The sequence below is a fragment of the Tistrella mobilis genome (genome assembly GCF_039634785.1).
GTDB lineage: Bacteria > Pseudomonadota > Alphaproteobacteria > Tistrellales > Tistrellaceae > Tistrella > Tistrella mobilis.
Map to the genome: position 1 here is coordinate 1 of NZ_JBBIAB010000011.1, position 113625 is coordinate 113625.

The following is a 113625-nucleotide window of genomic DNA, read 5'->3' on the forward strand; positions in this document are numbered from 1 at the left end:
TGGGGGGGGCGCCCCCCCCCCCGCCCGCCCACCCGGGCGGGCCGGCCGGGCGGGGGTTTTTGTCCGGCCCCCGCCCCCCCCCGGGGGGGGGGGGGGGGGGGCCGCCCCCCCCCCCCCCCCCCCCCCACGGCCCCGAAACCGCCCGGCCCCGTTCCGACCCGTCCGGTCGGACCGGCCGGGCAGGTGCCGGAACGGGTGGATCGGGATGCGACGGAAGATCCGTCCGACACGCAGCTCATCCAGGTCGGTGCCATCCCCCGCACCGCGTCCAGAAGACCAAGGCCCACGCCCGTGACCGACTCCGTCTACACCTCCACCGCCGTTGCCGCAGATGCCGCGTCCCCCGCGGCCGATCCGTCGGTGCGGGATTTCATCGCCCTTCTCAAGCCGCGCGTCATGTCGCTGGTGGTGTTCACGGGCGCCGTCGGCATCTATCTGGCGCCCGGCCATCTGCATCCGGTGCTCGCCTTCGTGGCGCTGCTGTGCATCGCGGTCGGTGCCGGGGCGTCGGGGGCGATCAACATGTGGTACGACCGCGACATCGACGCGGTCATGGCCCGCACCGTCGACCGGCCGATTCCGGCCGGGCGCATGGAGCCTGAAACCGCGCTCGCCTTCGGCGTGGCGCTGGCGGTGGCCTCGGTGGTGGTGATGGGCCTTGCGGTCAATCCGGTGGCGGCGGCGCTGCTGGCGCTGACCATCGGCTTCTACGTCTTCATCTACACCATGTGGCTGAAGCGCAGCACGCCCCAGAACATCGTCATCGGCGGTGCCGCCGGCGCCTTCCCGCCCATGGTCGGCTGGGCGGCGGTCAGCGGCGACGTGTCGCTGGGCGGTCTGGTGCTGTTCGCGCTGATCTTCATGTGGACCCCGCCGCATTTCTGGGCGCTGGCGCTCTACCGCGCCGGCGACTATGCGCGCGCGGGCGTGCCGATGCTGCCGGTCGTGGCCGGCCGGCGCGAAACCAAGAAGCAGATCCTGATCTACACCGTGGCGCTGATCCCGCTGTCGGTGGTGCCCTGGGCGATGGGCCTGGCCAGCATCTGGTACGGCCTGGCGGCCGGCGGGCTCAGCCTGATCTTCCTCGGCCATGCGATCCGCGTGGCCAAGAGCGAAGGCGATCGGGCCCCCAAGGCGATGTTCGGTTTTTCGATCCTCTACCTGTTCGCGCTGTTCGCCCTGATGGTGGTGGACAAGGCGGCGGGGCTGGGGGGCTGGTCATGACGCCTGCCGATACCCGCAACGGTCCCGTCGATCACCATGACGCGGCGGAATACGATCCGCAGCGCGCCGAGGTGGAAGAGCGGATCGACCCCGCCTCGGCCGAGGCGAAGGATCGGATGCGGCGCATGCGGCAGCGCAACTGGGCGCTCTTTGCCCTGCTCTGGGCGATGGTGGCGCTGTTCTTCGCCATCACCATCGCGAAGATGAGCTGACGAAGGGGTATCGGGTCGTGAGCGAGGCGGACGGACGGGAGGATATGGCGACCGAGCGGGCGCGGCGGCAGCGGCGCGGCAAGCTCGGCACCCTGATCGGCGTCGGCGTGCTGCTGGGCGGCATGACCGTGCTGACCTCGTATTCGACCACGATCTACAACCTGTTCTGCCAGGTCACCGGCTATGGCGGCACCACCCAGGTCGCGGATGCGACCGAGGTGCCGGTGCTCGACCGCGAGATGAAGGTCCGCTTCAACGCCGATACCGCCCGCGGCATGCCCTGGGGCTTCTTCCCCGAGCAGCGCGAAATGGTGGTGAAGGTGGGCGAGCGCCATCTCGCCTTCTACAAGGCGGTCAACAACAGCGACCGTCCGGTGCTGGGCCAGGCCGCCTACAACGTGACGCCCCAGAAGATGGGGCTCTATTTCGACAAGATCGACTGCTTCTGCTTCACCGAGCAGCTGCTCATGCCGGGGCAGTCGATCGACATGCCGGTCAGCTTCTACATCGATCCGAAGATGGCGGAAGACGAGAATGTCGACGAGGTTCGTACCGTGACGCTCTCCTACACCTTCTTCGATCTGGGGGAAGAGGGGCTGCAGAGCTATCTGGAGCGGACCGGCCGGAAGCTTGAGGATTTTGCGACCGTAACGCCCGGCACCATACTGGCGGACGGCGCCCGAACCGGAGGCCAGACCCGCCCTGCGGGTGGTTGAGGCCCCTGGTCGGAGACCGACAAAAGGGAAGGAAACGCCCGGACCATCCCTGCGGTCCGGTGCAGGGAAGCTGCCGGGGGCGGGGGTGCGCCCCGTCCCCGGGCCGACGGCCGACGCCGGACGAGGGCGACTGCCAGGGGTCATGCGGCATCGGCCTTGAGGAGGAGTGTAGAATGAGCGAAGCACACGCCGCGCACACCAAAGTGCACGATTATCATCTCGTCGACCCGAGCCCGTGGCCCTTCCTGGGGGCCATGGCCGGCCTGCTGATGGCGGTCGGCGGGGTCATGTTCATGCACGACAACCCGGTGGGCTGGCTGGTCCTGCTGGTGGGCTTCCTCTGCGTGCTGGGCGTGATGGCCGGCTGGTGGCGGGACGTCATCAAGGAATCGGTGCAGCACAAGGCCCATACCGGCGTGGTCCAGATCGGCCTGCGCATGGGCATGGTGCTGTTCATCGCCTCGGAGGTGATGTTCTTCGTCGCCTTCTTCTGGGCCTATTTCAACGCCTCGCTGTTCCCGACCGCAGCGGTCGGCGGGGTCTGGCCGCCCGAGGGCATCGAGACCTTCGATCCCTGGCACCTGCCGCTGATGAACACCACCATCCTGCTGCTGTCGGGCACCACGGTGACTTGGGCCCATCATGCGCTGCGCGAGGGCGACAACCGCACCACCGTGCAGATGCTGGCGATCACGGTCGGCCTCGGCGTGTTCTTCTCCTGCGTCCAGGCCTATGAATACAGCCACGCCACCTTCGCCTTCACCGATGGCGTCTATGCCTCCACCTTCTACATGGCGACCGGTTTCCACGGCTTCCATGTGCTGGTCGGCACCATCTTCCTGGCCGTCTGCCTGCGCCGGGCGATCGCCCGCCAGTTCAGCCCCCAGAAGCATATCGGCTTCGAGGCGGCGGCCTGGTACTGGCACTTCGTCGACGTGGTCTGGCTGTTCCTGTTCGTCGCGATCTACGTCTGGGGCCGCTGATGACCGATCAGCAGGGCGGAGGCGGGGACTGGCCGGCGGTTAACCCGCTGGTCGCCGGCCTCCGCTGCCGCTGTCCACGCTGCGGCGAGGGGCGCCTGTTCCGGGGGCTTCTCGCCGTTCGTGATTCCTGCGACCGCTGCGGCCTGGACCTGCGGGACGTGGCGAGCGAGGACGGCCCGGCCGCTTTCGTGATCCTGATCGCCGGCTTCATCCTGATGGCGCTGGTGCTCTGGGTGGAACTCACCTGGGCGCCGCCGATCTGGTTGCATCTCGTGATCTGGCTGCCGCTGGCGGTGGTCCTGTCGATCGGCCTGCTCCGGCCGATGAAGGCATGGATGGTCGCCCAGCAATACCGCCACCGCATCCTCGGCCTCGGCCGGGATGCGGACGGCACCACCGGAGACTGACACCCCATCATGCCCGCTGCCGATCCGTCGCCGTCCGGTTCCCCGCGTGCCGGCCGCGCCGGCCGCCCCGCCGACAGAAAGCCTGAACGGGCCGGACTTCTGCTCGTCCTCGTGGTGCTGGCCGTGGCGGCCATGCTCGGCCTCGGCACCTGGCAGGTGCAGCGCCTGGCCTGGAAGACCGACCTGATCGAGCAGCGTGCGGCAAGCCTCGCCGCCGATCCGGTCGCGCTCCCGGTCTTCGGCCCGGCCGCCACGCCCGAAGAGCTGGCCGAATGGTCTTTCCGCCGGGTGCGGATGACCGGCCATTTCCGCCACGACAAGGAACTCTATCAGGCGGCCAAATCGCTCAACGGCAATTCCGGCTACCATATCCTGACGCCGTTCGAGCGCACCGACCTGCCCGAGGGCACGGCGCAGACCGTTCTGGTCAGCCGCGGCTGGGTGCCGCTCGACCACAAGGATCCGGCCACCCGTGCCGCCGGCCAGATCCCGGGCGAGGTGACCGTCACCGGCGTCGCCCGTGTGCCCCGAACCACCGCCTGGGTGGTGCCCGACAACCGGCCGTCCGAGAATTTCTGGTTCACCATCGACACCAAGGTGATGGGGGATTTCGTTGGCGAGACGCTGGCACCGGTCTATGTCGAGGCCGATGCGACCCCGATCCCGGGCGACCTGCCCAAGGGGGGCCAGACCCGGTCGGAGCTGCCCAACGACCATCTTCAGTACGCGATCACCTGGTATGCGCTGGCGATCTCGCTGATCGTGATCTATGTCGTCTACAGGCGGCGACGTTGATCCGCCCGCCTGCGGCCGATCGCCTGCCGCCTGCCGCCGCCTGATCGCTCTCTGACCCGAACCGTTACGGCCGTCCGATGAAACCCTCTATCCGTCGCTTCCGTGCCGTCGCCGGCATCGCCATCGTCGCCACCTTCGTGCTGATCGTTCTGGGTGCCGTCATCCGCGCGACCAATTCCGGGCTGTCCTGCCCCGACTGGCCGCATTGCTACGGCTTCTGGGTGCCGACGCCGGCCAAGCTCGCGACCGTGCCCGGGATCGACTACACCTTCACCCAGGTGATGTATGAATGGGTGCACCGCTTCATCGCCGGCATCATCGTCGGGCCGCTGACCCTGATCCTGGCGATCTGGGCGCTGGTCATGCGGCGTGAAAACCTGCGGCCGGCCCTGTTCGGCATCGCCGCCCTGGCGCTGCTGCTGGTGCAGGGCCTGCTCGGCGGATTGACGGTGCTGGACCGGAACTCTCCGTGGAGCGTCGCGGTTCACCTCTCCAACGCCCAGCTGGTGCTGGCGATGCTGATCGGCATGTATGTCTCGGCCGGCCGTCCGGCACAGAGCGCGCTGGTCTGGACCGAGCCTGTCGCCCGCGGTGCCCGGCTCGCCGTTTTCGCGGTGGCCCTGCTTGCGCTCTCGACCATCGCCGCCGGGGCGATGATGGCCAAGAACGGTGCCTCGCTCGCCTGCTCGACCTGGCCGCTCTGCGATGGCGCGGTGGTGCCGCCGCTCGACGATCCGCTGATCGCACTGCACTTCACCCACCGGGTGCTGGCCGGCGTCACGGCGCTCGCCATCCTGGGCCTGTTCCTCTGGGCGCGCCGCACCCGGCGCCGGGCGCCGGGCTTTGCCCGCGACATGCACCGCACCATGGGCCTGGTCGCGCTTCAGGTCGGTGTCGGCGCGGCGGTCATCTTCCTGCAGGTGCCGGTCTGGACGGCCGCCACCCATCAGGGCATGGGCGTGCTGGTGCTGGCCTCGCTGGTCGTGACCCTGCTGCATCTGGCCTTCGGCCCCGGCACCGCGGTGCCTCGCGGCCGGCCGGAGCCTGCCGCCGGCCAGGCCGTGCCTGCACGCGGCGCCTGACCACCCCTGATCCGTTCACAAGGACGTCTCCGCCGATGCCGGCCATGACCGAACTCGAGGCGCGCTTCCGCCGCCTGTCGCATATCGAGGGCGCCGAGGGCGTGCTCAGCTGGGATTGGGCGGTGAACATGCCCAAGGGCGGTGCCACGGTGCGCGCGGCCCAGATGGCGACCCTGGCCGAGATCGGCCACGACATCCTGACCGCCCCGGATCTGCCGGCGCTGTTCGACGATGCCGCGGCCGAGCTGGCGGCGGCTGCCCCCGCCGATCAGGCGGCCGCCGATCGCCTGGGCTGGCAGCAGGCCAATCTGGCCGAGATGCGCCGCCGCCATGCCCATGCCACCGCCCTGCCGGCCGATCTGGTCCGGCGGCGGGCGGAAGCGGCCTCGACCTCCGAGATGATCTGGCGCGAGGCCCGGGCGGCCGATGATTTCGCCCGCTTTGCGCCGGCGCTCGCCCAGGTGCTGAAGCTGGAGCGCGAGGCCGCCGCCGCCAAGGGCGCCGCACTCGGCCTGCCGCCCTACGAGGCGCTGCTCGACGCCTATGATCCCGGCCGCCGCACGGCCGATATCGACCGGATCTTCGCGCGGCTGGAGGCGGAACTGCCGGTGATCCGCGACGCCGCACTCGCAGCCCAGGCCGCGCGTCCCCAGCCGGTCCGGCCGCAGGGGCCGTTCCCGGTGGCGGCGCAGCGCGCGCTCGGCATCCGGCTGATGACCATGGCGGGCTTTCCCTTCGATCATGGCCGGCTGGATGTCAGCCACCACCCGTTTTCGGGCGGCGTGCCCGATGATCTGCGCATCACCACCCGCTATGACGAGGCCGATTTCGCCGAAAGCGCCATGGCGGTTCTGCACGAAACCGGCCATGCGCTCTACGAGCACGGCCTGCCCCGCGACTGGCGCGACCAGCCGGTGGGGCTTGCCCGCGGCATGACCATTCATGAAAGCCAGTCGCTGCTGACCGAGATGCAGGCCAGCCGCAGCCGGCCCTTCATGACCGCCTTTGCCGCCGCGGCGCGCGAGGCCTTCGGTGCTGCGGCCGATGATCCGGCCTATGACGCCGACAATCTTCATGCGCTGATGGTGCGGGTGCGGCCGGGCTTCATCCGGGTCAATGCCGACGAGGTGACCTATCCCGGCCATGTCATGCTGCGCTACGGGCTGGAGCGGGCGATGATCGCCGGAGACCTCGCCGTCGACGACCTGCCCGGCGCCTGGCGCGAGGGCATGGCCCGGCTGGTCGGCGTGGTGCCCGATACCGATCGCGACGGCTGCCTGCAGGACATCCACTGGCCGAGCGGCGCCTTCGGCTATTTCCCGACCTATTCGCTGGGCGCGATGGCGGCGGCACAGCTGTTCCAGGCCGCCCGCCGGGCGCTGCCGGCGCTCGACGACGATCTGGCGCGCGGCGATTTCTCGGGCCTGCTCGGCTGGCTGCGCACCCATGTCCACGGCCAGGGCTGCCGCTGGTCGGCCGACGAGCTGATCGAGCGGGCGACCGGCGCGCCGCTCTCTGCCGATGCCTTCCTCGGTCATCTGCGCCGCCGCTATCTGGGCGACGGCCCGGCCTGACCACGGTCCCGGCGCCGGGGCGGACAGGTCCACATGGCTGACCGGCGGCGCTGGTCGATTGATCGGGCGCGCCGGTCCCGGTAGTCTCGGCGCGTCCAGGCTTTTCCGGCCGGTCGCGCCCCCTCTTCTGCCCCCCCTCTTCTGCCTCCCACGACGAAGGTTGACCTCCGTGCAGTACATCAGCACCCGCGGCCGCGCGCCGCGGCTCGATTTCGGTCAGGTTCTCCTCGACGGTCTCGCCCGCGACGGCGGCCTCTATCTGCCCGAGAGCTGGCCCCGGGTCGAGCCGGCCACCATGCGGGCCTGGCGGGGGCTGGACTATGCGGGCCTTGCGAAGCAGGTGATGCGGCTTTTCGTCGGCACGACCATTGCGCCGGCCGATCTGGACCGGATGATCGACGACACCTATGCCGGCTTCGGCCACAGGGCGGTGGCGCCGCTGAAGCAGCTGGGCGCCAATGAATGGGTGATGGAGCTGTTCCACGGCCCGACCCTCGCCTTCAAGGATTTCGCCCTGCAGCTGCTGGGCCGGCTGTTCGATCATGCGCTGGACCGGTCCGACCGGCGCGGCGTGATCCTGGGCGCCACCTCGGGCGATACCGGCTCGGCGGCGATCGAGGCCTGCCGCGACCGCGCGCGGCTGGACGTGTTCATCCTGCATCCCCTGGGCCGCACCTCCGAGGTGCAGCGCCGGCAGATGACCACCGTGCTTTCGCCCAATGTCCACAACATCGCCATCCGCGGCACCTTCGACGATGCCCAGGACATGGTGAAGGCGGCTTTCGGTGACGAGGCCTTCCGCGACCAGGTCGGGCTGACCGCGATCAACTCGATCAACTGGGCCCGCATCGCCGCGCAGGTGGTCTATTACTTCCATGCGGCTCTGGCCCTTGGGGCGCCCGATCGCGAGGTCGCCTTCGCCGTGCCGACGGGCAATTTCGGCGATGTCTATGCCGGCTATATCGCGGCCTCGATGGGCCTGCCGGTGGCGAAGCTGATCGTGGCCACCAACGAGAACGACATCCTGGCGCGGTTCTTCCGCAATGGCGACTATTCCTCGGCCGGCGTGCGGCCGACCTGGAGCCCGTCGATGGACATCCAGGTCGCCAGCAATTTCGAGCGGCTGCTCTTCGATCTGAAGGGCCGCGACGGCGAGGCCACCGCGGCTGCGATCCGCACCTTCCGCGAAACCGGCAGCCTGCCGGTCAGCGATGCCGAAATCGCCAAGGCCCGGCTGCTCTTCGATGCCGGTGCGGCCGACGACGCCCGCACCATCGACACTATCGCCCGTGTCTTCGCCGAGACCGGCGAGATCCTGGATCCGCACACCGCCGTGGGCGTGGCGGTGGCCCGCGACCGCCGCGAGGGCGTGCCGGCCGGCACGCCGGTGGTGGTGCTGGCGACCGCCCATCCGGCCAAGTTCCCGGATGCGGTGGAAAAGGCGATCGGCCGTCGTCCGGCCCTGCCTGCGCGCATGGCAGACCTGATGGAGCGGCCGGAGCGATATGACACGCTGGAGGCTGACGTTTCGGTCCTGACCTCCCATATCCTGTCGCACCGCCGCAACGTCTGACCGCTCCGGTCGGGCACGATCCGCCGGTTACATCTCCGACAGAAGGGCAGAAGACGCCATCATGAGTCTCGACGGTTCCAGCATCCGCATCACCACCCTGCCCAACGGCATGCGTGTGGCCACCGACAGCATGGCCCATGTCGAGACCGTGACCGTGGGGGTCTGGGTGCATGCGGGCACACGCCACGAGCCGGCGGAGATCAACGGCGTCTCGCATCTGCTCGAGCATATGGCCTTCAAGGGCACCGAGCGGCGCACCGCCCAGGGCCTGGCCGAAGAGGTCGAGGCGGTGGGCGGCTATATGAACGCCTATACCTCGCGCGAGCAGACGGTCTATTACCTGAAGCTGATGGCCGATGATCTGGAGCTGGGCGTCGACGTACTCGCCGACATCCTGCAGCATTCGGTCTTCGACCCGGACGAGCTGGAGCGCGAGCGCTCGGTGGTGGTGCAGGAGATCCTGTCGGCCGACGACATGCCGGAAGACGTGGTCTTCGACCATTTCCAGATCGCAGCCTACCCCGATCAGGGGCTGGGCCGGCCGATCCTGGGCCCGGTCGACATCGTGCGCGGCATGCCGCGCCAGGCCATCGCCGGCTATATGCGCCGCCAGTATGCCGCCGGCCGCATGGTGCTGGCGGCGGCGGGCAAGGTGGATCACGACCGGCTGGTCGATCTGGCGACCCGCTTCTTCGACGCCCTGCCCGCGACCGAGCCGCGCGACATCGACCCCGCCGCCTATGTCGGCGGCGATCTGCGCCGGCGCAAGGATCATCTGGGCCAGGTGCATCTGACGCTGGGCTTCCCCGGCATCGGCTATGCCCACGAGGACTATCACGCCTCGCAGCTGCTGGCCACGCTGCTGGGCGGCGGCATGTCCTCGCGCCTGTTCCAGGAGGTGCGCGAGAAGCGCGGCCTCTGCTACAACGTCTATTCCTTCGCAAGCCCGTTCGAGGATCACGGCCTGTTCGGCATCTATGTCGCGGCCGCCGAGGACGAGATCGCCGAGGCGATGCCGGTGATCGTGGACGAGACCCTGGGCGTTGCCGACCGGGTGGGCGAGGAAGAGCTTCGCCGCTCGTTCGCGCAGCTGAAGGCCGGGCTGCTGATGGGGCTGGAAAGCACCACCGCGCGCGCCGAACGCCTTGCCCAGTCGCTGATCATCCACGGCCGGGCGCAGTCGGTGGCCGAAACGGTGGCCGAGCTGCAGATGGTGACGCCCGATCAGGTGTCGCGGCTGGCGGCCCGGCTGCTGGGCGGCGGGGCGCCGACCCTGGCGGCGCTGGGGCCGATCGCCCGGGTGCAATCCTACGACGATCTCCGCCGTCGCTTCGGCTGACGGCAGGGCCCAGGATCCGACCGCAGGCAGGAGACGGCATGACGGCAGGACGAAGCATGCAGGCGGGCGCCACCGGGGCGGGAGAGCCGCAGATCCCAGGCAATCCCGACGAGCCGGTCGCCCTGGTGGTCGATGCCGAGGGGCTGGTCTGCCCCTGGCCGGTGCTGAAGGCCCGCAAGGCGCTGAACACCCTGGCCGCCGGTGCGGTGATCGAGGTGATCGCCACCGATCCCGCCTCCTATATCGACATTCCGGCCTTCTGCGACACTGGCGGCCATGTCCTGCTCGACCAGCGCCGCGACGGTCCCCGTTTCGTCTACCGCGTCCGCAAGGGCGCGGGCGACTGACCGGCCGGCGGACGGGGAGGCATCCGGAATGTGGCCTTTTGCCTCGATGGATGGCGGCGACCGGCCGCGGATCATCACGCCGCGGGTGGTGATGCGGCCGGCGCGCCTGGTCGACTATCGCGAATGGGCAGAGGTGCGCGAGGCTTCGCGGGAGTTTCTGGAGCGCTGGGAGCCGTCCTGGGGCAATGATCCCTTGAGCCGCGGGGCCTATCGCCGCCGGGTCGGCCACTATCGCATGATCGCCCGCCGGGGCATGGGGCTCGCCTTCCACATCTTCGTCCGTGACGCGGGCGACGGCCGCAGCGAAGGGCGCGAGGCGTTGAGTCTGGCCGGCGGGCTCACCCTCAACAACATCCGCTATGGCGTGGTCCAGTCGTGCAATGTCGGCTACTGGATCGGCGCGCATGTCGCGCGCAAGGGCTATATGACCGAGGCCCTGGCCGGGGCTGCCGATTTCGTCTTCGACACGCTGGGGCTGCACCGGCTGGAAGCGGCCTGCCTGCCTGAAAACCATCGCAGTATCGGCCTGCTGGAAAAGCTCGGTTTCGAATCCGAAGGCTATGCGCGGGAATATCTGCTGATCGACGGCCGCTGGACCGATCATCGCCTGTTCGGCCTGATCGCGACCGACTGGCGCCGCCGCCGGCCGCTGCCACCGGCGGTGATCGACGCCGGCTGAACCCGCCGCCCCCCTTCTGCTACTCTGAAGCGAACCGCGCTTCGCAGAAGGGGAGGGCATGATGACGATCGAGACGCAGGAAACGGCCGGTCCACGACCGGTGGTGGTCTATCCGAACGGCAGCCTGCCCGCCCCCGACACGGCGGCGCTGGAGGCGGCGCGGGCGGGGATGGAGAAGATCGATGAGTTGGTCGTGCCGCCCCGCGACGGGCGGGCCTTCCGGGTGCCCCGGGGCCATTTCTTCCGCATCCTCTCGATCGAGGGGCCGCAGGTCGGCGATCTCAATCTCTGGAATGCCCACGACCTGTCGGAGCGCTTCTTCAGCGGCAAGACAAGGGCGCTGCACGCCACCCATGTCACCACCGGCCATCGGCTGTGGAGCACGCTGCCGGCCCTGCGGCCGATGGCGACCATCAGCCACGACACCCTCGGCTGGTATGGCTGGGATGCCGATGGCGGCGGGGTGCACGACGTGATCGGCACGCGCTGCGACCCCTATACCAACCGGCTGCTGACCGGCACCGATTATCACCACTGCTGCCATTCCAATCTCTGCCGCGCGCTCGCCGCGGCTGCCGGCCTCAGCCCGCGGGCGGCGCAGCCCCATGTCCACGACGTGCTCAACGTCTTCATGTGCACCGGCTTCACCCGCGACACGCACCAGTATTTCATGAAGGCGAGCCCGGTCCGCCCCGGCGACTTTCTGGAACTCTTCGCCGAGATCGATCTGCTGGCGGCGCTCTCCGCCTGTCCCGGCGGCGATTGCAGCGCCAGCCATTCAAGCGATGCGGCGCGCTGCTACCCGCTGAAGGTGGAGATCTTCCGGCCCGATCCCGCCCCGCTCGCCGCCTGGCCCTGGCCGGCGCCGAACGGCTATGACGGGCTCTGAGCCGCCCCCCGCGCGGCCCCGGGAGTTGCCCCGAAAAAAAATGCCGGCCAGGGAGTGCCTGGCCGGCAAAGTCGCGTGTGTGAGGACGAGTCGTGCGAAACGGGAATGAAACGTTTGCACGCCGTTGATAATATGAGATTGAGAATGATTCGCAATAGTGAATCGACAGAGACCCCGAAGTTTTTTCCGACCCGTTCCTCGCCTTTCGAAAAATCAATGGGTTGCGCCCGGGCGGGCGCAGCCCTGCGGCGGGGCGGGCCGCGGCGCAACATGCCCCCGCATCGCAACCCCGGGTGATTGCGGTCAGGCGTGGCCGCCTTCGCCGGAAAGATGGCCGAGGTCCACGCCCAGGCGGCCGATCGCCTCGCGCCACTTGCCCTCGACATCGCCCTCGAACAGCAGTTCGGCATCGGCGTCGACCACCAGCCAGCTGTTGCTCTGGATCTCGGTCTCCAGCTGACCGGGGCCCCAGCCGGCATAGCCGAGGGCGACGAGCGTGCGATCGGGGCCGTGGCCCTCGGTCATCGCCTTCAGCACGTCGAGCGTGGCGGTCAGCGCCACGCCGTCATCGATGCGCAGACTGGTGGCGAGCACGTAATCGGTCGAATGCAGCACGAAGCCGCGGCCGGTTTCGACCGGCCCGCCGAAATGGACCTTCACCGTCGCCGCTTCGGGGCTGCAATCCAGGCCGAGCTGCGACAGAAGTTCGGGGAAGTCGACCGTGTCGAGCACCCGGTTGACCACCAGCCCCATGGCGCCGTCGTCGGAATGGGCGCAAAGATAGATCACCGTCTTGGTGAACCACGGATCCTCCAGCCGGGGCATCGCGATCAGCACCTTGCCGGTCAGGCCCTCGGGGCCCGACATCTCGAAAGGCGTGGTGGTTGCTGCCGCCATGGGGCGGTCTGCCCGCATCCCTGCCATTGCCCGACTACCTTCTCGCCCGTGTTGTCGCGGTCGCCCGCTGTGGGGAAGCGCACGAAGGATCATCACAATCACGTGGTCGCCGCCACATGACGCCCTGTCGCATGTCCTTCCGGCGCCATGCCGCCTATAGTTACGTCTGGATTAGGTAGGCTGGCGCCGGAGCATGCGCAAGGGCACATCTGTTCGCCCCGCGAGCGGCCGGCCGCTGCCGCCCCAGCCCGGGAACCCATGGGACCGCCGCATGCATATCCGCCGCACAGACCGCCAGACCCTCCGGCAGAAGGCCATAACCGCCTTCGGTTCGGGCATCATGCTGGCCTTCGCCTGTCTGACGATGATGGCGCCCGCTCTGGCGGCAGAGGTGCCGCGCGGCTGGATCGGCCCCTGGGCGGAGGGGCAGCGCTCGGCGGTGCGGCTGGTGGCGGCGCCGCAGACCCCGAATGAGGCGGCGCGGGGGGAGCTGTCGCTCGGCCTCGATTTCCGGATGGAGCCGGGGTGGAAGCTCTACTGGCGCTCGCCCGGCGATGCGGGCCTGCCGCCCGCGATCGATGGGGCCAGCCCCTCCATCGCCGACGGGCAGATCGCCGCCACGCAGATCCACTGGCCGCTGCCCGGGCGTTTCACCGCCTTCGAGACCATCCACACCTATGCCTATGCCGACCATGTCCTGCTGCCGGTGACGGCGCAGCTGGCCCCGGAGGCGGCCTCCCCGCCCGGCAGCGTGACCGGCCCCGTCCGGCTCAAGCCCGTCCGTCTCAAGGTCGACTATCAGGTCTGCGAGGCGCTGTGCATTCCGGTGACCGCCGATCTGGCGCTCGACGTGCCGGCGGGGCCGGCCGATCCGCTCGACCGCACCGCGGCCGAGGCCGAAGCCGCGATCAACACTGCCCGGGCAGCGGTGCCGGCGGTCGTCTCAGACCCCGCCGCCGCCCCCTTTGCGGCGGTCTCGGCCGGCTGGATTGCGGCCGAGGGCGACGGTCCCGCCCGGCTGGTGGTGGAGGCGAAGAGCGATGCGCCCTTCGGCCCCGCGGCCGATGTCTTCATCGAGGGGCCGGACGGCTTCGCCTTCTCGCCGCCCGATGCCCGGCGGCTCGACGACGGACGGCGGATCCGCTTCGTCGCCGATGTGGCCCCCCCCACCGCCGATGCCCGGCTTCTGGGAGAGGCGGTGCGGCTCACGCTGGTCGATGATGCGCCGGGTGCGGGGCTGCGTGCGGTAGAGACCACCGCCCAGGTGGTGCCGGCGCCGGCAACCCTGCTCGGCCCCGAAGGCGGGCTGGTTGCCGCCCTGCTGATCGGCCTGCTCGGCGGGCTGATCCTGAACGTCATGCCCTGCGTGCTGCCGGTGCTGTCGATCAAGCTGATGGGGCTGGTTGCGACCCGCGGCCTCGGCCGCGGCGATGTCAGGGCCAGCCTGCTGGCGACGGCCGCCGGCATTCTGTTGTCCTTCCTGGCGCTGGCGCTGGCGGCGGCCGGGCTGAAACTGGCCGGGGTCGCGGTCGGCTGGGGTATCCAGTTCCAGCAGCCGGCCTTCATCGGCGTGATGATCGTGATCATGGCGCTGTTCGCGGCCTCGCAGCTTGGGGTGTTCACCATCCGGGCCCCCGTGCTGTCGGGCGGGCTCGCCCGCGATGCGGTGCCCGAGGCGGGCGGGCGGCCGAAGCTCGGCCGCGCGCTGATGAGCGGCGTGGTGGCGACCCTGCTCGCCACCCCCTGTTCGGCGCCCTTCGTCGGCACGGCGCTGGGCTTCGCGCTCGCCGGCGGCACGGCCGACATCCTGGCGGTCTTCGCCGCCATGGGGCTGGGTATGGCGCTGCCCTATCTGGCGATCGCGGCGGTGCCCTCGGCGATCCGTCTGCTGCCCCGGCCGGGGCGCTGGATGGTCTGGGTCAAGGTCGCGATGGGCCTGGCGCTGGCGGGGACCGCGCTCTGGCTCACTCTGGTGCTCAGCCGCCTGGTCCAGCCGGGTGCGGCCGCGGCGGTGGCGGTGCTGGCGGCGCTCGCCGCCCTGCTGCCGCTGGTCATCACCAAGGCCCGGCTGCTGCGCTGGGCCGGTGTCGGCGGTCTGGCGGTGGCGGCGGTCGCAACCGCGGTTCTGGCCTCGCCGCCGTCCGGCCGCGGCCTGCAGGCGATTGCGGCCGAGGGGCCCTGGACGCCGTTCGAGGCCGGGGCGATCGCCGCCGAGGTGGCGAAGGGCCGGGTGGTGTTCGTCGACGTCACCGCCAGCTGGTGCGTCACCTGCATCGTGAACGAGGAACGGGTGCTGGCGGTGGATCCGGTGGCGGGCCGCCTGGCCACGCCCGATGTGGTGGCGATGAAGGCCGACTGGACCCGGCCCGATCCGGCGATCGCCGACTATCTGGCGGGCTTCGGCCGCTATGGCATTCCGTTCAACGTGGTCTACGGGCCGGCGGCGCCGCAGGGGCTGGTGCTGCCCGAACTGCTGACCGCCGATGCCGTGACCCGGGCGCTGGATCAGGCGCGCGGCAACGGCGCCGGCTGAGGGCGCGCCTTCCGCGCGAAAACCCGCGCCCGCGGACTTGCGCCCGTCACCGGAACCGGCCTTAAATGGCGGCGATCCGGAGGGCCGGCCACACCGACAGGGCTGCCCCCGCAGACGAGACGCGAGTTCCGAGCCAGGAGAGCGAGATCATGACCATTTCCATCGGCGACAAGATTCCGGCAGCCACCCTGGTCGAGATGACCGCGGACGGCCCGAACAAGGTGTCCACCGACGAGCTGTTCGCCGGCCGCACCGTGGCGGTCTTCGCCGTGCCCGGCGCCTTCACCCCCACCTGCTCGGCCCGTCATCTGCCGGGCTTCGTTGAGCAGGCCGATCAGATCGCCGCCAAGGGCGTCGACGAGATCGTCTGCATCTCGGTCAACGACGCCTTCGTGATGGGCGCCTGGGGCAAGGCCCAGGGCGTCGACGGCAAGGTCCGCCTGCTGGCCGACGGCAATGGCGACCTGACCAAGGCGCTGGGCCTGACGCTCGACGGCACGGGCTTCGGCATGGGCCTGCGCTCGCAGCGTTATTCGATGCTGGTCAAGGACGGCGTCGTCACCCAGCTGAACGTCGAAAAGCCCGGCGCTTTCGAGGTGAGCGACGCCGGCACCCTGCTCGGCCAGCTCTGATTTCGTCGCGGAGCCTCAGGGCTCCCGCCGCCGCATCGGCCGCACGGCCGGCACCCCCCCAGGGATGCCGGCCGTGCGGCCATGCCGGGATATCCCCAACGCCCGCCCAGCCATCGCGGAGCCGACATGACCCAGACCACCACCGACCACCGCGACCTGGCCGCGCGTTTCCCCAACCTGCATGTGCTCGACCATCCGCTGATCCTGCACAAGCTCAGCCATATGCGGAACCAGGCGACCTCGACCAAGACCTTCCGCCAGCTGCTGCGCGAAATCGCCCTGCTGATGGGCTACGAGATCACCCGCAGCCTGCCGATCACCCATGAAGAGCTGGAGACGCCGCTCGAACGCGTGGCGGTGCCGGTGATCGAGGGCAAGAAGGTCGCGGTGGTGCCGATCCTGCGTGCCGGCCTCGGCATGGCCGACGGCCTGACCGAGCTGATGCCCTCGGCCCGCATCGGCCATGTCGGCCTCTATCGCGACGAAGAGACCAAAGAGCCGGTCGAGTATCTGGTGAAGCTGCCCAAGGCCGATGGCCGGACCTTCATCCTGGTCGACCCGATGCTTGCCACCGGCAATTCGGCGGTGCATGCGGTCGACGTGCTGAACCGCTATGGGGTCGCCGACGACCAGATCCGCTTCATGGCCCTGATCGCGGCCCCCGAAGGCCTGGAGGTCTTCACCCGCGCCCATCCGCAGGTGAAGGTCTATGTCGCCGCCGTCGACCGCTGCCTCGACGAAAACGCCTATATCCGCCCGGGCCTGGGCGATGCCGGCGACCGGCTGTTCGGGACGCGGTGATCTCGCCGCCTCTCGCGACCTGACATAAGGGACCCTGCAGTGACGAAGACCTACCGCAGTGAGGCCCTGGCCGCGATCCACGAGACGGCGTCGGATCTGCACGATGTGGGCCTGCTCGACAAACAGACCATCCGCCAGTTCGACGCCCTTGCCCTGGCACCGGTGGCGCCTGAGCGTTCGGATGCCATCCCGACGTGACCACCGGCCTTATCAGCCAGTGGGAGCGGGGCGAGAAACGACCGGCGGGTGCGTCGCTCAAACTTCTGTCATTGGTTGAACGTCACGGCCTGGGCGTGCTGGCTTGATGTGAGGTTCCGGCGTCCCTCTCAGCCCCGCTTCGGAATCCCGGCGCGGGCCAGCGCGTCGGCGCGTTCGTTTTCGGGGTGGCCGGCATGGCCGCGGACCCATTCCCATTCCACCGTATGGCCGCGGACCAGCCCGTCCAGTTCCTGCCAGAGATCGGCGTTCTTGACCGGATCCTTGGATGCGGTCTTCCAGCCGTTGCGCTTCCAGCCATGGATCCATTTGGTGATGCCGTCGCGCACATAGGTGCTGTCGGTGCAGATCCGGATCGTGGTCGGGCGTTTCAGCGCGCGCAGCGCCTCGATCGCCGCGGTCAGCTCCATGCGGTTGTTGGTGGTGAGCGGCTCGCCGCCGCTCATCTCGCGTTCCAGCTCTCCCCAGCGCAGCAGCACGCCCCAGCCGCCGGGGCCGGGATTGCCCGAACAGGCGCCGTCGGTGAAGGCTTCGACGATCTTCTTCGGTGCGTCAGTCGAGGCCATAGGCGCCCGGTCCCGTAACGCTGCGATGGAAGCGCAGCCTGTGGAGGTATTCGAGCGGATCCTTGGGCTTCACCAGCGCCCCTTCCACCCGGTTCAGCCAGTCATAGGCGCGGGTGAGCAGGAAGCGCAGCGCCGCCCCTTCGCAGAGCAGCGGCAGGGCCGCCAGCTCGGCGTCGGAGAACGGCCGGACCTTGCGATAGGCGCCCAGCATCAGCCGGGCCTTGGTCACGTTGAACTGCCCGTCCGGCTCGAAGCACCAGGCATTGATGCAGATCGCGATTTCGTAGGCGAAGGCGTCGGAGCAGGCGAAGTAGAAATCGATCAGCCCCGACACCCGGTCCGGCCGCTCGTAGAACACATTGTCGGGGAAGAGATCGGCATGGATCGTGCCCGCGGGCAGATCGGCCGGCCAGGCCGTGGCCAGCCGGTCCAGCGTGTCGGCGATCTCGGCGGCAAGGCCCGGCACGATCTCGTCGGCGCGGCCGCCGATGCGGGCGGCGAGCCCCTGCCAGCCGGGCAGGGCCAGCGCATTGGGGCGCCGGCCGGTGAAATCCGCGGTCGCGAGATGCAGTTCGGCCAGCGCCGTGCCCAGCGCCCGGCAATGGGCGGGCAGGATCCGGCCGGGGCCGCGGCCGGGCAGGAAGGTGAAGATCGCCGCCGGCTTGCCGGCCAGTTCCACCAGCGCCCGGCCCGACCGGTCGTGCACCGGTTCCGGGCAGCGGATGCCGCGCCGGGTGAGGTGCTCCATGAGGTTCAGGAAATAGGGCAGGTCCGCGGGGTCGACCCGCTTCTCATAGACCGTCAGCACATAGCGCCGGCCGCCGGCGTCGAGAAACCAGTTGGAGTTCTCCACCCCCTGCTGGATGCCCTGCAACCGCTCGAAGGGGCCGATATCATAGCCGCTGAGCAGTGCGCGCATGTCGTCGTCGTCGACCGCCGTATAGACCGCCATTCCGGTCGATGCCTCCTGTTGCGCCCGGGCGGATCCCGTGGCGCGTCTCCTCTGGTTGCGGGGGGTGGTCCGGGGAACCGCTCAGTGATTGAGTTCGGGCGGCAGCTTGAACACCACCCGTTCCTCGGCCGTGGTCACCCGTTCGATCGAGACCGGGCCGCGGGCGCGGAAGGCCGCGATGACCTCGTCCACCAGCACTTCGGGGGCAGAGGCGCCGGCGGTGATGCCGATCCGGGTCACCCCTTCCAGCCGCGACCAGTCGATCTCGGCCGCGGTCTGGATCAGCCGGGCATTGGCGCAGCCCGCCACCGCCGCCGTCTCGACCAGCCGGCGGGAGTTCGAGGAATTCGGCGCCCCGATCACCAGCACCGCCTGAACCTCGGCCGCGATGCGGGCGACGGCCTCCTGGCGGTTGGTGGTGGCATAGCAGATATCCTCGCGCCGGGGGCCGGCAATCTCGGGAAAGCGGCGGCGCAGCACCTCGATGATGCCCGAGGTATCGGCCACCGACAGGGTGGTCTGGGTCGCGAAGGCAAGCTCCAGCCCGGGCCGCGGCGGCTGATAGGCCTCGGCATCGGCGATGCTCTCGATCAGGTCGACGGCGCCCTCGGGCAGCTGGCCCATGGTGCCGATCACCTCGGGGTGGCCGGCATGGCCGATCAGCAGCACATGGCGCCCCTCGCCGTGATGGCGCTCTGCCTCTCGATGAACCTTGGAGACCAGCGGACAGGTGGCGTCGATCGCGTGCAGCTCCCGCCGTGCGGCCTCGGCCGGCACCGATTTGGGCACGCCATGGGCTGAAAAGATCACCGGCACCCCGTCCGGCACCTCGTCCAGCTCCTCCACGAACACCGCGCCCTTGGCCGCCAGATCCTGCACCACGGTCTTGTTGTGGACGATCTCGTGGCGGACATAGACCGGCGCGCCGAAGCGTTCGATCGCCCTCTCGACGATCTGGATCGCCCGGTCGACCCCGGCGCAGAAACCGCGGGGTTCGGCCAGCACGATGGTGACCGCGGCAGGGGATGCCGCTTCTGGGGAGGTCGGGGCCGCCTTGGTCATCGCGTCGGCTCTCCGGGCTGAAGGATCCGGCAGGCGGATCCGGGGAGGGTGGCTCGCATAGGGTGCGGTATGGCACGGGCAGCGCCCGAGTTCAACACCGGGCGCACGCATCCCGTTGCCTTGAAAGAACGATCCCGGCCCTTGCCCGCGGCGATTCCCCGCCACTACACTCATGGATGCCTGTTCCGGAAATAAAGCAATCAAGGCGCGCATTGCGCCGACGGGGCGGCACCGAGGCACGAGTTGATGACCGATCGGCCGATCCGGCCGGCAAGAGACGGGAAGGGTCAGGACATGACGATGGAAAACGACGCCACGCCGCCGGCCGCGGCACCGGTGGTGGCACAGGCGGAGCCCTTCGAGGTGGCGGTGAAGGCGGGGCGGACCTATTGGTGGTGCTCCTGCGGGCTGAGCACGAAACAGCCTTTCTGCGACGGCACCCACAAAGGCACCGGGCTCAGCCCCCAGGCCTGGAAGGCCGAAGAGGACGGCACGGTCTGGTTCTGCGGCTGCAAGCAGACCGGCGCGGGCCCCATGTGTGACGGCAGTCACGAAAGATTGTGACCCGGGGGACGCGGCCCCAGGAGGTGACACGGACACGCGCGGGCGGCGGCATTGCGTGCCCGCGCGCCATCGCTATAAAGTGGCGCTTGTCTCAGCCGGCCGCCCGGTCCCCCGGGCGATCCGGCGATAAACGATCACGGAGCGCTTCGTCGTGGCACAGTCCCATTCCGCGTCCGGTCCCGAAACGGCAATGAACAGGACGGCGACGCGGGCGGCCCTGCGCCGCCGGGCGGCCCTGGCCCTGGCCGCGTCGGGTGTGGCGCTCGTCGTCTCCGGCTGCGGCGCTTTCTCGCGCGCCGAGCCGCCGGTCTGCCCCCGCGTGGTGGTGCTGCGCGACACCGCCCAGGCGGTGCAGATCGAACCGGGTGCGAAGGACGTGACCGGCGTGCGTTTCCTGGGCCGGATCGCCGATGCCCAGTGGACCTGCGATGCCGATACCGACGACGGCAAGCGCTATCTGGATGTGGCGCTGACCGTGGTGATCGATGCCGAACGCGGCCCGGCCGCCCCCGATGCCACCGCAACCGCCTTCGACTATTACGTGGCGGTGGCCGATCGGCAGCAGACCATTCTGAACAAGCAGGTCTTCCGGTCGGATCTGCCCTTCCCGGCCAGCCGGCTGAAGGCCGGGTCGAAGGAAGAGCTCAGCATCCGCGTGCCGCTGCCCGGCACCAGCACCGGTGCCGACTATGCCCTGCTGATCGGCTTCCAGCTCGATCGCGAGCAGCTGGAGTTCCAGCGCGGCCACAGCCGGTAAGAGCACAGCAGGACCCGGGGGGGACGCGCTGCCCGGGCCGGAACCGTCCCGGTCCGGATCGTGATCCGTCGACGCGAGAGGGCTGCGGGCCGGATTGTGCCCTGCGGCCCTCTCGTGTATCCTGGCCGCGCTCGGAGGCTACGTGACAGACGAACCCTGTGGGAGAGCGCGCTGCGCGACACCCGGCCGGTCGACGGCCGGGAGACAGTCGAGGCAGTGCCGCCGAAGGAGCAACCGGCCCCGGTAAACTCTCAGGCACCAGGGACCGCAGGGGAATGTCACTCTGGAAAGCAGGCGGCGCGGAAGATCGCGGCGTCTCACCGAAGGGGTAAGTGCGACGGCGGCCACCGCATCCGCGGGGGCATGGCGGCGCACAATCTTTCAGGTCCGAAGACAGAGCGGGGCCATCTCCGGGGACGGAACGTCGGATCGACCGGCGGCGCCGGACCTGGGAGATGCGCGGCCGCAATCCTGTTTTCTCGGAGCGACCCGATGTCCGGTCCGGACCAGCCGACCCAGGGCGGTACCCCCGCCGATCTTCTCAAGACCCCGCTTTACGATCTGCATCTGGCGCAGGGCGGCAAGATGGTGCCCTTTGCGGGCTATCTGATGCCGGTCCAGTATCCCATGGGCATCAAGGGCGAGCATCTGCACACCCGCACCCATGTGGGGCTGTTCGACGTCTCGCATATGGGCCAGGCACGGATCACCGGGCCGGATGCTGCGGCGGCGCTCGAAGCCCTGGTGCCGGGCGACATCACCGGCCTCGGCCTAGGCCGGATGCGCTATACCCAGCTCACCACCGATGACGGCGGCATCCGCGACGACCTGATGGCGACGCGGTTCGACGGCCATGTCTTCCTGGTGGTGAACGCCGCCTGCAAGGCCGATGATTTCGCCCATATCGCGGCGCATCTGCCGGCCGGCCACAGCCTCGACATCCTGGATGATCGCGCCCTGCTGGCCCTGCAGGGGCCCGAGGCGGCAGCCGTGCTGGCGGCGCTGGCGCCCGCGGCGGCCGAGATGGCCTTCATGTCGATGCAGCCGCTCGACATCGCCGGCATTCCCTGCCTGGTCAGCCGGTCCGGCTATACCGGCGAGGACGGCTACGAGATTTCGGTCCCGGCCGATCAGGCGGAAAGCCTGGCCGGCAAGCTGCTGGCCGATCAGCGGGTGGCGCCGATCGGTCTCGGCGCCCGCGACAGCCTGCGCCTCGAAGCCGGGCTCTGCCTCTACGGCCACGATATCGACCTCTCGACCAATCCGGTCGAAGCGGGGCTCGGCTGGTCGATCGCGAAGCGCCGCCGCACCGCCGATGCCGGCTATCCCGGGGCGGCGGTGATCGCCGCCGCCTTTGCCGAGGGCCCGGCGCGCAAGCGCGTCGGCCTTGTTCCCGAGGGCAAGGTGATCGCGCGCGAAGGCACCGACGTGATCGACCCTGCAACCGGCGAGACCGTCGGCCGTGTCACCAGCGGCGGCTTCGGCCCCAGCGTCGACGGGCCGGTGGCCATGGCCTGGGTCCGCGCCGATCTGGCCGCCCCCGGCACCGCCCTTGCCCTCGACGTCCGCGGGAAATCCCGCCCGGCGACGGTCGCCCCCATGCCTTTCGCGCCGCATCGCTACCGGCGCTGACCTGCAACACTCCCGCCCCATCAGGGAACAGCGAGCTTCCTCATGAGCACTCTGCGTTTCACCAAAGACCATGAATGGATCGACCTCGACGGCGAGGTTGCAACCGTCGGCATCACCGATTACGCCCAGGGACAGCTGGGCGATGTGGTGTTCGTCGAACTGCCCGAGGTCGGGCGGTCTCTGGCCGCCGGCGACGATGCCGCGGTGGTCGAATCGGTCAAGGCCGCGAGCGACGTTTATGCGCCGATCGACGGCGAGGTGGTCGAAGCCAATCAGGCGGTGGTCGACGACCCGAGCCTGGTCAACAGCGACCCTGCGGGCGAGGGCTGGTTCTTCAAGGTCCGCGTCACCGATGCCGGTCAGCTCGACGAGCTGATGGACGAGGACGCCTATGCGTCCTACATCGCGGAGCTGGAGTGATCTTATCATGCGTTATCTGCCCCTGACGGGTGAGGACCGCGCGGAGATGCTCCGCGTGATCGGGGCCCCGTCGATCGATGCCCTGTATTCCGACGTGCCGGCCGACCTGCTTCACGGCCCCGAAGCCTTCCAGGCCGTGGCGCCGGGCAAGAGCGAGCTTCAGGTCGAGCGCGAGATGGCCGCCTATGCCCGCGCCAGCCGGGCCGCCGGTGACGGACCGTTCTTCGTGGGCGGCGGGCTCTACCGCCACCATGTGCCGGCCGCCGTCGACCATCTGATCCAGCGGTCCGAATTCCTGACCGCCTACACCCCCTATCAGCCGGAAATCGCCCAGGGCACCTTGCAGACCCTGTTCGAGTTCCAGACCCAGGTGGCCCTGCTGACCGGCATGGACGTGGCCAATGCCTCGCTCTATGACGGCTCTACCGCCGCGGCCGAAGCGGGCATGATGGCGGTGCGGATCACCCGCCGGAACAAGGTGGTGGTGGCCGGATCCGTCCATCCCCATTACCGCGCCGTGGTGCAGAACCAGCTGGGCTTCGCCGGTATCGAGGTCGACCTCGCCCCGGCCGATCCGACGGCGGAAGACGATGTCGCGGCCCGGGTCGATGCCGGCACCGCGGCGGTGATCGTGCAGAACCCCGGCTTCTTCGGCCAGGTCCGCGACCTGACGGCGCTGGCCCAGGCGGTGCATGCCAAGGGCGCGCTGCTGATCGTGGCGGTGACCGAGGCGGTGTCGCTGGGGGCGGTCGAAAGCCCCGGCGCCATGGGCGCCGATATCGTGGTCGGCGAGGGCCAGAGCTTCGGCAATGCGCTCACCTTCGGCGGGCCGACCGTGGGGCTCTTCGCCACCCGGTCGAAATTCCTCCGCCAGATGCCGGGCCGGCTCTGCGGCGAGACCGTGGATGCCGATGGCCGCCGCGGTTTCGTGCTGACGCTGTCGACCCGCGAGCAGCACATCCGCCGCGACAAGGCGACCAGCAACATCTGCACCTCGGCCGGTCTCTGCGCCTCGGCCTTCACCATTCATCTGGCGATGCTGGGTGAGCAGGGGCTGACCCATCTGGCGGCGCTGAACCATGCGCTGGCGGGTCGTGCCGCCGATCGTCTGGCGGCGGTGCCGGGTCTCAGTCTGGTCAACGACACCTTCTTCAACGAGTTCACCCTCGATCTGGGGCGGCCGGCGGCACCGGTGGTGGAGCGGCTGGCGGCGCGCGGCATTCTGGCCGGCATCGCGCCGGCGGTGCTCGACGGCGTCGAGGCCGATGCGGCGGCGCTGCAGAACCTGCTGGTGGTGGCGGTGACCGAACTCGTCACCGACGAGGATGTCGAGGCGCTGGCCTCGGCGCTGACCGAGGAGCTTTCGGCATGACCGCGATGGACCGTTCCCAGGGCCGGGTCTCGCGCGACGAGACGCCGGAGATCTCGATGATCCCCGAAACCGCGACCGGCAATCGCGGCCTGCAGCTTGAAGAGCCGCTGATCTTCGAACAGGGCACCCCCGGCCGGATCGGCGTCGATCTGGCGCCGGTGCCCGAGACGAAGAGCCGGCTGGGCGGTGTGGTGCGCAAGGGCCCGGTCGGCCTGCCCGACCTGGCCGAGCCGCAGGTGGTGCGCCATTTCGTGCGCCTGTCGCAGAAGAACTACTCGATCGATTCGGGGCTCTTCCCGCTCGGCTCGTGCACCATGAAGTACAATCCGCGCCTGAACGAAAAGGTGGCGCGGATGCCCGGCTTCGCCGATCTGCACCCGCTGCAGCCGGTCTCCACCATCCAGGGCGCGCTCGGCATGATGCACGAGCTGGGCACCTGGCTGACCGAGCTGACCGGCATGACCGAGGTGACGCTGGCCCCTGCCGCCGGCGCCCATGGCGAGCTGGCCGGGCTGATGGCGATCCGTGCCGCCCATGTCGCCCGCGGCGATGCCCGCAGGCGCGTGATCGTGCCCGACAGCGCCCATGGCACCAACCCCGCCTCGGCCGTGCTCTGCGGCTATACCGTGCAGAGCATTCCGGGCACCGATGACGGCCGGGTCGATGTGGCGGCGCTGAAGGCGGCGCTCGGCCCCGATGTCGCGGCGGTGATGCTGACCAACCCCAACACCTGCGGCCTGTTCGAACGGGACGTGAAGGTGATCGCCGATGCGGTGCACGAGGTGGGCGCCTATTTCTACGGCGACGGCGCCAATTTCAACGCCATCGTCGGGCGGGTGAAGCCGGCCGAACTCGGCTTCGACTGCATGCACATCAACCTGCACAAGACCTTCTCCACCCCGCATGGCGGCGGCGGCCCGGGCTCGGGCCCGGTGGTCTTCGCCGAAAGCCTGGCCCATGTGGCGCCGGGTCCGCGGATCCGCCGGCAGGACGATGGCAGCTACACGGTCGAAGCCGTGCCGGGCGGCCCGGCGGTCGGCCGGCTCAAGGCCTTCTTCGGCCAGGCGGGCATGTTCACCCGGGCGCTCGCCTATATGAAGAGCCTGGGCCGCGACGGCCTGCATGCGGCTTCGGGCGATGCGGTGCTGGCGGCCAACTATCTGATGGCCCGGCTCTCGGAAGAGATGACCCCGGCCTTCCCCGGCCCCGCCATGCATGAATGCCTGTTCGACGACGGCTTCCTCGAAGGCACCGGGGTCAGCACGCTCGACTTCGCCAAGGCGATGATCGACGAGGGCTTCCACCCGATGACCATGTACTTCCCGCTGGTGGTGCATGGCGCGATGCTGATCGAGCCGACCGAGACCGAATCGAAGCAGGCGCTGGACCAGCTGGTCGACGCGCTGCTCTCGCTCGCCCGCCGCGCCAAGGCGGGGGAGGCGGAAGCCTTCCATGCCGCCCCGCGCTATGCGCCGCGCCGGCGTCTCGACGAGACGCTCGCCGCCCGCAAGCCGGTGCTGCGCTGGACCCCGCCGGCAGAGGCCCGTGCCGCGGCCGAGTGACCACGGCGAGGCCCGTTACGGACAAGTCTACCGCCCCGGTAGCATCGCTACCGGGGCGGTTCGCGTTTCGGTCGGCAAATCCCGCGATGCGGCATATGGGCGTCAATCCGGGTTGACCTGGGCACAGGAAGCGCGGGCCAAAATCGATACATCCGGGTAGGATGCGGGGAATCCGGCCCCCTTTGGTGGGGATGGTCCTGCATAGCGGAAAATCACTTTCCATGAGCCTCGCCACCCGGGCCCGCGGGCCGATCTTCCGTCTCACCCTTGCCCTGGCGCTGCTGCTGCCGGTGTGCATGGGCATTGCCGGCTTCCTGAACCTCACCGCGCTGAAGCGTGTCGATGCCGAGGCGACCGTCAGCGAGGTGACCGCGATCGGCGGCAAATGGGCCGACCGGTTGCAGGTCGCCGTGCGCTACGGCAAGCCGATCGAGAAATTCTCGGGCCTCGACGACCTGCTCGACGATGTCCGCCAGGACATTCCGCTGGCCGGTCAGGCTGCGGTGGTCGATGTGAAGGGCCATGTGCTGGGCAGCCGCGGCGAAGAGGCGGCGGTGCCGGTGGTGGGCGCGGATCAGGGCGGCCAGGTGGTGGAACGCGTCAATGCCGGCCGCCGCTGGGTGCTGTTCCCGATCCGCGATGCCGGTGGCGCGGTGGTCGCCCACCTGGGCGTGGCGCTGCCCGAAGAGGCCCATACCGCCGAAATCGGCCGCACCGTTCAGGCGATGGTGGCCGCGGCGGCCGCCGCCACCATTCTGGGCGTTCTGGTCACGCTGGGGCTGGGCGTCGTCTCGGCCCGCGGCCGGGCGGCAGATGCGGTGCGGCTGAAGCGGATGCGGGTGGCCGGTATTGCGGTGGTGGTTCTGGCCCAGGCGGGGTTTGCCGCCTATGCGATCGGCGAGTTTCGCAGCGCCGTCGAAACGGCGGCCGCGCGCCAGGGCGAACGCCTGGCCGCCTCGGTCGCCAATGATCTCGACCAGCTGATCAACAAGGGCATCGCGCTCCGCTTCATGGGCCGGATCGAGGACAATTTCGCCCGGTTGATCGATCAGGTGCCGCTGATCGGCGGTGCCGCCCTGGTCGGCCCCGACGGCACGCGCATCGCCGCCGCCGGCGTGACCGGTCCGGATGCCGGGCCGGTGGTGATCCGGGATCTGACCACGGTCGCCGGCAGCGGCGGCCGCCCCGCCGGGCGGATCGAGATCACCCTGTCGGGGGCCGCCATCGCCGACAGCGTCCAGTCCCGCGTGCTCGACGCCGTCACCCTGGCGCTGGTTTCGGCCATGATCGTGGGCGAGGGGCTGATCTTCGTCTTTGCCGCGGTCCGCGGCCGCGTGGGGGCGGGCGGCATCGCCGATTCGCGCTTTGCCCGGCCGATGGCCTTCCTGTTCCTGCTCGCCTGGTCGCTGCCGCTGTCCTTCGTGCCGCTGGCCATGCGCCTGCTGGCTGCGGGCGATGGCGCTGCGACCAGCGACATCATGATGGCCGCCCCGGTATCGGCCGAGATGATGTGTGCCCTGGTCACCGCGCTCATCGCGGGGCCGATGGCCGATCGCCGCGGCTGGCAGGTGCCGGTGCTGACCGGCTTCGGCCTCTGCGTGCTGGCCAACATGGTCTCGCTGGTGGTGATGGCGACCCAGACCCACCCCGCGGCCTTCATCGCCGCGCGCGCCCTGGGCGGGCTCGGCTATGGCTTCGCCTGGATGGGCATCCAGAGCCATCTCTACGCCACCACGCTGCCCGAGCGCCGGGCCAGTGCCACGGCCGGGCTGATCGCCGGCATCTTCGTGGGCCAGATGTGCGGCACCGCCATCGGGGCGATGCTGGCCGAGCAGCTGGGCTATGCCAATGTCTTCCTGGTCGCGGCCCTGTTCATGGTCATGCCGCTGGTGGTGGCGCTGGTCGCCGTCAGCGCCGGCCGCGAGCTTGTGGTCGAAACCGACGACAAGCCGGCCGCAGCCGCCCCCGCGCCCGCGCCGGCAGAGGCCGGCGGCGGCTGGCGCGGCCTGCTCACCGATCGCACCTTCATGCTGGTGCTGGTCTGCAGCGTGATCCCGTTCTCGATCGCCCAGGTCGGCCTGCTCAATTTCGCGGTGCCGGTCTATCTGGCCGAACAGGGCATCAACCAGTCCGATATCGGCCGCGTGCTGATGGTCAACGGTCTGGCGGTCATCCTGCTCGGCCCGCTGTTCGGTCGGTTGACCGACAAGGTGACCGACAAGCGGCCCTTCATCGTGGCCGGTGCGCTGGCGGCCGCCGCCGCCCTGGTCGTCGCCAGCATTGGCGGCAATCTGATGGCGCTGGTCGCCGCCGTCTTCCTGATCGGCGTCTCGGGCAGCATCGCCGGTGGCGCGCAGAGCGCCCATGGCCTGCAGGGGGCCGGTGTCGCCCGCGCCGGCATCGGCCGGGCGGTCAGCATGAAGCGCTCGGCCGACAAGTTCGGCCAGATGCTGGGCCCGCTGATCGTGGGTGGCCTGTTCGCGGTGGTCGGCACCACGGCGGGGCTGGCGGCCACGGCCGGGCTGATGCTGGCGGCCGGCCTGCTCTTCCTGCTGCTCGACCGTCGCCCCGCCCCGCCTGCGGCGGGGGAGGCGGAGGCCAGCTCATGACCGTCGAGCGCTTGCAGGTGCCGCGCCCGGTCAAGGTCGGGGTGGAGATCGAACTGCCGATCGCCTCGGCCGCGGACGCCACCAGCCTGGCGGTCCCCGACGTGTTCGACCGCCTGGTCGCCGATGGCGAGGCCGAGGGCCGGGCGCCGCAGCCGCTCTGCCTGGGCGGCCGGGTGGTCGGCCTGCGCGATGCCGCGGGCATGATTTCGGTGGACAACGGGTTCAACAATCTCGAAGCCTCGCTCGGGCCGGTCACCGGTCTGGAGCAGCTCGACGACGAGGCGCGCGAGGCGCTGGACCGGGTGGGGGCCGCCGTGGCGGCCTCGGGCGGCATGCTGGTCAATCTGGCCGAGCATCCCTTCCAGCCGGTATCCAGGGCCTTCTATCACGCGACCCGGGCGCCCAAGCCGGTCTATGACTACTGGAACGAGGTGCGGGGCTGGGATCATTCGGCCGGCATCGATGCCAAGGCCCATAACAGCCCCTCGACCGATGTGCCCGTGGATCGTGGCGCCGATGCGGTCAATCTGGTGCTGGGCTTCTCGGCGGCCTTCATCGCCCTCTTTGCCAACAGCCCCTACGAGAACGGCCGCGCGACCGGCTTTAAGGAAAACCGGCTGACCCTCTGGTCGCGGATGTGCGGCGGGGCCCATGCCGCCCGCGACCGCAGCTGTTTCGTGCCGCCGGCCGAGCCCTTTGCCGGGCTTGCCGCCTATATGCGCTGGGCGCTGGGGGTGGATGCGCCGCTGCCGGCCCTGCCGCACGGGCCCGCGGATCTGGCCCCCACCTCCAAGATCGGCGGCCTGGTAGAGGTCGAGGGCCAGCCGACCCTGCGGGAGTTCCTCGGCCACGGCCGCAGCTGGAGCGGCCGGCTGCGCGGCGACGACATGGTGGTGCAGATCCGCCCCTCCGCCACCCATTTCGCGGCGCTGCAATCGTCGAACTTCCTGGATGCCCGGCTGCGCTTCGCCTTCGCCCCCGGCCGCATGCCCGAACCGGCGACGCTGGCCGCGGTGGTCGACAGCGATGCGGCCCTGGCCCGGCTGATGGCCGAGACCACCTCGGCGGTCTATCTGGAAGGTCGCGCCCCCGGTGCCAATCTGCCCGATCAGGAGCTGATCGATCTGGGCGGCGATGCCGTGGCGGCCAGTGTGGTGAGTGCGGCCGGCGCCCTGCAGAAGGGGCTGCTGGCGGTGATGGACCGGGGCCTGGCGGTCATTGCCCGCCATGGCTGGGCGCGGCTGATGCTGCTGCGCGAACGCGCGATGCGCGACGGGCTGGCGGCCGAGGTCGACGGGCTGACGGCGGCCCGTCTGGCGGCGGAGCTGGTCGATCTGGCTGGGGCCGGGCTCGATGCGCGCGAGGCGCGCTTCCTTGCCTATCCGGCCTTCGTACTCAAGACGGGGCAGAGCGGCGCCGATCGGGCGATCGCGATGGTCGAAGCCGGCCATGGCGACATGGCCGCACGGCTGGCGCGGCTGGTCTTCGCCCGGCGGCATGTCGCGCTCGGCGGGGCGGCGCCCAAGGCGTCCGCCGCCGCCGGGCTCGGTCAGCGGTCGATCTTGCGGTAGATCTCGTCGGCGGCCAGCAGGATGTCGACCGGCGGGTTGAAGCCGATGATCTCCATGGTCTCCAGATTGAGCGCGATCTTGGCCGGCGCCACCCAGCGCTGATCCAGCGCCCAGGGCTCGGCACCGTTGAAGATCCGGCCGATCACCTCGGCATGGAACAGCCCGACATACGAGAAATCGCCCTGGGCGATGCTCATCAGCACGCCCCGGCGCACGTCGCCCGATCCGGCCATCGAAAAGGTCGGCACGCCGGCATCCAGCGCCGCATCGACGATGGCGGCAAGGCTGCTGCTGGTCACGCCGCGATGGACGGTGATGTAAAGCGCGTCGACCTTGGGTGCCAGTTCCTTGTAGCAGCGCACCGCCTCGGCCTTCGCGACCTCTTCCGGCACGCCGTTGAAGGGCGCGAAACAGGTGACGAGGTCGAAGCCGCGGGCGGCCGAGACCGCCTCGACTTCCTCGATCGCGGCGAAGGTGCGGCCTTCCAGCGTGTTCTCGTAGACCACGCCCAGGCGTTTCGCCCGGACGATGTCGTCGAACAGCTCCACCTGGCGGCCATAGCGGCCGGGCTCGACCTTGGCATGCAGGTTGGGGCGGCCGGAATCATCCGGCGACGGAATGATCTTCGAGGCGACGGGGTCCGAGGTGGAGGCGACGACGATCGGCGTGGTGACGGCGTCATTGGCCAGATCCTGGCCCGCCCAGGTGCCCATGGCGATCATCAGGTCGATATCCTGCCGGCCGGTCAGCCGCTCGATGATCTCGGGCCGGACCTGCTTGCGGCGCTCGGGGTCGAAATCGCCGGCGGTGTAATGGGCGTCGCCGACGAATTCGACATGGCCGCCATTGGCATTGGCGACCAGGAACCGCCAGAGGGTGGCGGAATCCGGCACCTGATCCATCGGCGGCAGATCGATCTGCGGCACCCAGCCCAGCTGCATCAGCCCGCGGACGATGGCGGCCAGGATGATCTTGTAGTCGCCGTACTGGCCGCCTTCGTAATAGCCGATGCGGAAGCGCTTTTCGGGGGTTTCGGGCCCCGGCACCGCCGGGATCGCCTCTGCCGCGGCGCGGATCTCGGGCGAGGGCGGGGCGGCATGGGCCGAGGCGGGCACCAGGCCGATCAGCAGTCCGGCGAGCGCCAGGCCGATCAGCAGCGACAGCAGGACACGTCCGAACAGGGTCGCGGGCTTCCAGAGGGTCATCCGATGCTCCGTAGTGCCTCGGGGGCTGCGGTGGTGGCGTCGGCCCCGGGGCCGGCGTAGTGCAGGGCGAAGACGGTGATATCGTCCGACTGGTCGGCACCGGCAACGAAATCGTCGATGTCGTCGAACAGCCGGTCGACGAAGCGCTTCGGATCGGCCGCCATGCCGCCGGCCGACACCCGGAGCAGCCGGTCGTCGCCGTAGAGCGCCTTGTCGGGGTTGTGGGCCTCGGTCACACCGTCGGTATAGACCAGCAGCTCGTCGCCGGCGCAGAGGTCCAGCGACATCGCCCGGTAGGGCATGTCTTCCATCACGCCCAGCGCCGGGCCGCAGACCGTGCTCAGGGCCTCGGGCGCCGCGGCGCCGCGGCGCAGCAGCAGCGGCGGGTTGTGGCCGGCATTGCAGTATTCCAGCTGCCCGGCCGCCAGATCGATCCGGCCGCAGAACAGGGTGACGAACATGGTGTTCGGGTTGTCGCGCGCCAGCATGTCGTTCACCTCGGCCAGCATCTCGGCCGGGGTCAGGCCCTTTTCGGCCGAGGTCTTGAGCAGGGTGCGGGTGATCGCCATGAACAGCGCCGCCGGCACGCCCTTGCCCGAGACGTCGCCGACCACGAAGTAGAAATGGCGGCCTTCGGCGAAATAGAAGTCGAACAGGTCGCCGCCGACCTCCTTGGCCGGCACCAGGCGGGCATGGAGATTGATTTCGGGCCGGTCGGGGAAGGGCGGGAAGGTCTTGGGCAGCAGGCCTTCCTGAATGTCGCGGGCGGCGGCGAGTTCGCCTTCGATCCGCATGCGCTCTTCCGTCACCCGGATCAGTTCGCGGATCTTGGCGCGGAGCGTTTCGTCCATGAAGGCGAAGGCAGAGGCCAGCCGGCCGATCTCGTCGGCGCGATCGTCGATCATCCGCCGGAGCCCCGGATCGGGCGGCGCATCCTGGGTGAAATCCTGCGAGGCGAGGGCGCGGACCCGCACCTCCAGCCGGCGCAGCGGCCGCACCAGCCAGCCCGACAGCGGATAGGCCGCCAGGAACGACAGCACCAGCACGGAACCCAGCAGCAGTGCCTGATTGCGGGTGACCTCGTGCGCCGGGCCCAGAATGTCGTCGCGCGACAGCAGCATCGTCACCCGCCAGTCCAGCGGCTTGAACAGATGGGCGTAGAGCACGACGTCGTCGGCGCCGGCCGGCGGCGGCACCGCAATCGTGTCCTGGCGGGGCAGGTCCTGCGGCAGCATGGCGAAGGCGTCGGCGCAGCTGTCGACCGCGGTGCTGATCGCCGCACAGGCGGCATCGCCGCCCTGGGGCGGGATCACCAGCCGGCCCTGGCCGTCGAAGATCATCGCCCGGCCGCGATCCCCCAGGCGGAGGGCATGGACGCTGTTGGTCAGGTCCCGGATCATCTGCGCCATCTGGGCATCGGCCGCGCGCTGCACGTCCTCGGCATCGGCGATCACCGCCACCGTCCAGCCCCAGGGCTCGAAATTCCGGAAATAGCCGAATTTCAGCCGGGTCTCGGTGGCGTCCAGGCTCTGCCAGGGGAAGGTGGAGAAGGTGTCGCCATACTGAAGGACATCTTCCTGCGCCGCCTTGAAGGCCGGGCGGCCCTTCATGTCGCGGCCGTCGATCAGCGTCTGGCCCAGCAGCGATGCATCCGGGTGGATCAGCACCCGCATCTCGCCGTCATAGACGATGACATAGCGGGCCTCGCTGCGCGGCTGGTCCGACAGCCATTGCAGGGCGGTGTTGCGGGCGGCGGTCTCGCTCATCCCGCCATTGGCGGCCAGGCGGCGAAGGGCCGAGAGCACCGAGACCACCTGGTCGCCCTGGTCGCGCAGCGCCGTCTTGCGCTGTTCGACGGCGTCGACCTTCTGGCGGATCAGCGACTGGAAACGCTCGCGCAGGCTGGTGGCGAAAAGATCGATGGTGTTGGTCGCCTCGCGCTCGCGTTCCGAGACGAAGCTCCGCTCCAGCAGGGCGGTGGTCGATGGCAGGATCACGGCGGCGGTGACGCCCAGGATGGCGGCCACGCCCAGAAACACCGCCACTCTCAGTGATCGAAACTGCCGCACGTCCTGTCCCCGTCGCCACATGCCCCGGCCGTCCGGCAGGTCTTCGCCCGGCCGGCCGTCATTTCTCCCGCCGGTGCATCCTGCCTGATCACCGGCCACATGGCGAGCCTCCAGACGCACCGGGTCAACGGTGGGCCACATCGGTGACGAAACATTACATCGACGCCGGATGATCATTCCGGTGACATGACATTACATCGACATCGATATATCTGATCAGTGACGCAGCATTATATTGACGCCGGAGTACCTTCGGGGGCCGGTCCCGAAACGCGAAACGCCCCGCCGGCAAAACCGGCGGGGCGTTTCGGAACTGCCCGGATCGCGGGAGACGCGGATCAGTGCAGGGTCTTGAGGCCGGCGATGGTGTCGTCCACCAGCTTGGCCTGACGGTCGGCCGAAAGCTGGGTGCGCAGCACCTGCTCGGTCGCCGCCATCGCCACATCGACCGCGGTCGCACGGACCTCGGCGATCGCATCGGCTTCCGCCTGGGCGATCTTGGTGGCGGCCATGCGCTCGCGACGCTCGATCGACTGGGCCAGCTGGGTCTGGCCCATTTCGACGATGCGCTTCGCTTCGGTGCGCGCATGGGCGACCATCTGCTCGGCTTCCTGCATCGCCTCGCGCTGCTTGCGCTGATACTGGGCGAGGAGCGCCTGGGCGTCCTCACGCAGCTTCTGCGCGGCATCGAGTTCGGCGCGGATCGCGGCTGCACGGGCGTCGAGCATGCCCCCGATGGCCTTGTGGACCTTCAGGAAGCCAAGCCCGGCGATGCAGAGGACGAAGGCGACGGCGACCCAGAAAGTGGGATCGGAGAACATCGGCCTCACTCCTTCCGCGACGAGGTGGCGGCCAGGGCGGCATCGACGGCGCTGCGGACCGCAGCACCATCGACCGGCGCACCGGCCAGCTTCGCGGTGGCCGCCTCGGCGGTCTCGGTCGCGAGCGACGCGAGATCGGCCATGGCGTCCGCCTTGGCGGCGGCAACGGCGGCTTCGGCCTCGCGGACCTTGGCGGCCAGACGCTCGTCGAGCGCGTCGAGCTGCCGCTGGGCCTCGGCCTGGGCCTGCTCGCCGGCCTGCTCCAGAAGCTTCTGGGCTTCGGCGCGGGCATTGGCGAGCGCCGCTTCATAGGCCGCACGCGCCTCTTCGGCCTCGCGCTTCAGCGCTTCGGCACGATCGAGATCGGCGGCGATACGGTCCTGGCGCACCTCGAGGATATCGGCGATGCGCGGGAGCGCGATCTTCGACATCAGCAGATAGAGCAGGCCGAAGGACACCACCAGCCAGAAGATCTGCGACGCGAATGTGCTCGGTTCGAACTGAGGCATGGGTCTCCCGGGGCATTTCGTGGACGGGGCCCGGATATGGGCCGTCCGTCATGGCGAAAGTCTGGCGTGGACGGAGGATCGTGCCGTTGCCCGAAGCGGTGCCCCTGGAAGGGTGTCGCCCGGCGGCCGTCTGCCGTCCCCGCCCTCACGAACGCGCCCGAGGCGGTGTTTTCACACCCCTCGGGCCCGCTCGGTACCGGTTCCCGGCCGTCGTGCTGATCAGAACACGAAGAGGATGATCAGCGCGATCAGCAGGGCGAAGAGGCCGACCGCCTCGACCAGCGCGAAGCCGAGCATCGCGAGGGGGAACACGGTGGTGCGGACCGAGGGGTTCCGCGCCAGCGAGCTGACCAGCGAGGAGAAGATGTTGCCGATACCGATACCGACGCCGAACAGCGCAAGCACCGCGAGGCCGGCACCGATCATCTTTGCGGCTTCCAGTTCCATCGCTCAACTTCCTTATCTTGACAAAGGGACTGGTTTTCAGAGAGGCGATCGCCTGATACCTGCCCGCGACCGGGGACCGGCCGGCGACATCGCCGGTCGGTCGGATCCGGTCCCGGATCTCAGTGCAGGTGCAGCGCGTCGTTGAGGTAGATGCAGGTCAGGATCGCGAAGACATAGGCCTGCAGCGCGGCGATGAAGAGTTCGAGGGCGGTAAGGCCCACGACCACCACGAGAGGCGCAACACCCGCGATACCGAGCGCGACGATGAAGCCGGCCAGCACCTTCAGCATCGTGTGCCCGGCAACCATGTTCGCGAACAGTCGCACCGAAAGGCTGATCGGACGCGACAGATAGGAGATGATCTCGATCGGCACCACCAGCGGCATCATCCACAGGGGCACGCCCTGGGGGACGAAGAAGCTGAAGAAGTGGCCGCCATGCTTCACCAGACCGATCACGGTGGTCAGGATCCAGACGAACAGCGCCATCGCAAAGGTGACGACGATGTGGCTGGTGGTGGTGAAGCTGTAGGGGAGCATGCCCGCCAGGTTGGCGAACAGGATGAACATGAACAGCGTGAAGATGAAGGGGAAGTACTTCCGGCCTTCCGACCCCACGTTGTCTCGAAGCATGTTCGCGACAAACTCGTAGGACATCTCCGCCATCGACTGTCCGCGGCCCGGAACGAGGGCGCGACTGCGCGAGCCCAGCGTCAGGAACAGCGTAACGGCCGCGATGGCGATGAACATCCACAGCGACGAGTTGGTGAAGGAGATGTCGACGCCGCCGATCTGGAGGTCGACCAGACGCTTGATGTGGAACTGCTCAAGCGGGCTATGTGCTTCCGCCACCGTGGCCCTCGCTCTTCGTTAAGAACTCAACCCTGGCCGGAGCCGTCGGCACCGGGGAGTTCCCGCATGCCGGCCACCTTCCGCACCCTTGCCCGCGGTCGACCCGCAGACCCGTCAATCTTCCCGTCCGGCGTCACCGGCCCTGGCCGGTGTCATCCCGCCGTGCCGGATCATCCCGTCGTCCCGAACCATCCCCTTCCGGGGGTGCGGCCGGGCCGTTGCCCTGCGTTTCACCTTCATCGATCTCGTCCATCGTCCGTTTGGCGAAGGCATAGGCATTGCGTATGCCGGCCGCCGCACCAAATAGAAAGAAGACGAGCATTCCGAAGGGCGCCGTGCCGAGCCAGCGGTCGATGAACCAGCCAAGCCCGAGCCCGACGACGAGAGCCGCCAGGATATCCGTCCCGACGCGAGCGGCGAACCCGATGCCCTTCACCGGCTCACGCGAATTCCCCGGACCGTCGCCCGTGCGGCGGCCGGTGGAGGATCGTGCCTGCTTCAGTCGGGCTTCAAGCTCTTTCAGTCCCGAGTCGTCCCGGTCATCCATGAGCGTGGGCCCGCCTTGAGCATCCGGTCGGTGGAAGGCGCCTCTGGATTTCCGGCGCCAGGCGGACCGCATTTCTGCTGCCGCACCTTGGCATCCGGCCATCCGGGCACGCCGGCCGCGCCGCAACAGCGCTGCCGAAGGCGCGTGAACCATACGGGGAAGCCCTATGCGTGTCAAGAATGAAAACCCCTTGCTTTACAAGGGATTGGCTTAGCCAACCCATTGATTTTTCAGCACTCGCCTTTCAGGCTCGTGCCCGCCCGGGCACCCTGTGCCCCGGTGTCGCAGGTGCGGGCGGTGCAACCTCAGGGTATCCGGCGCGGGCATCTGCAGCATGGTGGGGGACAGAGTTCGATGCCCCGGGATGCGTGACGGGACGAATTCTCCCCTGTTGATTGAAAATCGGCGAGGTGTTGCATCCTTCGCGCGGTTGACGCATGGTGGTTGCACAAGGCCGGCCCGATGCGGGACCGGCCACCACGCCCCGGGACGCCAGACGCGACGGGGCTTCGCGGGCGGAATGATCGCCGGCGGACGGGCGGATCCTGGATGGAAGCCCGCGTGGACGATCGCGATGGCATCGCCGCCTGCACCCCGCCGGCGGCGGCGGTTTTCTGCTGCCACGCGACGCCGACGCAGCGCGCTTCCTCTCGGTTTATATATTTATATATATGCCCCTCGTCCATCGGCCGCTTCCGCACCGACAGCAGTGTGACGGAGGGACGGAACGCGATGTTCGGGCTTGGAGCCGGTCAGGGGTTGATGATCTGCGGCCATGGCAGCCGCGATCAGGGGGCGGTCGACGAATTCGCCGAGCTGGCCATAGAGCTGCGCCGCCGCTTTGCCCCGGTGCCCGTCGAATACGGCTATCTGGAATTCGCCCGCCCGATCATCCGCGACGGCCTGGACCGGCTGCGGGCCCAGGGGGTGCGCGAGGTTCTGGCCGTGCCGGGCATGCTGTTCGCGGCCGGCCATGCCAAGAACGACATCCCGTCGGTGCTGAACACCTATCAGGAAAGCGTGCGCAGCGGCGGTGAGATGGCCGGCGGCCGGGCCGATCCCGGCTTCACCATCCGCTATGGCCGTGAACTGGGCATCGACCCGCGGATGCTGAAGGCGGCGGGAGAGCGGGTAGAGGCGGCCATCGCCCGTGCCGATGCCGCCCGCCCGGCCACCGACCCCATCCCGCGCCACGACACCCTGCTGGTGGTGGTGGGCCGCGGCGCATCCGACCCCGACGCCAATTCCAATGTCGCCAAGGTCGGCCGCATGCTGTGGGAAGGGCTGGGCCTCGGCTGGGCCGAGACGGCCTATTCGGGCGTCACCTTCCCGCTGACCGAACCGGCACTTCGCCACGCGGTGCGGCTGGGCTTCCGGCGGGTCGTGGTGTTCCCGTATTTCCTGTTCACCGGCATTCTGGTCAACCGGATCTACGACGCCGTCGACCGGGTGGCGGCCGATTTCCCCGAGATCGAATTCGTGAAGGCCCGCTATCTGCGCGACCACCCGCAGGTGGTGGAAACCATGATCGACCGGGTGCAGGAAATCCTGCAGGGCACCGGCAACATGAACTGCCAGATGTGCAAATACCGCGTTCAGGTGCTGGGCTTCGAGGCCGAGCGCGGCCTGCCGCAGGAAAGCCACCACCATCATGTGGAGGGCATCGGCACCGGTGCCGCGGGGCATGATCACGGGCATGACCATCATCACCATGATCACGCCCATGACCACGATCACCATCATGATCATGATCATCAGCACGGGCACGGCCACGACCATGGGCACCACCACCATGGGGCCGGCCATGATCACGGCCATCACCACCACCCCTATCCCCATGCCGACCATCCGCTTGGCCCATCCAGCCTGAACAGGGAAGCGTCCAGTCTGAAGAAGGCATCGGGTGGATGAGCGCCGCCTGGCTGCGTGTGCCCGACCAGATCTATGCCCGATCCTTCGCCATCATCCGGGCCGAGGCGGAGCTTGACCGGCTGCCGCCGGCCCTGGTGCCGCTGGCGCTCAGGGTCGTGCATGCCTGCGGCGTGGTCGAGGTCGCCGCAAATCTGGCCTGGCAGGGGGATCCGGCCGCGGCCGGCCGTGCCGCGCTGGCTGCGGGGCGGCCGGTGATCGCCGATTGCCGCATGGTCGCCTCGGGCATCATCCGCCGCCGGCTGCCGGCCGGCACCGACATTCTCTGCGGGCTGGACTGCGACGAGACCGCGGCGATCGCGGCGCGCGACGGCACCACCCGCTCGGCCGCGGCGCTCGACGCGCTGGGCGACCGGCTGGCCGGCGCCGTGGTCGCGATCGGCAACGCGCCCACGGCCCTGTTCCGCCTGCTGGAGATCATCGCCGCCGGCGGCCCGCGCCCGGCGGCGATCCTGGCCTTCCCGGTCGGCTTCGTGGGGGCCGCCGAAAGCAAGCAGGCGCTGGTCGAGGCCGGTTGCGGCGTGCCCTTCCTCACCCTGCCGGGGCGGATGGGCGGCAGTGCCATGGCCTCGGCCGCGGTCAACGCCCTCTGGGCCCCCAATGAGGAAGGGGCGGGATGATGGACGGCGCCACCCTGACCACCGCAACCGCCCCCTGGATCACCATCATCGGCATCGGCGAGGATGGCCTGGCCGGTCTCGGCACCGAGGCCCGGGCCGAGGTGGCTGCGGCGGAGCTGCTGATCGGCGGCGACCGCCATCTGGCGATGCTGCCTGCGGAAGACCGGCGCCCGCGCCTGGCCTGGCCCAGCCCGCTCAAGGATCTGCGGCCGGCGATCGCGGCCGCGCGCGGCCGCCGCCTGGTGGTGCTGGCCAGCGGCGACCCCTTCTGCTGGGGTGTCGGCACCACGCTTGCCCGCTGGTTCGGGGCCGATGCGCTGAACGTGCACCCGGCCCCCTCGGCCGCAAGCCTGGTCTGTGCCCGGCTGGGCTGGCCGCTGCCCGAGGTGCGGATCATCACCCTGCACGGCCGGCCGTTGGCGCTGCTCGACCGCCATCTTCAGCCCGGCGCGCGTCTCGTTATATATACCGACGACGGCGCGGCCCCGGCGGCGATCGCCGCCCGTCTGGCCGAACGCGGTTTCGGGGCCAGCCCGATGGTCGTGCTCGAATGCCTGGGCGGCCCGCGCGAAGCCCTGCGCCGCGGGACGGCCGGCGACTGGGATCCGCGCCCGGCGGCCGATCTGAACACGGTCGCGGTCGAACTGGTGGCGGCACCCGCGACCGATTGGCTGCCGACCCTCGCCGGGCTCGATGACGATGCCTTCGGTCATGACGGCCAGCTGACCAAGCGAGAGGTGCGGGCGATCACCCTGGCCCGGCTGATGCCGGCGCCGGGGGCGCTGCTCTGGGATCTGGGCGCCGGCAATGGTTCGGTCGCGATCGAATGGCTGCGGGCCGAGCCGACCGCCCGGGCAATCGGTATCGAACAGCGGCCCGACCGGCTGGATCGGGCGCGGGCCAATGCGCGCAGGCTGGGCGTGCCGGGGCTTAAGCTGATCGAGGGCCATCTGCCCGAGGCGCTGGCCGGGTTGCCGGTTCCGGATGCGATCTTCCTGGGCGGCGCCGTGGCGCAGGCGGGGCTGATCGACCATCTGGTCACTCTGCTGCCGCCGGGCGGCCGGCTGGTCGCCAATGCCGTGACCCTGTCGGGAGAGGCGGCGCTGATCGAGGCTCAGGCCCGCCATGGCGGCGATCTGACCCGCATCCAGATCGCCCGCGCCGAACCGGTCGGGCCGCATCTGGGCTGGCGGGCGGCGATGCCGGTCACCCAATGGGCCTGGCGGCGCGCATGAGCGGGGCAGGTTCGACGACCGGTCGGCTCATTGGTCTCGGCCTCGGGCCGGGCGATCCGGAGCTGATCACGCTGAAGGCCGCCCGGCTGCTCGGCAGCCTGGGGGTGATCGCCCATATTCGCGCGGCCGGCGCCGCCCGGGGGATGGCGCTCAGCATCGCGGGCGGGCTGATCGCGCCCGGGGCGGTGCTGGTCGAGATCGAGATGCCGATGCGCGACGACCGCAGCCCCGGGGCCGCCGCCTATGATGCCGGCGCCGCGGCCATCGCCGCCCATCTGGCGGAGGGTCGCGATGTCGGCCTCTTGTGCGAGGGCGACCCGCTCACCTTCGGCTCGTTCATGTATCTGGCCGCCCGCCTCCAGGGGCGCTTTCCGGTCGAGGTGGTGCCGGGCATCACCTCAATGGCCGGGGCGGCGGCGCGGATCGGCCTGCCGCTCGCCGCCCGCACCGACTGTCTGGCGATGATCCCGGCGACCCTGCCCGCGCCCGAGCTTGCGACGCGGATCGCCGCGGCCGACGGCATGGCCTTCCTCAAGGTCGGCCGGCATCTGCCCAAGCTGCGCCGGGTGCTGGAGGAGGCAGGCCTCCTGGCCCGGGCCTGGTATGTCGAGCGCGCCACCTGGCCGGGGGAGCGCATCCTGAAGCTTGCCGACCTCCCCGACGAGGCGGCGCCCTATTTCAGCCTGATCCTGGTTCACCGGCGCGGCGAGGCGACAGCATGACCGACATTCCTTCCACCGCCGCTCCGGCCGTTCTGATCCTGGGGCCGTCGGGGCTGCCGCTGGCCCGGCGGGTTCAGGCACTGCTGCCCGGCGCCGTGATCACCGGCCCCCATGCCCGGCTTGCGGCCGATGATCGCGCCCTGGTCCAGCCGCTCGACCCCGTGGCCGAGGGGCTGCGCGGCCTGTTCCTGGCCGGCCGGCCGATCCTGGGCATTGCCGCTGCCGGCGCGCTGATCCGCATGCTCGCCCCGGTCCTGGCCGACAAGACGGCCGAGCCGCCGGTGCTGGCACTCGCCGAGGACGGCAGCGCGGTCGTGCCGCTTCTGGGCGGCCATCACGGCGCCAATGATCTGGCCCGACAGCTGGCGACGGCGCTGGGGGCGGTGGCCGCCGTCACGACCGCGGGCGATCTGCGCTTCGGCGTCGCGCTCGACGACCCGCCGGTCGGCTGGCGGCTGGCGGCGGGGCTGGATCCGAAACCCGCCATGGCGGCGCTGGTCGCCGGGGCCTCGGTGCGGGTCGAGGAGGATCTTCCCGACTGGCTTGCCCCCCTGCCGCAGGCGGCAGACGGCAGCGTGCCGCTGGTGATCGATCACCGGCTTCGGGAGGTGCCGGCGGGCGGGCTGCTCTATCATCCGGCCCGCCTTGCCGTCGGCATCGGCTGCGAACGCGGTGCCGGGGCCGAGGAGATCGGCGGGCTGATCGACGAGACCCTGGCCGGTGCCGGTCTGGCGCCCGGGGCCGTGGCCCTGATCGCGACCATCGACATCAAGGCCGACGAGGCCGGGATCGCCGCCGCGGCCGCCGCGCGCGGCCTGCCGGTGCGGGTTTTCCCCGCCGCGCGGCTTGCCGAGGAAACCCCGCGGCTTGCAACGCCGTCCGATTATGTCAGGGCGACGGTGGGGGTGGCGGGCGTCGCCGAGGCGGCGGCCCTGGCGGCGGCGGGCCCCGCGGGGGAGCTGATCGTGGCCAAACGCAAATCGCCGCGCGCGACCTGTGCGGTGGCGCTCGCCCCGGCGCCGATCATGGCGGGCGGGGTCGGGCGCGCGCCGGGCATGCTCTATGTCGTCGGCATCGGCCCCGGCCGGCCCGACTGGCGCACCCCCGAGGTCGACCGCATGGTCGCAGAGGCGACCGACCTGGTCGGCTATGGCCTCTATCTGGACCTGCTGGGCCCGGCGGCGGCCGGCAAGCGCCGCCATGGCTATGAGCTGGGCGAAGAGGAACGCCGCGTCGCCGCGGCACTCGATCTGGCGGCGGAGGGGCGGAGCGTGGCGCTGGTCTGTTCGGGCGATGCCGGCATCTATGCCATGGCGGCGCTGGTCTACGAGCTGATCGAGCGCGGCGAGGATCTGGGCGAGCCCCGCCCCGGCTGGGCCCATGTGCCGGTGCAGGTCTCGCCGGGGATTTCGGCGCTGCAGGCCGCGGCGGCACGGGCGGGCGCGCCGCTCGGCCATGATTTCTGCACCATCTCGCTGTCCGATCTGATGACGCCGTTCACGGTGATCGAACGCCGGATCCGGGCCGCGGCCGCCGGTGATTTCGTGGTCGCCTTCTACAACCCGGTCTCGCGCCGCCGACGCCATCAGCTGGCCCGCGCCCGCGAGATCCTGATCGAGGCGCGCGGCGGCGCCACCCCGGTGATCCTGGCCCGCAATCTGGGCCGGCCCGACGAGACGGTGACCATCACCGATCTGGACGGGCTGGCGGTCGATGCGGTGGACATGCTGACCCTGGTGATGGTCGGCGCCCGGGGTAGCCGGCGGCTGGAACTGGGGCAGGGCAGCCGGGTCTACACCCCCCGCGGCTATGGCAGCCGCGGCGAAGACAGTTTTGCAGATGCCGGTTTCGGCCGGACCGGATCAGGGGAGGCCGTGGCATGACGGTTCATTTCATCGGTGCCGGCCCCGGTGCGGCCGATCTGATCACCATCCGCGGCCGCGACCTGATCGCCGCCGCTCCGGTCTGCCTCTATGCCGGCTCTCTGGTGCCGGCCGAGGTGGTGGCCTGGGCACCGCAGGGCGCCCGGGTGGTCGACACCGCCCCGCTCACCCTCGACGAGATCGTGGACGAGATGCGGGCGGCGCATGAACGGGGCGAGGATGTCGCCCGGGTCCATTCCGGTGATCCCTCGATCTATGGGGCGACGGCCGAGCAGATGCGCCGGCTGAAGGCGCTGGGCATCCCCTTCGACGTGACGCCGGGCGTGCCCGCCTTTGCCGGTGCCGCCGCGGCGCTGCAAAGCGAGCTGACCCTGCCCGGCATCTCGCAGACGGTGATCGTGACCCGCACCGGCCATGCCTCGTCGCCCATGCCCGAAGGCGAGACGCTGGAAGAGCTGGGCCGGTCGCGGGCGACGCTGGCCATCCACCTGTCGATCCGCTTCCTGCCCCAGATCCACCGGACTCTGGCGCCCCATTACGGCGACGACTGCCCGGTGGTGGTGGTCTATCGGGCGACCTGGCCCGACCAGATGATCATCCGCGGCACGCTGGCCGATATCGCCGCACGGGTGCGTGCGGCCAAGATCACCCGCACCGCGCTGATCCTGGTCGGCCGGGTCTTCGAGCCCGGCGACTTCGCCGACAGTGCGCTTTATGATCCGGGACATGCGCATGTGCTGCGGCCGGTCCGGGCCGCCCCGAAACGTCCCCGGGGCAGCCTGCCCGATCCCGTGGCCGGCGCTGCCCCCCGCGTCGGGGACGCCGATATCCTCTCCCGCTGAGTGTCTGTTTCCCACCGGCTCTGGCGCCCCCTCAGATCCCTTCCCGAACCCTGTCCGCACCGGACGTCCCGACGACGGAGACACGATCCCATGTTCCGACGCAGCCTGATCCTGCCGCTGACCGCCGCCGCCGCCCTGGTGGCCGGCCCGGCCTTTGCCCATACCGGCCACGAGGTTGCCGGTTTCATGAGCGGCTTCGCCCATCCGATCGGTGGTCTCGACCATGTTCTGGCCATGCTGGCGGTCGGCTTCTGGGCCGGGCAGACCGGTGGCCGCATGATCTGGGCGGCGCCGCTCGGCTTCATGGCGCTGATGATCGCCGGCGGCGCGCTCGGCATGGCCGGGATCGGCCTGCCGGGGGTGGAGCTGGGTATCGTCGCCTCGATCGTGGTCTTCGGCCTGATGATCGCCTTCGCCTTCCGCCCGAACCCGGTGGCGGCGGCCGCCATCGCCGGCGTCTTCGCCCTGTTCCACGGCCATGCCCATGGCACCGAGATGGCGGGCGACGGTTCGGCGGCGCTTTATGCGCTGGGCTTCCTGGCGGCGACCGGCCTGCTGCATCTGGCCGGCATCGGCATCGCCATGGGGCTGCAGAAGCTGCAGGTGGCCAGGGTCGAGCGTCTGATCGGCGCCGGCATCGCCGCCGCCGGTCTGGTGCTCATGGTCGGCTGACCGGGGGGAGCGCCTGGTCTTCCGCCACCGGCCGGGCCAGCCAGTCGACCACCTCGTCGACCCAGCTGGCCCAGAGGCCCGGCGGCGAGGGGGGACGGTCGATCATGAGCACGGCGATGTGGCATTCGCGCGCGACCTGGATCTTGGCCTCGGCACCGGTGCCGCCGGCATTCTTGGCGATCACCGCCGAGACCGCGTGTTCGGTGAAGAAGCCGCGTTCGGCGGCAAGGTCGAAGGGGCCGCGATCGCGGACCAGCGTGACGTCGACCCCGGGCGGCAGTACCGCCACCGGCTCGATCGTGCGGACCACGAAACTGTATTCAGGCCGCGCCGCCAGCAGGTTCAGACCGCGCCGGCCGGTGGCGACGAAGACCCGCCCGTCTTCGGGCGCCGCCGCGCGCGGCAGGGTCTCCAGCGCCTCGGCCAGATCCGCCACACCGTACCAGCGGTCGCCGATGCCGGCGGTCCAGGGCGGGCGGCGGAGCGTGATCCGCGGCACGCCTGCGCGCAGCGCCGCTTCGACCGCATTGGTCGAGATCGTCTCGGCGAAGGGATGGGTGGCATCGACCAGCCGGTCGAAGCCCTCTCCGGTCAGCAGCCGGGTCAGCCCGTCGATGCCGCCGAGCGGGCCTGAAACCAGCCGGCCGGCCGGGCGCCGCGGTGCATGGGTGGCGCCGGCGAGCGAGGTCCAGACCTCGTGGCCGGCGGCGGTGGCGGCCTCGGCCAGGGCGGCGGCTTCGGCCGTGCCGCCGAGGATCAGAAGCTTGAGCGGTTCGACCATCGGCTCAGATCCGGATCCCGGCAGTGGCGGCGACGGGCTTGCCCGCCCGGTCGGCGACCACCACGTCTATCGCCACGGCGGCGGGTGCGACCGCGGCGGCGAGCGTCGCGACTGCCGCCTCGGCCACCGGCCGCGCGATGTCGAGCCCGGCGGCACTGCAGAGGTCGAGCACCTGTTTGGCGGTGTTGGCGGCCGCAATCGCGGCGGTCAGCTCCGCCCCGGCGCCGATGCCGGCGGCAAGGCCCGCAAGACGGCCGAAATCCACCGTCGAGCGGCTGGAATGGAGGTCGAGCGCCCCCTGGGCCAGCTTGACCAGCTTGGCGAAGCCGCCGGCCACCACCAGGCGCGGGACCGGGTGGTGGCGCAGATATTTGGCGAGTGCGCCCGCGAAATCGCCCATGTCGATCAGGGCATGATCGGGCAGATCGGGCAACAGCCGGCGCAGCATGGCCTCCGAGGTCGATCCGGTGCAGCCGGCGACCATGTCGAGGCCGGCGGCGCGGGCGACATCGACGCCGCGATGGATCGAATGGATCCAGGCGGCACAGGAATAGGGCACCACCACGCCGGTGGTGCCCAGGATCGAGATCCCGCCCAGGATGCCCAGGCGCGGGTTCCAGGTCCGCTCGGCAAGGGCCGCGCCGCCCGGCACCGAGATGGTGACGACGACATCGCCCGGATGGTCGAGCAGGGATGCGAGTTCGGCCACGGTCTCGGTCATCATCCGCCGCGGCACCGGGTTGATCGCCGGTTCCCCGGGCGGGATCGGCAGGCCGGGCCGCGTGACGGTGCCGACGCCGGCGCCGGCGCGGAAGGTGACACCCGTTCCCCGGGGGCCCGGGTGCAGCGTCGCCAGGATCAGCGCGCCATGGGTGACGTCGGGGTCGTCGCCGGCATCCTTGACGATGCCGGCGGTCATGGCGCCGTCGGGCTCCACCCGGCGCTCGGCGACATCGAAAACCGGGCGTTGCCCCGTGCGGAGGGTGGCCCTGGGCAGGGTGATCTCCACCCGCTCGGGGAAGCGGCCGGTGGCAAGCGCGGTGAAGGCGGCGGCGGTGGCCGCGGTGGCGCAGGCACCGGTGGTCCAGCCCGAGCGGAGCCGAGGCGCAGCCGGCCCGCCCCCAGGCTTGCGGCCGGAGGTCTGATTGCCGGGCAGGGTTTCCGGTATGGCGCGGGTCGTGGTCATGGCGCGACGATATCATCAAGCGGCGGAAGGGTCATGGGCCCGGCCGTGACAAACGGAGGAACGGCGCGATGAGCGAGGCAGAGGGCAAGGAGATGCCGGGGGCGACCCCGGGTGGTGCCGGCATGGTGCTGCCCGGCCTGCTGGGCCTGCCTGCCTTCGCGCCCGGCCAGGTCTGGCTGGTGGGGGCGGGGCCGGGCGATCCGGCGCTGCTGACGCTGGGGGCGGCCCATGCCATCGCCTCGGCCGATGTCATCGTCTACGACGCCCTGGTGGATGAGCGGATCCTGGCCCTGGCCGGGCCCCATGTGCGGCTTGAATATGCCGGCAAGCGCGGCGGCCGCCCCTCGCCCAAACAGGCCGACATCACGCTCAGGATCATCGCGCTTGCGCGTGAGGGGCTGCGGGTGCTCAGGCTGAAGGGCGGCGACCCCTTCGTCTTCGGCCGCGGCGGCGAGGAAGGGCTGGCGCTGGTCGAGGCCGGCATTCCCTTCCGGGTGATCCCGGGCGTCACCGCCGGGATCGGCGGCTCGGCCTATGCCGGCATTCCGGTCACTCATCGCGACACCAATCATGTGGTCAGCTTCATCACCGGCCACGACACCACCGGCGGTGTTACCGGCAGCATCGACTGGGCGGCGCTGGCCAGGGGCTCGCCGGTGATCGTGCTCTATATGGGGCTCAAGCATCTGGGCGAGATCTCCAGCCGGCTGATCGCCGGCGGCCGCGACGCAGAAGAGCCGGTGGCGGTGATCAGCCGGGCCACCACCCCGCATCAGCGGGTGCTGGAAACCACGCTCGCCCGCGCCCATGACGATGTGGTGGCGGCCGGGCTTGAAGCGCCGTCGATCGTGGTGATGGGGCCGGTGGTCCGGCTGCGCGCCGCGCTCGACTGGATGGGGGTGCTGGACGGCAGCCGCACGCCCAAGGCCGACCCGCTCGGCACCCGCGGACACAAGGCCGCCTCGTGACCCCGCCGCCGGCGCTGATCCTGACGGCCCCCGCCTCTTCGGGCGGCAAAACCACCATGACGCTGGGCCTGCTTCGCGCCTTCCGGCGCCGTGGCCTCGACCCCGTTGCGGCCAAGATCGGGCCCGATTATATCGACCCGGCCTTTCACGAGGTCGCCGCGGGCCGGCCGTCGGTCAATCTCGACGGCTGGGCGATGGCGCCCGGGCGGCTGGCCCGCCTGATCGAGATGCAGGCGCCTGCCGGGCTGCTCGCCATCGAAGGGGTCATGGGGCTGTTCGACGGCGCGCCGGCACCCGGGGCCAGTGGCGACGGGTCGGCGGCGGCGCTGGCGCGCATGTTCAGCCTGCCGGTTCTGCTGGTGGTCGATGCCGGGGCCCAGGCGCGATCGGCGGCGGCGCTGATCCACGGTTTCCGCAGCTTCGATCCGGCGGTTCAGGTGGCGGCGGTGATCTTCAACCGGGTCGGCGGCCCCGGCCATCGGCGCGTGCTGGCGGCGGCTGCCGCCGAGGCGGGGGTGCCGGCGCTGGGCTTCGTGCCCCGCCGGGCCGATATCGCCCTGCCGTCGCGCCATCTGGGGCTGGTGCAGGCCTGCGAGACCACGGATCTGGAGGCGCTGCTCGACCGGCTGGCCGATCTGGTGGCGGCCCATGTCGATCTGGATGCCGTGGCCGCGCTGGCCCGGCCGCCGGTTTTCGGGGCCCGGCTGGTGGCGGCGGAACCCGGGCCGGCGGTGCCGCCGCCGGGCGGCCGTATCGCCCTTGCCCGCGACGATGCCTTTGCCTTCATCTATCCGCATCTGCTGGCGGACTGGCACGCGGCCGGGGCCGAGGTGCTGCCCTTCTCGCCGCTGGCGGGCCAGGCACCGGACCCGTCGGCCGATGCCGTCTGGCTGCCCGGCGGCTATCCTGAGCTGCATGCCGGCCGGCTTGCGACCGATCGCGCCTGGGTGCGCGGGCTGGTCGCGGCCCGCGACCGGGGTGCGGTGATCTTCGGCGAATGCGGCGGCTATATGGCGCTGGGCCAGGGGCTGACCGATGCCGATGGCCGCGACTGGCCGATGGCCGGGCTGCTGGGGCTTTCCACCAGCTTTGCCGCGCGGCGGCTGCATCTCGGCTATCGCCTGGGCCGGATGGTCGCGGGGCCGCTGGAGGGCAGGCTCTGGCGCGGCCATGAATTCCACTATGCCACCATCACCGCCGAGCGGGGCGATCCGCTCTGGTCGTCGGTGGAGGATGCGACCGGGGCCGCGGTCGAAGGGGCGCAGGGCTTGCGCGCCGGACGGGTCGCCGGTTCGTTCCTGCACCTGATCGCGGCCGGTCAGTCGGTTGCCGGCTGAACCGGGGCAGGGGCGGGGGCGGCCTCGCGCCTGGCGGTCAGCGTGGTGCCGGCCGAGGCCGAAATGATCGCGCCGATCGCCAGCCATTGCAGGCCCGACAGCTGCTCGCCCATGAAGACCAGGCCCGACAGCGCGGCCATGGCCGGCTCGACGCTCATCAGAATGCCGAAGGTGCGGGTCGGCAGGCGGGTCAGCGCCATCATTTCCAGCGAATAGGGCAGGGCGGTCGACAGCACCGCCACCACCAGCGCCACCGGCAGGACCGCGGGGTCGATGAGGCCGGTGCCGGCATGCAGAATGCCGAAGGGCATCACCAGCGCCGCCGCGATCAGCGCGCCATAGGCCGAGGTCTGCATGCCGTGGGTGGCGCCCGCCTTCTGGCCGAACAGAATATAGAGCGCCCAGCAGACGCCGGCCCCCAGCGCATAGCCGGCCCCCAGCGGATCGACGCCGTTTTCGAGCCCGCCCACCGGCAGGAGCAGCAGCAGCCCCGCCACCGCCAGCGCCACCCAGACGAAATCCATCGGCCGGCGGGCACCGACCAGCGCCACGACCAGCGGGCCGGTGAATTCCAGCGCCACCGCCACGCCCAGCGGCACGGTGCGTAGCGCCATATAGAAGGAGAGGTTCATACCCCCCAGCGCCAGGCCGTAGATCGCGACGGATTTGAGCGCCGAGGTGGTGAAGCGCACCCGCCAGGGCCGGAACACCGCCATCAGCAGCATCGCGGCGAAGACCAGCCTGAGCGTCACCGCCCCTTGAGCCCCGATCGCGGGGAACAGCGTCTTGGCGAGCGAGGCGCCGCTCTGGATGGACGCGATCGCGATCAGCAGCAGCCCGACGGGCAGCAGGATCGACCCCTGATGACGGGAGGACATGGTCGGCAGGCTTTCGGGCGGGGACGGGGGAGGGGGCAGATGCGGCGGAGGGGCTTCCGAGGAACGGAGCATGGTGTAGTATACTGCTCAGAGCGGAGGATATGGGCAATATAATGCACAGTCAAGACGGGGACCGTCCGCCGATCCTGGAACATGTCGCGGGCAATCTGCGCCGGCTGCGCCAGGAGGCGGGGTTGAGCCAGGAAGCGCTGGCCGTGCGCGCCGGGGTCAGCCGGCGGATGCTGGTGAACATCGAACGCGGCGACGCGAATGTCAGCCTCGCCACCCTCGACCGGCTGGCGGCGGCGCTGGCCGTGCTGTTCGTCGACCTGGTCCGCAGCCCCGACCCGGCGGCGGATCGCGGCCGCATCGCCGCCCTCGCCTGGGCCGGTGCAGCACCCGAAAGCCGCGGCACGCTGCTGACCGGCGTGGCGGCAGCCCAGGCGGCCGAACTCTGGCTCTGGTCGCTCGGCCCCGGCGACCGCTATGCCTCGGGCCCCGACCCCACCGGCTGGCAGGATATGGTCTATGTGCTGGAAGGCCGCCTGACCGTGGAGGTCGACGGCACCACCCGCCTCGTCGAGGCCGGCGATTTCCACGCCTTCCCCACCGACCGCCCCTTCGCCTATGTCAACCAGGGCCCGGACCTGCTGCGCTTTCTGCGCAACGTCGTCTATTGAGCCGGCCCCGCCGGCCGAGGGGCTGGCCCCACGCTTATTTAAGGCGTTTAATCAGCCGGCGGGCTTATTAAAGAAAATCGCGAAAATTTAAATAAGAGGTCTGGCGGGCATGGTGGTCGATCCGAGGCGCCTGGGAGAGCGGGTTCCGATCGTCGTGATGAACGAGCGGGTGTCGGCGTTTATCCCGCCGGCCCTGCCGCCGGTTCCAGCCGTCGATCCGGTTCCCTTCATGGCCCTGCTCGGCCGGGCGGATCGGGCGCTTGGGCGCCTGGACGGCATCGTGTCGATGCTGCCCCGGCGGGAACTCTTTCTCTACCTCTATGTCCGCAAGGAAGCGCTGCTGTCTTCGCAGATCGAGGGCACCCAATCCACGCTGACCGACCTGCTCCGCTTTGAAGCCGCAGCAGAAGCGGGCATGCCGATCGATGACGTGCGAGAGGTTTCCAACTACGTCGACGCGCTCATCTATGGCGTGGAGCGCCTGCGGGATCTGCCGCTCTCGCTCAGGCTGGTGCGCGAACTGCATGCCCGCCTGCTCAGAAGCGGCCGGGGCGAGGCTGCGGCGCCCGGTGAATTCCGGCGGACGCAGAACCAGATCGGCGGACTGCGACCGTCGGATGCCATGTTCGTGCCGCCGCCCGTCGACAGGATGCATGCCTGTCTGGATGCGCTGGAGCGCTTCATTCACGCCGACGACAACCTGCCGCCGCTCATCCGCGCCGCCATGCTTCATGTGCAGTTCGAGACGATCCATCCCTTCCTGGACGGCAATGGCCGCGTCGGGCGTCTGCTGGTCATCCTGTATCTGCTGCAGGCCGAAGTCCTTGCCCAGCCGCTGCTCTATCTGAGCCTGTATCTCAAGACCCATCGACGGGCCTATTACGACCATCTCCAGGCTGTGCGGGAAGCCGGCGACTGGGAAGGCTGGATCGCCTTCTTTCTCGAAGGCGTCGCGCAGACCGCAGAACAGGCCTATGGCGCTGCCCAGCGGATTCTCGACCTGCACCGGAACGATCGCGATCGGGTGATGTCCGGGCTGTCGAACCCGAATTCGGCGCTGAGGGTTCTGGAGGTTCTGCGACAGACGCCGTTCGTGACGGCAGCCGGCCTGGCGGCGACGACGGGGCTGTCCGCTCCCACCGTAAACGCGGCTCTTGGCCAGCTCGAGACACTTGGAATCGTGCGCGAAGTGACCGGGCGCAAGCGTGGGCGGGTGTTCGCCTATGATGCCCTCATGACGATCCTGTCTGAAGGCACCGAACCTCTGCCCCGATGATCAGCGGCTGCCGGTTATCGCCGGCAGCCGCTCGCCCCGGCGGAGCATGCGGCCGCGGCCGGCGGCGATGCCGAGTTCCAGGCTGGCGGCGACCCGTTCGGCCTTGTCGATCAGCAGGGCGGCACCCGCGGGGGTGCAGAGTTCGGTGGCGGTCTCGCGGAAGAGGTTGAGCCAGCGGTCGAAATCGGCGCCCGAGACCGGCAGCGGCAGATGGGCCTGCATCGGCCGGCCGTGATAATCGCCGGTCATCAGGGCGAGGGACGCCCAGAAGCGCTTCATCTTCGCCAGATGCGGCCCCCAATCCGCATCCGACAGCCGGGCGGCGAAGAGCGGCGCCAGCACCGGATCGGCCCGCACCCGGTCGTAGAAGCGGTCGACCACCAGACCGATCATCGTGTCGTCAAGACCGGTTGCCGCCATCACCTCGCGGGTCAGCGCCTCGCGGCGGGCGGGCCCGCCTTCGGGATGTGCGGTCATCTCTGCCTCCATAGATGCATTTTCAGGGAATGTTATGGGCCGGCCGGATGACGCTGACAAGCGCCGGATCTGCGGCGGATCGGCGCGCCCGGGCGGGTGCGTCCCGCCTCTGGGGACCCACGCGAAATCTGGTCAGGACAGTTCGTTTGCGGCACAGTTCCGGATGCCACCTGACCTGTCACGGATCGGGCGGTCCTGCCGATGCGGAGCACCGGCCGTCAGGGGCCACCTGACCTGTCGTGGAGATCGACCAGCCGATGGGCAAGCTGCGGGCGCCGATTGTGATCCGGGCCGGACGGGGGGCGCTGATGGTCGGCGTGACCATGTTCCTCGCCGCCCTGTTCGGCATCCTGACCCGCGAGCCCGGTTTTCTGGCGGCGTTCTGGCCCGCCAACGCCCTGATGCTCGGCCTGATGATCCGCTGGCCATGGCTGGGGGGGCCGATGGGCTGGCTGGGCGGGATTGCGGGATTCCTGGCGGCCGATCTGGTGACCGGCAGCGATCCGGCCACGTCCCTGCTGCTGACGGCGGCCAATCTTTCGGGTATCTGCACCGGCTATCTGGCCGCGCGGCATCTGGACATCGCCGATCGCAGCCTGCGCCGGCCGTCATCGGTGATCCGGATGATCCTGGTGATCTTCCTGGCCGCCGCCGCGGCCGGCTGTGGCGGTGCCATCGCCAATGCGATCCTGTTCGATCAGCCGCCGGTGACCGGCTGGGTGATCTGGTTTGCGACCGAGCTGATCAATTACATCGCCATCCTGCCCGTGGTTCTGACCATTCCCACCCGCGACGGGCTGCGGTGGCACGGGCGTCTGCGTGCGCGGATGCTGGCCCCGCTGGGCGCGCTTGCGGCATCGGCGGCGATTGCCGCGCTGATCGGCGGGCCGGGGGCGATCGCCTTTCCGGTGCCGGCCCTGCTGTGGTGCGCGGTGCGCTATGGCCTGTTCGTGAACGCCCTGATCGCCTTTGGTGTCAGCGCCATGATGCTGATCGGCGTCGCGACCGGTGTGATCGCGCTGGGCTCGGAGCTTGCCGGGCAGCATGCGCTGATGTCGCTGCGCATCGGCGTGACGCTGATCGCGCTGACGCCGATCGCGATCTCCAGCGTCATGACCGATCGGGCGGTGATGATGCAGCGCCTGCACGACATGGCCACCCGCGACCAGCTGACCGGGGTCGCCAACCGGCGGCAATTCGACCGCGAGGCCCGCAAGGCCATGGGCCGGGCCGCTGCCGCCGGACATCCGGTGGCGGCGATGATGCTCGACATCGACCGGTTCAAGGCGATCAACGACAATCACGGCCATGCCACGGGCGACGAGGTGTTGCGGGTGTTTGCCCGCAAGGCATCCGCGATGCTGCGCCCGGGGGATCTCTTCGCCCGGGTGGGGGGCGAGGAATTTGCCGCCATCCTGCCGGCCATGGCGGCGGACGAGGCCGTGGCCCTGGCCGAGCGGGTGCGACGGGCCATTGCCGACCAGGCGATGGATCTGCCGGATGGTCGGCTGCTATGCGTGACCGTCAGCATCGGCGTTGCGGTGACGACGGATTGCGGCGCCGGGCCCTCCCCCCTGCTGATCGAGGCGGACCGGGCGCTCTACGACGCCAAGGACGCCGGCCGGGACCGCGTCGCACACCGGCTGGTGCTGGACGGCCTCCCCTGATGCCTACCCGCCGGGGCGGGTTGCAGCCAGGATCCGTGCCAGATGGCGGGCGGCCAGGCCGGTGCGGATGCCGGCGACGGTTTCGGAAAAGGCGAGGGTCGCGACCTGGCCCGTCTGCAGGGCATGCAGACCGGCCAGGGCGGGATCGGCGCGGAGCCGCCGCTCTTTCAGGGGTGCCGGGTCGGCGGCGGTGTCGACCAGCAGGATCAGATCCGGATCCCGGGCGAGCACGGCTTCCCACGACACCGTCGCCCAGCGGCCGGGCGTGTCGTCGAAGGCGTTGCGCGCACCGGCACGGGCGAGCAGGCGGGTGAGCAGGCCGTCGCGACCGACGGTATAGGGGGTCTTCTCGCCGCCGTCATAGATGAAGACGGTCACGGCCGGCCCGGGCGTCAGGGCCGCCAGCCCGGCCTCGATCTCCGCCACGAGCGCATCGGCCCTTTGCCGCCGATCGAACAGCGCACCCATCTGCCGGATATCGGCGATGGCGGTTGCGACCGGATCATCGCCTGCGGTCATGCAGCCCGAGGCGAGCACATGGGTCGGCATGCCGAGCCCCGCGAAGGTTTCGCGCGGGCCCAGCCCGCCGATGCCGAAAGCCGCGGCGAAGCCGCCGAGCACGAGATCCGGCAGCAGGCCCACCACCGCTTCGGTGGCGAGATAACGGTCGAATCTGACCGGGATGCGGTCGAAGCCGGCCTGAAGATCAGGCGGCAGGGCATCGTCGAGATAGCCGGCGGCGACGATCCGGTCGGTGACGCCGAGCGCGAGCAGGATTTCGATCGCGTGCTGATGCGCCACCACCACCCGCTCTGGCGGGCTGTCGGGCAGGGGCGGGTTGCCGCAGGCATCCGCCGCCCGGGCCGGACCGGCCATGACGCCCAGGCAGAGCAGCAGCAGGGCGGCGGCCAGCCGCGTCACCTGCCACCCTCCCGGAACAGCAGATCGGCCACCGGCCGGCCGTTCTTCAGATGCTCGACCGCGATCCGGCGGGCGGCCTCGGCATCGGGGACCGCATACCAGAAACCGCCCGGATGCAGCGTCGCCACCGGCCCGCGATTGCAGGGATAAAGGCAGCGGGTGCGCGTGACCATCACCCGCTCCGCCGTCTTGCCGCGCAGCCCCGCCTCTTCCAGCGCCGCCAGCATCGCCGCCCAGACGGCGCCCGATCCGCGATGGGCGCAGCGCGGCCCGTCGCAGGCGAAGAGATGGACGGCATGGTCCGGCGGGTCGTTCCAGGACGGCCGGCTGTCGGTGGCGGGGCTCTGGCGGACATCTTCCGCCGCCCCGCCGGTGATCCGCGAGACCACCGCCGAGACGAAGGCGGGGTCGCCGTCCACCGGGTCCGAAAAGGCGATGTCGAGTGCGACGCCCCGGCGGTTGGCCCAGTCGTGCAGCGCGCCGGGCAGCCAGCCCCGCAGGCTCATATCCGCAGGCACGATCAGATCGACCACCAGCACCCGGATCCTGCCCCGATCGGCGAACATGTCCAGGGCGTCCGAGACCGACGGGACGGCCAGTTCGGCAAACCCCAGCACCACCGGTCCGGAAAAGCCGGTCTCGCCGGCCAGACGTTCCGCCACCGCCGCCCGCAGCGTTTCCAGCCGCCGCGGGCTGCCATAGCCGCGGCGGACCAGCAGGAGGACCAGATCGGGGGATCGCTCAGAAACTGTAGCCATAGCGCAGCTCTGCGGTGAGCGGCCGGCCCAGCTGATCGACAGAACGGCCGGGCGTGCCGGTTCCGGCGCGGCCGGTGGCATAGTCGCGGTCGAAGAGGTTTTCGACCGTCAGGGTCAGCCGATGTGCGCCTTTCGGGCCGAAGGCATAGAAGCCCGAGGCATCGAAGACGACATAGTCGCCATAGTCGACCCCGCGGGCGCGGACATTGCCGACATGGCGGGCATAGAGATCGCCACCCCAACTGTCGCCCGGCGCAAAGCCCCGCGTGTCATCCGGCGTCTCATAGCCGATCCGGACGAAGCCGTGGCGGGTCGGGATGTTGTCGAGCTGCAGCCCGGTGTCCCGGCGCTCGGTCGAGACGAAGGTGACCCCGGCCCCGGTCGACCAGCCCCGGGCGAAATCGAGCCCGGCCTCCAGCTCCACGCCTTCCGAGAGCACGCCTTCGGAAACGTTGACGAAGCGGTCGCCGGAGCCGTCGATCATGTCGTCGATCTCGCGGCGGAAGGCCGTGGCTTCCAGGGTGAGCCGGGCATCGCGGCCGAGATCGAATTCGACGCCGCCGCCCAGCTCCACCTCGCGGCTGGTCTCGGGATCGAGGCCCGGATTGCCCCTGGCGCAGCAATCGTCGTTGGCGTAGAGCTGCTCAGCGGTGGGCAGGCGGAAGGAGGTGCCGGCAAGCGCGCGGATGAAGGCCGGGCCGAAACCCTGGCGGATGCTGGCCGACCAGACCAGGGCCTCGGCGCCGTCGGCCGTCCAGTTGTAGCGGGTGCCGATCGACAGATCGGTTTCGGGCAGGGCATCCAGATGCGGCCGGAACTGGGTGAACAGCCCATAGGCCTCACCCGTCTGCCTGCCGATGACCAGAACGTCATCGGCGCCCCGGTAGAACTGGCTGTCGGCCCCGAACAGCAGTTCCTGTCCGGCGAACCGCCAGCGGCCCTGAGCCTTCAGGCCGTAATCCTTGAAGCCCCAATAGTCGCCGTCATTGACTGTGGTCGTGCCGCCGCCGTCCAGGTTGTGGATGCGGGTATAGTCCGTGTCCCAGACGTTCAGATGGGCGCGGAGCGCATAGTCGAAGGCGGCGCTCGGCGCATGCTCGAAACTGGCGGTGGCGATGTGCTGGGTGCGGTCGTTAAAGACGTCGCGGTTGGCATAGGGTTTGGCGAAGTCCAGCTTGCCCGCGGCATACTGGTAGAACAGATCCGCGCGTGCGGTATCGCCCAGATGCTGGGTGGCGCGAAAGCCCAGATTGGCGACGCGATAGGACCGGCGGCGGTCGCTGACCGTGGCCTCGATATCCTCGCTGCGATAGGGGATGTAGCCGTTGCTCTGGTCGTGGGAGCCGAAGACCATCAGATCCAGGGCGCCGAGTGCGTTCGGGAAGCGGTCCCCCGCCCGGCCGTCGAGATGGCGGGCGCCGTCGGTGGCGAGCCCGGCCGAGATTGCGCCCTCCGGGTCGTCGCCGGTCACCCGGCGGGTGACGATGTTGATCACCCCGGCGACCGCCTCGGTGCCGAAGATCAGCCCCTGGGCGCCTTTCACCACCTCGATTCGCTCGATCGCGGCGGTCGATATCGTGTCGATGTAAAGCCCGCCATAGAGCCGGTTGTTGAGCCGCACCCCGTCGAGCAGGATCAGGATATCCGCCGATCTGGAGCCGCGCAGCGAATAGGTCGCGTAGTCGAAGGGGCCCGTCTTGGGGGCGACGTAGAGCCCCGGCACATAGCGCTGCAGCACCCGGGTGACGTCGGCGGACGGGCCGGCCCGCTCGATCTGCTCGCGGGTCACCACCTCCATCTCCCAGCCCAGGCGCGCGAGGTCTGACGTCGCCGTCTCCTCGATGCCCGGCGCTTCAACCGCCAGGGGGTCGAGACGGGTTTCCGCCGCCCCGGCCAGACCTGCGCCGAGGAGGGGTGGCAGGGCTGCAAGCCCCTGAATCCAATAGGTCAAACGCATAAACAGGGTCGCATCCTCGTCGACGGAACGGGACAGCGACCGCAGCTAACTGGTCTGTAAACGGATCCGGAACGGGGGCGGATGACGGCCGGACCGCAGGTCCGCAAGGGGGCCCCCTGGATCAGCGCTCACCGCCCACCGCGGCCTGCCGGTCATGTCACGGGCTGGTATCCGGGCTCGGAAGCCGGACCGGAGATCCGGGCCGGGGGCCGTCCCTTCCCAGGTCTTCCGACCCAGTGGTTTCGACGGCCTTAAGCTTCCACACCGTTGCGGGGGCAGCAGCGGCTTTGCGGGGCTATGAGCCTTCCGCGTACCGCTTTCCCAATTCTCCACCCCCTCCGCCTGGATCGGGGTGGCACCACGTGCGGGCACGATGCTAGCGGCCCGATCCGGCGCGCGCAACGTGATTTCGCAGCCCGGACCGGCTGTCAGAGAGTGGATTGACGGCGCGGCCATTCGACCTCTACCGTTGCCGCGATCGGATCGAACCAACGCGAGGCGCGCATGAGCACCCGGGCGAAAATACCTGCGACGATCGTCACCGGCTTCCTGGGCGCGGGCAAGACCACGCTGATCCGGCATCTGATCGAGAATGCCGGCGGGCGTCGTCTGGCCCTGATCGTCAACGAATTCGGCGATGTCGGCATCGACGGCGACCTGCTGAAGGGTTGCGGTATAGACACGTGCCCAGATGAAAACGTGATCGAGCTGGCGAATGGCTGTATCTGCTGCACCGTCGCCGACGACTTCCTGCCGACCATGGAAGCCCTGCTCGCCCGCGAGCCGCGGCCCGATCACATCATCATCGAAACCAGCGGTCTGGCCCTGCCCAAGCCGCTGGTCCAGGCCTTCGCCTGGCCGGGGGTGAAGACCCGCGCCACCGTCGACGGCGTGATCGCGGTGGTCGACGGCGCCGCCCTGGCCGAGGGCCGGGTCGCCAACGACCCCGAGGCGCTGGACCGCCAGCGCGCCGCCGACCAGACCCTGGATCACGAGGCCGAGGTCGACGAGCTGTTCGAGGATCAGCTGGCCTGCGCCGACATGGTGGTGGTGACCAAGGCCGACATGCTGGACGCCGATGGCATGGCCCGGGCCCGGGCCGCGATCGCGCCCGAGCTTCGCCCCGCCACCCGGGTGGTGGAGGCCGCGCGCGGCATGGTCGACCCGGCCGTGCTGCTGGGCCTGGGGGCGGCGGTCGAGGACGATCTTGCCGCCCGCCCCAGCCATCACGACGGCGAGAGCGAGGAAGAGCACGGCCACGACGCCTTTGCGAGCTTCGTGGTCGAACTGCCGGAGGGCGTGGATCACGAGGCCCTGCCGGGCCGCATCGGGGCCGCGGTCGAGGCGCACCCGATCTATCGCGTGAAGGGCTTCGTGGCCGTGCCGGGCAAGGCCATGCGCCTGCTGGTTCAGGGCGTGGGCCCGCGGCTGCAGCAGCAGTTCGACCGGCCCTGGCAGCCGGGCGAGGCCCGCCGCTCGCGCCTGGTGGTGATCGGGGCCCAGGGGCTGGATCCCGCCGCGGTGGCCGAAGCCCTCGGCGGCCGTCCGGCAAGCTGAGGGTACCGGCGTCATGCATCTGCTTGCAGCCGAACCCGGCCGGATCGACGATGGCGACGAGGCGATCGACCTCCGCCAGAGCCCGGCAGAGATGGTCGTGGTCACGGCTGCGGATACCGAACTCGCCTGCCTTTCGGCCGCGAAGGCCCGGCTGGGCGCCGATGCGCCCGATCTTCGGCTGGTCAACCTTCAGCGGCTGAAGCACCCGATGTCGGTCGATCTCTGGGTCGACCGCACGCTGGCCCGCGCCCGGCTGGTGATCGTGCGCCTGCTGGGCGGCGCCGCCTACTGGTCCTATGGGCTGGAGCGGCTGACGGCGCTGGCCCGCAGCCGCTCGATCGCACTGGTGGTCATTCCCGGCGACGACCGGCCGGACAGTTCGCTCGACGGCCTGTCGACCGTCTCGGCGCGGGAGCGGGCGCTGATCTGGTCCTATTTCAACGGCTATGGCATCGACAATGCCGCCGGTCTGCTGATCCATGCGCAGCATCTGCTGGGCCGGCGGGATGTGCCCGGCCCCGCACCCGTCAGGCTGCCGCCGGCGGGGCTGCATCCGGCGACCACCGGCGCCGTCCCGGCCGATGCCGGGCTGACCGGGGCGGATCTGGCGCGCATCGACGCCCTGGCGGCGGGCGGCCGGCCGGTGGCGGCGATCGTCTTCTACCGCTCTCTGGCGCTCGGCGGCCAGACGGCGGCGGTGGAGGCGCTGGCCTCGGGGCTGGAGGCGCGCGGTCTGGCGCCGCTGATGGTCCACGCCCAAAGCCTGAAAGACCCCGCGGCGGCCGCTTTCGTGCGCGCGGCGCTGGAGCGGGCGAAGGCCGCGATCGTGCTGAACACCACCGCTTTCGCGCTGGGCGATGCCAATGGCCGGGGCGCGGCGCGCACCCCCTTCGACGGCCTGCCCGGCCCGGTGCTGCAGGTGGTGCTGTCCGGCGCGTCCGAGGCGGCCTGGGCCGGCAGCAGCCGGGGGCTGGGCCCGTCGGACCTGGCCATGCATGTCGCCCTGCCCGAAATCGACGGCCGGGTGCTGACCCGCGCCGTCGCCTTCAAGGCCGAGGCGCGCTGGGACGAGGCGACCGAATGCCCGATCCTGGTTCAGGCGCCCCGGCCCGACCGGATCGACCATGTGGCGGCGCTGGCCGCCGCCTGGGTGCGGCTTGCGCGCACGGCGGCGGCCGACCGCCGGGTGCTGCTGGTCATCGCCAATTATCCCAACCGCGATGGCCGGCTGGGCAACGGCGTCGGGCTCGACACGCCCGAGAGTGTGGTCCGGATCCTGGCGGCGCTGAAGGATGCGGGCTATGACACCGGCGATGCACCCACTGAGGGTGCCGCGCTGATGGCCCGCCTGCTGGCCGGGCCGACCAATGATCTGACCCGCGATCGTCAGGGCGGCATCGCCTGGAGCATCGACAGCTACCGGTCACATTTTAAGACGCTGTCACCCGGCGCGGCCGCCCGGATCGGGGATCGCTGGGGCGCGCCCGAGGCCGACCCCTTCGTGGCCGAGGGCGCCTTCCGCCTGCCGGTGCACCTGTTCGGCAAGGTCGCGGTCGCCGTGCAGCCGGCGCGCGGCTACAACATCGATCCGTCCGAGAGCTATCACGACCCGGCCCTGCCGCCGCCCCATGGCTATGTCGCCTTTTATGGCTGGGCGCGGCGGGATTTCGATGCCCATGCGATCGTCCATGTCGGCAAGCACGGCAATCTGGAATGGCTGCCGGGCAAGGCGCTGGCGCTTTCGGCCGATTGCCTGCCCGAGGCGGTGCTGGGCCCCGTGCCCAATCTCTATCCCTTCATCGTCAATGATCCGGGCGAGGGCTCGCAGGCCAAGCGCCGGATCGGCGCGGTGGTGGTCGACCACCTGACCCCGCCGCTGACCCGCGCCGGCACCTATGGCCCGCTCGGCCGGCTTGAGGCGCTGGTCGACGAATATTACGAGGCGGCGGGCATGGATCCGCGCCGCCTGCCCGAGCTTGGCCGCGGCATCGTCGCCGAGGCGGCGAGGCTGGGGCTGGACCGGGATTGCGGCGTGGAAACCGGCATGGCCGAAGAGGCGGCGCTGGCCCGGATCGACGCCCATCTCTGCGACCTGAAGGAACTTCAGATCCGCGACGGGCTGCACATCTTCGGCGAAAGCCCCGATGCGGCCCGGCGCCTGGATCTGCTGGTCGCCATTCTGCGCAGCCCCCGCCATGCGGGCGAGGGCGGCGATGCCTCGATCCTGCGGGCGCTCGCCCGCGATCTGGGGCTGATGGCCGACGGTTTCGACCCGCTGTCGCGCGATTTCGCCGCCCCCTGGACGGGGCCGCGCCCGGCGGTGCTGGGGCCCTCCGCCGGCTGGCGCAGCCTGGGCGATACGGTCGAGCGGCTGGAGACCCTGGCGCGCGCGCTGGTGGCGGGAGAGATCGCCTGCGACCCCGCCTGGACGGACACCGCGGCCGTGCTGAAGACGGCGGAGACGGTGATCGGCCCCGCGCTCGATGCCTGCGGGGGCGCCGAGATGGCCGCGCTGCTCGCCGGGCTCGACGGCCGGTTCGTGCCCCCGGGCCCCTCGGGGGCACCGACCCGCGGCCGGCCCGAAGTGCTGCCCACCGGGCGCAATTTCTTCTCGGTCGACAGCCGGGCACTGCCCACGCCGGCCGCCTGGGCGCTGGGTTGGAAATCGGCCGGCATGCTGGTCGATGCCCATGTTCAGGAACAGGGCGACTGGCCGCGGCGGATGGTGCTGACCGCCTGGGGCACCGCCAATATGCGCACCGGCGGCGACGACATCGCCCAGGCGCTGGCCCTGATCGGGGCCCGGCCGCGCTGGGACGACGCCTCGGGCCGGGTGATCGGCTTCGAAGTGCTGCCGGCGGGGGTTCTGGGCCGGCCGCGGGTGGATGTCGTGCTCCGCGTCTCGGGCTTCTTCCGCGATGCCTTCCCGGCCCAGATCGACCTCTTCGACAGCGCGGTGCGGGCCGTCGCGGCGCTCGACGACGAGGATGACGAGACCAACCCGATCGCGGCTGCAATGCGCGACCAGGAAGCGGGCTTTGTGGCCGACGGCATGGAACCCGGCCTCGCCCGGCGTGCCGCCGGCTTCCGGATCTTCGGCTCGGCCCCCGGCGCCTATGGTGCCGGGCTTCAGGCGCTGATCGACGAGGGCGGCTGGTCCGGCCGGGCCGATCTGGCCGAGGCCTATCTCACCTGGGGCGGCCATGCCTATGGTGCCGGCGCCGAGGGCGAGGGCGCCAGGGCGCTGTTCGAGGCGGCGCTGTCGCGCGCCGATGCCGTGGTCCAGAACCAGGACAATCGCGAGCACGACCTGCTCGACAGCGACGACTATTACCAGTTCGAAGGCGGCGCCGCCGCTGCGGTCGAAGCGCTGTCGGGCAAGGCGCCCGCGGTCTGGCACCCCGATCACAGCCGGCCCGAGCTGCCGGTGATCCGCAGCCTGGATGCTGAAATCGGCCGGGTGGTGCGCGGCCGTGCCGCCAACCCGAAATGGATCGAGGGCGTGATGCGCCACGGCTACAAGGGCGCCTTCGAGATGGCGGCGACGGTCGACTATCTCTTCGCCTTCGCCGCCACCACCGATGCGGTGAAGGGCCATCATTTCGATCAGCTCTACGACGCCTATCTGGGCGATCCGCGGGTGCGCGACTTCATCGCCGACGCCAACCGCCCGGCGCTGGACGAAATGGCCGCCCGTTTTGCCGAGGCGATCGAGCGCGGGCTCTGGCAGCCCGCCCGCAATGCCGTTCAGGACGAACTCGCCCAACTCCGCGCCGAGGCGCGCGCCACCAGGGAGACCACCCCGTGACCGAGGCTTCCGAGACCCCCCCCGCCACCGCTGCCCCCACCGCTGCCGACGCACTGCCCGAGGATCAGGACCGCCGCCATGCCGAGAAGATGGCGAAGAAGAAGGCGGTGCGCGACAAGATCGTCGCCGGCAAGACCATCGAGAAGGGGCTGCTGATCGTCCATACCGGCAAGGGCAAGGGCAAGTCGACCGCCGCCTTCGGCATGGTGCTGCGCGCGATCGGCCACGGCTTCAAGGTGGGGATCGTCCAGTACGTCAAGGGCGCCTGGGACACCGGCGAGCGCACGGTGCTGGAGCGCTTTCCCGACCAGGTGACGATCAAGGCACTTGGCGAAGGCTTCACCTGGGAAACCCAGGACCGCGCCCGCGACATCGCCGCCGCCCGCGCCGCCTGGGATGCGACGCTGGAGATGCTGGCCGATCCGTCTTATCGCATGGTGCTGATGGACGAGATCAACATCGTGCTCCGCTATGGCTATCTGCCGGTCGAAGAGGTGGTCGAGGGCCTGTCGCGCCGCCACCCGGACACCCATGTCATCGCCACCGGCCGCAATGCCCCCGATGCGCTGATCGAGGCCGCCGATCTGGTGACCGAAATGACCATGATCAAGCATCCCTTCCGCGACGGCGTGAAGGCGCAGGCGGGCGTTGAGTTCTGAGGCTGTGGCCGGGATCAACCGTTGTAAACGTCATGGATGCCGTCTCTTTCCCTTGACGCGGGTGGCGTCTGATCACGAAATGTTCCGGTAACGGGGGGCGTCAACCTCCGACGCCTCGTGACGGCGCACTTGTGATGGAGACTGCATCATGACTCTTTCACTCAGGAGGATCTGCGGCATATCGGGCATGGACCGTTCTTCAGGCCCCGTGACGGGTGATGATGACGACCGGCCATCCAGGTCGTTGTTCGTGCTGGTACGTGGGCATAACGGTGCACTCAGACGGAGCCTGCGGGCGGACGTCATGGAACGTGCGGTCGCTGCCGCTCGTACATCGCTCGCAACGACGGCTGCGGCCCGGAGGCGGAATGCCTGATATCGCAGCGGGTGGTGATCATGAGGATCTGGCATTCGAGCGTCTGCTCCGAAAGGATCAGAGCAATATCGTCAGGTTGGTGGCCTATGCTCTGCATCGACTGGATGAACGCGATCACATTTATGCAAGATATAATGAAGGACGTGATTCGAGCCCCATGGCGCTCGCTGAATGGCGTCGGAGCCTGCCAGCCCGCCATTGGGCGACGCTGGTCGACAATGCACAATCCTCACTCGATGCATTTGCTGAACAGGTTGTTGAGGCTGATCGGTCCGCGCGCGGTCGGAACGGTGAAAGATTCTGGTCTGCTGTGCTGACTGGCGTCGTGTCGAATCTCGTTTTCCTGGTACTGTTCGCTCTCCTCTACGGCCTCCTGGTGCTGTTCGGCGTCCCGATCCCCAGCCTTCGGATCGGCTGACCCCGCTCAATCCACCATCCGTTCCGCTTCGGTCAGATCCACCGAGACCAGGCGGCTGACGCCGCGGTCGACCATGGTGACGCCGTAGAGCCGGTCCATCCGGGCCATGGTCATGCGATGGTGGGTGACGACCAGGAAGCGGGTGCGGCCGGCGGCGGCGATTTCTTCCACGAGCGACAGGAAGCGGTCGACATTGGCGTCGTCCAGCGGCGCGTCGACCTCGTCCAGCACGCAGATCGGTGCCGGGTTGGACAGGAAGACGGCGAAGAGCAGGGCCAGCGCGGTCAGCGCCTGCTCGCCGCCCGAGAGCAGGCCCAGAGACTGAAGCTTCTTGCCCGGCGGGCTCGCCAGGATTTCGAGCCCTGCATCCAGCGGGTCGTCCTTCTCCACCAGCTCCAGCCGGGCACGGCCGCCGCCATAGAGCCGTTCGAACAGGCGGCCGAAGGCGGCATCCACCTCTTCGAAGGCGGCAAGCAGCCGGGCGCGGCCGTCGCGGTTGATGTCGGCGATCGCCCGGCGCAGCCGGTCGATGGCGCCCTGGACATCCTCGCGCTCGGCGAGCGTCGCGTCATGGGCGGCCCTGGCCGCGGCATATTCCTCGGCCGCTCGAAGGTTGACGGCGCCCAGCGCCTCTCGCCTGCGGGTCAGATCGGCCACCCGGCGGACCAGCACCGGCTCTTCGGCCGACGGCAGCACCGGCGCCACGAAGCGCGGCCCCGTCTCCGCCACGGGCGCGGGCGCGAGCGGCAGTTCAGGCTCTCCGTCGTCGGACCCGCCGTCATCCTCGTCCTCGCCGGCCTCGCCGACGGCGCGGCGCTCGGCGCGCACCGCATCCTCCAGCGCATCGGGTCCCAGATTGAGCCGTTCGCGCAGATCGGCGACGAAGGCGTTCCAGGCCTCGCGAACCTGGTCGCGCTGGCCGCCGGCCCGGGTGCCGGCCTCGCGTGCCTCGGCGAGCTTCTGTTCGGCGGCGCGTTCCTCGGCGGCGGCGGCGGCCCGTGCGGCTTCGGCCTGACGCAGGGTTTCGGTCGCGGCCTCCAGCCGGGCCGTGGCCTCGGCAAGCGCGGTTTCGGCGGCGTGGGCCGCCGCCTCCAGCGCCTCGGGCTGCCCGGCAATCTCCTGCGCGCGCCGGTCGATCTCGGCCGCGCGCCGGTCCAGGGCCGCACGGCGGTCCAGGGCGGCGCGCGCGCGCTCCGCCGCCCGCGCCTGATCGGCAGAAAGCCCCTCGCGCCGGCGCGCGAGCGCCTGATGCTCCGCCGCATGGCCCGCCCGGCGCCGGGCGATCTCGTCGCGGGCCGCGCGGACCGGCGCCAGCGCGGCCTCGGCGCGGGTCACGGCGGCACGGGCCTCGTCCACCGCCGGATCGGCGGCGAGGCGGAGGGCGAGCGCGTCATGGCGGGCAACCGCCGCCCGGGCCTCTTCCCAGGCGCGGGCGGCGGCGGCTTCGGCCTGTTCCAGGCGCCGCGCCAGGGCCTTGCGTTCAGCCTCCACCCGGTCGAGCTGGCCGCGCGCCTCGGCGGTCTGGCGGTCGAGCTGGCGCAGCCGGGCATCCGCCGCGCGCAGGGCCTGGTCGGCCTCGGCGCGGCCCCGGCGGGCCTCGGCCAAGGCGCGGTCGGCCGCGGCCAGGGCCGCCCGGGCGCGGGCCTCTTCGGCCGCGGCCTGTTCGACCGCGGCCCGCGCCGGATCGAGGGCGGCTTCCGGATCGACCGCGTCGGCAAGGCTGCGGGCCGCGGCGGCCGCATCCGCCAGGTGCTCTTCGGCGGCGGCGAGCGTCTCGCGGGCGAGCGCCATGCGGGCCGCGGCATCCCGGGCGGCGCTGTCGGCCCGGGCGGCGGCATCGGCGGCCGCCATTGCCTGACGCCGTGCCTCGGCCGCGGCCTTGCGCGCGGCATCGCGCCGGGCGCGTGCGGCCGTCTGGTCCGCGGCCGCGGCGTCGCCGGCGGTTGCGGCCGCCGCCTGTGCCGCATCGGCCTCGGCGATCTCGGCATCCAGCTGCCGGCGGCGCGCCCGGCGGCGCAGATCGGCGGTGCCCGCATCCTCGGCCGTCCCGCCCCGGCGGCGATAGCCGTCCCAGCGCCACAGCCCGCCATCGGGCGTCACCAGCGCAGCACCGGCCGGCAGCAGGGGCGCGAGCCGCTGCGCGGTCGCGGCATCGGCCACCAGCCAGCAGGCGGCGAGGGCGGGCGTCAGCACCTCGGGCCCCCGCACCAGCTCCAGCAGCGGCCGGGCGCCGGCATCGATGATCGCCGGGGGCATGGCGGGCGGCGTGGTGCCCGCCACCCAATGGCGCCGCGCCGTCGCATCCAGCCCGGCGCCGAGCCCGTCGCCGAGTGCCGCGGCCAGAGCGGCGGCATGGGTGTCGTCGAGCGTGAGGCTCGCCGAGACCGGTCTTCCCCCTGGTCCACCCTCCGCCTCGGCGGCGATCAGCCGGTCGAGAGAGGCGGCCTCGGCGCCGAGCGCCGCGCGGGTCGCCTCGGCCTCCGCCCGCAGGCGGCGGGCCTCGCGCAGCCGGGTTTCGGCCGCGGCAAATCCGGCCTCGGCTTCCGCTTCGGCGGTCTCGGCCGCGGTTTGCGCCGCTGCCGCCCTGGCGGCGCGCTGCCCGGCCTCTGCCGCCGCGGCGGCACGTCCGGCCGGGTCGGGCAGGGCCGTCAGGGCCGCCTGCGCCTGGTCGCGCCGGGCGGTGGCGGCCGTCAGCCGGGTCTCGATCTCCCGCGCGCGGCGCCGGGCGGCCTCTGCCGCGGCGCGGGCCTCGTCCAGGGCGCGCTTGCGGGCGCCCAGCACCTGGCCGGCCTCGGCTGCGGCGGAAACCGCCGGGTCGCGGGCGGCTTCGGCGGCGCCGAGCGCCGTGTCGGCCGCGGCAAGCGCCGCCTCTGCCGCATCGCGCGCCGCGGCGGCGCGGGCGGCTTCGGCCTCCATCCGGCCCAGGCGGGTTTCGGCCTCGTCCAGCCGGCGGCGGTCGTCCAGCCGGCGGCGCAGATCCTCCAGCTCGCGGGTGGCCAGGCGGGCCGCGTCCTGCAACCGGTCGCGGTCGCGCGCCAGGGCCGCAAGGTCGCGTGCCGCGGCGGCGGCGGCCGCTTCTGCGGCACTGCGCGCGGCCTGGGCCTCTGCGTGTCCGGCCTCGGCGCGGGCCAGGGCGGCCTCGGCTTCGGCGGCCGCGGTGTCGTCGGCGGCGGCCGCCTCGGCCGCCCGGCCGGCTTCGGCCTGCAGCGTCTCCGCCTCGGCGGCAAGCCGGCCGGCTTCCGCCTCCGCCAGCCCGGCCTCGCGCGTGGCGGCCTCGCGGTCCTCGTCCAGGGCAAGGCGGGCGCGGGCCAGTTCCTGGGCCAGCGTGTCGATCCGGGCGCGCTCGGCGGCGATCCGGGCGCCATCGGCCTGGGCAAGATCGCGGGCTGTTCTGGGGGCATCGAGTGCGGCACGGGCGGCCTCTGCCGCGGCCCCGGCGGCGGCAGAGGCGCGGGCGGCGCGCCCGGCGGTGGCGGTGGCCTGGGCCAGGCCGGTCTCGGCTATGGCCTCGCGTTCGGCGGCCCGTGCCCGGCGCTCCACCAGGGCGATCCGCCGGGCCAGCATCAGCTCGGCCTGGGCCAGGCGCAGGCGCTGCGACAGCCGGCCGTAACGCCGGGCCTCGCGCGCCTGCTGGCGCAGCGCCGTGACCCGTTCGGCCAGGGTGGCGATGATGTCGTCGAGCCGGGTGAGATTGGCCTCGGCGGCGCCGAGCCGCTGTTCGGCTTCGCGGCGGCGGGCATGCAGCCCGCCGATACCGGCCGCCTCTTCCAGGATCGCGCGCCGGTCCGAGGCGCGGGCCGAGATGATCTGGCCGATCTGCCCCTGGCCGACGATGGCGGTAGACCGCGCACCGCTGGCGGCATCGGCGAACAGGATCTGGACGTCGCGGGCGCGGGCCGGGCGGCCGTTCACCCGGTATTGCGTGCCCTGGCCGCGTTCGATCCGGCGGCGGACCTCGATGGTCTCGGCCTCGGTCCAGGGCGGCGGCGCCCGGCCGTCGCCGTTATCCAGCACCAGGGTGACCTCGGCGAGGTTGCGCCGGCCGCGGCCCTCGGCCCCGGCGAAGATCACGTCGTCCATTTCGGTGCCGCGCAGGGTGCGGGCGGATGCCTCGCCCATCACCCAGCGCAGCGCTTCGGTGAGGTTGGATTTGCCGCAGCCGTTCGGGCCCACCACGCCGGTCATCCCCGGCGCGATCTCGACCGTGGTCGGATCGGCGAAGGATTTGAACCCGCTCAGGACCAGCCGGACGAATTGCATCGGCGCGAAGCGCTGCGGCCTGCCGGTTTACGGCAGCTTGTCGTCGATCACCTTGGCGAAGGCATCGATCGGCTGGTCGCCCACCACCTTCTCGCCATTGACGATGAAGGTCGGCGTGCTGTTGATCTCGAAGACCCGCGAGCCTTCAAGGCGCTGGTTCAGGATCTTTTCCTCGATGGCACCGTCGGTCAGGCAGGCCTGCATCTGATCGTCGCTGAGGCCGGCAAGGCGGCCATAACGCTTCAGCCCCTCGGTGGGGTCCTGCATCACGCCCCATTCGGCCTGAGAGCGGAACAGCACGTCGACGAAGCCGGCATAGCGTTCGGGCTGCACGCATTCCGCCAGCTTGGCCGCGACCAGCGCCGGCTCGTTCAGCGGGAAGTGGCGCAGCACCAGCTTGGCCTTGCCGGTGTCGATATAGCGGGTCTTCAGCTCGGGCAGGGTGCCGGCATGGAAGGCGGCGCAATGCGGGCAGGTCAGCGAGGAATACTCGATGATCGTGACCGGCGCCGCCGGGTCGCCGACCACATGATCGCCGGGCATCGCCTGGGCGAGCTGGGCTGCGGCATTGCCGCCCGTGGCGGGGCTCTGGCTGGCCTGGCCCTGCTGGGCGGCCGGCGCCGCTGTCGGTGTCGGGGCTTCGTCCTTCAGGGCGAACTGCCAGGCACCGAGGCCGACGACGGCGACGGCGGCGATGCCGATCAGGCCATAGGTCAGATTGCGCACCGGACGACGAAGCTCCCTAACAACTGGAAATACCGGGTGGAATTCGCTGATGCGTCGGCGGCGAGACCCGCCGCGCGACCGGAGTTTAGTGCGGGACGGCGCTGCAAACCAGTCTCGATCCTGCGGCGGCGGGCCGCAGCCGGTGCATGACGGTGCGGAACCCCACAGGGTGCAACCGCATCAGGCACGTCGGCGGGCGGCCTTGTCATAGACCGCCCGGCCCAGCCGTTCCAGACGCGCAGCCAGATCGGCATCGGGCACGGTGGCGACCAGCTGGCCCAGCCGGCGTTCTTCCGCGGGCGGCAGCGGCCGGACCACTGGATGGGGGCGGGTCTGGGGGGCGGGGATCGGCCCCTGCTGGATGCGCAGCCGTTCCACCGCGCCATAGCCGAAATAGGCGTTCACCCGCTCGATCACCAGATGGCTCAGCATCTGGATCTCGGTCGCGAAGGGGCCGGCGACCTTCACGATCAGCGTGCCGCCGGCGCGGCGCCCGGGCGGGAATTTCAGCTCCAGCGGCATGGTCACCCGGTCGAGCGGCCGGCCGATGATCTGCGGCCAGTCGGTGACGATGCGTCCGGCCATGAAGCCCCGGCGCCTGAGATCGCGGTCCAGAAGCCCGGGCACCAGATCCGCCAGCCGGCGTTCCGCCCGGATCCGCTCGGCCTCCCCCTCTTTGCGCGGGCCATCGGGCCGCGCTGCGCGGCGGCTGGCGGCGCGGCGGCGCTCGGGGGCGGTATCGGCGGCGGTCTCTGCCATCGGGGCTCCGGCGGCTGGCGGGGTCTCGGCCGCCATTCTAGGCGGGTGCGGCGCCAAAGGCGAACCGCTTCGTCAGCCGCCCCAGGCGCCGGCATCCGGCACCACCGCCGCGAAGCGGTCGGCGAGGGCCGCGAGCGTTGCGCGATGCAGGATTTCGGCCGGGACCGGCTCGGTCTCGCCCGCCGCGGCCGGCAGGTCGCGGGTGGCCGAGGCGCGGCCGACCACCGTCGGCGCAAAACCCAGATGCAGGGCGGCGCGGGCGGTGCTGGAGATGCAGAGATGGCTCATGAAGCCGGCAAAGACCGGCTGGTCGCGGCCCTCTGCCCGCAGCCGCGCGGCCAGATCGGTGCCGGTGAAACCGTCGGGCAGGGATTTGTCGATCACGATTTCGCCGTCGCGCGGGCCGGCTGCCGGGATGATCAGCGCCCCGGTTCCGCCCGGATCGAACAGCCCGCCGCCGGGCCGGCCGAGATGCCGGAGATGGATCACCGGCACCTCCAGCCGGCGCATGCGGTGCAGCAGGCGGCAGATTTCATCCAGCGCTGCATCCACCCCCACAAGCGGCAGCCGGCCGTTGCGATATTCCTCCTGCACGGCGACCAGCACCAGGGCGGCCCGCGCCGGTTCGGCCGGCTGAAGCGTGGTGCCGGCATGGGCGAGCAGGGTGGTGGCCGGGGCAGTCAGCGGCATCGACGTGGCTTTCCGTTGGGGGCGGCGGAAGGATCCCAGAAGGGCCAGAGGGGGTTTCAGAAGGGCCAGAGGGGGGGTCAGAAAGGCCAGAGAGGACGGGGCGGTTCGGGATGCGGATCGCCGAGGCCATAGGCCTGGCGCTCGGCGGCCGGAATCCGGCCGGGACGGTCGCTCCGCACCAGGCGGTCGATGTGCCGGACAAGGGAGATCAGGGCCGCAGACAGCGGTGCCACCGACGGAAAGACGGCGCGCCGCCGGTCCATGCAGGGGGCCGACGGGGAGGGGGACATGGTTCGTCTCCGGAGTTCATGATACGGTCCTGAGACTACGGCGAGCCGGCCCCGGCCGCGACGGAGCCTTTCTCGCCCATAGCCTCAATCAGGCTGAGCCTGGGTCGGGCAGGATCCCGGACCCGACGGCTCGCCCTCCAGGACGGGATCCACCTGCGTGAGTCAGCCGCCGCTTCGCCGTCGCCGGTTGCCGCCTTTGCTGGCGCTGCGTCATTTCGAGGCCGCCGCCCGCCTCGGCGGTTTTTCCCGCGCGGCCGAAGAGCTGGGCGTGACGGCGGCGGCCGTCAGCCAGCAGGTCCGCCAGCTTGAAGACTGGCTGGGCCGGCCGCTCTTCGCCCGCCATACGCGCGGGGTGGAGATGACCGAATATGCCCGCCGCCTGCAGCCGGCGCTGACCGACCAGTTCGACCAGCTGGAAGCCGAGATCCGGCGGGTGCAGGAGGTGACCTCCGAATTCGGCCTGACCGTCTCGACGCTGGCGAGCTTTGCCGGCCGCTGGCTGCTGCCGCGGATGGAGCGGCTGACCGCGGCGCTCGGCGGCCGCCAGGTCAGCCTGCTTGCCGCCTCGACGCTGGCCGATTTCAACCGCGACGGCGTCGATGTCGCGGTCCGCTATGGCGGTGGCCGCTATCCGGGGCTGGTGGCGCATCGGATCCTGCCCGGGCGGATGGTGGTGGTCTGCGCGCCGGCGATGGCCGCGCGGCTGCGCAGCCCGGCGGATCTGGCCGACGTTACCCTGCTGCACGACGAGATCGACCCGGCCGGCAGTTTCGTCGATCCGGGCTGGACCGATTTCCTGCGCCATCATGGGCTGTCGGGCGTCGATGGCGGCCGGGGGCCGCGCTATGGCCTCACCTTTCTGTGCCTGGACGCGGCGGCGGCGGGCATGGGGGCGGCCATCGTGCCGCTGGGGCTGGCGGTCGATGCGCTGGTGACCGGCGCGCTGGTCCGGCCCTTCGCCGAAAGCCTGGACGTCCCCCATGACTATTGGGTGGTCTATCCCGAAGACCGCGAGGGCGCGCGGCCGATCCGCGATTTCCTGACCTGGATTCAGGCGGAAGCAGAATGCCAGTTGAAGGCCCTGCCACCGCCGCGGGGCGGCGGTTGAGGCGCAGCCGGGCCTTGCCGCCGGCATCGCCCGGCGCTATGTCAGGGCCGCCCCCGGTCTCCGGGAGCTTCGCCCGTTCAGCCAGGATGTCCGCCGCCCATGCCCCCAGGCCGCCCGCCCAAGACCCGGATCGCTGCCGGTCCTGCCGTGCCGCCGATCGATCCCGCGCGCCGCGACCGGCTGCGCATGCGGCTGCTGCACTGGTACGACCACAACCGCCGGGTGCTGCCCTGGCGGGCGGTGCCGGGCGAGACCGCCGATCCTTACGCCGTCTGGCTGTCCGAGATCATGCTTCAGCAGACCACGGTGGCCGCGGCCGGGCCCTATTTCCGCGCCTTCCTGGACCGCTGGCCGCGGGTGACCGATCTGGCCGCCGCCCCCCGGGAAGAGGTGCTGGCGCGCTGGGCGGGGCTTGGCTATTACGCCCGCGCCCGCAATCTGCATGCCTGCGCCCAGGCGGTGGCGGACCATCACGGCGGCCGCTTCCCCGATACCGAGGCGGGGCTGCTGGATCTGCCCGGCGTCGGCCCCTATACCGCGGCGGCGGTGGCGGCGATCGCCTTCGACCGGCCGACCGTGCCGGTGGACGGCAATGTCGAGCGGGTGACCGCGCGGCTTTATGCCGTCACCACCCCCCTGCCCGATGCCAAGCCGGAACTGCGCGCCCGCGCCGCCCAGTTCGCCCATGACTACCGGCCGGGCGATTTCGCCCAGGCGATGATGGATCTGGGCGCCACGCTCTGCACCCCGCGCCGGCCCGCCTGCCATCGCTGCCCCTGGACCGGCGAATGCGCCGCCGAGGCGCGGGAGATCGCCGACGACCTGCCCGCCCGCCTGCCGAAGGGGGAGCGGCCGGTGCGCCATGCCGTGGCTTTCGTGGCCCTGGCCCCGGGGGATGCGCTGCGCATCCGCACCCGCCCCGAAGGCGGGTTGCTTGGGGCCATGACCGAGGTGCCGGCCACCCCCTGGAGGGAGGGCGACCCCTGGGACGAGGCCGAGGCCCTGACCCATGCCCCGCTCGGCCCCACCGGCTGGCGGATGCTGCCGGGCACGGTGGTTCATGTCTTCACCCATTTCCGGCTGGAGGCGCGGGTGATGCTGCGCCGGATGACCAGGGCCGAAGCCGCGGCCCTGGATGCGGCCGAGGCGGGGGAGGCGGGCGATCCGCGCTGGTGCAAGCCCGAACATCTGGGCGTCGCCGGCCTGCCGAGCGTGATGGCCAAGCTGGTCGAACATGCCGGTGTCGGCAACCGCCAGCAGGGGCTGCCCTTCTGACCCCGGCCGGTGGATCAGGGGGGCTGCGGCAAACGGAACCCTTGATCCGCCGGGCCCGGCGCACCCAGACTGGTGCAGGCGGCGGTGACGGCCATCTGGCCCGGTCACCGCCCGCCGCAGCGCGACAGCAGGGGATGCCAGGACATGCCGATCAGCCGACAGACCGACCGTCTCGACAATGCCGTGACCACCGGCCGGTCGGGCACCATCGACGGCATCGACGCTTTCATCGGCGGTTTCCTGGGCTACAGGACCGAGGCGGTCGACCTGCTGCCGGCGGCGGATGCCGATCATGATTCGGCCCTGGCCCAGGCCTATGCGGCAGCCCTGCACATGTTCGCCGAGACCCCCGATGCGGTCGCCAATGCCACGCCCTATCTGGCCCGTGCCGAGGCGGCGGCCGGCGATGCCACCCCGCGCGAGCGGCTGACGGTAGAGGCGGTGGGCGCCTGGGTCCGGGGCGACATGCCGCGGGCGATCCGGCTGCATGAAGAGACGGTCAGCCGCTTTCCGCGCGATCTGGTCGCGGCCAAGCTCGGCCAGTATCACGCCTTCAATCTGGGCGACAGCCCGACCATGCTCCGCATCGTCGACCATGCCGTGCCCCATGCGCCCGAGGTGGCGGAGCTGCACGGCATGCGCGCCTTCGCGCTGGAACAGTGCCATCTGATCGACGAGGCGGAGGCGGAAGCGCGCGAGGCGATCCGGCTGCGCCGCGACGAGCCCTGGGCCCATCACGCCATCGCCCATGTCTGCCTCAGCCGCGGCCGCACCGATGACGGGCTCGCCTTCATGCAGGAGATGAGCGAGACCTGGGTCGGGCTCAACTCGTTCATGTCGACCCATAACTGGTGGCATCTCTGCCTGTTCCTGCTGGACCGCGACCGGGTGGACGAGATTTTCGCGATCTATGACGGCCGGGTCTGGGGGGTGTGGAAGGAATATTCCCAGGACCAGATCAATGCGGTCTCATTGCTGATGCGGCTGGAACTGGCCGGCATCGATGTCGGCGACCGCTGGGCCGATCTCGGCACCTATCTGGCGCTGCGCACCGGCGACCATGTCCAGCCCTTCCTGGACCTGCAATATCTCTACGGTCTGGCCCGCGCCGGGTTGACCGGGAAGGCCGATGCCCTGCGGCTGGCGATCCATGCCCATGCCCGCGCCGTGCCGCCCTTCCTGGTGCCGGCCTGGGCCGAGGTGGCGGTTCCGGCCGCCGACGGCCTGCTCGCCCATGCGAAGGGCGAATGGCAGGCGGCGATCCGCGGCCTGGGCCAGGCCCTGCCGCGGATGACCGAGATCGGCGGCAGCCATGCCCAGCGCGACCTGTTCGAACAGGTCTATCTGGATGCCCTGATCCGGGCCGACCGGCTGGTGCCGGCCCAGCAGATGCTGGAACTGCGCCGTGCCGCCACGCCCGAAGTGCCGGCGACCCTGCGGGCCCTGTCGAACGTGTATGGCAGGCTTGGTCTGGATGCCCGGGCCCAGGCGCTGCTGACCCATGCCGACGCGCTGACCCGCCGCTATCGCGGCTGACGCTCAGGTCGTGACCGAGAGGATGGCCGGGATGTCGGTCCCGGCCGCATTCTCTTCTGCCGCATCCTCTTCCGCCGCGGTCAGCGGCTCTTCGGCCATTTCGGCGCGCAGCCGGCGGCGCAGCTCGTCGATCGGGGTCAGCGTGCCGTTGCGGGCGCGGGTGTGCCAGAAGGTCCAGCCGTTGCAGGACGGCCCGCCCGAGGCCTTCACCCCCATCTGATGGATGGAGCCGAAGGCGGCGTTGCGGCCGCGGCCGGTTTCCACCAGACCGTCGGCGCGAACCTTGACCGAATGGCGGGCCTGCCGGTCCCAAAGCTTCGTGCCGACCGGCAGCAGGCCGGTTTCCACCAGCAGGCCGAAGGCGATGCGCGGCTCGCGCTCCACCCCGTCGCCGCCCAGCAGCTTCGGATCCGGCGTCTCGGGCGCCTCGGCAAGGCGCCGCATCGCCAGGTCGACATAGCCCGGGTCGCGCTCGATGCCGATGAAGCGCCGGCCCAGCGCCTTGGCGGCGACACCGGTCGATCCGGTGCCGAAAAACGGGTCCAGCACCAGATCCCCCGGCGCGGTCGCGGCCTGGAGCACCCGGTAGAGCAGGGCCAGGGGTTTCTGGGTCGCATGGGCCTTGCGGCCGTCGCCATCTTTCAGCCGCTCGGGGCCGGAACAGATCGGCAGCAGCCAGTCGCTGCGCATCTGCAACCCGTCATTCAGCCGCTTCAGCGCCTTGTAGTTGAAGCGATAGCGGGTGCGGGCGTCGCGGGCGGCCCAGATCAGGGTCTCGTGGGCATTGGTGAAGCGCCGGCCGCGGAAATTGGGCATCGGGTTGGTCTTGCGCCAGATCACGTCGTTCAGGATCCAGAAGCCCAGATCCTGGATCGCGGCGCCGACCCGGAAGATGTTGTGATAGCTGCCGATCACCCAGATCGTGCCCTGGGGCTTCAGCACCCGGCGGGCCTCGGCCATCCAGGCATGGGTGAAGGCGTCATAGGCGGCGAAATCGGGAAATTTGTCCCAGGCATCCTCGACCGCGGCCACCCGGCTGTTGTTGGGCCGGTGCAGCGGCCCGGCCAGCTGCAGATTATAGGGCGGGTCGGCGAAGATCATGTCCACCGATCCCGCAGGCAGGCGGCGCATCACCTCGATGCAGTCGCCGGCAAGCACGCTGCCGGCCGCGGCGTCGGGGTCGATCGGGTCGATGGGCGCCGGCTCTGCCGGTGATGGAGCGGACGTCCTGTCGCTGCGCCGGCGCCTCATTCGGCCGCAACCTCGTCTGCTGTCGGCTCGGCCTCCACCGGCGCACCGGCGATCAGCCGGGCGATCGGCGCGAAACTGGTCCGGTGATGGCCGGTGGTGCCCTGGCGTTCCAGCGCGGTCAGATGCTCGGCGGTGCCATAGCCGGCATTGTGCGCCCAGCCGAAGCCCGGATGGATCAGGTCCAGTTCGGCCATGATCCGGTCGCGGGTGACCTTGGCTATGATCGATGCCGCGCCGATCGCGGCCGAGCGGCCGTCGCCGCCGATCACCGGCACCGCCGGCACCGGCAGTTCGGGCGTATGGTCGCCATCGACGATCGCGAGTTCCGGCGGCCGGCCGCCGGCATCCAGATCCGCAAAGGCGCGGCGCATGGCCAGCATGCTCGCCTTCAGGATGTTCAGCCGGTCGATCTCGCGCACCGACGCCTCGCCGATGCCGACCCGGGCGCGTTCCATGATCAGCGGGAACAGGGCTTCGCGCTTCTTGCGGCTCAACTTCTTGCTGTCCGCCAGACCCTCGATCGGGCGCGCGGGATCCAGGATCACCGCGGCTGCGACCACCGGGCCCGCCCAGGGGCCGCGCCCGGCCTCGTCGATGCCGACCACGGCCAGCGGATCGGTCAGTTCGCGGACCAGCGCCGCCTCGGCCGCAGCCATGGCCGCGGCCGCCCGTTCACCCCCGCGGCGGCCACGCCTCGTCGGCGCCGCTTCGGTGGTGGGGGCGGCCGGTCTGCGCCTTGCGCGCGACGGTCGGGGCGGGGCGGTTTCGTTCACCGGCTCTGCCGATCAGAGATGGGCATAGCGGGCGCGGACGCCGCGCTCGATCGCAGCCGCGATCAGGCGGTCGATGTTCAGATGATGGCGCAGGATTTCGAGCAGGCGCATCACCTCCTGGCTGACCGAGCCGTTGGCGGCGGCCACTTCGCAGGCCAGCGCATAGGCGGTCTCGCGCAGCTTCGCCGGCAGGTCGGCGGCCAGATGGTCGAGCACGGCATCCAGCCCGTCCTCGTTCTGGAGCATGCCGACGCAATCCGATGCGATGGCGGGCAGCGTGGTCGCGTCGAAATCGCGGAACACGGGCAGGCCCTGCACCGTGTCGCCGATCGCCTTCATCTCGAAATCGGTCATCTCGCGATCGGCGGCGGAGATCAGAACCATGGTGTGGATCAATGCGGAGTGATGAGCAGCCATTTACCGTCAACCGTCGAGGGGCGGGAGATGCGATGAGGAGGTGGTGTCGTCAGCCGGAGATGTCGTCCGGGCGCCGGTTGTCCTGTTGCCGGTCCCCCGGTTTCCGGGCGCCCGGCACCGCCGGTCCCCGATTGTTACCGGAAGCCTCGGGCAGGGGCAAGCCGGCCCCGTCCCGCCGGTCCCGATCCTGGCCGGCTTGCGGGTGCAGAAAGGCACGGGTGCGACGGATTGCCTCGGCGATGCCGACCCGTTCCACCGTCACGCCTTCGGGGAAGGCGGTGGTCAGCCTTGTGGGCAGGGCACCGTCCAGCAGCACGAAGACGCCGCGATCCTCCCGCGCCCGGATCAGCCGGCCGAAGGCCTGGCGCAGCCGCAGCCGGACGATGGCGTCGTCGTAATGGCTGCCGCCGAAGGCGAGCCGCCGGGCCCGGTGCAGAATGTCGGGCCGCGGCCAGGGCACCCGGTCGGCGACCAGCAGGCGCAGCGACCGCCCGGGCACGTCGACGCCGTCGCGTACCGCATCTGTGCCCAGCAGGCAGCTTTCTTCCTCGGCGCGGAAGATGTCGACCAGGGTGGCGGTGTCCAGCGGATCGACATGCTGGGCGTAAAGGGACACCCCCGCCTCTTCCAGCGCCGCCGCGATCCGGTCGTGCACCACGCGCAGGCGGCGCACGGCGGTGAACAGGCCGAGCGCGCCGCCCTCTGCCGCCAGGAACAGTTCGCGATAGGCGGCCGAGATCTGGTCGGCCGAGGACCGGCGCAGATCGGTCACCACCAGGGCCAGCGCCGAGGCGCCGTAATCGAAGGGCGAGGGCAGGCTCAGCGTCTGCGGCGTGCCGGGAATGTGGCGGGCGCCCGATCGGGTGAAGGCCGTCCGCCAGTCCAGACCGTCGCGGGTTTCTGCCGTCGCTGGCGGGTCGCCGTCGCCGTCGCCCTCGGGCGCCGTCGCTTTGGCCCGGGCGGGCAGCCGTCCGCCGGTCAGGGTGGCGGATGTCACCAGCAGGCCGCGGGCGCGCTCGCCGAACACCCGCGCAAAGGGCAGCATCGGGTCGATCCAGCGCCGCTTCAGCGCCACATCGACATCGCGGCCGAAGGCGCGGTCGATGGCCAGCCAGTCGACATGATGGGCGGGCGGGCCCTCTTCCACCGCGCCCAGCATCTCGCGCCAGGATTTGACCAGCCCCGCGGCGCGGCGGCTGATCGCCCGGGCGGTGGCATCGATCCGCGCCCGGTCCCCCGGCTCCAGCGTGTCGGCCTCTTCGTCCAGCATGCCGGCCAGCGCTTCCGACAGCCGGCCGAGCGGCACTTCCAGCAGGCGGAGTGCGGCTTCAAGCTCTGTGGCTGCCACGATGAAATCGGGGGCCGGCGGGGCGACCGGCGCCTCCAGCCCATAGGGCGCATCGGCATCGCCCGCGGCACGGGCAAGCACGGTGCCGCGGGCGCGGGCCAGGAACACCTCGAACGGCCCCTCGGGCAGGCCGTCTTCCAGCCGCTGGCGCCAGCCCTCGGCCGGCAGGGCGCGGGCGGCGCGAATCGCCTCGGCCAGCGCCTCTTCCGCAGCCGGGCGGCCGGCGACCAGATCGCCCACCCGGTCGCGCAGGCCACGGGCGCGGCTGCGGCGCTGGGTCTCGCGGCCGGCGATCCAGCGGCGCAGTTCCTCGCCCTCGCGCCCCGACAGGTCGACGGCGAAGGCGGCATCGGCCGCGTCGAACAGGTGATGGCCCTCGTCGAAGACGAAGCGATCGGGGCCGTATTGATCATCGCCGCCGGTCGCCGCCTGAACCATCACCAGGGCATGATTGGCAACCACGATCCGCGCCCGGCGCGAGCGGCGCTGTGCGCGTTCGATGAAGCAGCGGCGATAGTGCTCGCAGGCCGAATAGATGCACTCGCCCCGATGATCGGTGAGGTCCAGCGTCGCCCGCCGGCCGACCAGTTCCGACAACCAGCCCGGGAAGTCGCCGCCATAAAGCGCACCGTCGCGGGTGGCGCCGATCCAGCGGGCGGTCAGCACCAGCCCCGCCCGGTCGGGGCCGGTATCGGTGCGGCGCATGGCCTCCTGATAGTTCAGCAGGCAAAGATAGTTCTCGCGGCCCTTGCGCACCACCACGCGCCGCGCCTTCTCGTCCGGATCGGGATAGAGCCGGTCGAGTTCGTCGTCGATCTGCTTCTGCAGGTTCTTGGTATAGGTGCTGATCCAGACCGTGCCGCCGTTCTTCTCGGCCCAGAGGCTGGAGGGGGCGATATAGCCGAGCGTCTTGCCGGTGCCGGTGCCGGCTTCGGCCAGCACCAGGGCCGGGCCCTGGCCTTCATGGCGGGCGGCGAAGGCCAGGCTGGCATGCATGGCATAGCGGCGCTGTTCCGGGCGCGGCTCGGCGCCGGCACCGGTCAGCCGCTCCAGCCGCTGCACTGCCTCTTCGGGCAGCACGCCCAGCTGGGTGGGGCGGCCTTCGGGCGGCTGTTCCTGCCATTCGGGCAGCCGCCCCCAGACCTTCAGCCCCCAGCTGTCGGCGGGCGGCACCGCGCCCGAGGCCTGGATCAGCGGCCGGGCCCAGATCCAGCCGGCCTGCGCCGCCTCGTGCAGCAGGGCGGCGGGTTCGGGCAGGCGCAGCTTGATCGAGGCGACCTTGAGCAGCCGGCGGGCGATGGCGCGGATGCAGGCGATCTCGTCCGCGGGATCGGCGCCGGGCAGCTCCACGTCCAGCGCCGCGGCAAGGCCGCGCGCGGTGGGCGGCGGGGTTTCCGCCGGGTTGATGAAGGCGAAGAGTTCCAGCAGGTCGAAGGCTTCGAGCTGGACGGGATCCAGCCCCAGCCGTCGCGCCGTCGCCGGTTTGTGGATCACCAGCGGCTGATGATTGTGCCAGGCGGTCGCCACCCGGTCGGGACGCAGTGCCCGCGAGGTCTCGCCCGGCCGCGCGCTCCAATAGCCGCGGCCGCGACGCGCCACCAGAACGGGTGCGTTCAGCGGGTCGGTGCGGGCGGGATCGAGACCCCGGAAGGCGTCGTCTTGGGCTGGCATCGGGGTCCGGTCGCGGGGCTCGTTCGTCAGGGGTGATGGCTGCGATCGCGCGGGCGTGCCCGTAGGTTATAGGGGTTGTTCGCGTCTTGTACCAGTTCGGCCATGCAGATGAAGCCGGCCTTGTATGAGATCGGCTCGATTGACCCCCGCCGCCGCTGCGCATACCTTCGCCGCGTTCCCATCCATCAACCCTTCGCAGGGATGCGTCCCATCATGACCGTCGATCGCCGTCTCGCGGCCGAGGCCAAGGCCTGGCCGTTCAAGGAAGCCCAGGATCTGGCAAAGCGGCTGGACGGCAAACTGCCCGCGAAGGGCTATGTGCTGTTCGAGACCGGCTACGGCCCCTCGGGCCTGCCCCATATCGGCACCTTCGGCGAGGTGGCCCGCACCACCATGGTGCGCCGGGCCTTCGAGCAGCTGACCGGCATGCCCACGAAGCTGATCGCCTTTTCCGACGACATGGACGGGCTGCGCAAGGTTCCGGACAATATTCCGAACCAGGAACTGGTGCGCGGTGCGCTGGGCAAGCCGCTGACGGCGGTGCCGGATCCGTTTGGCACCCATGCAAGCTTCGGCGCCCACAACAATGCCCGGCTGCGCGCCTTCCTCGATGCTTTCGGCTTCGATTACGAGTTCCGCTCGGCGACCGACTGCTACCGCGCTGGCGCCTTCGACGATGCGCTGCGCCGGGTGCTGGAGCGCTATGACGAGATCATGAAGGTCATGCTGCCGACGCTGGGCGAGGAACGGCAGAAGACCTACAGCCCGATCCTGCCGGTCAGCCCCGCGACCGGCCGGGTGCTGCAGGTGCCGATCCTGTCCTATGACGCCGCCGCCGCCACCATCGTCTTCCAGGACGAGGACGGCACGACGGTGGAGCAGCCGGTGACCGGTGGCCGGGCCAAGCTGCAGTGGAAGGCCGATTGGGCGATGCGCTGGGTGGCGCTCGACGTCGACTACGAGATGTACGGCAAGGATCTGATCCCCTCGGCCGAACTGTCGGGCAAGATTGCCCGCATCCTGGGCGGCCGCCAGCCGAACGGCTTCGCCTATGAACTGTTCCTCGATGCCGAGGGCCAGAAGATCTCGAAGTCGAAGGGCAACGGGCTCAGCATCGAAGACTGGCTGCGCTATGGCTCGCCCGAAAGCCTGTCGCTGTTCATGTTCCAGCAGCCCAAGCGCGCCAAGCGGCTGTATTTCGATGTGATCCCGCGGGCGGTGGACGATTATTACGCCCATCTCCGCGGCTTCCACGCCGCGGACGAGCCGGCGAAGACGCTGGAGAACCCGGCCTGGCACATCCATGGCGGCAACCCGCCGGCAGGCGAGCCGCCGGTCGGCTTCTCGATGCTGCTCAACCTGGCCAGCGCCTGCAATGCCGAGGACAAGTCGGTGCTGTGGGGCTTCATCACCCGCTACGCCCCCGAGGCGACGCCCGAAACCCAGCCCGATCTGGACCGGCTGGTCGGCTATGCGGTGAATTATTACCAGGATTTCGTGAAGCCGCAGAAGCGCTACAAGCTGCCGGACGCGGCCGAGCGCGCGGCGATCGAGGCCCTGGCGGCAAGGCTCGGCGACCTGCCGGCCGACGCCACCGCCGAGGCGATCCAGGACGAGGTCTACGAGGTGGGCAAGGCCCATGGCTTCGAGAACCTGCGCGCCTGGTTCAAGCTGCTCTACGAAGTGCTGCTCGGCCAGGAACAGGGCCCGCGCATGGGCTCGTTCATCCAGCTCTACGGCCGGCCCGAGACCATCCGCCTGATCGAGGACGCCCTGGCCGGCAAATTCGCCACCGCCTGACCGCGGGGGCGGAGATCCGCCAGCGACGGGCCGGACGGGGTGACCTGTCCGGCCCTTCTTCGTCAACACCTTGACGGCTGCGGCTTCAGCGTCTTGGTGAGCGGCGTATTGACGATGTAGATACGCCGAGCCATATTCGGATCATGACCAGGATCCGCAGACCCGCCATGCATGATGCTCCGGATGCCTTCGCGACCACAGTTGCGGAGCGTGGCGCTACGCCGGATACCAAGGCCAGCATCAATCTCAGGATTGATGCCGGAACCCGGCAGCTCATCGACGAGGCAGCGCAGGCATTGGGCAAGACCCGCACCGAGTTCATGGTCGAAAGTGCCCGCAGTCTCGCCATTGACGTGATCCTCGACCAGCGGCTCTTTCTGCTCGATCCGGCGCGTTACGACGCCTTTCTGCAGGTGCTTGATAATCCGCCCGCGCCCGGACCGAAGCTCCGCAAACTCGTCAAGCGGACACCGGCATGGGAGAAATAGGCGGCGAGATCGAGGGTGGAGAGGCGCTGACCTCTCCCCAGCCCCTCAGTCCTGAGCACGATTTATCAACTTTTAGTTGCGGATCGCCTGAGCTGGATGCCTGGCTGCGGCATCGCGCCCTCCGCAACGAAGGCCGTTTCTCAAGAACCTATGTGATGTGCCGCGGCCGGAAGGTGGTTGGCTATTACTGCATTTCAGCGGGGGCTCTCGGGCGTGCTGCCGTTCCCGGCAAGCTGCGTCGGAATGCCCCCGACATGATACCTGTGTCAGTCATCGGCCGTCTGGCGGTCAGCCTGGATCACGCCGGGCAGGGCCTCGGCGCCGATCTGTTGTTGGACGCGTTTGGTCGTATCGCCGCCGCATCTCGCACCCTTGGCATAAGTGCCGTGCTCGTACAGGCGAAGGACGAACGCGCCAAGCGCTTCTACCTGAACTGCGCTGATTTTATCGAGTACCCGGAGGAAAGCCGCCTGCTCCTGCTTCCGATCGAGACGGTCATCGCGGCCTTCAGCTGATGCTGACTGGACGTGTCGGAGAGGCTGAGGAGGGCAGCTCGTCCGCCTCTTTGATCGCCAGCCGGAAACTCTCCACCGGCCGCCCGAAACAGCGTGGTGCCGGGGGTTCGAAGCCGATGCCGGTCATCAGGGTTTCGACCTCGGCGAGGTTGGCGTCGTCGATGACGAACCAGTCGCGGGCGGCGAGGTCGGTGCGGCCCTGGCGGTGGATGGCGTGGTGCAGGGTCATGGCCTCGGCGAAGCAGCCGAAGATGACGCCGCGCGACAGGGTGAGCTTGCGCCACGACAAGGCGCCCAGCACATAGCGCAGCCCCCGGGCATGGCCGTTGCCGGCATCCTGGCGCACCACCACTGCCGTCTGGCGTTGGTAAACCGCCTGATCCAGATTGGCCGGCTCGGCCACATCCACCACCAGCAGGCGGCGGCCGGAGCGGCGCAGCATTGCGATGCCCTCAGCCGTCAGCTTCGACGCGTCGTTATGGGTGCAGGCCACGACCGCGTCCACCCGGCCCACCCGGTCGAGATCGGTGGTGGTGGCGATGCCGAAATCCGAGGCGGTCTCGGCCAGGGCGGCCGGGTTGGCGCCATAGCCGACCACCTCGAAACCGTCGCCGACCAGCCGGCGGGTGATCATCCGGCCCAGAATGCCATAGGGGCAGATCACCATCACCCGTGCCCGGCCGGGGGCGAGATCCGCCCGCGACAGGGCGGCGCGGACGTCGCGGATCAGCAGGCTGGAGGTGCCGTTGTCGCCGATGGTGAAGACCAGGTTGGGGAACATCTCCTTCAGCGCCCGGCCGTCGCGGCCGAACAGCCGCTTGGTGGAGGCGGCGAGCAGCACCGTGCGGGCACCGCGGGCCTCTGCCCACTGGCAGGCGGCGATGAAGCGGTCGCGGGCCTCGCGGCGGCCCTCTCTGGTCATCATCTCGGCCGCGGTGACATAGATGCCGCGCACCCGGCCGGCGACACCGTCCAGATGCATGCGCGGCCCGTTGGCATGGCCCAATACCGGCGCCTTGCGGCCGAAGAAGCGCCGCCGGTCAGCCTCGTCCCGCAGATTGGTGATGAACACTACGTCGACCTCGGGCCGCCCGGCTGCGATCCGCAGCCAGCCCCGCCAGTCCGCAAGGGCCACCATTCCCCGCCAGATGTCACTCAGCATCGTTCTCGTCCCCGTCTGTCCCGCAACGCCCGTCGCGTCGTCATGGCGGCAGACTAGGCCGTGGGGCCGGGGGCGATGAATACGCTCAGGCGCGTAATTCGAGGGGGTCGGGAGCGGTTTTCGCGGCTCAGCGGGGCGTGCGGGGAATGCTGATCGTGAACACGCTGCCCCGCCCGGGCCGCGCGCGGATGTCGAGCCCGAAGCCGGACTGGGCCGACAGCCGCTGCACGATGTGCAGGCCGAGCCCGAAGCCCTCGGCCCCGGCCTGGCCGCCGCCCTGGACGAAGGGGGCGAGCAGGCGGTCGCGCTCTGCCGGGCTGATGCCCGGCCCGTCGTCGTGGATTTCGATCGACAGGAAACCCGGCCGGTGGCGCACCCCGGCGACCACGCGGCTGCGGCCATAGCGCAGCGCATTGCCGATCAGATTGTCGAGGATCCGGGTCAGCACCAGCTGCGAGGCCTCGACCCGGGCGGTCGTCGGCACCAGGCGAAGCCGCATCCGCCGCGCCGCGGCCTGGGGGCCGTGGCGTTCGGCCAGATCCTCGAACACCTCGGCGAGATCCAGCGGCAGCACGGCGGGGGCGCGCCGGGCTCCCTGGATCAGCTCGTCGATCATCAGCCGGGTGAGGTCGAGCGCCCGGTCGATATGCGCCCGGATCCGGCGGTTCTCCTCGTCGTCGCGCATGGCGGTGAGGGCCAGGCGGATCGATTGCAGGGGCTGGGCGAGATCATGGCCCGAGGCGGCGAGCGCCAGCTGCCGCTCATGGGCGATGCGCAGCGCCTGGTATTTCCCGGCCTCGGCGCGGGCGAGTTCCTCGGCATCGATCAGCCGCAACCGCAGCGCCGTTTCGGCCTGTGCCCGCGCCACCCGCAGCCGGTCGGCCAGGGCGCCGGCGAAACAGGCGGCCTCGATCAGATAGCCGAGCTTGGGATAGAGGAAAACATCGCCCCCGGGCAGCGGAACCCCGCCCACCACCCCGGCCCCGAAGGCGAGGTTCACGAACAGCACCAGCGCGGCGGCACCGGCCAGGAAGAAGCGGGCACCGGCCACCCCGTCCCGCACCGCCCCCAGACCTGCGATCAGCAGCAGGGGCGTGTAGAGCACCGAGAGCGCGAAAAGCGGTGTCAGCGTCCCCGTCAGGAAGAAGACCGCGAAGCCCGCCGGCACCGCCGCCACGATCAGGAGCATGGCCCGGCGCAGAAGCGGCGCGCGCCGGCGCAGATCGAGCAGACGGATGGTGAAGGCCAGATGGGCGAGCTGCACCCCGCCCATGAACAGGATCGGTGCCACCTGGTTCCAGCCCGGCGCCTCTGGCCAGAGATACATGAAGCCATAGCCGCCGATCTGGGCCAGGAAGGCGAGCACCATGCCGCAGGTCGCGACATAGAGCAGGTATTCCGGGCTGCGCAGGGCGAAGAAATGCAGCAGCGCCACCACGATCATCGTCACGAACAGGCCGAGCAGCACACCGTCGAGCAGATGCCGCGTCGCCTGCCAGTGGTCGTAATCCGCGGCCGTGCGGAGCCTGAGCTGAAGGGGCGTGTCGGCATGCAGCCGGTAGCCGACCACCAGTGTCGAGATGCCGGGCGGAAGCTGCACGGGCATGGCCAGCATCGGTGCCGCGATCGGGCGGGTGGCGAAGCCGCTGTCGGGGGTCTGGACCAGCAGCAGGCGGCTTTCCCCGTCATGGTCGAGCCGGACGACCAGCGCTTCGGCATCGGCAACCCCGAAGCTCAGCACGAAATCCCCCGCCGCCTCCCCCGCCGCCGCCGTCTCTACCGGCAGGGTGATCCAGCGCAGTGGCCCGGTTGCGGGCGAGGCGACGGCCGCGGCGGCGAAGACGAGCGGCAGCAGGGCCGGGATCATCGTCAGCAGCCGCAGCATCCCGGCCGCCATGGTCAGATCAGCCCCAGTTCGGTGGCGCGGTTGATCGCCTGGGCGGCGCTGCCGACGCCGAGCTTGCGGAACAGGTTCTCGCGATGCTTGGCGATGGTCCGGTCCGACAGGTTGAAGCGGGCGGCGATCTCGGCATTGCCCAGCCCCTGGCAGACCAGCCGCAGCACCTGATATTCGCGCTGGGTGAGCGACAGCGCCTCTGCCCCGGCCGCGATCCCCTCGCGGATCGCCTGGGGCAGCACCTGCCGGCCGGCGGCGACCGCCTCCAGCGCCTTCAGCAGGGTTTCGGCATCGCCCGCCTTGGGCAGCACGGCATCGGCCCCCGCTTCGACCAGCCTTGCATGCAGCACGCCCGAGGTGGTGCCGGTCAGGATCACGATCCTGAGCGCCGGAAACCGCTTCTTCAGCCAGGCGGTCACCGCGGTGATCTCGGCCCCCGGCATCTGATAATCCAGCACCGCCAGATCGGGGGCATGGGTCTGGACCAGCCGGCCGATCTCGCTCCCCGATGCCGTCTCGCAGACGATGCGGTGCGGGGTGCGCGCCTCGATCAGCATGCGGATGCCATCGCGGAAGATCTCGTGATCATCGGCGAGAAGAAGCTTCATGCGCGCGCTGCACCCCGGGTCCTGGCCGCGGCACCGGGCGGGCCGCAGGACGTTCAGAATAGCCGGGCGCTGCAGACGGCGCCATGTCAGCCGCGTGCCGCGATCGCCGCCCGTTGACCCGATATGGCGAAGGCCGCCACGAAGCCGGCCGCCAGCAGCAGCACGATGGTCGGCGCCGGTGCCGCATCGATGTAGAAGGCGGCGATGAGGCCCGCTGCCGAGGCGCCGGCGGCCACCGCCACGGCGACCAGCAGCATCCGCCCCAGGCTGCGGGTGACCAGCAGGGCGATGGCGCCCGGGGCGATCAGCAGGGCGATGACCAGGATGATGCCGACGGCGGCCAGGGCGCCCACCACCGTCGCCGAAATCAGGCAGAGCAGGCCGTAATGCAGAAGCCGGGTCGGCAGCCCGACCGCGCGTGCCTGCACCGGATCGAAGGCATGGAGCTGCAGGTCGCGCCATTTGACGGCGATCGCCGCGGTGGTCACCAGCGCGATCCCGCCGGAGAGCAGAATGTCGGCGCGCGCGACGCCCAGCATGTCGCCGAACAGGATATGGTCCAGATGCACATCCGGGCGGATCCAGACATAGAGCACCAGCCCCGCGCCGAACATGCCCGAATAGACCACGCCCATCACCGTATCGGGCTTCACCCGGGAATGGTCGCCGATATAGCCGGTGCCCACCGCACAGGCGAGACCGGCGGCAAAGGCGCCGGCGACATAGGGCAGGCCCAGCGCATAGGAGATCACCACCCCCGGCAGCACGGCATGGGAGATGGCATCGCCCAGCAGCGACCAGCCCTTCAGCACCAGAAAGCACGACAGCAGCGCTGCCGGCACCGCCACCAGCAGCGAGATGATCAGCGCGTCGGCCATGAAGCCGAAGCGGAAGGGGGTGATCAGCAGATCGATCGCGGTGGTCATGCGACCCTCCCTTCGGCCGACGACATCCGCCGCCGCCGGGCGGCGATCAGCCCGTGGCGCGGCGCGAACAGGAAGGCCGCCAGGAAGATCAGGGTCTGCAGAACGACGATGATCCCGCCGGTGGCGCCGTCCAGGAAATAGCTGGCATAGGCGCCGGCCAGGCTGGTGAGCGAGCCGATCAGGCCGGCGATGATCAGCAGCCTTGGGAAGCGGTCGGTGAGCAGGAAGGCGGTCGCCCCCGGCGCCACCACCAGCGAGATCACCAGAAAGGCGCCGACGGTCTGGAGTGCGGCGACGGTTGCGGCTGAGAGCAGGGTGAAGAAGACGAGCTTGAGCCGGGTGACCGCAAGACCGATCGAGCGGGCATGGATCTCGTCGAAGAACACCACCATCAGGTCCTTCCAGATGACCGCCAGCACGGCAAGCGTGACCGCCGAGATCAGCACCAGCTGGACCCTGTCATCAGGCGTGACCGCCAGGATGTTGCCGAGCACGATCGCCTGCACATCCACCGGGACCGGCGAGACCGAGACCATGAACAGGCCGAGCCCGAAGAAGGCCGAGAAGATCAGCCCGATCACCGCATCCTCTTTCAGGCGGCTGCGGCGGCGGATGAACAGCATCGCGCCGGCCGCGAGCCCGCCCGCCAGGAAAGCGCCCAGCGAGAAGGGCAGGCCGATCATCCAGGCGCCGGCCACGCCCGGCACGATGGCATGGGACAGCGCATCGCCGATCAGCGACCAGCCCTTCAGCATCAGATAGCACGAGAGCAGGCCGCAGACCCCGCCGACCAGGGCCGAGACCCAGATCGCGTTGACCATGTAGTCATAGGCGAAGGGGGCGAGCAGGGTGGTCATCGCGCCACCTCCACATCTCCCGATCCGTCGCGGCGGGTGGTGGTACGGCCGCCGCGCAGCAGCAGCGGCCGCTCGTCATCGGTGATCACGCCCAGCGACCGGCCGTCGGCACCGGCCGCCTCCAGCACCACATGGCGGAGCGCGCCGCCGAAAGCCGCTTCCAGATTGCGGCGGGTGAAGACCTCGGCCGTCGGCCCTGCGGCGAGCACCGTGCCCTTCACCAGCACGCAGCGGTCGCAGAATTCGGGCACGCTGCCCAGATTATGGGTGGAGACCAGCATCACCCTTCCCTCGTCGCGCAGGGCTTCGAGCAGGGCGATGATCTGGTCTTCGGTGCCGACATCCACCCCGGTCATGGGTTCGTCGAGCAGGATGACCCGGGCATCCTGGGCGATGGCGCGGGCCAGGAAGACCCGCTTCTTCTGCCCGCCCGACAGCTCGCCGATCTGGCGGCGGCGGAAGGCGGTCATGCCGACCCGGTCGAGTGCGGCCGCGACGGCGGCATGATCGCGCGGCCTGGCCCGGCGCATCAGCCCCATATGGCCGTAGCGGCCCATCATGACCACATCCTCCACCAGCACCGGGAAGGTCCAGTCGACCTCCTCGCTCTGCGGCACATAGGCGACCAGATTGGCCTTGAGCGCCTGGGCGGCCGGCCGGCCCAGAATGCTGATCCGCCCGCCTCGCGGCCGGACCAGCCCCATGATCGCCTTGAACAGGGTCGATTTGCCGGCACCGTTGACGCCGACCAGCGCGGTGATGCTGCCGGGCGGGATCCGGAAGCCGGCATCGCGGAGCGCGGTCAGGCCGTTGCGATAGGTGACGGTGACGCCCTCGACCTCGATACCGGCGACGGTTTCGGGGAAACGGGTGCGGGCGCGGGCGGCGGTGCGGGGAAAGGACGGGGTCATCGCACGGGCATCCTGTCGGATCAGGGACGGGAGAGTTCGTCGGCGATGCGGCCGGCGGTGACGCGAAGCAGGTCCAGATAGGTCGGCACCGGCCCGTCGGCGTCGGTCAGCGTGTCGACATAAAGCACGCCGCCATAGCGCGCGCCCGTCTCGCGGGCGACCTGACGGGCGGGATCGGGCGAGACGGTGCTTTCCGAGAACACGACCGGGATCCCGTGCGCGCGCACCGTATCGATCACCCGGCGGACCTGCTGGGGCGTGCCCTGACCATCGGCATTGATCGGCCAGATCCAGGCTTCCTTCAGCCCGAAATCGCGGGCGAGATACGAAAAGGCGCCTTCGCTGGTCACCAGCCAGCGCCGGTCCGGCGGCAGGGCCGCCAGCCGTTCGCGGATCGGTGCCGCCACCGCATCGATCCGGGCTGCATAGGCGGCGGCATTGGCGGCATAGGTTGCGGCGTGGCCCGGATCGGCGGCCGAGAGGGCGTCGCGGATATTGGCGACATAGATCTTCACCGCCTCGGGCGACATCCAGGCATGCGGGTTGGGCTTACCCTCATAGGGGCCCTCGGTGATGCCGATCGGGCTGATGCCGTCCGAGACGGTCGCGGCCGGCACCTCGCCCAGGTTGCGCAGGAATTTCTCGAACCAGAGTTCGAGGTTGAGCCCGTTGCGCAGCACCAGCCCGGCCCCCAGGGCCCGGCGGATGTCGCCGGGGGTGGGGCTGTAGGTATGGATATCGGCACCGGGCTTCGTGATCGACACCACCTCGGCCGCATCGCCCGCGACATTGGCGGCGATGTCGGCGATCACCGTGAAGGTGGTCAGCACCTTCAGCTTTTCGGCCGCCTGCGCCGGCAGGGCCGCGGCGCCGGACATCACGAGGGCGAGCAGAACGGCGGCGATGGAACGCATGCCCATGGTGGGGCCTCATCAGAGAATGATACTCATTCTCAGATCTACGCCTCTGGCCTGAATTTGCAAGTTAGAATTATTCTTAAATACATGACGGGTGTCGCACCCGAAGGGGCGGGGCTCAGGCCCCCGCAATCTCCTGCCAGGCGTCATAGGCGGCCAGCACCGCCCGGGTCTGGGCCTCATGGGCCAGCCGGAAGGCGGCGCCATAGACGGTTTCGTCGGGATATTCGGTGATCAGCGTGACCGCCGGCACCTGAGCCGGCTGTTCCGAGACCATGCAGGGGAAGCCGTCGATCACCTCGAAGCCCAGCCGGCCGGCATGGATTTCGTAAAGCGCGATCTGGCGGGCGTTGAGGGCCGCCAGATCGGGCAGGCGGCCAAGCTCGGCGGTCACCCGGGTCAGCAGCCGGCGGGCCCGGTCTTCCCAGCCCGGATGATGGCGCAGGATCAGGAAGAAGCCCTTGGGCACCGTCCACATCTCGAAACCGCGCGGCACATAGCCGGTCAGCGGCCGGGTCCATTCATGGGACGGGTAGCCGTGCAGGTTGAGATGCAGGTCGGCACCGGTCCGCGCCTGCGCCTCCACCCGGATCGCAGCTTCGTAGAGCGGCCCGGTCTGGCCACGCCCCGTCTGCCGGCGATACTCGAGGTCGTCGCCGAGTGCGGTGTAGCGCGCCGCATGATGCATATGGTCGGGCTGGCTTCGGGTCAGCCGGCGGTGCATGGCATAGCCGTCGGGGTTTTCGACCGGGGCGATGGTGAAATGCGCGGTCGGGCGGGCGGCGAGCAGGGCGGCGGCACGGATCGCACCGGCGACGCCCGAGACCTCGTTGGCGTGCTGGCCGCCGCTGATCATCACCGGATGATCGCTGCCCTGGCGATGGCGGGCGAGCACCGGCCGGCCTGCGCGGGAGCCGGCGACGAAGACCTCGCCGCCGATCCGGTCGAGTTCCGCCCTGATCTGGGCCATGCCGAAGGGGGCTTCGGCCTCGTGCAGCGGCTGGTCGGGCCAGTCGGCCTCTCCGGTATCCAGCGGCCGGGTCTCGATCCTGAGGCGGTGGGCGCCGTCGGCGCTGCGGATGTCGGGCAGGATCCGGCCGGGCTGAAGGTCGCGGGCGCCGATCGGCCGGCCGGAATGGCGCTGGAAATGTTCCAGCAGCGAGAAATACAGCTCCTCGTGCAGCGCCTCGTGCAGGCTGATCACCTCTTCGCCGACCGGCAGGCGGGTATCGGCGCCGGGCAGGTCGACGCGGATCTCCAGGGTCTCGAAAAAGGGCTCGTCCGCCCCCCAGTCCCAGGCCGTGATCACCGCCATGGCGCGGTGAAACAGCGCCTCGTACTCGGTTTCCAGCCGCTGGTCGATCCGCCGGCCATCGGGATGGGCCAGTTTCAGCCAGCCGGTGGGCGAGAGCCGCATCTGGCCGACATGGTCTTCCGCCAGATGGTTGGGGGCGGGCAAAGTGAGGTCGGTGAGGCTGCCATCGGCCGCTTCCAGCCGCAGCCGGTAAGCGGGCATGGCGCCCGCCGCCACGGCTTCGGGCACCAGATCCAGCCGGGCATCGCCGATCATGCCGGCCAGCGGATAGGCCTCCAGCCGGAAGCGGTTCTCGCCCGCATCAGGCACCACCGGATAGCCGAGTTCGACCCGGGTGAAGGGGCCGGCGGCGCGGGCATCCTCGACGAAAAAGCCGATCAGCGGCTTGTAGGCCGGGTGCAGCCGGGCATCGACCCCCGCCGCCCGGAACCGCGCCTCGGCGGCGCGGCGCTGGCCGGCATCCTCGAACAGCCAGGCATCCAGGCTGGCGCCCCGCCAGTCGGGGGTGGCGTAGGTGGCGAGCAGCCGGTCGAGGGTGCGCTCGAAGGTCTGGTCGATGAGCAGCGTCATGTCCGGCTCCGGGAGAGGAGGTGGTGGTGGCCTGATCAGGCCTGGGTGCGGCCGGTGGGGTCCAGGCGGTCGCGCAGCCAGTCGCCCAGCAGGTTCAGGCCCAGCACGGTCAGCAGGATGGCGAGGCCGGGGAAGACGCTGACCCACCAGGCGTTCTGCAGATAGGTGCGGCCGTCGGCGAGCATGCCGCCCCAACTGGGAATGGTCGGGTCGACGCCGAGGCCCAGGAAGGTGAGCGAGCTTTCGAGCAGGATGTTGGTGGCGACGTTCAGGGTCATCAGCACCACCACCGGCCCCGCCAGATTGGGCAGCAGATGGATGAACAGGATCTTCGCATCGCGCACCCCGATCGCGCGGGCGGCATGGATGAATTCGCGATCGACCAGAGAGAGCACCGAGCCGCGGACCAGGCGGGCATACTGCACCCATTGGGCCGCGATCAGCAGAATGATGGTGTTGGCGAGCCCGCCGCCGACGATGGCGATGAAGGTGATGGCGAGCAGGATGAAGGGCAGCGCCAGCTGCACATCGGCGAAGCGCATCACCACCATGTCCCAGAAGCCGCGGTAATAGCCCGCGACCAGGCCCATCACCACGCCGATCACCACCGCGCCCACCACCGAGGTGAAGCCGACCAGCAGCGAGATCTTGCCGCCGGTGATCACCCGGGCGAGCACGTCGCGGCCCAGCGGATCGGTGCCGAGCGGATGGGCCCAGCCCTGGAAGGGCAGGGTCAGCCGGGCCATCAGGTTGATCTTCTCGCCGCCATCGGGGAAGAGCAGCGGCGAGAGCAGCACCGCGGCGGTCATGCCGCCGGCCAGCAGGAGGCCGAGGACCAGCTCCAGCTGCGGGCCGCTTTTATGCGTGCGGGCGCGTGCCATGGGTCTCGTCTCCTAGCGGGTGCGGATGCGCGGGTCGATCAGGCCATAGGCGATGTCGACCAGCAGGTTGATCGCGACGATGAGCAGGGCGAGCACGGTGATCACCGCCTGCAGCACCGGATAGTCGCGCCCGGCGACGGCATCGAAGGCGAGCGTGCCGAGGCCCGGCCAGTTGAACACCCGCTCGATCACCACGATGCCGCCGAGCAGCCCGCCGAACTGGAGGCCGAAATAGGTGATCAGCGGAATGGCGCAGTTCCTGAGCGCATGCTTGTAGAGCACCTTGCTCTCGCTCAACCCCTTGGCGCGGGCGACCTGGACATACTGGGCGCGGAGCGTTTCCAGCATGGCGGTGCGCACCAGGCGGACATTGGTCGCGGTCAGGATGATGCCCATGGTGACGGCGGGCATCACGAAGCTCAGGATCCCGTCCATGCCCGAGGGCGGCAGCCAGCGCAGCGTGATCGAGAAGACCAGCACCAGCATGATCGCCAGCCAGAAATTCGGGAAAGACAGGCCGGTCAGCGACAGGATGCGGATCACCTGATCGGCCGGCCGGCCGCGATTGACCGCGGCATGGATGCCGAGCGGGATCGAGAGCGCGATCGAGACGATCATCGAGGTGAAGGCCAGCGCCAGCGTCGCCGGCAGCGCCTTGGAAACCAGCAGCGAGACCGAGGTGCCGCCCAGGAAGCTGCGACCCAGATCGCCGGTGACGAGGCCGGTGACGAAATCGAGATATTGCGACAGGAAGGGCTCGTTCAGGCCCAGCGCCTGGCGGATGTTGTCGAGATCCTCCTGGGTAACGCTGCCCGCCCCCTGCGCCAGCATCAGCGCCGGATCGCCGGTCAGGCGGATCGCGAAGGACACCGTCAGCGTCACGGCGAAGAGGACGAAGATCGCCTGCAACAGGCGCTTGAGGAGAAAGCCGGCCAAGGGTCAGCCTCCGGAGGATGGATCGACGAAAGACCCGCCGGACCCGAAGGCCCGGCAGATCCGCGATGGTACTTGTCGTCAGGCGCCGTGCTGCCCCGAAAGCCGGGCGCTTCGCGCCCCAGCCGCCATTGAGGCGGCGGCCAAGGGCGCGGTAGCACCCGCCCGGCGAGGGCCAAACAATCCGGCGCGGCGCGCCCGCCCGGCAAGTGCCCAGGCATAAGTCGTGTTCAGGCGGTGGCCGGGAACCGGCCACCAAGGCCGCCATTGAGGCGGCGGCCAAGGGCGCGGTAGCGCCCGCCCGGCGAGGGACTAACTGACTCCCCTCACTCCACCGTCACGCCGGTCAGGCGGATGCGGTTGTCCGGCGGGGCCACGAAGCCCTTCACCCGCTTGGAGACGCCGTAGATTTCGTTCAGGTTGAACAGCGGCATTTCCAGCGCCCGGTCGGCGGCATAGGCGGCGATGCCGTGCAGCACCTTCTCGCGTGCCGGGGCGTCGGTCATCGACCGCTGACGCTCCAGCAGCGCATCCAGCTTGGGATCGCTGTCATAGGGGTTCCAGCGCTCGCCGGTGTGGTACATCAGATAGGCGGTGTTGTCGTAGTCGAGCGTCCAGCCGCCCCATTTCTGCTGGAACATCGCGCCGGTCTTGCCCTGCGGGATGATGTCGTTCAGCAGCACATTGGTCTCGTAGGGCTTGATGGTGGCGTTGATGCCGACCATGCCCAGATAGCTGGCGACCGCCTGCGACACCTCGGCGAAGGTGGCGTCGTTGCCGCGGATGTCGATCTGCACCTCGGCGCCCGGCTTCACGCCGGCCTCCTTCAGCAGCTCTTTCGCCTTCGCCTGATCGAAGGGCAGCGGCTTCATGTTCGGGTCGTAGCCGAAGGACAGCTCGGACTGGAAGCTTGCGATCTGCTTGGCCTGGCCGCCCAGGATGGCATCGATGATCGTGCCGCGGTCCACCGCCATGATCATCGCCTTGCGCACGCGCGGATCGGCGGTGATGCCGTCGCGGGTGTTGAAGCGCAGCGCATAGACCGTGGGGCTGGTGACGCTGACCAGGTTCAGGTTCGCATCGGCCTTGATGGTGTCGACCATCGAGATCGGGATGGTCGGCGGGATCACCACGTCGACGCGGCCGGCCTGAAGCTCGGCAACCGCGGTCGCGGGCTCGGCGATGAAGCGGTAGGTGACCTTGTCGAGGGCGGGCGCGCCGTCCCAATAGTCGGCGAAGGGCTCCAGCGTGACTGAGACCTTGGGGTCATAGGCGGTCATGCGGAACGGGCCGGTGCCGACGGGATGGGCGTTGATATAGGCCTCGTCGTGCTCGGCCGTGTACTTCGGCGGCACGATCATCGCGCCATAGCCGGCGAGCTTGGTGATCAGCACCGGATCGGGCTGCTTCAGCACCAGGTCGACGGTGTGGTCGTCGATGACGTTGACCCGGTCGATGACCGCATAGTTGGAACGCTGCGGGCCCTTCTTGCCTTCCTCGCCCAGCAGGCGGTCGAAGGTGAACTTCACCGCTTCGGCGGTGAAGGGCTCGCCATTGTGGAAGGTGACGCCGTCGCGCAGCTTGAAGCGCAGCCGCTTGCCCTCGTCCAGAACCTCCCAGCTGGTGGCGAGCGCCGGGACGATCTTCAGGTCGGGGGTGCGATAGACCAGGCCTTCATAGACGTTGGTCGCAACCGACGACCAGTTGACCAGGAAGGTGTCGATCGGGTCCCAGCTGCCGGGATCCTGGGGGGAAGACAGCGTCAGGGTGCCGGCGGCAGAGGCGGATGCGGCCATGCCGAAGGGCAGGGCCGCCGCCAGCGCCGCGGTCAGCAGCAGGCGCTTCGTGGTCAGGAGATGTCTCATGCGTCGTCTCCGCGTGGAATGCGAGTGGACGTTGGCCTCAGGGCCGGCCCGGTCGGATGGGAAGATCGGGTCGGCTGCTGGTCAGGACGTGGCCCCGGCCCTTGATGCGGGCACGGTTCATGCCGTTTCGGCGACCTTGTGGTCGGGGGCCACGGATTTGAGGGAGAGGATCCGGGGCGCATCGCCGACCCGGCGCACCGGGCTCGGGATCTCGCCGTCGAGCATCGGCCGGTCGGGGCGTCGGGTCGGATCGGCGACCGGCACGGCCGAGAGCAGCTTGCGGGTATAGGGGTGCATCGGGCGTTCGAACACCGCGGCGCGCGAGCCGATCTCGACGATCTGGCCCAGATAGAGCACCGCCACCCGATGGCTGATCTTTTCCACCACCGCCATGTCGTGGCTGATGAACAGATAGGCCAGCCCCTCTTCGGCCTGCAATTCCATCATCAGGTTGATGATCTGCGCCTGAACCGAGACGTCCAGTGCCGAAAGCGCCTCGTCGGCGATGATCAGCCGGGGTTTCGAGGCAAGCGCGCGGGCGATGCAGATCCGCTGGCGCTGCCCGCCCGAAAATTCATGCGGGTAGCGGTCGGCGAAGTCCGGCTTCAACCCCACCCGCTCCAGCAGTTCGGCGACCCGGCTGCGGATGGCTTTCGCGCCGTCGATCAGCCCATGGGTGGTGATCGGCTCGGCGATCGAGAAGCCGACGGTCCGGCGCGGGTCGAGCGAGGCGAAGGGGTCCTGGAAGACGTATTGCACCTGACGGCGCAGCCTGCGGCGTTCATGGGCCGACATGTCCGACATCGGCCGGCCTTCGAAACGCACCTCGCCGCCGGTCGGGTCCTGAAGCTGCTGGATGGTGCGGCCGATGGTCGACTTGCCCGACCCGCTTTCGCCCACCAGCGACAGGGTCTCGCCCGGCCAGAGATCCAGATCGACGCCTTCCACCGCATGCACCCGATGGGTGACCCGGCCAAGCAGGTTGCGGCGCACGTCGAAGCGCGCCTCCAGCCCGCGCAGGCTCAGGATCGGCGCCTGGTCGTACCGGGCGGTGTCCTGGACGGTTTCGACGCCCACCACCCGCGACTGCTCGCCATCCATCACCGTCAGCGGCAGGCGCTTGGGGAAGGGCTCGCCGGTCATGGAGCCCAGCGCCGGCACGGCCGAAAGCAGGGCCCGGGTATAGGCATGGGCGGGGCGGGCGAAGATCTCCTCCACCGGGCCTTCCTCGACCTTGCGGCCGCGCCACATCACCACCACCCGGTCGGCGATTTCGGCCACCACGCCCATATCGTGGGTGATGAAGATCACCGCCATGCCCAGCTTCTTCTGCAGGTCGCGGATGATCGACAGGATCTGGGCCTGGATGGTGACGTCGAGCGCCGTGGTCGGCTCGTCGGCGATCAGCAGTTTCGGCCGGCAGGCCAGCGCCATGGCGATCATCACCCGCTGGCGCATGCCGCCCGACAGCTGATGCGGATAGCGCTTCAGCATCGCGGCGGCATCCGGCAGGCGGACCATCTCCAGCAGCTCCCGTGCTGCGGTCAGCGCCCGGGATTTCGGCAGCCCCTCGTGCAGCATCAGCACCTCGGCGATCTGGTCGCCGACGGTGAAGACCGGGTTGAGCGAGGTCATCGGCTCCTGGAAGATCATCGCGACGTCCTTGCCGCGGATCCGGCGCATCTCGTCCTGAGAGACGCGGGCGATGTCGACCGGATCCGGCCCCTGGCCGAAGCGGATCTCGCCCTGATCGATGATGCCGTTCATGTGGTCGATCAACCGCATGATCGCGAGCGAGGTGACCGATTTGCCCGATCCGCTTTCGCCCACGATCGCGAGCGTCTGACCGGGCGCCACCGCAAAGGACACGTCGTCCACGACCCGGTTCGATCCGAAGCGGACGCTCAGGGAGCGCACGTCGAGCAGGGGGCCGTCGAGCTGGTGATCTCGGCTCAGTTGCGTCATCGGTGCTCCCATGAAACCCGGCATCCCGACCCGCCCCGGTCGGATGCATCGCACCGCCCCGTCCTGGCGGTGCTGGCCGGCGTCCGATTGGACACCTCACTCTGACGAAATTGTTTTCCCGACATTTTGTCAATAAATTCTCATCGTTATGTCGTACCTTTCCATTATCCGGCGTTCTGCGGCCACCGGCTGCGACCCTTCGACGCCATTGCGTGCACTGGCGGACGTGGCCGGCAGCAGGCATAATCGCTTGCGTGTCATGCGGTCCCTGCCCGGTCTCGCAGCCTGCGCCCGTTCCGGCGCATCTCCCCAATCGTTCCGGGTCCCACAGGAAACCTGCCCCCATGCATCGCGTCGAACTCGGGCTGAAATTCGCCCTCGATCCCGCGGGGCTGAAAAGCCTCCGGCAGCACCGCGCCCTGCGTGACCTCAGGCTTGCCAAACCGGTGACCCGGTCGCAGAGCGCGGTCTATTTCGATACCGAAGACCGCCGGCTTCACGCCCGCGGCGCGGTGGCCAAGGTGGTCACCATCGGCCGGCGCCATGTCCAGTCGGTGAAATGCGCGATGGAGCCGCCGGCGGGCTCGGCCCTGATCCGGCGCGACGCCTTCGAGGATGCGGTGGCCGACGACCGGCCGGATCTCCGGCTGTTGACCGGCACCCCGCTCGGCGCGCTCGGCGCCGAGGCCGATCTCGCCGCCGCGCTGAGGCCGGTTTTCGTCACCGATCTCAGGCGCAGCCTGCACCGGCTGGGCGATGCCGGCTGGGCGGTCGAACTGGTGATCGACGAGGGCAGCATCGCCGATGCCGAAGATCCGGAACACCGGCTGCCGGTTGCCGAAATCGAACTCCGCCTGCTGGAGGGTACGCCCGACCGGCTCTATCTGGTGGCGCTCACCCTGCTCGACCGGGTGCGGCTGCAGCCGCTGCTGCCGCCCAAATCGGAGCGCGGCTTTGCCCTGGTCGCCGGGGCCGCGGCCGCGGACGAGGTGACGGCCGAGAAGGCCGCCCCCGTCGCGCTTGACCCCGACATGACCGCGGCCGAGGGCTTCCGGGCGATCGCCCGCGCCTGTCTGGGCCAGCTGGTCGCCAACGAGCCTGCGGTGCGGGCGGGGCTGCCCGAAGGCGTGCATCAGATGCGGGTCTCGGTCCGGCGGCTCAAATCGGCGCTGTCCACCTTCAAGGAGATTTTCGGCGAGGCGACCGGGGCGACCGTCGCCGACCCGCTGGCGCCGGGTGTCGATCCGGCGCTGCTGACGCCGGGCGACGTCAAGGCGGCGCTGGGCTGGCTGATGGCGGTGCTGGGGCCGGCGCGCGACGCCGATGTCTTTGTGGGCGAAACCCTGACCGGGGCGGAAAAGCTGCTGGGGGCCGGCCCGCTCGCCGCGCTGCGCGGTGCGGTGGAAGACGACCGGCGCGCGGCCTGGGATGCCGTCGCCGCGGCACTCGACGATCCGAAATTCGCCCGGCTGCCCCTGGTGCTGGGCGCCTGGATCGAGGCCGGCCACTGGCTGCCCGATGGCGGCGTGGCGCCGGAGCCCTTCGACGGGCTGGCGATGTCCGGCGGTGATGCCGACACCCCCGAGGCAGAGGAGGCGCCGGTCGTCCACCTGTCTCCGGCCCCCGGTCTTGAGCCGCTGGGGGCCTTTGCGGCCCGCGTGCTCGACAAGCGGCTGCGCAAGGTGCTGCGCCGGGGCCGCGGTCTCGGCAAGCTGGCGCCCGAGGCCCGGCACGAGGTGCGCATCCAGGTCAAGAAGCTGCGCTATGCCTGCGAATTCTTCGGCGGGCTCGCCACCGACCAGAAGCAGGCGACCCGCTTCGGCAAGCGGCTGAAGGCGTTGCAGGATGCGCTCGGCCTGCTGAACGACATTGCCGTCGCCCGCTCCCGGCTGGAAGAGCTGTCGGCCCGGCCGGCGCTCGCCTTCGGTGCCGGCATGATCGCGGGCGCCCATGCGGCCGGCCAGGACGAGGCCCTGCGCAAGGGGGTGAGCGCCTGGAAACGTTTCGTGAAGGATGCCGATCCCTTCTGGTCCTGATCTTCTCTCCACCCGCGGAGCCCGTGACCTCATGACCCGGACCGATACCGATCGCTGGCAGGCGGTCGACCTCTGGTTTGCCGATCACCTGCTGCCGGCGGACCCGGCGGGAGAGGCGGCCCTTGCCGCCAATGCCGCAGCCGGCCTGCCGCCCCACGACGTCTCGCCGCTTCAGGCCCGGTTTCTGGGGATTGTCGCGAAGATGATCGGCGCCCGGCGGGTGCTGGAGATCGGCACGCTCGGCGGCTACAGCACCCTGCATCTCGCCCGGGCGCTGGGGCCGGCGGGGCGCGTGGTGACGCTGGAATTCAATCCGCATCATGCCGATGTCGCGCGCGCCAACCTTGCCGCGGCCGGGGTGATGGACCGGATCGATCTGCGCGTCGGCCCGGCCCATGATCATCTGCCCGATCTTGCCGCTGCGGTCGAAGACGGGTCCGAGCCGCCCTTCGACCTGATCTTCATCGATGCCGACAAGCCGTCGAACCCGGTCTATCTCGACTGGTCGATGATGCTGGTACGGCCGGGCTCGCTGATCCTGGCCGACAATGTGGTGCGCGACGGGCGGGTCACCGATCCCGATGGCGATGCCTCGGTGCAGGGCGTGCGCAGCTTCACCGGCATGGTCGCGGCCGATCCGCGGCTTGAGGCGACGGTGCTGCAGACCGTGGGCGTGAAGGGCCATGACGGCTTCATGCTGATCCGGGTGGCCTCCGTCTGACCGGCGAAGGCCGGGTTACCCGGCCGGCATGTGCAGAGTGAAGCGGGTGCCCTCGGGCCCGGTCGAGTCCAGGGTCAGATCGCCGCCATGGGCGCGGGCCAGATCGCGGGCGATCACCAGCCCCAGCCCGGTGCCGCCCGGCCGGGCTGAGCCGGTGAAGGGCTCGAAGAGATGGGCGGCCGCCTTGGGCGGCAGGCCCGGCCCGGTATCGTCGACCCGGATCGCGATCTCGTCCCCGCTGCCGCGGCCGATGGCGACCACCAGCCGGTGGCCGCCGGGCGGCGGCGCGGCCGTCTGCATCGCCTCCAGCGCATTGCGCACCAGATTGGCCAGGATCCGGTAGAGAAGGTCATGGTCTGCCAGCACCGTGGTGCCCGCCGGTATGGCGCAGGCCCGGGCGATCGGCCCGGGATCGGCTGCCGGCAGCAGCGGGTCGTCGGGGGCGGCCGGCGGGTCGGGTTCCACGGTCGCCAGCACCTCTTCCACCACCTGGGCCAGATCGAGCCGGGTTCTGTCGGGGGCCGGCGTCTCGGTGGTGGCGAAGCCCAGGGACCGGCCGCAAAGCGTGATCGCCCGGTCGAGCGCGGTAATCATCGGCGGCAGCAGCCGGCGCACCGCGGGGCTCGCCTCGCGCTCGATCCGGTCGGCATTGAGCAGCGCGGTCGAGAGCAGGTTGCGCAGGTCGTGGTTCAGCTTGGCGACCGCCGCACCCAGCCCCGCCAGCCGGCTTTTCTGTTCCAGTGCCCGGCGCACGCTCTGCTGCATCATCGCCAGTTCCCGCTGCACGATGCCGATTTCGTCGCTGCGCCCCGAGGTCGGCATCATCCGGGCCGGATCTTCCGGCGCCTCGCGGAAGGCGATCACCGCCGCCGCCATCTGGCGCATGGGCCGCACCATCAGCCGTTCGATGGCCGCATAGAGCAGCGCGGCGACGATCGCCGACAGCACGATGGTCAGGGTCAGGATGCGGATCGAATAGGCGCGCATCTCGTCGCGCAGATCGCGTTCCTGAAACAGCACGTCGACCATCATCTCGGGCGCCATCGGCGCCGGGCCGATCACCCGGATCAGCCGGGGTTCGGTTTTCAGCAGGCAATCGAGCGCATCGCGGATCAGCGTGAACGGGGTCTGCTGGCGCAGATCCACGGTCCGGGCGGCCGGCGCCAGTTCGCCCAGCATCAGATCGGGCCGGCCCGGGCGGCTGAGCGTGACGGCGACCACCATGGAATTGTCGAGCAGCACCTTTTCCAGCCCCGGCGTCACCTCCATGTCGCGATCTTCCAGCGCCAGGCTCGCCAGATGGGCCGAGGCAAGCCGGGCCTCCAGGAACACCAGACGGAAGCGGGCGATGGAGGGCAGATAGATCAGCACCTCGCCCAGGATCACGAAGATCACGGTCAGCAGCAGCAGCCGGCCCGACAGGCTGTCGACGAAGGGCAGACGAAAACGGCGGCGGGGCCTGCTGTCGGGCATAAGGATCCCCCCTCGCGGTCAGGGCAGCCGCAGCAGCAGCCGCACCAGACGGCGGCTGCGGCTGCCGAACAGCAGCTCGGTGAAGGCCTGGCCGGCGGCGCGTTTCGACGCCTCGGCGCGGGTGGGATAGGCCGTGATCAGCCCGGCCATGGCGCCGATCTTCAGCTTCTCGCGGATCGCGAGTTCCCAGCTCTGCAGCAGTTCACCCGCGCCTTCGCCCACGATGCCGGCGCCCAGAATGCGGCCGCGGCGGCCGACCAGAACCTTGACGAGGCCGTCGCGGCGCCCCTCGGTGCGGGCGCGGTCGACCTCGGCGAAGGGCCAGCGCAGCACCCGGATATCGCCGTGCATCGCCCGTGCCTCGGCCTCGGTCGGGCCGACCCGGGCAAGTTCCGGATCGGTGAAGATCACCCGCGGCACCGCCCGGGTCTCCACCCTGGCCGGCAGGCGGAACAGCGCCTGGCGGATCACGATGCCGGCATGATGGCCGGCCATATGGGTGAAGCGCTGCGGGGCCGCGCCGTCGATGCCGCCGATGCAGTCGCCGATGGCGAAGATCCGGGCATTGCTGGTCCGCAGCCGCGCATCGACCCGGATGCCGCCGGCATCGACCTCGACCCCCGCCGCCGCCAGATCCAGCCCCTCGGTCACCGGCCGGCGGCCGGTGGCGACCAGCAGCTGGTCGCCTTCCACCACCTGCCGCACGCTCCCCTGGCCTGCCAGATGGAGGCGGACACCGTCGCCTGTGGCCCTCGGGGCGGCGGCCACGGCGCGGGCCTGTTCCAGCACCGCCACGCCTTCGGCCAGCAGGCGGTCGCGGACCACCGCCACCAGCTCCGGATCCTCGGTCGGCAGCAGCCTGCCCGAGGTGGCGAGGGTGACCGCCGATCCCAGCCGCCGATGGGCCTGGGCCATTTCGACCCCGACCGGCCCGCCGCCCAGCACCACCAGATGTTCGGGCTGCATCCGGTCGCTGAAGATCGTCTCGTTGGTATGGACCACCACCCGCTCCAGCCCCTCGATCGGTGGCAGTGCCGGGCGGGATCCGGTGGCGATCACGAAACGCCGGGCGGTGACGATCCGGTCGCCCGCCATCAGCCGGTTGCGGTCCAGAAACCGGGCATCGGCTTCGATCACCTCGACGCCCAGGCTGCGGAAGCGTTCGGGCGAATCATGCGGGGCGATGTCGGCAATGACGTCTGCGATGCCGTCCTTGACCCGGGCGAAATCGGCCACCGGCGGTGCGCCCCGAAGCCCCAGTTCCGGCCAGCGCGCCGCCTCGGCCACCGCCCGCGCCCGTGCGATCAGCGCCTTGGACGGGATGCAGCCGGCATTCAGGCAGTCGCCACCCATGCGGCCGCGTTCAACCAGCACCACGCGCGCGCCCATCTGCACGGCGCCTGCGGCGACGCTCAACCCCGCCGCGCCGGCGCCGATCACGCAGATGTCGGTGTCGAGCATCCGCTCGGGGCTGGTCATGGGCGTCTCCGTGCGGCGCGGCGAGCCTTCACATGCGACACCAAAGCCGGCAGCAGGGCAAGCACCGCAAGCCCCGACAGCCCGGCCATGATCTCGACGGTCATCAGATCGGCCAGATCCGGCACCCGGCCCTCGGCGATCACCTGGCCCAGCCCCGCGCCCAGCGACACATAGACCAGCGCCCCCGGCACGATGCCGATCAGCGTGACCGCCGCATAGGGCAGAAGCCGCATGCCGAACAGGGCCGGGGCGACATTGACCAGAAAGAAGGGGAAGACCGGCATCAGCCGCAGAAACAGCAGATAGCTGGTGGCATTGCGCCGGAACCCGGCTTCCATGCGGCAGAGCTTCGCGCCGGCATGGCGCAGCATCAGCGGCCTGAGCGCGCCGCGCGCCGCCAGAAAAACCGTCACCGCCCCGGCGGTCGCCGCCACCAGCACGATGGCGAGGCCCAGCGGCACGCCGAAAAACACCCCCGCCGCCAGGCTCAGCAATGCGGCACCCGGCAGCGAGATGGCGACCGACACGGCATAGACCAGGCAGAAGCCGGCGATCGCCGTCAGCGGATGGGTCTGGATCAGCCCGGTGATCCGGTCGTGATGGCGGGCCAGGGCGTCGAGCGTCAGCTGATGATGCAGCCCGCCGGCCAGCGCCAGCGCCAGTGCCGCCACCAGGATCGCGAGCGGCAGGCAGCGCAGCAGCGGGCGGCGGCCACCTGTCTCGGGATGCGGGCGTTTGCGGCACATGGTCATCGGCGGCGGGTCCATCGGCGGGCGGCCGGGATGGCCGCTCCTTACCCAGATGTAACGACCGCCCGGCGCCCCCGCCAATAAACTTGCCGTGATCGCCCCGCGAGCCCGGCCGATGCCGGTGGGGTCAGTGTCTGGCCGTCACCAGCCGCGTGATGCGCTTTTCGATCTCGATCACCGCGAAGAGGGCCACACCGGCGCCGGTGGCGATCAGGATCTCGACCGGGCCGAGCGGCACGGTCTGGAACAGCCGGTTCATCGGCGGCCACCAGGTGAAGGCGGCCTGGGCCGCGACGGTCAGGGCGATGCCGGTCAGCACCGCCCGCGTGCCCATGATGCCGGTCAGCGTGAGCGAGGGCCCGGCCATGTAGCGCACGGCGAAGAGATAGAAGATCTCCATCGCCACCACCGCATTCACCACCAGGGTCCGCGCCCCCTCCAGCCCCAGCCCGCGCGCCTCGCCCAGATGGAAGACGGTGAAGGTGCCGATGACGAACAGAAAGGACACGAAGCCGATCCGCCAGAACAGGAAGGGCGTTACCAGCGGCGCATCGGCGGCGCGGGGCGGCCGGCGCATGGCGGCGGGCTCGGTCGGCTCGAAAGCCAGCGTCAGGCCCAGGCCCACGGCGGTGATCATGTTGATCCACAGGATCTGCACGGCGGTCAGCGGCAGGGTCAGGCCCAGGATGATGGCGGCCACGATCGCCATGGCCTCGCCGCCATTGGTGGGCAGCGTCCAGGCGATCACCTTGCGCAGATTGTCATAGACCGTGCGGCCCTCGCGGATCGCCGCCACGATCGAGGCGAAATCGTCATCGGCCAGCACCATCTGCGCCGCCTGCTTGGCGGCCTCGGTCCCCTTGTTGCCCATGGCGACGCCAACATCGGCGCGCTTCAGGGCCGGGGCGTCGTTGACGCCGTCGCCGGTCATCGCGACCACGGCGCCTTTCGCCTGCAGGGCCTCCACCAGCCGCAGCTTGTGCTCGGGGCTGACCCGGGCGAAGACCTGGCGCTCGTGGGCAAGCTTCGCGAAGGTCTCGGCATCGGCCGCATCCAGCTCGGCACCGGTCGCCGGCGGATGGGTGACGTCCATGCCCATGTCGCGGGCGATGGCCGCCGCCGTGACCGCATGATCGCCGGTGATCATCTTGACCTTGATGCCGGCGCTGCGTGCCGCCGCCAGCGCTTCCACCGCCGCCGGGCGCGGCGGATCGATCATGCCGACCAGGCCCAACAGCACCAGCCCCTGGCCGATCTCGCCCGCGGCCGGCATCCCGGCACCGGGGGTGAGCCTGCGGGCGGCGATGGCCAGCACCCGCCGGCCGCGCCCGGCGAGCGCCGCGACTTCGGCCTCCCAGGCCGGCCGATCGATCGGCCGGGTGCCGATCCCGGCATCGATGCCGATGGCTTCCACCTCGCACAGGCCGATCAGCACTTCGGGGGCGCCCTTCACGCAGAGCAGCGGCCCGGGATCGTCGGCGCCGGCATGCAGGCTCGCCATCCAGCGATGACGGCTGTCGAAGGGGATCAGCCCGATCCGCGGCCGCGCGGCCCGGGTCTGGTCGGGGTCGAGCCCGGCCTTGGCGGCCAGGCGCACCAGGGCCGCCTCCATCGGGTCGCCTTCGACCCGCCAGCGGCCCTCTTCATCGGCGAACAGCCGGGCGTCGTTGCAGAGCAGCCCGGCCAGGGCGAGATCGGCAAGCACGGCCGCCGCCGCGGTGGCGGGGTCCTCGCCGGCCTCGGTCGCAACCCGTCCCTCGGGATCGTAGCCATGGCCCTCGACCGCAAGCCGCCCCTCGGCCAGCACGCAGTCGCGCACCGTCATCTCGTTGGCGGTCAGCGTGCCGGTCTTGTCGGAACAGATCACCCCGATCGCGCCCAGGGTTTCGACGGCCGGCAGGCGGCGCACGATCGCGCGGCGCCGGGCCATGCGCTGCACGCCGATCGCCAGCGTGATGGTCATGACCGCGGGCAGGCCCTCGGGGATGGCCGACACCGCAAGCCCCACCACCGCCATGAAGGCATCGTCGAAGGCATAGCCGCGCAAGCCCACCGCCACCGCGAACACCAGGGCCGACATCGCCAGGATCACCGCCGACAGCCGGCGGCCGAACCCGGCCATCTGGCGGACCAGCGGGGTTTCCAGCGTCTCCACCGTCTCGATCATCCGGCCGATCCGGCCGATTTCGGTGGTGGATCCGGTGGCCACCACCAGCCCGCGTGCCTGGCCGGCCGTGGTCATGGTGCCGGAATAGGCCATGCAGACGCGGTCAGCCAGGGCGGCATCGGTCCGCGTGGGGGTGGTGGATTTGGCGACCGGCACCGATTCGCCGGTCAGCGCGCTTTCATCGATATGCAACCCGGCCGCATCCAGCAGGCGCAGATCGGCGGGCACCCGGTCGCCGGCCTCGATCAGCACCACATCGCCCGGCACCAGTTCGGCCGCATCGACCCCCACCCGCACGCCGCCGCGCAGCACCGCCGCCCGGGGGGCGATCATGTCGCGGATTGCCGCCAGCGCCTTTTCGGCCCGGCCTTCCTGAACGAAGCCGATCACGGCGTTGATCACCACCACGCCCAGGATCACTCCGGCATCGACGTAATGGCCGAGCAGGATGGAGATCGCGGCCGAGACCAGCAGGACATGGATCAGCACGTCGCGAAACTGGCCGGCGATTCGGCCGATCAGGCTGCGGCCGGCCTTGGCCTCCAGGCGGTTGGGCCCGAACGCGGCCAGGCGGCTGGCGGCCTCGTCGCCCGCCAGGCCGTCGGCCCGGGCGTTGAGGGCTGCCAGCGCCGCCTCCGGGGGCACCGCGTGCCAGGCGGTCTCGGCGATGGTCAGGGGGCCGGGGCTCTGTCTGGTCATGATCGCTGGGTCGTCCACGCAAATGAGGGGGGATGGGCGCGTCGCCTGAACGCCAGGATAGCATGATGCAGTGCAGCATCTCCCGCTTTGATCCAGGGCAAGTCGCCGCACTTGCCCGCATCGGGCGAAGCCGCCACACTCGACCCACAACCGGTCCATACTGGAGAACCGCCATGCGCCCGGGGCTCGTCGCCGGCCTTCTTGCAGGCCTCGTCACCGCCGCCTGCTCGCCCCATGATTTCGGCACCCGCTCCACCCTCGCGCGGGTGGAGCACCGCTATTATGTCGGCGACCAGCCTACCGCCGACGGTATGGGGCCGGTGGTGATGTCGCTGGAACCGACGGATCGCGACTGCGCCGAGGCGCGCCACTGGTCCTATCGCTATCCCGATGATCATTTCGCGGGCTATGGCTATGCGATCCGCGACGGCCGCGGCCGTGCCGCGAATTTCTGCCCGCCGCTCACCGCCATGCGGCCGCTGCCCCAGGCGGCACCCGAACTCTCGGGCCGGGAACTGCTGGCCCTGCATGCCGCCCGCGCCGCCCGCGCTGACGAGCGCATGCGGGAAGACCGCCTGTTCGAACTAGACGACCTGCTTGCCCGCGGCCGGATCGATGCCGATGACCATGCCCGCCGACGCGCCCAGCTGCTGAGCGGGGACTTCTGAGGCTTCGGCAACCCACCGCGCGGCAACAGATGATCGTGGCCCTCGCTTGCGATTGACAGGCAGGAGGCGTGCCCGTATAAGCCCGTGGTTATTCGGGTTTCGCCGGCAGGCGCGGCCCGCCCGGCGCGTGCGTGACCCGCATGAAACAGGCGCCGGTATCGGGGCCTCAGTGCCGGTCACAGCAGATATGGAGTTCCTACCGTGAAGCGGACTTATCAGCCGAGCAAGCTCGTTCGCAAGCGCCGTCATGGCTTCCGGTCGCGCATGGCGACCGTGGGCGGCCGCAAGGTGCTGGCCAACCGTCGTTCGCGCGGCCGCAAGCGCCTGAGCGCCTGACCGGACCGTCTTCGTCGGGCCGCGCACCCCGGACCGTTCGGTTCCGGCGGTGGCGCGGCCCCGATCGTTCGAGGGCCGGGTGGTGAAGGCGGGTGCAGCCGGGTTGAAGCGCCGCGGTGAGTTTCTTGCCGCTGCGCGCAGCGGGATGAAATGGGCGACGCCGGGTGTTGTGGTGCAGGCCCGTCCCTGGACGGCGGCCGAACGCGATGCCCGTGCCGCCGAACGGATTTCGGTCCGTGTCGGCTTCACCGCCAGCCGCAAGGTCGGCAATTCGGTGGCCCGTAACCGGGCTCGCCGGCGCCTGCGCGCAGCGGTCGATGCCTGCATCGCCGATGCGATGCCGGCGCATGACTATGTGCTGATCGCGCGCACCCAGACCGTCGACCGCGACTATGACCGCCTGCTGGCCGATCTTGCCGAAGCGCTGCGCAAGGCGCCGCGACCCAGGCGCCCCCGGCGCGGCGGAGAGGATGGCGGGAAGGCGCGGCCGGCCCCGGCCGCCGGGGCTGTGGTTTCCGCAGGCCCGGCGGGAGACGGCGACGCATGAGCGGCCATCTCCATCACGCCGGTTGCGGCTGTCCGGTCGTGCCGGCCGAAGGTCGGTCAGGCCCGGGCGATCGCGGTTCCCGCGCCACCGGTCGCAAGCCCCGGCAGGGCATCGTCAGTCGTGGCCTCGCCATGCTGATGATCGTCTTCGTCCGGGGCTATCAGCTTGTGATATCACCCTATCTGCCGCCGCGATGCCGGCATCTGCCGACCTGTTCGGCCTATGCGATCGAGGCGGTGCAGCTTCACGGACCCGTCCATGGCGCCTGGCTGGCGCTCCGGCGGATCCTGAGGTGTCATCCGTGGGGGACGTCGGGCTACGACCCGGTGCCGCCGCGCCCCGGATCCGGTGCTGAGCCAGGCGCCGGCAAATCAGGTGAGGCCGATGCCTGAACAGCGCAACCTGATGATCGCGATGGTCCTGATGATCGCGATCCTCTTCGGTTACTACCTCCTGGTCCCGCAGCCGAAGCCGCAGCAGCCTGCCGAAGCCGTGTCGACCGAAGCCCCGGCGACCGCCGGCGGCTCGGCGCCCTCGGCCCCCGGTGCGACGCCTGCGGCCCCCGCGCCGCTCGACCGCGAAGCGGCGCTGGCCCGTGATCCGCGGGTGAAGATCGATGCGCCGCGCGTGTCGGGCTCGATCAGCCTGGAAGGCGGCCGGATCGACGATGTCGCCCTGGTCGACTATCACGAGACGGTCGATCAGACCTCGCCGCGGATCGAACTGCTCTCGCCGCTCGGCACCAAGGCCGCCTATTACACCCAGACCGGCTGGGTCGCCTCGTCCAACGAGGTGAAGCTGCCGGGCGCGGAGACGGTCTGGACGCCGGCCGACGACCGGCCGCTGACGCCTGAACACCCGGTGACGCTGACCTGGGACAACGGCCAGGGGCTGGTGTTCGAGCGCCAGATCGCGATCGACGCCAACTATATGTTCACCGTCACCGACAAGGTGACGAACACCGGCGACGCGGCGGTCACGCTCTACCCCTATTCGCTGGTTTCGCGCAGCGGCACGCCCCAGACGCTCGGCTATTACATCCTGCATGAAGGTCCGCTCGGCGTCGTCGACGGCACCCTCAAGGAATACAAGTACAAGGACCTGGCCGAACAGCAGCAGCCGGTCTCGGCCAGCTCGACCGGCGGCTGGTTCGGCATCACCGACAAGTACTGGCTGGCGGCGGTGATCCCCGATCAGTCCGAGGCGGTGACCGCGCGCTTCGGCCATTCGGTGGTCGGCACCACGCCCAAATATCAGGTCGACTATCTGGGCAGCGCCCGCGAGGTCGCCCCGGGGGCGACGGCCAGCACCGTGTCGCGGGTTTTCGCCGGCGCCAAGGAACTGGACGTTCTGGATGGCTATGGCGATGCGCTCGGCATCAAGAACTTCGACCTGGCGATCGATTTCGGCTGGTTCTACTTCCTGACCAAGCCGATCTTCCTGGTCCTGCTCTGGATCGAGAGCATCGTCGGCAATCTCGGCATCTCCATCCTGATCCTGACGCTCTGCACCAAGGCGCTCTTCTTCCCGCTTGCCAACAAGTCCTATGTGGCGATGAGCAAGATGAAGAAGCTGCAGCCGGAACTGGTGAAGCTGCGCGAGCGCTACAAGGACGACAAGGTCCGTCTCAATCAGGAGATGATGGGCCTCTACAAGAAGCAGAAGGTCAATCCGGCCGCCGGCTGTCTGCCGATCCTGGTCCAGATCCCGGTCTTCTTCGCGCTCTACAAGGTGTTGTTCGTGACCATCGAGATGCGGCATAAGCCCTTCTTCGGCTGGATTCACGACCTCTCGGCACCCGACCCGCTCTACATCACCAACCTCTTCGGCCTGCTGCCCTATACCCCGCCGCACTTCCTGGCGATCGGCATCTGGCCGGTGCTCATGGCCTTCACCATGTTCCTTCAGCAGAAGCTGAACCCCGCGCCGGCCGATCCGACGCAGGCGAAGATCATGATGTTCCTGCCGGTGATGTTCCTGTTCCTGTTCGCGGGCTTCCCCGCCGGTCTGGTGATCTACTGGACCTGGAACAACCTGCTCTCGATCGGTCAGCAGTGGCTGATCATGCGGCGGATGGGCGTCAAGGTCTGACGACGTCCGCCATCACCCGAACCATCCGAGGAGTGCCGGAGATGAACGCCGGACCAGATCAGACGCGGGACGGCGGTCCCGACATCTCCCCGGAGACCGTTGCGACCACCCCGACCCCGGCCGCGGAAGCGGCCGGGGTTCCGGTTTCGGGGGGGGCTGCGTCCGAACCGGACGTGATCGATATCGCCACCGATGCGCTGGATCCCGACCTCGTGCAGGCCGGGCGGACCCTCCTGCTCGGGCCGGTCTCCTTCGTGATGGGCGCCGCCAGCCTGCGCGATCTGCCGCCCGACGACCTGCCCGAGATCGCCTTCGCCGGCCGGTCCAATGTCGGCAAGTCCAGCCTGATCAACGCGCTGACCGAACGCGGCAACCTGGCCCGCGTCTCGAACACCCCCGGCCGCACCCAGCAGCTCAACTTCTTCCGCTTTGCCGACCGGATGATGATGGTCGACATGCCCGGATATGGTTATGCCGAGGCGCCGAAGGCCATGGTCAAGGCCTGGCAGAAGATGGTGTTCTCGTATCTGCGCGGCCGCAGCAACCTTGCCCGGGTCTATGTGCTGATCGACGGCCGCCACGGCGTGAAGGAGAACGACCGCGAGGTGTTCAAGCTGCTCGACGATGCGGCGGTGAGCTATCAGGTGGTCGTGACCAAGGCCGACAAGGAAAAGGCGCCGGTGCTGGCGAAGCGGCTGCAGGCGATCGAGACCGAGCTGCGCCGCCATGTGGCGGCCTATCCTGAGGTCATCGTCACCAGCAGCCGCAAGATGCGCGGCATGGAGACGCTGCGCGCCGCGATCGCCCGGCTGCTGCTCGAAAACAATCAGGGCACCTGAGCCGCAGGCGGGCCTTGTGTGCCGAGCCGCCGGCGGGCCTTGTGCCGGGCCGCCGGCCGGCCTTGTGTATTTTGTCGTCATCCGGCGGTTTTCGCGCCGCCCGGTTCGGCGTATGGTCCCGGCTTGGAAAAGGCCGGCCCCTCAGGGCCCGGCCGTCACGAAGCTTGGGCCTGCCACCCGCAGTCTTTCAGGAGCGCCGCCGCATGAGCACCTCCAAGACCCCCAATTCGATCTCGGACACCAAGCACTGGCTGCGGACGGCCGCGACGATTTCGGACGCGCTGCCCTATCTGCGCCGCCATTCCGGCAGCACCTTCGTCATCAAATATGGCGGCCATGCCATGGGTGACGAGAGCCTGGCCGAAACCTTCGCGCGCGACATCGTGCTGCTGAAGCAGGTGGGCATCAACCCGGTGGTGGTCCATGGCGGCGGGCCGCAGATCGGCCAGATGCTGGAGCGGCTGAAGATCACCTCCAGCTTCGTCGACGGGCTGCGCGTCACCGACAAGGCGACGGTCGAGGTGGTCGAGATGGTGCTCGCCGGCTCGATCAACAAGCAGATCGTGGGCGCGATCAACGCCGCCGGCGGCACCGCCATCGGCATCTGCGGCAAGGACGGCAACCTGATCCGGGCCGAGAAGCTGCGCCGCACCAAGCGCGACCCCGACAGCAATATCGAGCGGATCCTGGATCTGGGCTTCGTGGGGGAGCCGACCGAGATCAACGACAAGGTCATCACCACCATCGCCCAGTCCGACATGATCCCGGTGATCGCGCCGGTGGGTGTGGGCGCCAAGGGTGAGACCTTCAACATCAATGCCGATACCGCGGCCGGCGCCATCGCCGCCGCCGTCCAGGCGCGCCGGCTGCTGATGCTGACCGACGTGCCGGGCGTGCTCGACAAGGAAGGCAATCTGATCTCGGATATGAGCGTGGCCGAGGCCCGCCGCTACATGGCCGACGGCACCATCACCGGCGGCATGATCCCGAAGGTCGAGACCTGCATCGCCGCGGTCGAGGGCTCGACCGAAGCGGCGGTGATCCTGGATGGCCGGGTCGCCCATGGCATGATGCTGGAGACCTTCACCCATCGCGGCATCGGCACGCTGATCCACGCCTGAGGGCCGATCGCGACGCTGGCTCCGGGGCTGGAAAAAGAAGGGGGGTGCCGACGGATCGGCGCCCCCCTTTGCCTTTTGCCCGCAGCGGGGCCTGCGACCGGTCAGGAGGCCTTGCGGACCTCGTCGAGGAAGGCATCCACCGCCTGACGCAGATGATGCGACTGGTCGGTCAGCATGGCCATGGCCGTGTTCACCTCGCCGGCCGCGGCGCGGCTGGTGCCGGATCCGGCCTGCAGCCCGTCCATCAGCTCCGACACGCGGTGATTGCCCTGGGCGGCATCGGCCACGGCACGGGCGATTTCGCGGGTGGTGGCAACCTGTTCTTCGACGGCGGCGGCCACCGAGGTGGAGATGGCGTCGATCTCGCCGATGCCGCTGGTGATGGCGCTGATCGCCTCCACGGCGTCACGCGTCGCCTGCTGGACCTGGGCGATCTGGCGGCCGATATCGTCGGTCGCCGTGGCCGTCTGGTTGGCCAGGGTCTTCACTTCGCCCGCGACCACCGCAAAGCCCTTGCCGGCCTCGCCGGCCCGTGCTGCCTCGATCGTGGCGTTGAGCGCCAGAAGATTGGTCTGCTGGGCGATGCTGCTGATCAGCGTGACCACCTCGTCGATGCGCTGGGTGGTCTCGGCCAGGGTGCGGACCACCGCATCGGTGCGCCTTGCATCCTCAACCGCGCGGGTCGCCATGCCGGCAGACTGTGCCACGCGGCTGCCGACCTCGGCGACAGAGGCCGCCAGTTCCTCGGTGGCGCTGGCCACGGCCTGGACGTTGCCGGCGGACTCGCGGGCGATATCCGCGGCCTTCGACGCGTCGTCGAGCGCCCGGACCGCCGTCTCGGCCATGCGGCGGCTGGCGGCATCGGCATCCTGGGCCGCCTGGCCCATGGCCGAGACCACCCGCCCCATCTGGCGATCGAAACTGCCGGCCAGCCCCTCGATCACCTGGGCGCGCTTCGACGCT

Annotated in this window: 99 protein-coding genes, 1 pseudogene and 3 riboswitches (1 of these 103 only partly in view); of the genes and pseudogenes, 56 read left to right on the top strand and 44 right to left on the bottom strand. The window is 70.2% G+C overall.

Annotated features, from left to right (window positions below; translation table 11 throughout):
• Positions 1-291: 291 nt before the first annotated feature.
• The 13 genes from cyoE to WI697_RS16460 all read left to right on the top strand — a co-directional run bounded on the left by cyoE (position 292) and on the right by WI697_RS16460 (position 11820).
• Positions 292-1224 carry a heme o synthase gene (cyoE, locus tag WI697_RS16400; RefSeq protein ID WP_269451091.1) on the top strand — a complete coding sequence of 311 codons (933 nt, stop codon included), beginning with the start codon at positions 292-294 and terminating at the stop codon, positions 1222-1224.
• Positions 1221-1436, top strand: a complete 216-nt coding sequence (locus WI697_RS16405) for a hypothetical protein (protein WP_014746326.1) — start codon at positions 1221-1223, stop codon at positions 1434-1436. The genes cyoE and WI697_RS16405 overlap by 4 nt, the downstream gene beginning before the upstream one ends.
• A 44-nt stretch (positions 1437-1480) precedes the next feature.
• Complete coding sequence (locus WI697_RS16410) at positions 1481-2152, top strand: cytochrome c oxidase assembly protein (protein ID WP_345959192.1); 672 nt, start codon at positions 1481-1483, stop codon at positions 2150-2152.
• Positions 2153-2325: 173 nt separating this feature from the next.
• On the top strand, positions 2326-3135 hold the full coding sequence (locus tag WI697_RS16415) for a cytochrome c oxidase subunit 3 (protein WP_296709482.1): 810 nt from the start codon (positions 2326-2328) through the stop codon (positions 3133-3135).
• A complete protein-coding gene (locus WI697_RS16420) occupies positions 3135-3542 on the top strand; it encodes a DUF983 domain-containing protein (protein WP_345959193.1) in 408 nt (135 codons plus the stop codon). The genes WI697_RS16415 and WI697_RS16420 overlap by 1 nt, the downstream gene beginning before the upstream one ends.
• Positions 3543-3551: 9 nt before the next feature.
• Positions 3552-4337: an SURF1 family protein gene (locus WI697_RS16425; RefSeq protein WP_296709477.1), complete on the top strand. Its 786-nt coding sequence runs from the start codon at positions 3552-3554 to the stop codon at positions 4335-4337.
• A gap of 77 nt (positions 4338-4414) precedes the next feature.
• Complete coding sequence (locus WI697_RS16430) at positions 4415-5419, top strand: COX15/CtaA family protein (protein WP_345959194.1); 1005 nt, start codon at positions 4415-4417, stop codon at positions 5417-5419.
• Between the two features lie 35 nt (positions 5420-5454).
• Positions 5455-6993, top strand: coding sequence for a carboxypeptidase M32 (locus WI697_RS16435; RefSeq protein WP_345959195.1), 1539 nt, complete (start codon positions 5455-5457; stop codon positions 6991-6993).
• Between the two features lie 169 nt (positions 6994-7162).
• The gene (gene thrC / locus WI697_RS16440) at positions 7163-8566 is read left to right on the top strand and encodes a threonine synthase (RefSeq protein ID WP_345959196.1); all 1404 of its coding nucleotides are present in this window, start codon (positions 7163-7165) and stop codon (positions 8564-8566) included.
• A gap of 61 nt (positions 8567-8627) precedes the next feature.
• On the top strand, positions 8628-9905 hold the full coding sequence (locus WI697_RS16445; RefSeq protein WP_296709462.1) for a M16 family metallopeptidase: 1278 nt from the start codon (positions 8628-8630) through the stop codon (positions 9903-9905).
• A gap of 38 nt (positions 9906-9943) precedes the next feature.
• Positions 9944-10252 (top strand): sulfurtransferase TusA family protein, encoded by a 309-nt coding sequence (locus WI697_RS16450; RefSeq protein WP_345959197.1) that lies wholly within the window; start codon positions 9944-9946, stop codon positions 10250-10252.
• Between the two features lie 28 nt (positions 10253-10280).
• Positions 10281-10931, top strand: coding sequence for a GNAT family N-acetyltransferase (locus WI697_RS16455; protein WP_345959198.1), 651 nt, complete (start codon positions 10281-10283; stop codon positions 10929-10931).
• A 61-nt stretch (positions 10932-10992) separates the two neighbouring features.
• Entirely contained in the window at positions 10993-11820 is an 828-nt protein-coding gene (locus WI697_RS16460) for an urea carboxylase-associated family protein (RefSeq protein WP_345959300.1), read from the top strand.
• Positions 11821-12123: 303 nt separating this feature from the next.
• Here WI697_RS16460 and WI697_RS16465 read toward each other — a convergent pair whose 3' ends face one another.
• Entirely contained in the window at positions 12124-12717 is a 594-nt protein-coding gene (locus WI697_RS16465; protein ID WP_082828345.1) for a YqgE/AlgH family protein, read from the bottom strand.
• Positions 12718-12988: 271 nt separating this feature from the next.
• Between WI697_RS16465 and WI697_RS16470 the strand changes: the two genes are divergently transcribed.
• From WI697_RS16470 to WI697_RS27485, 4 genes and pseudogenes are all read left to right on the top strand, one after another.
• Complete coding sequence (locus WI697_RS16470; protein WP_345959199.1) at positions 12989-15250, top strand: protein-disulfide reductase DsbD family protein; 2262 nt, start codon at positions 12989-12991, stop codon at positions 15248-15250.
• A gap of 149 nt (positions 15251-15399) precedes the next feature.
• Positions 15400-15882 (top strand): peroxiredoxin, encoded by a 483-nt coding sequence (locus WI697_RS16475; protein WP_062763528.1) that lies wholly within the window; start codon positions 15400-15402, stop codon positions 15880-15882.
• A 126-nt stretch (positions 15883-16008) separates the two neighbouring features.
• On the top strand, positions 16009-16683 hold the full coding sequence (gene upp / locus WI697_RS16480) for a uracil phosphoribosyltransferase (RefSeq protein ID WP_062763530.1): 675 nt from the start codon (positions 16009-16011) through the stop codon (positions 16681-16683).
• A 39-nt stretch (positions 16684-16722) separates the two neighbouring features.
• Positions 16723-16988: pseudogene (locus WI697_RS27485) on the top strand (helix-turn-helix domain-containing protein).
• A 21-nt stretch (positions 16989-17009) separates the two neighbouring features.
• Here the strand turns inward: WI697_RS27485 and rnhA are convergent.
• The 3 genes from rnhA to ispH all read right to left on the bottom strand — a co-directional run bounded on the left by rnhA (position 17010) and on the right by ispH (position 19479).
• Positions 17010-17465, bottom strand: coding sequence for a ribonuclease HI (rnhA, locus tag WI697_RS16490; RefSeq protein WP_014746310.1), 456 nt, complete (start codon positions 17463-17465; stop codon positions 17010-17012).
• A complete protein-coding gene (locus WI697_RS16495) occupies positions 17452-18417 on the bottom strand; it encodes a homoserine kinase (protein WP_296709433.1) in 966 nt (321 codons plus the stop codon). The genes rnhA and WI697_RS16495 overlap by 14 nt, the downstream gene beginning before the upstream one ends.
• 81 nt (positions 18418-18498) lie before the next feature.
• A complete protein-coding gene (gene ispH, locus WI697_RS16500) occupies positions 18499-19479 on the bottom strand; it encodes a 4-hydroxy-3-methylbut-2-enyl diphosphate reductase (RefSeq protein WP_062763534.1) in 981 nt (326 codons plus the stop codon).
• Between the two features lie 294 nt (positions 19480-19773).
• On the opposite strand from ispH, the gene WI697_RS16505 reads away from it, so the two are divergent.
• The 8 genes from WI697_RS16505 (at position 19774) to WI697_RS16540 (ending at position 29966) form a co-directional block, all read left to right on the top strand.
• Positions 19774-20043 (top strand): CDGSH iron-sulfur domain-containing protein, encoded by a 270-nt coding sequence (locus WI697_RS16505; RefSeq protein ID WP_082828450.1) that lies wholly within the window; start codon positions 19774-19776, stop codon positions 20041-20043.
• 190 nt (positions 20044-20233) lie between these two features.
• Positions 20234-20800, top strand: coding sequence for a hypothetical protein (locus WI697_RS16510; RefSeq protein WP_296709425.1), 567 nt, complete (start codon positions 20234-20236; stop codon positions 20798-20800).
• 149 nt (positions 20801-20949) lie between these two features.
• Positions 20950-21078: riboswitch (glycine riboswitch) on the top strand.
• Positions 21079-21203, top strand: a riboswitch (glycine riboswitch). It abuts the riboswitch before it with no gap.
• Positions 21204-21292: 89 nt separating this feature from the next.
• Positions 21293-22432 carry a glycine cleavage system aminomethyltransferase GcvT gene (gene gcvT, locus WI697_RS16515; protein WP_345959201.1) on the top strand — a complete coding sequence of 380 codons (1140 nt, stop codon included), beginning with the start codon at positions 21293-21295 and terminating at the stop codon, positions 22430-22432.
• Between the two features lie 42 nt (positions 22433-22474).
• Positions 22475-22852, top strand: a complete 378-nt coding sequence (gene gcvH / locus WI697_RS16520; protein ID WP_014746304.1) for a glycine cleavage system protein GcvH — start codon at positions 22475-22477, stop codon at positions 22850-22852.
• A gap of 7 nt (positions 22853-22859) precedes the next feature.
• A complete protein-coding gene (gcvPA, locus tag WI697_RS16525) occupies positions 22860-24224 on the top strand; it encodes an aminomethyl-transferring glycine dehydrogenase subunit GcvPA (protein ID WP_345959202.1) in 1365 nt (454 codons plus the stop codon).
• Entirely contained in the window at positions 24221-25786 is a 1566-nt protein-coding gene (gcvPB, locus tag WI697_RS16530) for an aminomethyl-transferring glycine dehydrogenase subunit GcvPB (RefSeq protein ID WP_385997648.1), read from the top strand. Before gcvPA ends, gcvPB begins: the two co-directional genes overlap by 4 nt.
• A gap of 221 nt (positions 25787-26007) precedes the next feature.
• Positions 26008-28395, top strand: coding sequence for an MFS transporter (locus tag WI697_RS16535; RefSeq protein WP_345959203.1), 2388 nt, complete (start codon positions 26008-26010; stop codon positions 28393-28395).
• Positions 28392-29966, top strand: coding sequence for a glutamate-cysteine ligase family protein (locus tag WI697_RS16540; protein WP_345959204.1), 1575 nt, complete (start codon positions 28392-28394; stop codon positions 29964-29966). Before WI697_RS16535 ends, WI697_RS16540 begins: the two co-directional genes overlap by 4 nt.
• On the opposite strand, the gene WI697_RS16545 is transcribed toward WI697_RS16540, so the two are convergent.
• From WI697_RS16545 to WI697_RS16575, 7 genes are all read right to left on the bottom strand, one after another.
• A complete protein-coding gene (locus WI697_RS16545; protein ID WP_062763546.1) occupies positions 29945-31171 on the bottom strand; it encodes an ABC transporter substrate-binding protein in 1227 nt (408 codons plus the stop codon). The two genes, WI697_RS16540 and WI697_RS16545, sit on opposite strands and share 22 nt — an antisense overlap.
• The gene (locus WI697_RS16550; RefSeq protein WP_345959205.1) at positions 31168-33261 is read right to left on the bottom strand and encodes a SpoIIE family protein phosphatase; all 2094 of its coding nucleotides are present in this window, start codon (positions 33259-33261) and stop codon (positions 31168-31170) included. Before WI697_RS16550 ends, WI697_RS16545 begins: the two co-directional genes overlap by 4 nt.
• Before the next feature lie 317 nt (positions 33262-33578).
• The gene (locus WI697_RS16555; RefSeq protein WP_014746297.1) at positions 33579-34061 is read right to left on the bottom strand and encodes a F0F1 ATP synthase subunit B family protein; all 483 of its coding nucleotides are present in this window, start codon (positions 34059-34061) and stop codon (positions 33579-33581) included.
• Positions 34062-34066: 5 nt separating this feature from the next.
• On the bottom strand, positions 34067-34570 hold the full coding sequence (locus WI697_RS16560) for a F0F1 ATP synthase subunit B family protein (RefSeq protein ID WP_062763549.1): 504 nt from the start codon (positions 34568-34570) through the stop codon (positions 34067-34069).
• A gap of 219 nt (positions 34571-34789) precedes the next feature.
• A complete protein-coding gene (locus WI697_RS16565) occupies positions 34790-35017 on the bottom strand; it encodes an ATP synthase subunit C family protein (protein ID WP_014746295.1) in 228 nt (75 codons plus the stop codon).
• A gap of 119 nt (positions 35018-35136) precedes the next feature.
• Positions 35137-35868, bottom strand: a complete 732-nt coding sequence (locus WI697_RS16570) for a F0F1 ATP synthase subunit A (RefSeq protein ID WP_062763550.1) — start codon at positions 35866-35868, stop codon at positions 35137-35139.
• Between the two features lie 133 nt (positions 35869-36001).
• The gene (locus WI697_RS16575) at positions 36002-36415 is read right to left on the bottom strand and encodes an AtpZ/AtpI family protein (protein WP_062763551.1); all 414 of its coding nucleotides are present in this window, start codon (positions 36413-36415) and stop codon (positions 36002-36004) included.
• Between the two features lie 732 nt (positions 36416-37147).
• On the opposite strand from WI697_RS16575, the gene WI697_RS16580 reads away from it, so the two are divergent.
• The 7 genes from WI697_RS16580 to WI697_RS16610 all read left to right on the top strand — a co-directional run bounded on the left by WI697_RS16580 (position 37148) and on the right by WI697_RS16610 (position 44318).
• A complete protein-coding gene (locus WI697_RS16580) occupies positions 37148-38326 on the top strand; it encodes a sirohydrochlorin chelatase (protein ID WP_345959206.1) in 1179 nt (392 codons plus the stop codon).
• Entirely contained in the window at positions 38323-38964 is a 642-nt protein-coding gene (locus tag WI697_RS16585) for a precorrin-8X methylmutase (RefSeq protein WP_345959207.1), read from the top strand. The genes WI697_RS16580 and WI697_RS16585 overlap by 4 nt, the downstream gene beginning before the upstream one ends.
• Entirely contained in the window at positions 38961-40199 is a 1239-nt protein-coding gene (gene cbiE, locus WI697_RS16590) for a precorrin-6y C5,15-methyltransferase (decarboxylating) subunit CbiE (protein ID WP_345959208.1), read from the top strand. The genes WI697_RS16585 and cbiE overlap by 4 nt, the downstream gene beginning before the upstream one ends.
• Entirely contained in the window at positions 40196-40921 is a 726-nt protein-coding gene (gene cobI / locus WI697_RS16595) for a precorrin-2 C(20)-methyltransferase (RefSeq protein ID WP_345959209.1), read from the top strand. The genes cbiE and cobI overlap by 4 nt, the downstream gene beginning before the upstream one ends.
• Complete coding sequence (gene cobJ, locus WI697_RS16600) at positions 40918-42804, top strand: precorrin-3B C(17)-methyltransferase (protein ID WP_345959210.1); 1887 nt, start codon at positions 40918-40920, stop codon at positions 42802-42804. Before cobI ends, cobJ begins: the two co-directional genes overlap by 4 nt.
• Complete coding sequence (gene cobM, locus WI697_RS16605; protein ID WP_062763556.1) at positions 42801-43646, top strand: precorrin-4 C(11)-methyltransferase; 846 nt, start codon at positions 42801-42803, stop codon at positions 43644-43646. The genes cobJ and cobM overlap by 4 nt, the downstream gene beginning before the upstream one ends.
• Before the next feature lie 90 nt (positions 43647-43736).
• Positions 43737-44318, top strand: a complete 582-nt coding sequence (locus WI697_RS16610; protein WP_345959211.1) for a HupE/UreJ family protein — start codon at positions 43737-43739, stop codon at positions 44316-44318.
• Here WI697_RS16610 and WI697_RS16615 read toward each other — a convergent pair.
• On the bottom strand, positions 44305-45099 hold the full coding sequence (locus WI697_RS16615) for a cobalt-precorrin-6A reductase (protein ID WP_345959212.1): 795 nt from the start codon (positions 45097-45099) through the stop codon (positions 44305-44307). The two genes, WI697_RS16610 and WI697_RS16615, sit on opposite strands and share 14 nt — an antisense overlap.
• Before the next feature lie 4 nt (positions 45100-45103).
• Positions 45104-46285 (bottom strand): cobalt-precorrin-5B (C(1))-methyltransferase, encoded by a 1182-nt coding sequence (locus WI697_RS16620; RefSeq protein WP_345959213.1) that lies wholly within the window; start codon positions 46283-46285, stop codon positions 45104-45106.
• Positions 46286-46407: 122 nt separating this feature from the next.
• Here WI697_RS16620 and cobA point away from each other — a divergent pair, with 122 nt between their 5' ends.
• Positions 46408-47253: a uroporphyrinogen-III C-methyltransferase gene (cobA, locus tag WI697_RS16625; protein ID WP_062763571.1), complete on the top strand. Its 846-nt coding sequence runs from the start codon at positions 46408-46410 to the stop codon at positions 47251-47253.
• Positions 47250-48590 carry a cobyrinate a,c-diamide synthase gene (locus tag WI697_RS16630; protein WP_345959214.1) on the top strand — a complete coding sequence of 447 codons (1341 nt, stop codon included), beginning with the start codon at positions 47250-47252 and terminating at the stop codon, positions 48588-48590. The genes cobA and WI697_RS16630 overlap by 4 nt, the downstream gene beginning before the upstream one ends.
• On the opposite strand, the gene rhtA is transcribed toward WI697_RS16630, so the two are convergent.
• On the bottom strand, positions 48572-49468 hold the full coding sequence (gene rhtA / locus WI697_RS16635; RefSeq protein ID WP_345959215.1) for a threonine/homoserine exporter RhtA: 897 nt from the start codon (positions 49466-49468) through the stop codon (positions 48572-48574). The two genes, WI697_RS16630 and rhtA, sit on opposite strands and share 19 nt — an antisense overlap.
• A gap of 113 nt (positions 49469-49581) precedes the next feature.
• On the opposite strand from rhtA, the gene WI697_RS16640 reads away from it, so the two are divergent.
• Both WI697_RS16640 and WI697_RS16645 read left to right on the top strand, forming a co-directional pair.
• Positions 49582-50148 carry a helix-turn-helix domain-containing protein gene (locus WI697_RS16640; protein WP_345959216.1) on the top strand — a complete coding sequence of 189 codons (567 nt, stop codon included), beginning with the start codon at positions 49582-49584 and terminating at the stop codon, positions 50146-50148.
• Between the two features lie 109 nt (positions 50149-50257).
• Complete coding sequence (locus WI697_RS16645; RefSeq protein ID WP_345959217.1) at positions 50258-51424, top strand: Fic family protein; 1167 nt, start codon at positions 50258-50260, stop codon at positions 51422-51424.
• On the opposite strand, the gene WI697_RS16650 is transcribed toward WI697_RS16645, so the two are convergent.
• Complete coding sequence (locus WI697_RS16650; RefSeq protein ID WP_345959218.1) at positions 51425-51901, bottom strand: group III truncated hemoglobin; 477 nt, start codon at positions 51899-51901, stop codon at positions 51425-51427.
• Positions 51902-52158: 257 nt separating this feature from the next.
• Here WI697_RS16650 and WI697_RS16655 point away from each other — a divergent pair, with 257 nt between their 5' ends.
• The gene (locus WI697_RS16655) at positions 52159-53568 is read left to right on the top strand and encodes a sensor domain-containing diguanylate cyclase (RefSeq protein ID WP_345959219.1); all 1410 of its coding nucleotides are present in this window, start codon (positions 52159-52161) and stop codon (positions 53566-53568) included.
• Between the two features lie 3 nt (positions 53569-53571).
• Here the strand turns inward: WI697_RS16655 and WI697_RS16660 are convergent, their stop codons facing one another.
• Genes WI697_RS16660 through WI697_RS16670 form a run of 3 tightly spaced genes read right to left on the bottom strand, consistent with a single transcriptional unit; the run spans position 53572 to position 57204 of the window.
• The gene (locus tag WI697_RS16660; RefSeq protein ID WP_345959220.1) at positions 53572-54489 is read right to left on the bottom strand and encodes an ABC transporter substrate-binding protein; all 918 of its coding nucleotides are present in this window, start codon (positions 54487-54489) and stop codon (positions 53572-53574) included.
• On the bottom strand, positions 54486-55247 hold the full coding sequence (locus WI697_RS16665) for a hypothetical protein (RefSeq protein ID WP_345959221.1): 762 nt from the start codon (positions 55245-55247) through the stop codon (positions 54486-54488). The genes WI697_RS16660 and WI697_RS16665 overlap by 4 nt, the downstream gene beginning before the upstream one ends.
• Positions 55231-57204 (bottom strand): TonB-dependent receptor plug domain-containing protein, encoded by a 1974-nt coding sequence (locus tag WI697_RS16670; protein ID WP_345959222.1) that lies wholly within the window; start codon positions 57202-57204, stop codon positions 55231-55233. Before WI697_RS16670 ends, WI697_RS16665 begins: the two co-directional genes overlap by 17 nt.
• A gap of 145 nt (positions 57205-57349) precedes the next feature.
• Positions 57350-57583: riboswitch (cobalamin riboswitch) on the bottom strand.
• Positions 57584-57708: 125 nt separating this feature from the next.
• Between WI697_RS16670 and cobW the strand changes: the two genes are divergently transcribed.
• The 4 genes from cobW to WI697_RS16690 all read left to right on the top strand — a co-directional run bounded on the left by cobW (position 57709) and on the right by WI697_RS16690 (position 64022).
• The gene (cobW, locus tag WI697_RS16675) at positions 57709-58761 is read left to right on the top strand and encodes a cobalamin biosynthesis protein CobW (RefSeq protein WP_014746275.1); all 1053 of its coding nucleotides are present in this window, start codon (positions 57709-57711) and stop codon (positions 58759-58761) included.
• 13 nt (positions 58762-58774) lie between these two features.
• Positions 58775-62569 (top strand): cobaltochelatase subunit CobN, encoded by a 3795-nt coding sequence (cobN, locus tag WI697_RS16680; protein ID WP_345959223.1) that lies wholly within the window; start codon positions 58775-58777, stop codon positions 62567-62569.
• A gap of 53 nt (positions 62570-62622) precedes the next feature.
• A complete protein-coding gene (gene cobO / locus WI697_RS16685; RefSeq protein ID WP_062763574.1) occupies positions 62623-63228 on the top strand; it encodes a cob(I)yrinic acid a,c-diamide adenosyltransferase in 606 nt (201 codons plus the stop codon).
• A 368-nt stretch (positions 63229-63596) separates the two neighbouring features.
• On the top strand, positions 63597-64022 hold the full coding sequence (locus tag WI697_RS16690) for a hypothetical protein (RefSeq protein ID WP_156503125.1): 426 nt from the start codon (positions 63597-63599) through the stop codon (positions 64020-64022).
• 6 nt (positions 64023-64028) lie between these two features.
• On the opposite strand, the gene WI697_RS16695 is transcribed toward WI697_RS16690, so the two are convergent.
• The 5 genes from WI697_RS16695 to WI697_RS16715 form a co-directional block, all read right to left on the bottom strand.
• Complete coding sequence (locus WI697_RS16695; RefSeq protein WP_345959224.1) at positions 64029-68282, bottom strand: AAA family ATPase; 4254 nt, start codon at positions 68280-68282, stop codon at positions 64029-64031.
• 27 nt (positions 68283-68309) lie between these two features.
• Complete coding sequence (locus tag WI697_RS16700) at positions 68310-69008, bottom strand: DsbA family protein (RefSeq protein ID WP_345959225.1); 699 nt, start codon at positions 69006-69008, stop codon at positions 68310-68312.
• 180 nt (positions 69009-69188) lie between these two features.
• Complete coding sequence (locus WI697_RS16705) at positions 69189-69767, bottom strand: DUF721 domain-containing protein (protein ID WP_062761227.1); 579 nt, start codon at positions 69765-69767, stop codon at positions 69189-69191.
• Between the two features lie 72 nt (positions 69768-69839).
• Positions 69840-70457: a cysteine hydrolase family protein gene (locus WI697_RS16710; RefSeq protein ID WP_062761223.1), complete on the bottom strand. Its 618-nt coding sequence runs from the start codon at positions 70455-70457 to the stop codon at positions 69840-69842.
• A gap of 77 nt (positions 70458-70534) precedes the next feature.
• Complete coding sequence (locus tag WI697_RS16715; RefSeq protein ID WP_345959226.1) at positions 70535-70747, bottom strand: hypothetical protein; 213 nt, start codon at positions 70745-70747, stop codon at positions 70535-70537.
• 157 nt (positions 70748-70904) lie between these two features.
• Between WI697_RS16715 and WI697_RS16720 the strand changes: the two genes are divergently transcribed.
• The 3 genes from WI697_RS16720 (at position 70905) to WI697_RS16730 (ending at position 74666) form a co-directional block, all read left to right on the top strand.
• The gene (locus tag WI697_RS16720) at positions 70905-71855 is read left to right on the top strand and encodes a LysR substrate-binding domain-containing protein (protein ID WP_345959227.1); all 951 of its coding nucleotides are present in this window, start codon (positions 70905-70907) and stop codon (positions 71853-71855) included.
• A gap of 99 nt (positions 71856-71954) precedes the next feature.
• Positions 71955-73130 (top strand): A/G-specific adenine glycosylase, encoded by a 1176-nt coding sequence (locus WI697_RS16725; RefSeq protein ID WP_345959228.1) that lies wholly within the window; start codon positions 71955-71957, stop codon positions 73128-73130.
• A gap of 144 nt (positions 73131-73274) precedes the next feature.
• Entirely contained in the window at positions 73275-74666 is a 1392-nt protein-coding gene (locus WI697_RS16730; RefSeq protein ID WP_345959229.1) for a tetratricopeptide repeat protein, read from the top strand.
• A 3-nt stretch (positions 74667-74669) separates the two neighbouring features.
• Here WI697_RS16730 and WI697_RS16735 read toward each other — a convergent pair whose 3' ends face one another.
• The 4 genes from WI697_RS16735 to WI697_RS16750 form a co-directional block, all read right to left on the bottom strand.
• Positions 74670-75917, bottom strand: coding sequence for a site-specific DNA-methyltransferase (locus tag WI697_RS16735; RefSeq protein WP_372016907.1), 1248 nt, complete (start codon positions 75915-75917; stop codon positions 74670-74672).
• Positions 75914-76573: a ribonuclease HII gene (locus WI697_RS16740; protein WP_296709302.1), complete on the bottom strand. Its 660-nt coding sequence runs from the start codon at positions 76571-76573 to the stop codon at positions 75914-75916. Before WI697_RS16740 ends, WI697_RS16735 begins: the two co-directional genes overlap by 4 nt.
• A 129-nt stretch (positions 76574-76702) precedes the next feature.
• A complete protein-coding gene (locus WI697_RS16745; RefSeq protein WP_041604976.1) occupies positions 76703-77107 on the bottom strand; it encodes a tellurite resistance TerB family protein in 405 nt (134 codons plus the stop codon).
• Positions 77108-77156: 49 nt separating this feature from the next.
• Positions 77157-80126, bottom strand: coding sequence for an ATP-dependent DNA helicase (locus WI697_RS16750; RefSeq protein WP_345959230.1), 2970 nt, complete (start codon positions 80124-80126; stop codon positions 77157-77159).
• Positions 80127-80339: 213 nt separating this feature from the next.
• Between WI697_RS16750 and WI697_RS16755 the strand changes: the two genes are divergently transcribed.
• The 3 genes from WI697_RS16755 (at position 80340) to WI697_RS16765 (ending at position 82929) form a co-directional block, all read left to right on the top strand.
• On the top strand, positions 80340-81926 hold the full coding sequence (locus tag WI697_RS16755) for a lysine--tRNA ligase (RefSeq protein ID WP_062761209.1): 1587 nt from the start codon (positions 80340-80342) through the stop codon (positions 81924-81926).
• 167 nt (positions 81927-82093) lie between these two features.
• On the top strand, positions 82094-82414 hold the full coding sequence (locus tag WI697_RS16760) for a type II toxin-antitoxin system TacA family antitoxin (RefSeq protein ID WP_345959303.1): 321 nt from the start codon (positions 82094-82096) through the stop codon (positions 82412-82414).
• Positions 82402-82929: a GNAT family N-acetyltransferase gene (locus WI697_RS16765; RefSeq protein ID WP_345959231.1), complete on the top strand. Its 528-nt coding sequence runs from the start codon at positions 82402-82404 to the stop codon at positions 82927-82929. Before WI697_RS16760 ends, WI697_RS16765 begins: the two co-directional genes overlap by 13 nt.
• Here WI697_RS16765 and WI697_RS16770 read toward each other — a convergent pair.
• From WI697_RS16770 to WI697_RS16825, 12 genes are all read right to left on the bottom strand, one after another.
• A complete protein-coding gene (locus WI697_RS16770; RefSeq protein WP_345959232.1) occupies positions 82922-84091 on the bottom strand; it encodes a hypothetical protein in 1170 nt (389 codons plus the stop codon). The two genes, WI697_RS16765 and WI697_RS16770, sit on opposite strands and share 8 nt — an antisense overlap.
• A gap of 127 nt (positions 84092-84218) precedes the next feature.
• On the bottom strand, positions 84219-85988 hold the full coding sequence (locus WI697_RS16775) for a sensor histidine kinase (RefSeq protein WP_345959233.1): 1770 nt from the start codon (positions 85986-85988) through the stop codon (positions 84219-84221).
• A gap of 2 nt (positions 85989-85990) precedes the next feature.
• A complete protein-coding gene (locus WI697_RS16780) occupies positions 85991-86596 on the bottom strand; it encodes a LuxR C-terminal-related transcriptional regulator (RefSeq protein WP_062761199.1) in 606 nt (201 codons plus the stop codon).
• 86 nt (positions 86597-86682) lie between these two features.
• Positions 86683-87522 (bottom strand): metal ABC transporter permease, encoded by an 840-nt coding sequence (locus tag WI697_RS16785; protein ID WP_062761197.1) that lies wholly within the window; start codon positions 87520-87522, stop codon positions 86683-86685.
• Positions 87519-88379 carry a metal ABC transporter permease gene (locus WI697_RS16790; protein WP_345959234.1) on the bottom strand — a complete coding sequence of 287 codons (861 nt, stop codon included), beginning with the start codon at positions 88377-88379 and terminating at the stop codon, positions 87519-87521. The genes WI697_RS16785 and WI697_RS16790 overlap by 4 nt, the downstream gene beginning before the upstream one ends.
• Positions 88376-89290, bottom strand: coding sequence for a manganese/iron ABC transporter ATP-binding protein (locus WI697_RS16795; protein ID WP_345959235.1), 915 nt, complete (start codon positions 89288-89290; stop codon positions 88376-88378). Before WI697_RS16795 ends, WI697_RS16790 begins: the two co-directional genes overlap by 4 nt.
• Before the next feature lie 20 nt (positions 89291-89310).
• Positions 89311-90210 (bottom strand): metal ABC transporter substrate-binding protein, encoded by a 900-nt coding sequence (locus WI697_RS16800; RefSeq protein WP_345959236.1) that lies wholly within the window; start codon positions 90208-90210, stop codon positions 89311-89313.
• A 115-nt stretch (positions 90211-90325) separates the two neighbouring features.
• Positions 90326-92092 carry a M14 family metallopeptidase gene (locus WI697_RS16805; protein ID WP_345959237.1) on the bottom strand — a complete coding sequence of 589 codons (1767 nt, stop codon included), beginning with the start codon at positions 92090-92092 and terminating at the stop codon, positions 90326-90328.
• 35 nt (positions 92093-92127) lie between these two features.
• Complete coding sequence (locus WI697_RS16810; RefSeq protein WP_062761187.1) at positions 92128-92973, bottom strand: ABC transporter permease; 846 nt, start codon at positions 92971-92973, stop codon at positions 92128-92130.
• Positions 92974-92985: 12 nt separating this feature from the next.
• Positions 92986-93909: an ABC transporter permease gene (locus tag WI697_RS16815; RefSeq protein ID WP_345959238.1), complete on the bottom strand. Its 924-nt coding sequence runs from the start codon at positions 93907-93909 to the stop codon at positions 92986-92988.
• A 323-nt stretch (positions 93910-94232) separates the two neighbouring features.
• On the bottom strand, positions 94233-95771 hold the full coding sequence (locus WI697_RS16820) for an ABC transporter substrate-binding protein (protein WP_345959239.1): 1539 nt from the start codon (positions 95769-95771) through the stop codon (positions 94233-94235).
• Positions 95772-95888: 117 nt separating this feature from the next.
• Positions 95889-97736: an ABC transporter ATP-binding protein gene (locus WI697_RS16825; RefSeq protein ID WP_345959240.1), complete on the bottom strand. Its 1848-nt coding sequence runs from the start codon at positions 97734-97736 to the stop codon at positions 95889-95891.
• Between the two features lie 344 nt (positions 97737-98080).
• On the opposite strand from WI697_RS16825, the gene WI697_RS16830 reads away from it, so the two are divergent.
• Together WI697_RS16830 and WI697_RS16835 are read left to right on the top strand one after the other, a co-directional pair.
• Positions 98081-99772, top strand: a complete 1692-nt coding sequence (locus tag WI697_RS16830; RefSeq protein ID WP_345959241.1) for a CYTH and CHAD domain-containing protein — start codon at positions 98081-98083, stop codon at positions 99770-99772.
• A gap of 31 nt (positions 99773-99803) precedes the next feature.
• Positions 99804-100493 carry an O-methyltransferase gene (locus tag WI697_RS16835; protein ID WP_345959242.1) on the top strand — a complete coding sequence of 230 codons (690 nt, stop codon included), beginning with the start codon at positions 99804-99806 and terminating at the stop codon, positions 100491-100493.
• 15 nt (positions 100494-100508) lie between these two features.
• On the opposite strand, the gene WI697_RS16840 is transcribed toward WI697_RS16835, so the two are convergent.
• From WI697_RS16840 to WI697_RS16855, 4 genes are all read right to left on the bottom strand, one after another.
• Complete coding sequence (locus WI697_RS16840) at positions 100509-101966, bottom strand: sensor histidine kinase (RefSeq protein WP_345959243.1); 1458 nt, start codon at positions 101964-101966, stop codon at positions 100509-100511.
• A gap of 18 nt (positions 101967-101984) precedes the next feature.
• Positions 101985-103445 carry a dihydrolipoyl dehydrogenase family protein gene (locus tag WI697_RS16845; protein WP_345959244.1) on the bottom strand — a complete coding sequence of 487 codons (1461 nt, stop codon included), beginning with the start codon at positions 103443-103445 and terminating at the stop codon, positions 101985-101987.
• The gene (locus tag WI697_RS16850; protein ID WP_197465147.1) at positions 103442-104197 is read right to left on the bottom strand and encodes a VTT domain-containing protein; all 756 of its coding nucleotides are present in this window, start codon (positions 104195-104197) and stop codon (positions 103442-103444) included. The genes WI697_RS16845 and WI697_RS16850 overlap by 4 nt, the downstream gene beginning before the upstream one ends.
• A gap of 124 nt (positions 104198-104321) precedes the next feature.
• Positions 104322-107060, bottom strand: a complete 2739-nt coding sequence (locus WI697_RS16855; protein WP_345959245.1) for a cation-translocating P-type ATPase — start codon at positions 107058-107060, stop codon at positions 104322-104324.
• 173 nt (positions 107061-107233) lie between these two features.
• On the opposite strand from WI697_RS16855, the gene WI697_RS16860 reads away from it, so the two are divergent.
• The 7 genes from WI697_RS16860 (at position 107234) to argB (ending at position 112662) form a co-directional block, all read left to right on the top strand.
• Positions 107234-107728, top strand: a complete 495-nt coding sequence (locus tag WI697_RS16860; RefSeq protein WP_345959246.1) for a hypothetical protein — start codon at positions 107234-107236, stop codon at positions 107726-107728.
• Between the two features lie 201 nt (positions 107729-107929).
• On the top strand, positions 107930-108064 hold the full coding sequence (gene rpmH / locus WI697_RS16865) for a 50S ribosomal protein L34 (RefSeq protein WP_014746230.1): 135 nt from the start codon (positions 107930-107932) through the stop codon (positions 108062-108064).
• A gap of 49 nt (positions 108065-108113) precedes the next feature.
• Entirely contained in the window at positions 108114-108611 is a 498-nt protein-coding gene (gene rnpA, locus WI697_RS16870; RefSeq protein WP_082828215.1) for a ribonuclease P protein component, read from the top strand.
• A complete protein-coding gene (yidD, locus tag WI697_RS16875; protein ID WP_345959247.1) occupies positions 108608-109003 on the top strand; it encodes a membrane protein insertion efficiency factor YidD in 396 nt (131 codons plus the stop codon). The genes rnpA and yidD overlap by 4 nt, the downstream gene beginning before the upstream one ends.
• Positions 108996-110702, top strand: coding sequence for a membrane protein insertase YidC (gene yidC, locus WI697_RS16880; protein WP_345959248.1), 1707 nt, complete (start codon positions 108996-108998; stop codon positions 110700-110702). Before yidD ends, yidC begins: the two co-directional genes overlap by 8 nt.
• A 173-nt stretch (positions 110703-110875) precedes the next feature.
• On the top strand, positions 110876-111541 hold the full coding sequence (gene yihA / locus WI697_RS16885; RefSeq protein WP_082828216.1) for a ribosome biogenesis GTP-binding protein YihA/YsxC: 666 nt from the start codon (positions 110876-110878) through the stop codon (positions 111539-111541).
• 203 nt (positions 111542-111744) lie between these two features.
• A complete protein-coding gene (gene argB, locus WI697_RS16890; RefSeq protein ID WP_014746225.1) occupies positions 111745-112662 on the top strand; it encodes an acetylglutamate kinase in 918 nt (305 codons plus the stop codon).
• A gap of 101 nt (positions 112663-112763) precedes the next feature.
• Here the strand turns inward: argB and WI697_RS16895 are convergent, their stop codons facing one another.
• Positions 112764-113625, bottom strand: partial view of a methyl-accepting chemotaxis protein gene (locus tag WI697_RS16895; RefSeq protein ID WP_345959249.1) — the 3' portion only. The gene runs 494 nt beyond the window's last position; 862 of the gene's 1356 nt are visible here — the last part of the coding sequence; its start codon lies beyond the right edge, outside the window; its stop codon occupies positions 112764-112766.

What these genes read in the sequence shown, in the direction of transcription:
- WI697_RS16505 (WP_082828450.1), top strand. Translation starts at nt 19,774, where the DNA reads ATGACGATGGAAAACGACGCCACGCCGCCGGCCGCGGCACCGGTGGTG.
- WI697_RS16555 (WP_014746297.1), bottom strand. Translation starts at nt 34,061, where the DNA reads ATGTTCTCCGATCCCACTTTCTGGGTCGCCGTCGCCTTCGTCCTCTGC.
- WI697_RS16750 (WP_345959230.1), bottom strand. Translation starts at nt 80,126, where the DNA reads ATGCCAGCCCAAGACGACGCCTTCCGGGGTCTCGATCCCGCCCGCACC.
- WI697_RS16770 (WP_345959232.1), bottom strand. Translation starts at nt 84,091, where the DNA reads ATGCTGAGTGACATCTGGCGGGGAATGGTGGCCCTTGCGGACTGGCGG.
- ispH (WP_062763534.1), bottom strand. Translation starts at nt 19,479, where the DNA reads ATGACCAAGGCGGCCCCGACCTCCCCAGAAGCGGCATCCCCTGCCGCG.
- cbiE (WP_345959208.1), top strand. Translation starts at nt 38,961, where the DNA reads ATGATGGACGGCGCCACCCTGACCACCGCAACCGCCCCCTGGATCACC.
- yidD (WP_345959247.1), top strand. Translation starts at nt 108,608, where the DNA reads ATGAGCGGCCATCTCCATCACGCCGGTTGCGGCTGTCCGGTCGTGCCG.
- cobJ (WP_345959210.1), top strand. Translation starts at nt 40,918, where the DNA reads ATGACCGACATTCCTTCCACCGCCGCTCCGGCCGTTCTGATCCTGGGG.
- WI697_RS16465 (WP_082828345.1), bottom strand. Translation starts at nt 12,717, where the DNA reads ATGGCGGCAGCAACCACCACGCCTTTCGAGATGTCGGGCCCCGAGGGC.
- WI697_RS16850 (WP_197465147.1), bottom strand. Translation starts at nt 104,197, where the DNA reads ATGACCATGTGCCGCAAACGCCCGCATCCCGAGACAGGTGGCCGCCGC.
- WI697_RS16780 (WP_062761199.1), bottom strand. Translation starts at nt 86,596, where the DNA reads ATGAAGCTTCTTCTCGCCGATGATCACGAGATCTTCCGCGATGGCATC.
- WI697_RS16740 (WP_296709302.1), bottom strand. Translation starts at nt 76,573, where the DNA reads ATGGCTGCGGCCGAGGCGGCGCTGGTCCGCGAACTGACCGATCCGCTG.
- WI697_RS16460 (WP_345959300.1), top strand. Translation starts at nt 10,993, where the DNA reads ATGACGATCGAGACGCAGGAAACGGCCGGTCCACGACCGGTGGTGGTC.
- WI697_RS16785 (WP_062761197.1), bottom strand. Translation starts at nt 87,522, where the DNA reads ATGACCACCGCGATCGATCTGCTGATCACCCCCTTCCGCTTCGGCTTC.
- WI697_RS16575 (WP_062763551.1), bottom strand. Translation starts at nt 36,415, where the DNA reads ATGGATGACCGGGACGACTCGGGACTGAAAGAGCTTGAAGCCCGACTG.
- argB (WP_014746225.1), top strand. Translation starts at nt 111,745, where the DNA reads ATGAGCACCTCCAAGACCCCCAATTCGATCTCGGACACCAAGCACTGG.
- rnhA (WP_014746310.1), bottom strand. Translation starts at nt 17,465, where the DNA reads ATGGCCTCGACTGACGCACCGAAGAAGATCGTCGAAGCCTTCACCGAC.
- WI697_RS16430 (WP_345959194.1), top strand. Translation starts at nt 4,415, where the DNA reads ATGAAACCCTCTATCCGTCGCTTCCGTGCCGTCGCCGGCATCGCCATC.
- WI697_RS16655 (WP_345959219.1), top strand. Translation starts at nt 52,159, where the DNA reads ATGGGCAAGCTGCGGGCGCCGATTGTGATCCGGGCCGGACGGGGGGCG.
- gcvH (WP_014746304.1), top strand. Translation starts at nt 22,475, where the DNA reads ATGAGCACTCTGCGTTTCACCAAAGACCATGAATGGATCGACCTCGAC.
- gcvT (WP_345959201.1), top strand. Translation starts at nt 21,293, where the DNA reads ATGTCCGGTCCGGACCAGCCGACCCAGGGCGGTACCCCCGCCGATCTT.
- WI697_RS16540 (WP_345959204.1), top strand. Translation starts at nt 28,392, where the DNA reads ATGACCGTCGAGCGCTTGCAGGTGCCGCGCCCGGTCAAGGTCGGGGTG.
- WI697_RS16755 (WP_062761209.1), top strand. Translation starts at nt 80,340, where the DNA reads ATGACCGTCGATCGCCGTCTCGCGGCCGAGGCCAAGGCCTGGCCGTTC.
- WI697_RS16795 (WP_345959235.1), bottom strand. Translation starts at nt 89,290, where the DNA reads ATGACCCCGTCCTTTCCCCGCACCGCCGCCCGCGCCCGCACCCGTTTC.
- WI697_RS16425 (WP_296709477.1), top strand. Translation starts at nt 3,552, where the DNA reads ATGCCCGCTGCCGATCCGTCGCCGTCCGGTTCCCCGCGTGCCGGCCGC.
- WI697_RS16690 (WP_156503125.1), top strand. Translation starts at nt 63,597, where the DNA reads ATGCCTGATATCGCAGCGGGTGGTGATCATGAGGATCTGGCATTCGAG.
- WI697_RS16550 (WP_345959205.1), bottom strand. Translation starts at nt 33,261, where the DNA reads ATGTGGCGACGGGGACAGGACGTGCGGCAGTTTCGATCACTGAGAGTG.
- WI697_RS16470 (WP_345959199.1), top strand. Translation starts at nt 12,989, where the DNA reads ATGCATATCCGCCGCACAGACCGCCAGACCCTCCGGCAGAAGGCCATA.
- WI697_RS16535 (WP_345959203.1), top strand. Translation starts at nt 26,008, where the DNA reads ATGAGCCTCGCCACCCGGGCCCGCGGGCCGATCTTCCGTCTCACCCTT.
- WI697_RS16670 (WP_345959222.1), bottom strand. Translation starts at nt 57,204, where the DNA reads ATGCGTTTGACCTATTGGATTCAGGGGCTTGCAGCCCTGCCACCCCTC.
- WI697_RS16405 (WP_014746326.1), top strand. Translation starts at nt 1,221, where the DNA reads ATGACGCCTGCCGATACCCGCAACGGTCCCGTCGATCACCATGACGCG.
- WI697_RS16735 (WP_372016907.1), bottom strand. Translation starts at nt 75,917, where the DNA reads ATGAGGCGCCGGCGCAGCGACAGGACGTCCGCTCCATCACCGGCAGAG.
- WI697_RS16710 (WP_062761223.1), bottom strand. Translation starts at nt 70,457, where the DNA reads ATGCCGCTGACTGCCCCGGCCACCACCCTGCTCGCCCATGCCGGCACC.
- WI697_RS16860 (WP_345959246.1), top strand. Translation starts at nt 107,234, where the DNA reads ATGCGCCCGGGGCTCGTCGCCGGCCTTCTTGCAGGCCTCGTCACCGCC.
- cobI (WP_345959209.1), top strand. Translation starts at nt 40,196, where the DNA reads ATGAGCGGGGCAGGTTCGACGACCGGTCGGCTCATTGGTCTCGGCCTC.
- WI697_RS16420 (WP_345959193.1), top strand. Translation starts at nt 3,135, where the DNA reads ATGACCGATCAGCAGGGCGGAGGCGGGGACTGGCCGGCGGTTAACCCG.
- WI697_RS16475 (WP_062763528.1), top strand. Translation starts at nt 15,400, where the DNA reads ATGACCATTTCCATCGGCGACAAGATTCCGGCAGCCACCCTGGTCGAG.
- WI697_RS16510 (WP_296709425.1), top strand. Translation starts at nt 20,234, where the DNA reads ATGAACAGGACGGCGACGCGGGCGGCCCTGCGCCGCCGGGCGGCCCTG.
- WI697_RS16820 (WP_345959239.1), bottom strand. Translation starts at nt 95,771, where the DNA reads ATGAGACATCTCCTGACCACGAAGCGCCTGCTGCTGACCGCGGCGCTG.
- WI697_RS16640 (WP_345959216.1), top strand. Translation starts at nt 49,582, where the DNA reads ATGCACAGTCAAGACGGGGACCGTCCGCCGATCCTGGAACATGTCGCG.
- WI697_RS16560 (WP_062763549.1), bottom strand. Translation starts at nt 34,570, where the DNA reads ATGCCTCAGTTCGAACCGAGCACATTCGCGTCGCAGATCTTCTGGCTG.
- WI697_RS16725 (WP_345959228.1), top strand. Translation starts at nt 71,955, where the DNA reads ATGCCCCCAGGCCGCCCGCCCAAGACCCGGATCGCTGCCGGTCCTGCC.
- WI697_RS16610 (WP_345959211.1), top strand. Translation starts at nt 43,737, where the DNA reads ATGTTCCGACGCAGCCTGATCCTGCCGCTGACCGCCGCCGCCGCCCTG.
- WI697_RS16760 (WP_345959303.1), top strand. Translation starts at nt 82,094, where the DNA reads ATGCATGATGCTCCGGATGCCTTCGCGACCACAGTTGCGGAGCGTGGC.
- WI697_RS16435 (WP_345959195.1), top strand. Translation starts at nt 5,455, where the DNA reads ATGCCGGCCATGACCGAACTCGAGGCGCGCTTCCGCCGCCTGTCGCAT.
- gcvPB (WP_385997648.1), top strand. Translation starts at nt 24,221, where the DNA reads ATGACCGCGATGGACCGTTCCCAGGGCCGGGTCTCGCGCGACGAGACG.
- WI697_RS16695 (WP_345959224.1), bottom strand. Translation starts at nt 68,282, where the DNA reads ATGCAATTCGTCCGGCTGGTCCTGAGCGGGTTCAAATCCTTCGCCGAT.
- WI697_RS16545 (WP_062763546.1), bottom strand. Translation starts at nt 31,171, where the DNA reads ATGACCCTCTGGAAGCCCGCGACCCTGTTCGGACGTGTCCTGCTGTCG.
- upp (WP_062763530.1), top strand. Translation starts at nt 16,009, where the DNA reads ATGACCCAGACCACCACCGACCACCGCGACCTGGCCGCGCGTTTCCCC.
- WI697_RS16765 (WP_345959231.1), top strand. Translation starts at nt 82,402, where the DNA reads ATGGGAGAAATAGGCGGCGAGATCGAGGGTGGAGAGGCGCTGACCTCT.
- WI697_RS16665 (WP_345959221.1), bottom strand. Translation starts at nt 55,247, where the DNA reads ATGGCTACAGTTTCTGAGCGATCCCCCGATCTGGTCCTCCTGCTGGTC.
- rhtA (WP_345959215.1), bottom strand. Translation starts at nt 49,468, where the DNA reads ATGTCCTCCCGTCATCAGGGGTCGATCCTGCTGCCCGTCGGGCTGCTG.
- WI697_RS16580 (WP_345959206.1), top strand. Translation starts at nt 37,148, where the DNA reads ATGTTCGGGCTTGGAGCCGGTCAGGGGTTGATGATCTGCGGCCATGGC.
- WI697_RS16810 (WP_062761187.1), bottom strand. Translation starts at nt 92,973, where the DNA reads ATGGCACGCGCCCGCACGCATAAAAGCGGCCCGCAGCTGGAGCTGGTC.
- WI697_RS16805 (WP_345959237.1), bottom strand. Translation starts at nt 92,092, where the DNA reads ATGACGCTGCTCATCGACCAGACCTTCGAGCGCACCCTCGACCGGCTG.
- WI697_RS16840 (WP_345959243.1), bottom strand. Translation starts at nt 101,966, where the DNA reads ATGCCCGACAGCAGGCCCCGCCGCCGTTTTCGTCTGCCCTTCGTCGAC.
- WI697_RS16650 (WP_345959218.1), bottom strand. Translation starts at nt 51,901, where the DNA reads ATGACCGCACATCCCGAAGGCGGGCCCGCCCGCCGCGAGGCGCTGACC.
- cobA (WP_062763571.1), top strand. Translation starts at nt 46,408, where the DNA reads ATGGTGCTGCCCGGCCTGCTGGGCCTGCCTGCCTTCGCGCCCGGCCAG.
- WI697_RS16745 (WP_041604976.1), bottom strand. Translation starts at nt 77,107, where the DNA reads ATGGCTGCTCATCACTCCGCATTGATCCACACCATGGTTCTGATCTCC.
- WI697_RS16415 (WP_296709482.1), top strand. Translation starts at nt 2,326, where the DNA reads ATGAGCGAAGCACACGCCGCGCACACCAAAGTGCACGATTATCATCTC.
- WI697_RS16730 (WP_345959229.1), top strand. Translation starts at nt 73,275, where the DNA reads ATGCCGATCAGCCGACAGACCGACCGTCTCGACAATGCCGTGACCACC.
- WI697_RS16495 (WP_296709433.1), bottom strand. Translation starts at nt 18,417, where the DNA reads ATGGCGGTCTATACGGCGGTCGACGACGACGACATGCGCGCACTGCTC.
- WI697_RS16845 (WP_345959244.1), bottom strand. Translation starts at nt 103,445, where the DNA reads ATGACCAGCCCCGAGCGGATGCTCGACACCGACATCTGCGTGATCGGC.
- WI697_RS16775 (WP_345959233.1), bottom strand. Translation starts at nt 85,988, where the DNA reads ATGGCGGCCGGGATGCTGCGGCTGCTGACGATGATCCCGGCCCTGCTG.
- WI697_RS16705 (WP_062761227.1), bottom strand. Translation starts at nt 69,767, where the DNA reads ATGGCAGAGACCGCCGCCGATACCGCCCCCGAGCGCCGCCGCGCCGCC.
- WI697_RS16855 (WP_345959245.1), bottom strand. Translation starts at nt 107,060, where the DNA reads ATGACCAGACAGAGCCCCGGCCCCCTGACCATCGCCGAGACCGCCTGG.
- WI697_RS16800 (WP_345959236.1), bottom strand. Translation starts at nt 90,210, where the DNA reads ATGGGCATGCGTTCCATCGCCGCCGTTCTGCTCGCCCTCGTGATGTCC.
- cobM (WP_062763556.1), top strand. Translation starts at nt 42,801, where the DNA reads ATGACGGTTCATTTCATCGGTGCCGGCCCCGGTGCGGCCGATCTGATC.
- WI697_RS16715 (WP_345959226.1), bottom strand. Translation starts at nt 70,747, where the DNA reads ATGTCCCCCTCCCCGTCGGCCCCCTGCATGGACCGGCGGCGCGCCGTC.
- WI697_RS16455 (WP_345959198.1), top strand. Translation starts at nt 10,281, where the DNA reads ATGTGGCCTTTTGCCTCGATGGATGGCGGCGACCGGCCGCGGATCATC.
- WI697_RS16585 (WP_345959207.1), top strand. Translation starts at nt 38,323, where the DNA reads ATGAGCGCCGCCTGGCTGCGTGTGCCCGACCAGATCTATGCCCGATCC.
- gcvPA (WP_345959202.1), top strand. Translation starts at nt 22,860, where the DNA reads ATGCGTTATCTGCCCCTGACGGGTGAGGACCGCGCGGAGATGCTCCGC.
- WI697_RS16620 (WP_345959213.1), bottom strand. Translation starts at nt 46,285, where the DNA reads ATGACCACGACCCGCGCCATACCGGAAACCCTGCCCGGCAATCAGACC.
- WI697_RS16790 (WP_345959234.1), bottom strand. Translation starts at nt 88,379, where the DNA reads ATGACCACCCTGCTCGCCCCCTTCGCCTATGACTACATGGTCAACGCG.
- yidC (WP_345959248.1), top strand. Translation starts at nt 108,996, where the DNA reads ATGCCTGAACAGCGCAACCTGATGATCGCGATGGTCCTGATGATCGCG.
- WI697_RS16445 (WP_296709462.1), top strand. Translation starts at nt 8,628, where the DNA reads ATGAGTCTCGACGGTTCCAGCATCCGCATCACCACCCTGCCCAACGGC.
- WI697_RS16835 (WP_345959242.1), top strand. Translation starts at nt 99,804, where the DNA reads ATGACCCGGACCGATACCGATCGCTGGCAGGCGGTCGACCTCTGGTTT.
- WI697_RS16830 (WP_345959241.1), top strand. Translation starts at nt 98,081, where the DNA reads ATGCATCGCGTCGAACTCGGGCTGAAATTCGCCCTCGATCCCGCGGGG.
- WI697_RS16615 (WP_345959212.1), bottom strand. Translation starts at nt 45,099, where the DNA reads ATGGTCGAACCGCTCAAGCTTCTGATCCTCGGCGGCACGGCCGAAGCC.
- WI697_RS16645 (WP_345959217.1), top strand. Translation starts at nt 50,258, where the DNA reads ATGGTGGTCGATCCGAGGCGCCTGGGAGAGCGGGTTCCGATCGTCGTG.
- cobW (WP_014746275.1), top strand. Translation starts at nt 57,709, where the DNA reads ATGAGCACCCGGGCGAAAATACCTGCGACGATCGTCACCGGCTTCCTG.
- WI697_RS16450 (WP_345959197.1), top strand. Translation starts at nt 9,944, where the DNA reads ATGACGGCAGGACGAAGCATGCAGGCGGGCGCCACCGGGGCGGGAGAG.
- WI697_RS16565 (WP_014746295.1), bottom strand. Translation starts at nt 35,017, where the DNA reads ATGGAACTGGAAGCCGCAAAGATGATCGGTGCCGGCCTCGCGGTGCTT.
- WI697_RS16410 (WP_345959192.1), top strand. Translation starts at nt 1,481, where the DNA reads ATGGCGACCGAGCGGGCGCGGCGGCAGCGGCGCGGCAAGCTCGGCACC.
- cobN (WP_345959223.1), top strand. Translation starts at nt 58,775, where the DNA reads ATGCATCTGCTTGCAGCCGAACCCGGCCGGATCGACGATGGCGACGAG.
- WI697_RS16825 (WP_345959240.1), bottom strand. Translation starts at nt 97,736, where the DNA reads ATGACGCAACTGAGCCGAGATCACCAGCTCGACGGCCCCCTGCTCGAC.